We start from the raw sequence: 95,759 nt of genomic DNA, 5'->3' as shown, positions 1-95,759 counted from the left end.
GGCAAGCGGTCTCAATCCTAATTGCTTAGTAAGGTACGCAACATAAGAGCTGTCCACCCCACCACTAATTCCAATAAGGCAATCATAGTCTTTATTTTTACCATCTTTTTTTACTTGTTCAGCAAAGGTCTTTAAGAAGTCATCTGGTAAGTCGTTGTGAATTTCAAGACTAATTCGCTCATCAAACTCTTTGCAAAATGAACATCTACCATCTTCGTAGAATACGATTTCTTTTGCTGTCGTGTCCATAACACAACGTTCACAAATTCTATAAGTTGACATATAACTATTGACCTTATATTAAAAATTTACAATAACTTTAGTTAGCAAGAGTAACTTGAAGATTCACGATTCACTAAGATTAAAATAGCTAATTAGCACAGCTTTCCTAGGTCCTTTATATACAAACATCGAACCTACGCCCGTCGCTGACGCACCAGAGTTTCTAGAATTTTTTATGTCCTGCAAAGAGCCAACACCGCCGACATACACTAAAGGAATAGATAATGTACTCGAACACATTTCGATTAAGCTAGAATCTACGCCAGTCATCGAACCATCATTATCTATGGAGTTAATAATGATTTCTCCAGCTCCCTGATCTTCAAAAAGCTTTAATGTATCTTGAAGCCCTAAATCATGTTTCTTTTTACCAGCATAAGTATACGGAATATACTTCTTACCAAAAAAACTCTTCTTGACATCAATGCTAACGACAATACTCTGAGCCCCAAATGCTTTTGACGCTTCTTGTACTATCTTGGGATCTTTCAATGCAGCTGAATTTAACGAAACTTTTTCGACCCCACTTTTAAACAATTTTTCAATCTGCTCAATTGATGTTATCCCTCCCCCATAGGCGATAGGCATAAAAGCTTCTGAAGCCATATCTTTTATCAAATCGAAGTTCGGACCATTTCCTTGTGTGGTTGCCCTAATATCTTGAATAACAAGTTCGTCGACTTCTTTTGCATTGAAAATTCGAATGGCATTTATTGGATCACCAATATAATTAGGATCTTTAAACTTAATCGTTTTTACTAAGTTCCCTGAATCGAGACCTAAAAAAGGAATAACACGATGATTCATTTAAGCGCACCACTGAGCAAAGTTACGAAATAATTGGATACCAAATTTATGACTTTTTTCTGGATGAAACTGACAACCAAATAGGTTATCTTTTAGAAATGAAGCCGTAAATTCAGAACCATGAACAGCCGAAAGTAAAACGTCACTCGCTTCTTTACACTTTACGAAATATGAATGGACAAAATAAAATCGAGAGTCGATATCGAGGGAGTTAACGAGGTCGTGTTCTTGATGAACTTTTACCTTAGACCATCCCATATGAGGAATTTTTAATACACTTGGATGATCAAACTTAAATTTTACTACATCCGCTTTTATAAGCCCTAAGCCTTTAACATTGCCTTCTTCGCTAGAGTCACACATCAAATGCATTCCAAGACAGATCCCCAAGATAGGAATCTTTCTACCAAGCACAGCTTCTTTAATGATATCTGAAATCCCTGTCTCATTTAACAAATACATTGCTTTGGCAAAATTTCCAACTCCGGGAAGTATTATACCATCAGCCTGATAAATAGCTTCAGAATTTGTAGACTCTATAGAATATGGAACAGATATATGCTTTAGCATATTCGCTATTGAGCCGATATTCCCCATACCATAATCTATTATTACTAGAGACATGTAACGCTCCTATAAAAGCTCTATAATCTAGAATGATCTAATGAATAGTAATAAGACAGGAAGATATATATTAAATAACTCACCGACCTGGCGATAGCTAAGTAGACTAAGCAGCTAACAATATCACCAACTACGTAACATCCAATATATAGAGCAACGGTGCTCAAACCTATACTTAGAATTTGCCAGTAAAGAGAAACCTTAATTTTTTCCGCGAAAATTAAGGTCCCTCCTAAAGACATACTTACAAAATTAAGGTAATACATCGCCATCATGATTTGAGCATATTCGCCGACTATCCTCCAATCTTCGCCAAAAACGAGAGGAAATAATTCAGGCGAAAGAAAAAATCCAAGCGTAAAAACCAACAATCCAAAACACGCGATCACCTTAAAAAGACTTAAATAAAGACGCCTGCATGATCCATACTCTGAATATTCAATACTCGCTTGCTGTCTAAAAACATCTTTTATGGATGAGCTCACAATTGTTATAGGAAGGTACAAAGCTGAAAACAACAAAGCTACATAGCCTAATTCCTTCGGACCAAAAGCAGTGCCAATGAATAGAACATGCAGCGACCCTCCCAAAATATTAACAAATTGATCAAAGACCATCACTCTCGGGAATTGTGAAAACCTTTTCTTTAGTTTTGAAATCCGGGGCCGAGAAATTTTTAAGAATATTTTATGGTCGATCTTTGCAATCGTCATTATTGACATAATCGAACTTAAAAAACGCCCAACTAGTTCTCCAATAACTAACGCCTGGCTAGATACAAAAGCAAGTCCTATAACTATTTTGGAAGCGACTAAGAAAACTCCCTGAAAAATACGATTCCTTGCAAGAAACGAATACTCTTTATACTTGATCAACCACTCAGAATGACAAGCATATATGATCCCGCCCAAAGCAATTAATGGGGCATAATATAATGATGTCGCCAGCTCAGGATCATTAAACCAAATTGAGAGCTCGTTATTAAGCAGCCAAATGACAGGGAAAGATACTAGAAGTATTAAACAGCTTCTTAGCAATGTCAGCACAATGACATTTGCAGCATCTATTTTAGACTTTGTTATTAAAATGGCATGCTCATAACACCCACTAGCGAATATTCCAAGTAGCGAAGAACATAAGATAGTAGTAGCAAAAGTCCCAAAATCCTCCGGAGAAAATATTCTAGTGAGGAATGGATATGCCAGAAGAGGTATGGCTTGGGCAACCGCGGTTCCCGAAGACAGTTTATATATATTTTTATAAATTTCGTTCATTAACAATGGTGGCAAATGATAATTTTAATACCTGTTGGCTCAAACCTAATACCAATACTTATTAAAAAACTTATAGATACCTGAACGAAATAAATACAAAACTATATATAAATATGCAGTTAATGGCTGTCTTTCTCGAGACTTTACCAACTCACTAAAACCTTCTTTTTTCAACTCACCAACAGCGGTATACAGCCACTTTCCTTTGATCAAAGCGTGAATATATTTAAATGGTGGATTCTTTGTTGCGGATTTTGTAAGTGCACAAAATAGCTCTTCCATTGAATCCGAAGCGTCAGACTTATCCATATCCCATGCACTGAAGCCGGGCTCTGCTAAATCCAACAGGACCTTTCTTTGAATTAAACATAAACCGATAGCCGATCTGTATTTGACGCCCTTAGGGAGCTCACCAATAAGTAAATCAGTTTTAGAGTCATAAACAATAGGCAAATCGGTGGATAGTTTAACATACCCGGCGTTTAGGGCTTCTGCTTCTCTCACAATTCTTTTAACTTTTTCGGTATCAACGTCAGCAGAAAATATTACATCGTCCATCCACAATAGAATCCATTTTGATTGGATTTGGTCTAATGCAGTTCTAAGATTATCTGCGTACGATAGATCTTCTCCTACACATACTGTCGTAACCCTCTCATCTTCATACTTCTTATGATTACTTATCAAGTAAACTTTATAGGGGAAATCAGGCCAATACTTATAAAAATTAGTGAAGAATGGCTCCCATAAGTCACTGTATTTGTCACACGAAGAAACTAAAAAGGCTATATTGTCATTATCCATCGTATCGAACTCAATTATCTAATCTAAACTTTGCTAATTATTTGGAATTAGTACTTATTGAAAACAGTAATGTACTTTTTCTTTTCGGTGACCCAATTAAATTTTTCCTCAGCCGCTTTGCGAGCATTGATGCCCATCGTTCTAGCTAGTTCTCTGTCACCATTGATTGTGTTTATGGCTGAAGCAATTGCAGCTACGTCACCCGGCTTAACATAAATTCCACATTTATACTCATCAATGATCTCTTTCCAAAGAATATAGTCAGTACAAATGATGGGAAGGCCGGCTTCCATATATTCGAATATTTTATTGGTGCCATAAGAGCCCAAATTATGGCCAAGATTGAGTTTATAATCATAAATGACTACCCCAATTAGAGACCGTAAATAAAGCTCTCGCAAAGCCACTTGATCGATTCTGCCGTGAAATTTGGATTTCTCACTACCTGGCATCGCGAGTAAGTCCTGCTGATGCTGCTCGTCCATATAACCTGCAACCTCATATACCGCATTATCGATCGAAGAAATCGCTTCAATGGTGGCTTCTTGGTTGCTATAGGCATAAACGGTACCCGAGTAACATAGAATCAGGTCTCTATTGGCAACGTTTTCAATGACCTCCGGGTCTAACGCTTTAATCAATGGAAAATTGGCAACCAAAACACCTTTGCCAATTTCTTCATTTATTTTCTGTACCACGTGAGAATGCGGGCTGACAATTTCGTCTATCTTTCGGTAAACACGATTCATATATTTAGCGACAACAACAGAGATGAATTTCCGAGAAACTTGCGGCAACCATTCTTTTTCCAAAATATGCGCTGGCATATCTTCGTGGGCATCGTAAATAACGGTTTTGCCCATTTTCTTTAACATCACTCCCAAAGGTAATAACTCTGGAGAATGTAATTGATAGATATCGGCGTCAATTTGCAACGCTTGCTTTTTAAATTGATACAAGGCAAAAAGTAACGTTTTCCACCTTGGCCAAACTTGCTCGCAAGCATAGATATTGATACCTTCTAGAACTTCATTTGGCTCGCCATCATTGGTTAGGATGGAAACTTCATACCCTGCTTCTTTTAAAGATAAGCATTGTCTTTTGAAGACTCTGGCGTCATTTCTAAAATAACCGCTTATAACATGACAAACTGTTTTCATAGATTATTCTCGATAAAATCAATAATGCGTTTTGAAGCGGTGCCGTCGCCGTACGGATTGATTAAATTGCTCATTTTCTGATAATGCGCTTGATCGGTGAGCAATAATTCGATCTGAGATGTTATTTTTTTGATATTAGTTCCAACTAAAGTAACGGTCCCAGCTTCAACGGCTTCGGGTCTTTCGGTAGTATCACGCATGACCAACACAGGCTTACCCAATGATGGCGCTTCCTCTTGAATGCCACCTGAATCAGTCAGAATAATCCAAGACCGCTGCATCAAAAATACAAAGGGAAGATAATCCTGCGGTTCAATTAGAAAAACATTATCTAATCCACTTAGAATTCGATTTACCGGCTCTTGAACGTTCGGGTTTAAATGTACTGGGTAAACGACCTGGCAGTCTTTATAGGTTGAAGCGGCTTTGGCAATTGCTTTACAAATATTCTCAAACCCTTCACCGAAGCTTTCTCGACGGTGTCCGGTCACAAGAATTAGTTTCTTGTCCTGCGCTAAGAAATCGAACTTGCTACTAAATTCCTGCTGAAGATTTTGGTCAGCTTTAATCTTTTCAACGACGTCTAACAATGCGTCCGTTACTGTATTTCCAGTTACAAAGACTGAATTTTCTTGCTTGCCCTCTTTTATCAAATTGAGCTTGGAAATCTTCGTCGGAGAAAAATGAAAATCGGCAATAACCCCGGTTAAGCAACGATTCGCTTCTTCAGGCCATGGCGAGTAAAGATTGCCAGTTCTTAGACCAGCCTCAACGTGTCCGACCTTTATTTTTTGATAAAAGGCCGCAAGGCTCGCGGCAAATGTCGTCGTCGTGTCTCCATGAACCAAAACCAAATCAGGTTGAAATTCTTCTAGAACAGGTTTTAACTTTAGCAATATATTTGAAGTCAAGTCGTACAAGTCCTGCCCCGTTTTCATGATATCCAAGTCATAATCAGGCTGTATGTCGAAGAGTTGCAGCACCTGGTCCAACATTTCGCGGTGCTGTGCTGTGACACAGACGCGAGACTCAAATCGATTATCTTTTTTCAACCCATTCACTAGCGGCGCCATTTTTATGGCTTCTGGTCTAGTTCCGAATATACTGAGTATCTTTTTCATATAAATTTGTAGTAACCCATTAAAGTAAAATGGCTAGTAAAATTCTTTGATAGATTCAATGATGTAATCGATCTCTTCGTCGGTTAACTGAACCGCAGAAGGCAACCATAATCCTTTTTCGCCAATCAATTCTGATGTTGGGTAACTTCCATCTTCAGCGTAGGCTCTTTGCTGGTTAATTGGTGGGTACATGACTCTAGAGCCTATCCCCTTTCCTTTTAGATGCGCGATCAAATCTTCGCGTCGCTCTACCAATGCGTCATAAAACCATGGCGCAGTCGTCGATACATTATTTTCAAACAGCTTTACTTGCTCGACGCCTTCCAAACCCGCTTTATAGCGCAAAAAGATCGCTTTTTTACGCTCTACTCGCTCGCTAAGCTTTTTCATTTGCTCGATGCCGATACAAGCTTGCAGCTCGGTAAACTTGAAATTGAAACCGATAGATTCATGCACGTCAGTGCCTCCACCGTCGCGGCCAAAATCTTTAAGCCTTCTTAAGCGTAACGCGACATCGTCATCATCTGTAATAATCGCTCCGCCTTGACCTGTCGAAATTATTTTAGGCGCCGAGAATGAAAAGCTACCGACCAATCCCTTACAACCTATGTGGGTTCCGTCAGGGTAATAGGAACCCAGCGATTGAGCTGAATCTTCGATCAACTTCAAATTATGCTTTTCGCACAGCGCTAAAAATTGTTCGATTCCAGCATCAGGATAACGACCATTGGCAGATACGAGCATGATGGCTTTTGTTTTCGGCGTAATAGCGGCTTCCACCAAATTAATGTCAAGGCATAAGGTGCTCTCTTCGACGTCAACAAAAACCGGAACAGCGCCAAACATTTTTAAGGAATTTGGCGAAGCTATCATAGTGTAGTTAGGAACGATTACCTCATCACCCGCTTCTACACCTGCGGCCATCGCGGCCAAAGTTAAACTGATAGTCCCATTATTAACGGCGATACAATGCTTCGCACCAGTAAACTCCGCAATCATTTTTTCAAACTCTTGGGTACGCTTAAACTCCGTAATAAAGCCATCTTCATCCATATATTCACAGATCGCTTTCTTTTCTTCTTCGCCAAATAAAGGCCGCATTTGCATAATAAAATTATTGGTCACTTGAGATACTCTCTTTGTACATGGTTTCTAATTTTTGAATTTCGATTGCATCGCGATCGCCGATATAACGTGATGGAACACCCGCATTTAAACTCCACGCTTTTAGGGATTCTTTGACTAAAGATTGAGCGCCGACTGACGCGCCTTCATTGAAAGAAACGTTCGGCAAAACAGTTGTATTTGCTCCAACAATAGAATGCCTACCTATCTCGATAAAACCTACCTCTACATTGCCTTTATATTCTTTTGGAACAAGAGGACCAGCTATACCGGATCGGTAATCATCACTACCGGCAGCAAGAACTACATTTGGCGCAAGCGTTGAAAATGACCCCATTGAAACTTTGGCTTCAGTTCCACCAATTATCTTACAACCCGCAGCAATATGCACATGATCGCCAATTTCGAGCGCGGTCGATATATAGGTGAAATCATCAATAATTACGTTATCTGCAATTGAAACCAATTCGGGATATCTGATTCGAACAGTCTTTCCAATAATGACATTTTTCCCACATTTTTTTAATGCAGATCTATCAAAGAAAATATTCTCAGGCACGGTTACTCCAATAATAAAATACTTTGTTTAGAATTTAGTTTTATCGGTATCTACATCAATGAATGGTCCATTCTTACTTTCTATAATCTGGGTATCATCTTCGAGTATTTCATAGCCATGCCCACCGTATGCAAAAACTGCAAGTTCACCCTCTTTAAGGTCAAACGTATCTAAAACAGCTAGCTCCTCTGTGTAGACAGTAACGCGCATACTACCTTTGCGCACATACACACATTCTTGAGTTCGTTTTGCCACGCGATCAAAATCTTTATGTACGTGTTTTGCAAGGACCTTACCTTGGTCATACCACCAAGAACCTACTTGGACAAACATATCACCTGGAGTAATAAAGTTTAGGCCTTTGACCCAGTCTTCATCTCTATAGATAATTGAAATAATTTGTCCGTCATGCTCAATTACTTGCACTTTATAATCTCCTGTCTCGTTCCGAAAGTATTGGATCTGTCGTTGGCCACTCTATATTTATTCTCGGGTCGTTCCATTTCACAGTGAACTGTTCATCAGCATCGGCATAATCTCCGTCATAAGCAAGCTTGTAATGATACGTAGCCAAATCGCTCTTAACATAAAAAGCATTTCCTAACCCAGGCGGAATTAAGATCATCTGTCGATTATCACCACCTAAATCAAAGCTCTCCCACTGCAAGAAAGTATCAGAGTCCTCTCGCATATCTACCACGACCTGCAAAATACTTCCTGATACGCACGACACCAATTTCCACGATTTATGATCTCCGTGGATACCTCGGAGAACATTCTTCTTTGAAACCGAAAATTTGTCATGCTTGAAGAACAAATCTTTTGGCAAAAGAGTACCTACCTCACCGGTAGTGTATGAAGTCCATATTGAACCTCTAGTTTCTTCAAACGCCGATGGCGTGATAACCTTAAGATCCTTTATTTTGGTCGATTCTGTCGTATTAAATTCAATTGCCATCATTCACCACCATAAGAATCATGAGCTAAGTCATACTTGACCATTTCAGCCACTAGTTCTTTTAGTGATGTTTTTGCCGTCCATCCTAACTCTTTCTCAGCCTTAGCCGGATCACCTAGTAAAAGCTCCACTTCTGCAGGTCTAAAATGCCTAGGATCAATCTTCACCAAAACCTTACCTGTTTTGGAATCCTTAGCGACTTCATCAAGCCCACTGCCTTCCCACTCAAGATCGAAACCAACCTCATTGAAAGCAAGATTCACAAAATCTCGAACAGTATAAGTTTTGCCAGTCGCAATCACATAATCTTTAGGCTCATCTTGCTGCAACATTAGCCACATTGCTTCCACGAAATCCCTAGCATGCCCCCAGTCTCTTTTGGCATCAAGATTTCCAAGGGTGAGAATTTCCTGTCTACCTTGAGAAATTCGAGCAGCAGCCTTGGTAATTTTCTTTGTAACAAATGTTTCCCCCCGTCTAGGAGACTCATGATTGAAAAGAATCCCATTACAGGCAAACATATTATAAGATTCCCTATAATTAACGGTAACCCAGTAGCCATATAGCTTAGCTGCGCCATATGGTGATTTCGGATAGAAAGGAGTTGACTCACTCTGCGGCTCTGTGCCTGGTAGACCACCAAAAAGTTCTGAAGTAGATGCTTGATAAAAACGGCAATTGACTTTCGAATCCCTAATCGCATCAAGAAGCCTAACGGTTCCTATACCTGTCACTTCTGCTGTATATTCTGGAACTTCAAACGAAACTCCTACATGAGACTGTGCACCTAGATTGTATATTTCAGTTGGATTAATCTCTGAAATCAATCTATGTAGATTACTTGAATCAGTTAAGTCACCGTGATAAGTCGTGAGATTTTTATGGGTTAGTAGATGCTCGATTCTCGCCGTTGTAAAAAGCGAAGCTCGCCTTAGAATAGCGTGAACCTCATAACCCTTATCTAACAATAGCTCGGCCAGATACGAACCATCCTGACCTGTGATACCCGTAAGAAATGCTACATTTCTTTTATTCATTTTCTCTCCACAATTAACATTAATCTTTTATTCCCGACCATTCGAAGAATGCTGAGCACTCGATTTATTTAAAGATCTTCCACGCCCAATGTATTTTACTTCGCAAGTCGAAAACTAAACTTGTAATTTCCTAACAGCCATAGCGCCCACTGAAACCTAATGTTTCGTCTCCACGAGATATACCGTCCTGAACCTCGATGATTTCAAGAGCACCCCCCTCAGTTTTTCTTGCGCTGGACGATGCCGATAGATGTATAGGTAAGTGCTTTCTATGATTTCAGAAAAGCCTACTTGTCATAGGTAATTATTGCGGTACTGAACGCTACTATCCAACCATCTACATAATAGCAATACATTCACTCGAATGAGCGAATGATTTTATACTGAGACACTTAGTTTTGTATTGTTAACCTGTATCAATCGAGTCATCTTTACCTCATGATCGATCAATCGCAACTCCCATTCGGATCTCGATTCATGTTTCTGGCTAACAAATCAGTTATGACCTACGAAAATGTTGGATGAGCACAATCATTACAGCTAACATTCCACCCAACATAATACCTAATACAACGATCAAAGCTCGTTTTGGTTTAGCTTTCTGTTCCGGCACTTTAGCGGGGCTGATTGTCTTAAAGACATACTCTTCACTAACTTCGGCAAGCATTAGTGTTTTAGTCTGCTCTTCGATTAATTGGTAGAAAACTGATTGCATGTCAGCGACATTGGTTTCCTTTATCTTATCATTTAAATAAGCAATACTTTTAATAGCTTCTTCTCTATCTTGTTTTTGAACATGGGCATTAATCGCCTTTACTAAGTCATCGGTCCATAATTTTGCAATTTCCGGCGAAAAATATTCGACAGACAAGCTTATTAAACCACTGCTTTTATCTTGGCTGATGCCAATCCTACTTTGTATTTTATCAAACAGCTCCCAACTACTCGGCTCAGCTTTCTGGCCTTTGCCTGAATCAAAATTTCGCACCCACTTTTTGTTGATTTCATCATAAAGCTCAGAATCTATCACTAATTTGTTATTCGCTTTATCCCAACCTTTTGCCGCAAAGACTTCAACTTGAATATTGTTATCTTCAATAAATTTTTCTAGAAACCCCCAAGTTTTAATAATCTCCATTGCAACAACTGATTTATCTTCAGCTCCAGCACCGCCTAGATTAATTCCTGCCAGTGAAGCTAAGCCACCAAACTGCCCAGCTAACTTTCCTAGTGAAGAAGAATTTGATGATGATGCTGGTGCTAATAATACAGTTGCTCTATATTCATTGGGTAAGCTTCGAGCATAAAAAATAGAGCCGAGAGCGAAAATAAAAGTGATTCCAACAATTAACCACTTACCTTGCCAGATTGCAGACCACAACTCTTTTAAATCAATCTCATCGCTTGATTGAAGAGAGTCAGAAACCGGGTATTGTGAACGGGATGCTAACAAAGAAAGTTCTGCCTCGAGTCGCGAATTGCGAGCAGCAAGATCATTCATTTTGTTTTCTAAACTTGAGTTATTGCTTTCTGTCATATTTGTAATTTCTAGTTGTTAACTGTTAACCGGTGCTAAATCTCTTGGTGGATGGGAACTTAACTTTCTAATTATTATCCGCGTTCTAACAAACTAATTTTATCAAGCACTAGTTAGGAGAATTAACGATTTAGAACTTATTGTATCTTGTCCAAGCAGGTTTCTGCCGCATGGCTACTGCAACCGATATTCCCAATCAAGCGAAAAACGCGTCTTGTCTTCAATTTTTATAAACTCATCATATATGTTGTCAGAATAGCTAATCCCAAAATTGACATTGCCCAACTTAGAATACTGAAATGACCAATCAATTGTAATTCGTTTAATATCAACAGTTTGTTTACCTATAGTAGGTAAAACAACATCCGAGCGATTTGAATTGTCTTGATTCATTTTAATACTAGAAATTGAAAATTTAAATCTGTTCTGTCTATTTAAGGCCCCTAGAACACCAAGGCTAACACCGTCTGCGTCATTATCATAAGTTGAGCCTATATTTCTAGAATAATAACGATACCCTGTTTGATAAACAGGACTTTCGTAAGTTTGACTAAAACCTTTTCCACTCGATGTGTCACTTGATTCTGCAAACCATTTCCAATGCGAACCAAAAATTTGGAAACTCGAGGTTAAACCAAATTGCTGTATAGTTTTCGATGGAATTAATTCAGACTCATTTTCTCCGTATAAACTCGCATAGAAACTCACAGGGTAATCAAATGGCAACTTCCAACGAAAATCGAGTCCAGCTAACCGATGGCCATTTTGACTGTAGTAATCATCTCCATATAAATCCAAACAGTGTCTTTCAGAAATTAGTTCACATTTGTCATTCCCAATGAAATTATCAATCAAACTAGTGAAAGATTCTGTCCGTCCTTCTCCTCCCCACAATCCTGTCGCACGCAACCCAATTTCTACCGAGTGATGAGGCTTAAAACTAAACGACAATCCTGTTAATTTAGTGTCCTTAATTACACGTTGATCGTCGAGCTGTCCGATAAAGCCATTGAAAGTCCAAGCACCTAACCATCCAAATATAGGGTTACTTGAATTATCGGAATAGTTTCTCTGAACCGAGATCCCTACAGGTGGTCGAGCATTGTTAGATAGCAAAATTGCTGAGTTCCAAGTTGGTCCCCACCACTTTTCAACTGCCCCAAGTGTCACTATCCAATTGCCAGAAACAACAGAACCATAACTACCATCAAACCGAACAGTTTTCTTATCTTGCGGGCTCCGAACCCTAGTAATCTCTATATTCCATGCAAACCGTTTATTCATCCCAGAACGCCGGGCATTTATTTCTGCCTTAGCACGACCCTCATCACCAAAACTTCGAATCGTTTGCTCTTGGTTCGATAAAGAAACTCTGACCTGTCTCAAGTTCTTATATAAGGCCTCTTTCCCACTTTTTTTAACTCGCCAATAAACATCCTTATAATTCGTTGAAATATCAGCTATATCAACATCATCCAAGTCTTTAATAATACCTGACCACATCAACGGATAAGTTGTTATTGGTACTGTTATTATTCCTTGATCCGCAAGTAGCTCTATATCAGCTCTCAAAAATTCATCGCGGGTATCGACCCAAGGCTCGGAATTAACAGAGGAAACCAACAAACCAACAACAAATAGGTAATGTTTCATAAAAACTTAAATATTTTAATTAATAACTGATCTTAATTACTTAAGTTTTTGATTGCCGCGGCTCCCAGTGCAAGTTGATAAATGACTTGACTTACATTTGTCCAAAGTGTCAGAGACTTAATTCTATCTGTGTCCAATGGAACAACTATTGTATCTCCAGGACTTAACATTTCGTTTTGATGTGTCAACCACCCGCTTTGATTTGGAAGAAATACTGAACCATCAGCTTTAACAACATATATTCGATCATCATCTGCGCGATTAGTTAATCCCCCGCTTTTTTCCAAATAATCATCTAGAGTCCAATCGTCGTTAAATATATGAGATGTTGAATGCTGTACCTCCCCAATAACTGAAACTTCCTGACGGAACGTGGGAACGACCAAACGATCACCATCCTTCAACTGAATATCGTCTTTTTTACCGGTAACGATATCCTCTAAAGAAATAACCAAGCGGCCAAGAGCTTCAGTTTCCGAAAGTGCATTCAGCAGGCTTTCAGCATCTTTTAACGATGAACCTCTTCCTGCTGCCGCATCTTCCAGCTCACTAGCAGCGATATCTTCCCGCATTTTCTCTCTTAATTCTTCTAACCTCTTTGTCTCTTGTTTTTTCAGATCAGCTCGAGTGAACAATGCCGCTTGAATATATGCCATAGACGTGAACCCTCCCGCACGAGTAATCACTTGAGAAAGAGTCTCTCCTTGTTTAAATTCATACAAACCGGGAAAGCGAACCTCACCTTCAAGCACAATAGTTAAATGCTCTCGATATTCTGGCGTCGCATAAATTGCTAGTTTATCTTTTGGACTGAGCCTGAAAGAACTTTTTCCAACTAATTGCTCAGCTAAATTAATGTCAATGTGTTTAATAGTCGCAGATTCTTGGTTACTTAGATCTCTTCGCGTAACTTCCGCATTTCCAAGGTAAGATGCTTCTTTCAGGCCACCTGCAAGCAATATTAAATCCCTTACCGCCATTCCCTCAGTTAATGGATATGTGCCTGGAAATCTTATATTTCCACTAATATCAACAATTTTAATCAATCCGCCATCTGAAGTTTGTTCTTTTAATCTTTTAACAATAGGAACGAGTACTTTAGAGCGAATGTTTTCTTTTTTAATGAGTTCTACCAGCTCATCACTTTTTCGCACTTCTTCGCCAGGATCAATTGCTTTTTCCGCTTTTTCTAGCTCAAAATCCTCAAGCTTTTCCAATCTTTGCTGGAGGCTTGTAAGTTCCTGAAGCTCTTGCTCAAAAGTATTTTTCTTTTCTTCTGCATATAAACTAAATGTAATTATCTCATCCATAGGCTGTAACAATATGCGACTATCCTTGCCTTCCTCAATTACGCTCTTTAGATTAAAGTGAAGTACTGATACCTGCCGCAAAGGCATTTCTTTACGCACAATCAAACCAATATTCATATCTGTATTCTCATTAAAATCCTTAACAGAATGAATGACATCTCCTAGACTCAGTTCTTTGGACCACTCGATGGCGCGAGGTCTATTAAATGTGCCGCTTAGCTGGACGACATCTTCTAATTGCTCTAATACAGTGCTAATCTCAATTTGATCGCCATTTTTTAGAAGTGTCTTTTGGGAAGATGATTGACTTAAATCAACATCAATAACTGAAGTAAATCCGCTTTTATTTTTTCGAGAAATATGCGAAATATTCGGATAAGCATTAGCAGAATACCCCCCTGCTAATTTGATCAAATTCTTTAACGTGCTTTTATCTTTTAATTCATAAATAGCGGGTCTTTTGACTTCTCCTGATATACCAACGGTGGCTCCAACTGGTGGAATATAAATCACATCACCCGGCAGTAATCGAACATCGTTGCTTGTATCACCATGTTGTAAGAGACTGTATAAATCGAGTGTCGATATCACTTTTCCTTGGCGTTTTAACTGAATTTTCCTCAAAGATCCTATTTCAGTAATTCCACCGCTGGCGAACAATGCATTAGTCATAGTGGATAGAGAGCTAACAGTATATGAGCCTGGTTTAAATGCCTCACCCAATACAAATACTCTGATAGAACGTAATTCCCCTAAAGAAACAACAGCTCTAACACCAATCATTTGTTCATTGACTTTCTGTTGGACTAATTGCTTTGCTTCAGTGAATTTAAGACCGGTTACCGTGATAGGACCAAGTTCAGGAAAGCTGATCGATCCATTTCGATCTACGCTAAGCTCGTAACTATCGCTAACCTTTCCGAGCAACTGAATCTGAAAACGATCTCCCGGCCCTACAATATAATCTACAGGAATAGGAATATCAGTTGCGGGAGCAAAGGTAGTTGGTACGCCAGCAAACAAATCATAGCCATATCGCTTCAGTCCTTTTGAATTCTGTTTTTTGTTACGCGAGTTCTGAAGGTCAAACATCTCGACATCGGCAGAATTATTCTGATTCCTTATTACACCTCGTTCATCGACCGTCACTTGCGAACCTCGAGGTAAAACAGTTTCTAAATTGCCATTATCATCTTTATCATTTTTGGAAGTTAAATCTCTCAGCGATGAACAAACAGAATCAACATCATAACCAGCGGCTTTGGCCATCTGGCGCTGTTGAGGTGTAATATTTTTACACTGCTTCTCAAGTTGAGAGCGATCGACTTGCGCCGCAATAGAAGATAACGAAATAATCAACCCGGTAATAATAGAAGTTATTTTTATTCCCATATTTTTTGTTCGCATATATTGTTCGAAAAATTATCTAACTAGCCAGAAAAGCGCTTTTGGAAATTAATTTTGTAACTTTTACAAGACTTACACAAATTCAGGCACGCTACCGCCCTTAAGTTATGGCTCTCAAAGTACCTGGCTAAATTAGTTCCAACGAGATCATCGAGAGAGTTAATACTTAATATTAACTAGCAAAAAGACAATTCGGCTAGAAAAACTGGCTGAAGATTAAAAATATCTTTCCCTGCGTCAATATCTCATTGGTTATGATTAGTTTTTCAGACCGCAATATTCAATTATTTTAACGACCCGATTTAGTGCGCGAGATTATACCCGAAGGTAATGTTAAAAACAGCCAAAACCTGTTAAAAAAAGAAGGCATTCTTAAGAAAAAGTAAGGTTTGATATCTAATCAGTCGCTATCTGTTCATTTTTGACAGTTAATTGGTTAACTTTACCTAAAAAATCTATAAGAATCATAGATCTTTCTTCTCCACTGCTAGCTTCATAAATTCCTTTTAAACCTCTAAATGGCCCTGATAATACTCTTACAGATTGACCTTCATCAAAACACTTTTTCGTTATTTTATTGGTATTTGACGACTCTTGAGAAATGAAGCTTTCTACCAACTTTTCTGGTAATTTGGCTGTTTCTCCAGAGAACCTGACCCAGTCACGAATTCCTCGTGTAGATTTAACTTTGTGCCACAAACCGTCTTCAGGAGAAAGGTTAACAAAGACGTATCCAGTGAACATTGCTTCAGAAACAATTTTACGCTTACCAGCCCTAATTTTTTCGACATTGATCGTAGGAGAATAGGCTTTAATCCCTTGATTTGTAAGGTTTTCTATGGCCCGAAGTTCTTGACGAGGTTTACTTGTGGCTAGATACCAGCTATTAGTCATATTGTGTTTGGAGGGCTCTAAACTCATACTGCAAATTTTAAATTGGATTAGATTGAATGTATAGAGTAATGCAAAGTAACGCTCTATCAACTCAGTTATGAGCAGGGAGTTTTAGGTCTATAGCTAGATTGTAGATAGCCTTTATTTTTTTCATTAACTGAACTAAGCACACCTTCCACGCCTTTGGATTCATGCAGTTTTCGAAAACTATCTTTCTTCAATTTTATATAGCTAACACCCTTGACCATTACATCGTATAACACCCAATTAGATTCGATTTGTCGGATTTTAAAGTCGACGTTAAAACTGGGCAAAATGGTCGGAATAACTTTAACGGTCAAAAAACCGTATGCTTTTTGGGGATGGAGTTTCACATTAACAAACTCTAGTCGCTGTCCATCGTATAGCTTGAATCCCTCTTGAACATAGCGTTGAAGAGTGTCGTTAAAACTCGAGATCAATTGTGTTTTGTGTTGTATTGATATGCCTTTCCAATACTTTTTACCCAACAAACCTGACATAGTTTTGCTTGAGGACCAAATAGGAATTAAGACCTCATCGACGTATTTTACAAGTTTAGCTGGCGAGTTCTCAAACTCTTTTTGTTTACTGCTAAGTGTTTGATTAATATCGTAAATGATGCTTTTAAAATGGTTTTCAACGAGGATGTTTCTATGCTCAATTGAATCGATAGACGATGCGTAAGCAACAGACAGATTAGCAAATAACATCAAACCAATAAGGAATTTTAAATAGGACACTGAAATCGGGAGCTTTTTTAATATCATCCGTGAAGATTACTCTAAAAGGATTGGAAAAAATACAAATGAATCACAACTTCGCATTTTTTTCGAGATGGTACATCTATTATATGTCCCTTACGCAGTTTACTTCAAATAAACTGGTAGTCGCGAGTGGACTCGAACCACCGACCCCCACCATGTCAAGGTGGTGCTCTAACCAACTGAGCTACGCGACTAAAATGCCTGACGGATCAATATCTTTGTTCGCTTCTGAAACCGCCAATTCGGCGAAGTAGTACAAATCTTCCCAGAAACGAGGCGCGTATGTTATCAGAAAGATAAAATTGCGCAAGAGGACAAACTAAATTTTTTACTTTGAATATGTCATAGTCAAAATCAGTTTTCATAACCATCAGGGTTTTTATTTTGCCAACGCCAGGTATCCCCGATCATTTCTTTTAAGCCACGGGAGGCTTTCCAACCTAATTTTGATTCCGCAAGGCTGGCGTCAGCCCAACATTCCGCAATGTCCCCGGGCCGCCTGGCCACTAATTCGTAAGGCACTTTTTTATTCGAACCTTCCTCAAACGCTTTCACCATTTGCAAAACGGAAAAACCGTTCCCAGTACCTAAATTAAAGGTTGCTACGCTTTCTATCCCCTCAAAACTCTGAACTGCTTTAACATGAGCATCAGAAAGGTCAACAACATGAATATAGTCACGAACCCCCGTTCCATCTATCGTTGGATAGTCAGAACCAAAAACAGATAACTTCTCACGTTTCCCAACTGCCACCTGGCTAATATAAGGCATCAAGTTATTAGGAATCCCTTTGGGATCTTCACCGATCATGCCACTTTCGTGTGCTCCGACTGGATTGAAATAACGTAAAATGACCATTTTCCAAAGATGGTTTGATTCAGCAAGATCCTTCACTATTTGCTCGATAAATAACTTGGAACTTCCATAAGGGTTTGTTGTTGAAGTGGGAAAATCTTCTGTAATTGGAACAGATGCAGGATCGCCGTATACGGTTGCTGAAGAGCTGAAAACTAACTGATAACAATTAAACTGTTGCATTACTTTAAGCAAAATAATTGTTCCATAGATGTTATTTTCATAGTATTCGAGTGGAATTTGAGTCGACTCACCTACGGCTTTTAAACCCGCAAAATGGATGACGCTCTCAATTTGATGTTCCTCAAAAACCGACTCAAGTTTAGTCCGATCACGAAGATCAACTTTATAGAATGTGATTGATTTACCAGTTATTTTTTCAACTCTTCTGAGCGACTCAAGGGAAGAATTTGATAAGTTATCAACCACAACCACTTCATAGCCAGCTTCCAGCAATAAAAGTGTTGTATGACTACCGATATAACCAGCCCCACCAGTGACCAGAATTTTTTTTGGCATCAGTTAATCTCTATGATCAAGAAATGAATTGGCCGAAATTATATATAAAGCCCCCACTTGGGGGCAATCTGTCGTGGGTGTTATTGGCGATTATTTTTAGACTGGATTATCTAAAGACCAATTGCCCACCATGAATGTCTAGCAGTACAGGTTTCTGGTGTTCAATTTTACCGGCCAGAATTCTCTCTGCCAGCGGGTTTTCAACCCACTGTTGAATGGCCCGTTTTAAAGGCCTGGCGCCATAAACCGGGTCAAACCCTTTATCAGAAATACTCGATAAAGCTTCATCTGAATAATCAAATAAAATACCATTTTCCTTTAAACGGTTAGCTAATCGTTTTAACTGAATCGAGGCTATTTGCTTCACATGCTCTTTTTCCAAAGAATGGAAAATCACGGTTTCGTCAATTCGGTTCAGAAACTCGGGTCGGAAATAATCACCGATAACATCGGTAATCTTTTGTTTCAAGGCCTCGTAGTTCTCCTTCCCTGCAGACTCCATAATAAGATCAGAGCCTAAATTCGACGTCATAATTATTACCGTATTTCTAAAATCAACAGTCCTTCCCTGCCCATCGGTAAGACGCCCATCTTCCAGCACTTGAAGCAAAATATTAAACACATCAGGGTGCGCTTTTTCAACTTCATCGAGTAAAATCACTGAATATGGCTTGCGGCGTACCAGCTCCGTTAAATAACCGCCTTCGTCATAACCCACATAACCCGGCGGCGCACCGATCAATCGTGCAACCGAGTGTTTTTCCATAAATTCGGACATATCAACCCGAACCATGGCGTCTTCAGAATCAAACAAAAAGTTTGCTAGTGCTTTACAGAGTTCCGTTTTTCCGACACCTGTAGGCCCGAGAAATAAAAATGAACCGTTAGGACGATTAGGATCAGAAAGACCGGCTCGGGACCGACGCACTGCATTGGATACAGCAGAAACCGCTTCTTCCTGTCCGATGACCCTGGTATGTAAATGCTTTTCAATTTTAAGTAATTTTTCTCGCTCTCCCTCAAGCATCTTATTAACGGGGATCCCGGTCCATTTCGATACTATATGCGCTATCTCATTTTCGCTGACCTTATTTCTCAGTAACGTCATGTCCTGCATTTCAACCTGCGCGGCCATATCCAACTGTTGTTCTAATTCAGGAATCCGCCCATACTGCAGCTCAGACATTCGTGTTAAATCACTCGCACGTTTCGCCGCTTCCAGCTCAATTCGAGCTCGTTCTAAATCAGTCTTAATCGCCTGAGTACCGTGCAATGCAGCTTTTTCCGCCGTCCAGATTTCATTAAGCTCCGCAAACTCTCTTTCCATGCTAGATATATTTTCTTTCAACTCTGCTAATCGTTTCTTAGAACTATCATCACTTTCCTTTTTCAATGCTTCGCGTTGAATCTTTTGCTGAATCAGCTTTCTCTCTAAGCGATCCATCTGTTCAGGCTTAGAGTCAATTTCCATTCGTATTAAGCTGGCTGCCTCATCAATCAAATCGATGGCTTTATCGGGTAGTTTGCGATCAGAAATATATCGATGGGATAAGGTTGCTGCAGCCACAATAGCAGGGTCGGTGATATCAACACCATGGTGAACCTCATATCTTTCTTTTAACCCTCTTAAGATAGCGATTGTGTCTTCAACCGTCGGTTCTCCAACTTGAACTTTCTGAAACCTTCTCTCAAGTGCAGCATCTTTCTCAACATATTTGCGATACTCATCCAATGTAGTCGCTCCGACACAGTGGAGTTCTCCTCTCGCCAGTGCTGGTTTCAACATATTTCCTGCATCCATCGAACCTTCTGATTTACCTGCACCGACCATTGTGTGCAGTTCATCAATAAACAGAATGACTTGCCCTTCTTGTTTAGCTAAATCATTCAAAACCGCTTTGAGCCTTTCTTCAAATTCACCACGAAATTTGGCGCCGGCGATTAATGCTCCCATGTCTAAAGACAGAACTCTTTTATTTTTCAGCCCCTCGGGAACCTCTCCGTTAATTATCCTCTGAGCCAAACCTTCAACAATGGCCGTTTTACCCACGCCCGGTTCGCCAATTAAGACAGGATTATTCTTTGAACGTCGTTGTAAAACCTGGATAGTTCGACGAATTTCATCGTCTCTTCCGATTACTGGATCTAACTTTCCCTGCTCTGCTCTCTCGGTTAAATCAATGGTAAATTTGTCAAGCGCCTGACGTTGCTCTTCCGCGTTAGGGTCGTCAACTGCGTGACCACCACGGATCTGCTCGATTGCAGCGTCCATTGCGCTTTTGTTAACACCTAACGACTTAAGAATTCTCCCTAGTTCACCTTTATCATCAACGGCTGCAAGTACAAATAACTCGCTGGATATATACTGATCTTTGCGTTGCTGCGCCAACTTATCACAGTGGTTGAGTAACCTGGCTAATTCATTAGATATGTGCACATCTCCGGGCGTGCCTTCAACTTGTGGCAACTTATCGAGCGATTCAGCCAAACTGTTACGCAAACTATGCAGGTTTGTTCCAGTTTGGGTAAACAGATGACGAACGCTGCCACCTTCCTGATTAAGTAATGCAGTCATCAAATGAACAGGTTCGATAAATTGATGATCTCGTCCCACTGCTAGTGATTGAGCATCTGCAATTGCCAGTTGAAATTTACTGGTAAATTTATCCATTCTCACGGGAAGCCCCTTAAATCAATCATATATCTCAAAACCAGCAATCATTAAGCCAGCTAACGCTTAACATACTCGTTCAAGATTATTTAACAATAACTCATTGATGGGGGTTGGTAGTTATATTTCAAGGAAGATTCCTCGAATGATTGACCCTAATCAATCATTTCAGATTGGTCTAGTAGCCATTTTGCAAAACTGATTCTAAAGTCAATTGCCGAAGCTTGTTCGACCGAAATTAACGGATGAGTATCGAATGTTATCTGGCTACGACAAAAAACCGACTTAAATAACGTGCCTGGCGCGCCAACTCCCTTGATCCTCACGGCAAAGATCGGACATTCGCTTAATTGAGCGAGTCTTACAATGCCAGGTTTAATTGCCTTATCAACCTGATCTTCACGATGAATTCTACCTTGTGGAAATAATGCGACCAATTCGCCGGAATTTATCGCTCTTAAAGCGCTGCGAAAAGCCTTCTCCACTCGTCCACTTCTATCAACCGGAATACAGCCGGCCGCGCGGAACATCCAGTTTAATAATGGTCGTTCGTATTCTTCTTTGGCAATCATAAAGCGAATAGGACGATCAGTTGCTGTAATCAATAAAAAAGGATCAATTCCAGAAATGTGATTGGCGGCCAACAGCACGTGTGGCTCAAGCGGAATTTGCAATCGAGTGTTTCTTAACCGATGAAACTTGCTGCAATAAACACGGATCCATCCGTCAAGAATATTGGTCGCCCAGTGCCCCCAGTCTGCCCGATTATTAATTTTCCCAACAATCAGTATTCCTCCCAAAATACTGACTAAAACAATTGTAGTAACCATCGATAACCTTAGAATAATTGAAACTTATTTCGGCTAAATATTTATTTTCTTAACAAGGCTTATTTGTTTAATAAAAAGAGCCTCTTTCGACTGGATCAAACGCTACTCAAACCAGATCATACTGGCCATGCGTCCTGTCTGTCCATCACGTCGATAAGAGAAAAACCGTTTATCATCGGCGAAAGAGCAATGTTTCCCACCAAAAACCTGAATACCGGCCTCGCTCAATTTGTGCCTGGCAAGGCCGATAAAATCGAATTGAAACCGATGTCGTGAATTGGGTTCAAAAAACAACTCATGCTCAGCGTTTAAAGCAATAAATTGGTCGTAAACTTCCGCCCCTACTTCAAAATATGGCTGGCTGATCGCCGGTCCAATCCAGGCCATTAAGTCAGACGCGGGGCCAGAATAACAGGCGATTGTGTTTTCTATTACCCCATTTGCGAGTCCACGCCACCCTGCATGACACGCCGCCACCCAATTTCCCCGGGAGTTTGTGAGCAAAATTGGCAAGCAATCTGCGGTCATGACGACACATACCTGATTGGAGCCGCTAGAATAGCTAGCGTCGGCAGAAACCAAACAGCTTGGAGTCTCCCAACGAACACATCGATTCGAGTGTATTTGATCGAGCCAAAACAGAGAAATTGAATTATCCGACCTACGTTCTCTGTACTGTTTAATGTTTCTGTTTTGCCGAATATGGCTTTCAAGTTTACGGCGATTTTTCTCCACCATAGCTTGCTCATCATCAACATGGTGCGCAAGATTAAAACTCGCATAAACGCCCTGACTGAAACCGCCTGCACGTGTCGTCACAAGTGCATTGACATTTTTCGGCGCCGCCCAGTCTGCATGAATAAAGGAATCGCCAATATCGTAGTATTTATCAGCCACTAATGCTTCTCGTGTAACTTATCATGTTGACGAATTGCTTCTAACAAAAGCTCAATATCTGCAGGTACTTCGCATTCCCATTCCATCCATTCTCCACTAACCGGGTGGGTCAATCCGAGTGTTCTGGCGTGTAATGCTTGTCGCTGAAAGCCCGCCAACACCTGTTCAAATTTTTCACTCATTCCTTTCGGTTTCAGGTTACGAATACAGTAAACAGGATCACCAACTAACGGATGCTTTAAGTGGGAGAAATGGACCCTTATTTGGTGTGTTCGCCCTGTTTCTAACTTAACCTGCACCAAAGTAAAATCATTAAATTTCTCGCCAATTCGAAAATGGGTGATCGCTTCTTTACCTTGCGCATTAACAGCCATTTTCTTGCGGTTAACCGCATGACGACCGATGGGATAGTCGATAGTGTCGCCAGCGACAATCTCTCCATGGACCAGCGCCAGGTACTCACGTTTAAACGCCCTGTCCTGCAGCTCAGAGACCAGATGATTGTGGGCTTCGGCAGTTCTCGCTACCACCAGCAATCCTGTGGTGTCTTTATCCAGCCGATGCACAACGCCTGCTCGGGGAAGTTTCCTTAGCTCAGGAAATAAATAGAGCAATCCATTAACGAGCGTATCGGTGTAGTGACCTGGAGCTGGATGCACCACTAATCCGGCAGGTTTGTTAACAATGATGATCGCTTCATCCTGATAATGGATTGTGATTGGTATATCTGAAGCTTGCCACTCGCCTTGATCTTCGAGTGTTGTAACCACCTCCAATAGCTCATCCCCAAGGATTTTATGCTTTGGCTTGATCACAATTTCATCATTGACCTTAACCTGTTGATTTTTTATCCAGGCTTGTAATCTGGAACGAGATAATTCCGGAAAATAAACCGCCAAAACACGGTCAAGTCGTTCCCCGGCATGAATTTTATCAACATGAATTAATTGTTGTTGCTCTTCAAGTGAACTTTTTGTCACTATAACGGCCTTATTAGTTTGCTTACTATAGCGATTACCAACCCCGTAAGGTAGAATGAATCGTTTACATGGTTAGAAAAACGCTTAATCGATAGATTTACAGCTGCCCCAAAAGGGCTACTATAAATAGAATTAATCGATCAAGCACTAGTTATTGATTATTTTAACGGCTTTAGGAATCAATGAGAATACTAAAAATCGTCAGCACACTCCTCCTTCTTGTTGTGGTTTCCGCATGTTCGGGCAAAAAAGAAGTGTTAACTGAAGCACAGCGAGTTAACAATGCATTTAAGCTTTACGAAAAAGCACAATATTCAATGCTTTCGGGAAATTTTAGAACGGCAATCGAGTACTTAGAACGCCTTGATAGTTTATATCCCTTTGGTGCTTATTCGCACCAGGCTCAGCTCGATTTAATTTATTCTTATTACAAACTTGATGATTTTGCTTCTGGCGTATCCGCTGCCGACCGGTTTATTCGCCAAAACCCTCGTCACAAAGACTTGGAGTATGCCTATTATATGAAAGGGCTGATTAATTTCTCATCAGACACAGGTATCGGTAAAGATTTATTTTCCGCGCCGCTTTCTGAAAGAGATGCCAGCACCGCCAGACAGTCATTCGATGACTTTTCAGAATTAATCAGGCTTTTCCCCAACAGCAAATATGCCAAAGATGCACAGCAGAGAATGGTTTATTTACGCAACCGACTCGCTGAGTATGAACTTCATGTCGCTAATTATTACATGAAACGAGAAGCCTACCAGGCAGCCGCATCTCGAGCCCGTTATGTTGTCGATCACTACCCTAAAACGCCTTCGGTTCCTTATGCTTTACGAATGATGATGGTTGCATATGATTTATTAGAACTACCTGAAATGTCAGAAAGAACACGAAGAGTTTTACTACTGAATTATCCTAATTTTGAAGGATAGCAATAAGAAGAATAGTAATTAGATAATTACTCAGGATCAAAAAAGCGAGTGTTCAATGAACACTCGCTTTTTTATTTCAACTGTCAACGCCATCTTTCTAAAAAAACTTCCCCTTGATAGCAAGCCTTGCCTTTTCTTTCTTAAAATATCTATACAGCACTCTCATTTTCTTCGCCGGTTCGAATGCGGATAATTTTTTCGATAGGCGTCACAAATATTTTACCGTCGCCAATTTTTCCTGTTCGTGCCACTTCCATAATGGTTTCAACGCAAAGGTCTAGCAAATCATCAGCGACAATAATTTCTATTTTTGTTTTCGGTAAAAAATCTACCATATATTCTGCACCGCGATATAGCTCAGTATGCCCTTTTTGACGACCAAAGCCTTTTACTTCAGTTACCGTCATACCGGTAATTCCCGCGTCACTCAAAGCTTCCCGTACATCATCTAATTTAAACGGCTTAATAATGGCTTCTATCTTTTTCATTGTAACCCTTTACTCTCACAATTCAGTTAATTTACAGCGCGATAGGCTAATTATCGGACAATTATGCCTCAATTTGCAATTCCCCGTTGGTAAACGAGAAGAATATATCTGCTCAGCGACATTCTCAACAATTTGTTTCTCATATAAAAAGAAAATCATTTCAACGGGCTTTTTCCGAATTGAAAGCAAACAAAACTGACAAAGCTTGTGCTAACATATGGTCTATGTAACTGAATTTATTAGACCAATTTAAAGAGATCCCAGTGAGTAACGCACAATTAATAATCGAAGAAATGAAAGTGCTCCCCGAAATTGACCCGGGAAAAGAAGTTGAACGACGCAAATTATTTATCAAAAAATCTTTATTACAATCAGGTCTAACTCACCTCGTGTTAGGAATTAGCGGCGGAGTTGATTCGACAACGCTAGGAAAAATCGCTCAACTTGCAATTAATGACCTTAACGCTGAAAATCCGCAAAACGAACCTGCTTATCGCTTTGTCGCCGTTCGCCTTCCCTATAGCGAACAGGCAGATGAAGTAGATGCACAACTTGCACTATCATTTATCCAACCTGATATTAATCTAACCGTCAATGTCAGCCCTGGCGCAGATGGCATTCATGCGGCAACAGCTGCAGCATTATCATCGAGCAATTTACTAATCCAATCTGATTCGGCAATTGATTTTAACAAAGGCAATGTCAAAGCAAGAACGCGTATGACAATTCAATATGAGATAGCAGGATTACTGGGTGGATTGGTTCTGGGAACAGATCATTCCGCTGAAAATATCACCGGCTTTTATACTAAATGGGGTGATGGTGCTTGTGATATAGCCCCGCTATTTGGTTTGAGTAAAAGACAAGTAAGACAAATTGCGACCCATCTTGGTGCACCTGAAACTTTAGTCACGAAAGCACCAACAGCCGATCTCGAATGTCTTACTCCAGGTAAAACTGACGAATCAGCGTTGGGATTGACTTACGATCAAATCGACGACTTTCTTGAAGGCAAGACGGTGCCTGTTGAAGCTTCTAAAAAACTGATTGAGATTTATCAGAAAACTCAACATAAACGTCGGCCTATTCCGACTATTTATGATTAAAAAGTGACTATAATTCCAAACAGACGACTGGCAATGAACAAGTTAGTTAAAAAATAAAATGCAAATTATATGGGATCTGATTTTTATGCGGTCTAAATTTCGATGACTCGTTTTAATAACCAAGCTCTCCCCTTTTCAGCTTCCTGGCGAGCATTACAGATTTTTTCTGGGTACAGAGTTATTTTGTCGTTATCGCTGCTGATTGCGTTTCAATTAGACTTCGATGTGTCTTTTCTCGGCGCAAAAAATCCAGAACTCTATTATACCTCTGCACTATTTTTTTCAATCATCGCATTAGTCAGTTTTTCGCTGAGTTTATATTTAAAACGCCTCTATTATTTACAATTAGAAGTTCAGATAATTGTTGATATTGTTCTGATTATCTTGCTCATGCACGCCAGCGGCGGCGCGACGAGTGGCTTGGGCGTTTTGATCGCAGTGAGTACATCTGCGGCCAGTATTTTGACTGGCAATCCCGCCGCTCTCGGTTTTTCAGTTCTGGCCTCATTCGCTGTACTTGGAGAGGAAATTTACGCAAGTCTGACTCAGTCCCACGACCGGAGTGGTATGACTCAGGTCGGTATATTATCAATGACTTTTATGGCAACCAGCTTGCTATCGTTTTACCTGGCTCGTCGAATCATCGAAACAGAACATGTCGCTGAAAAATCGATGAGAGGCCTTGAAAGTATGGAAAAACTGAATGAGAAAATTATTCAGTTTATGTCAACAGGCGTTCTTGTTGTGGATAATCAAAACTCTGTATGTCTTATCAACCGATCAGCCTGGATCCATTTAGGTATGCCAGAATCAACCAAGTCGAGACGGCTAGAACAAGTCTCAACCCCTTTAGCCAGGCAACTCAATTTATGGCGAAGAAAACAAAGTTATCGCTCAAAGCCGTTTAAAAATACTGCTACCGGGCCAAGTTTACTACCTAACTTTTCACCTATCGGTGAAAACAAAGACAATGTGATTATATTTCTTGAGGATACAACAGTCCTTAATCAGCAAGCACAAAGTTTAAAACTAGCTTCACTCGGTCGGCTGACAGCATCAATTGCCCATGAAATCAGAAACCCTCTGGGCGCTTTAAGTCACGCGGCACAACTGATGAAAGAGTCGGATGAAATCGATCCACTTAATTTAGGACTCGTGGAAATTATCGATAAAAATACTAAGAGAGTGAATGACATCATCGAAAATATAATGAAACTTTCGCAGCGAAAAGCGGTGCAGGTAAAAGAAATCAATTTATCACGCTATATGCCGGTGATGTTACAAGAATATGCCAGCGGTAAAGACACGCCACCTGAAATCGATCTGCAGTTTCAAACTGACAACTTAATCATACACTTTGACCTGTCGCAACTTTCCCAAATACTCACAAATCTGATCGAAAATGCAGCAAGATATAGCGAAATCAATACAGGAAAACCCATTGCCCAGGTTATGGTGGGTATCGAACCTCACAGTAGAACTGCTTTTCTTGATGTCATTGACAAGGGTGAAGGAATTTCCCCTGATCTTTCCGAAAAGATATTTGAGCCATTTTTTACGACCTCTCGAACCGGAACTGGTCTGGGCTTATATTTGTCAAAAGAACTTTGTGAAGCCAATAGAGCTCGGCTAGATTACATCCCAATTCCAACTGGCGGTTCTTGTTTTAGAATTAGCTTTTCCGCGGCTAATCTGACACAACAATGATCGTCATAGATTAATCGGATTTTTTATTGGATAATGGTAAACAGAGGTGAAAGATAGTCCGTATATCATTGTAAATAATTAGAAATAATCAATGATGCAGTTTGCGAACTTAATCAACAACATAATAATATGATCAATCAGGTAACTCTTTTTAGAGAACAGCGATCACCAGAGAACGATAACCACTAGAGAATAATAATCACGGATTAGTTATGGCGCAGACTCCCTTAGCATTAATTGTTGATGATGAACCAGACATTTTGCAGCTACTGGGTATCACTCTATCGAGAATGAACATAGATACTCGCCAGGCAGAAAATTTAGGTCAAGCTTATCAACTATTAGAAAAGCACGAATTCGATATCTGCCTGACCGATATGCGTTTACCTGATGGTGATGGTATAGAACTCGTTGAGCACATACAGAACAAACACCCTGAACTGCCAGTAGCGTTAATTACTGCCCACGGTAATATGGAAATCGCTATTGACGCGATGAAAGCCGGTGCTTTCGATTTTCTTTCAAAGCCAGTTGATCTCGGCTCATTGCGAAACCTGATCTCTGCAGCACTCAAACTGAAGCAAACCCCCGAGCAAAAATCGAAAGCAAATAGTAAAGTGAAAAAACAGCTCATCGGCGATACCCCGGTGATGAAGCATCTCAAGCAAACGATATTAAAACTGGCCCGTAGTCAGGCACCTGTTTATATCAACGGCGAGTCAGGTACCGGTAAAGAATTGGTGGCAAAACTTATTCACTATAAAGGTCCTAGAGCAGATAAACCATTTGTTCCCGTTAACTGCGGTGCCATCCCATCAGAGCTGATGGAGAGTGAATTTTTTGGGCACAAAAAAGGCAGTTTCACCGGCGCAATTGCTGATAAAAAAGGGCTGTTTCAAAGCGCAGATGGCGGTACGCTATTTCTCGATGAAATTGCCGAATTACCTTTGAATATGCAGGTCAAGTTACTCAGGGCAATTCAGGAAAAAACCGTGCGCCCGGTCGGTAGTGAAACGGAAATCAACATTGACGTTCGCATCTTAAGCGCCAGCCACAAAAACCTGTTAAAGCTGGTTGATACGGAAGAGTTCAGAAAAGATCTTTTTTATCGGATAAATGTTATTGAACTTAAAGTTCCGCCGCTTCGAGAAAGAACTGACGACATTCCAAAATTAGCCAACTACTTGCTCGAACAGTTAGCTAAATCTCAAGGACTTGGTGTTTCTTCTCTGTCTGACACAGCCTTGGCGGAACTAAAGCGCTATGACTTCCCTGGAAATATTCGCGAACTGGAAAATATTCTGGAGCGGGCGATTACACTTTCTATGGGAGAACAAATTCAACAAGAAGACCTCAATCTGGGAACAGTAACAAGAACGCAAGAATCGGATACCGACCAATCATCAGCCCCCTCAAATATGCCACAGCGAAGTGGTCTATCGCTAGATGAATATTTGGAGAAAATCGAAATTCAGGAAATAATGAAAGCGCTTGAAGAAGCCAATGGTAATAAAACTCAAGCGGCGAAACTATTAGGAATTAGTTTCAGGGCAATGCGTTATAAACTCAAGAAACTACAGTTGGATTAGGCTCGTTTAAGCCCAATCAACCGCATAGTCAACCCAGCGCCAAAAACATTGACATAGTCAATGGAGAATTTCCTACAAGCCAATACGAAAATATCCGCATTGTGCGCATCTATTTTCAGCCGCGAACTTAAGCCTTTTACTCTCCTTCTTTCACCGGAACTCAGCTAAACTTTTGAGTTCTGAAATTGATAGAAAAATTCATATATCCTCAGAAAATTATTCGCCCCTCGTTTAACTATATCACTGGTTAACTAACAGAATTTACTACCTGCCAGTGAACAGGTTAAATAGTCAGAGGTTAGATAGTCAAAAACTAAGATTGACCAAATTACATTTTAAATAGGGAATTATTAAAGGGACTTTACAATGGCTCATAAAAAACAATCGGCTTTTACACTTATCGATATTCTTTTCACACTCGGCTTAGTCGCTGTTCTGCTGAATATTGCACTGCCGGCATTTGATGACCTTATCAAAAAGCAAAAAATAACTTCAGAAGTGATGAAGCTTAGAACAACTTTACAAAACACCCGATCAATTGCGATTACTCGCCACCAGAAAGTAACCATTTGCCCCACGCTTGATGGTGCTAGCTGTAGCAAAAAATGGTCAGATGGTTACATGGCTTTCGTTGACAACAACAGTGATCGCAAACTCAGCGCCGACGAAGAGCTATTGCATCAATCAAAAATAAAAGACGATGATATTCAATTACGTTGGCGTGCCTTCGGGGTGAGAACTTCCTTTCAATGGCACCACACTGGAATAACCAACCATCAAAATGGAACCTTTGAGTATTGTTTTAAAAACGAGCCTGAACTTTCCCGCGCTTTAATCATTTCCAAGGCAGGAAGGATCAGGCACTCAAAAGATAAAAACGGAAATAGAATCCACGAAAATGCCCGTGATGAAGATATCAGTTGCTGACGTAAGATGAATTAGTTAAGGGTAATAGTCGATTTCAAAAGTTAGCAGATAGAAATCCTCGCCACTGACTTTATCAGGCGAGGATTAGTTATCATCAGTTTTTATCTGAAACAATAAAAACTAAGGCTGGTAAACTTTTACTTTATAGCCTTTTAAGCTGAGTTCCTCAGCCTGTAATTGACTCATGATCCCTTTATCACAATAAAGTAGATAAGTTTCATCTTTGTTCAAGTTATCACTGGATTGCAGCTTGAAAAATGGAATAGGTAACACATTATTTTTGGTTAACACAAGCGGTTTGATTGCCAGCTCTTGAGGATGCCTGATATCAATAACAACATCGCTTGCTGCAGGTGTTTTCACCACTTCAATATCATCAAGATTTTGGTGCGACTGATAGAGCGCATCAATATTCTCAACTTTGCGATCGGTAAATGCCTGTTCTAAAACTTCGAAATCGAAATTTGATTCTTCCGCTTCTATTTTATGCAACTTCGCACAAGTAGTTGGTTTATCAGAAATTACACCACAATATTCAGGCATAACTGCAGCAAACTCTTCGGTGCCGGTTTGTTTCGACAAAGCAATAATATCCTGCTTATCCATGGTTATTAATGGACGCATTGTCAAAAAGTCAGTCGCCTTATCGATAACCGCCAGGTTAGTTAATGTTTGGCTCGATACCTGACCGACACACTCGCCGGTCACAAGTCCCGGCGCGTTAAATTCTAACGCAACCTTTTCCGCCACTCTTAACATCATTCGCTTCAACACAACGCCCATTTGCGAGTGATGGACTTTTGTAAGAATTTCATTAACAACATTTTCGAATGGAATGGTAATAAACAACACACGATGAGACGAAGAGTATTTTTCCCACAAATAATGCGATACCTGTTTAACACCAACTTCATGGGCAATTCCGCCTAAATTAAAAAAACAGAAATGGGTACGAATTCCGCGCTTCATCATTAAATAACTTGCAACCGAAGAATCATAGCCGCCAGAAATCAAGCTCACGCAAGATTCCTGTTGTCCCATCGGAAAACCACCTAACCCTTGTGTTCTTGACTCTATGGTATAAAGCTTCTCCTGCTTAATTTCTAACTGTACTGTAACTTCCGGCTGCTTGAGTTTTACACCTGCTGACTCACTATTGTGTAACAGCGCCCCGCCCGCCTTTTGTTCCGCCTGAATGGAATTAAATGGGTGGCGACCACTTCGCTTTACCCTCACACAAAAAGTTTTATCCTTCACCAATTCAGCATATTCTCTTACCGCTATCTCGGCGATATCGTCAAGCGTCTCAAAAGCATGAGTCTTAACTTTTAGAATAAAGTCAATTCCCGGCGTATGTTTTAACTTCTCCAGAACAATCGCTTCCAAATGCTCATGCTTCTCATCAAACCTGACCTCGATAAAATCCCATGAGCCGGCAATGACAATCGACTCATCAAGCGGGCTCAGAATTTTCTTAAGATTTTTCTTAAGCTGACCAATGAGCCTTTTACGCACAGGTTTGCTTTTAATAATAATTTCGGGGAATAGTTTAATGATAAATTTCATGGAGAAACGTTTAATAAAACCGGTTAGAAAACAGAATTGGGCGCTATTTTATCTGAAAAAACGGTAAAATACACTGAAAAACCCGGGGAGTCCCCAGGTAGAGAAGATAAGAAGCTAATATCGATTAAAAGCTTCTTTTTTGTAACATATCAGCTTGGTAACTCAGTACCAATCTATCGATAATACGCAACAAAGTGAAAATACCAGGTCGAGAACCTATTGGAAACAAACGACCACATTCACTTTGCGACAATTCAACTAAGCTCTGATAAGGCCGACGAACTGCCCTTCTATCGCTAAGTTTTCCGCCGGCAGAACTATCGGCTCGTAACACTCGTTAGCTGGTTGCAGTACCGCATTGTTACCCTGCCGCTCAAGTCGCTTAACGGTCACCTCATCGTCAATTCGAGCGACTACAATTTGCCCGATTTCCGCAGTATTCGACTTTCTGACAGCGATTAAATCACCATCCAGAATACCTTCGTCAATCATACTATCGCCACGTACTCTCAACAAAAACGTCGGCTTTTTCCTTTTTAGCACTTCAGGAATCGTAATATAAGCTTCGACATTTTCAACAGCCTCAATCGGCAATCCCGCAGCGACAGAGCCAATTAATGGCAATTCATTGTCGTTACTTTCCAATACCTTAATTCCACGAGGCTTATCAGGGTAAATTTTGATGACATTTTTCTTTTCTAGTGCTTTAAGGTGATCGGCGGCAGCTTTTGAAGAACTAACCCCGATGAGCTCCGCGAGTTCAACGTGAGTTGGCGCGATACCATAATTTTCGACGTATTCCTTAAGAATTTCAAATACTTCGCTTTGTCTGCTGGTTAGTTCTTTCATACTCAATCCTCAGTTGCCCTAATTATTCAATGTCCTTTTTATTGCCACATTTAGCAATTGGTCGCTTTAAATCGGCTAATTCGTAATCAGCTAACTCATAATCGGCCAACATAGCGTCAAGTGTGCCAATATGCCCTCAATCAATCTAACAAGGCATAACTAGCACTGGACAAGATAGCAGCCACACAATTACTATGTAAACAAATAGTAATCTAAGGTTTCGCGAGATTCAAGTAATTTATCTTTTTTGTTTTATTTAGAGATACTTAGGTAAGTTAAACAGCGACAATTGGCTGAAAAGTTGAATACTGAAGGGTTCAGTAACAATGCGGAAACACTGAAGGAATTATTTTTATTGAAGATTTAACAACGTGTTGAGATTAATGACAAGGTGCGTTAATAACTATTAAAATCAACGAGCAGAGAGGCTATCACGCACTCTCAGAAGAATGGTGACTAAAACTGCTTGGTCACTGAAAACATTATTTGAGGCTTTTTGAGCGCAGAATCTTTAACTTTGTTAAAAGTCCAAGTATCAGTTTTATAATTAGAATACTCTACTATCGAATAACCCTTAAGCGTCAACCGATATACCGCCGGAATAGTATTTTTGTATCGATTACTCTTTCCGAAAGACCTCGCAGCGAGCGAATGCCCATTTGATAAGTGAACAGATTTAGCGCTTTTTGCGGTGGTAAATAGTGAAATTTCAGGGCGGAATACAACTGATTTATCTGAAGAATTGGCCTGACGTGATTGAGAATAATAATCATTCGATGAAACCAGGCTAAACTCAACACCGCCGAAAGATAGCTCTTTCGTCAGAGGCTTAAATACAGATGAGCTTGTTTGCTCGTCATTCGCAAAACAATTACTACAAAAACAAGCAGTTAACGCTGATAAAACACCTAAAATCTTTTTCGTCAAACTTCGCATCGAATCTACCTCTTTCACCTACAACTGCAAGTAGTCCGTTCACCTTGATTCCAATTCAATGGTTAAAAACTAACCTCTACACTCTCAGCATAGCAAATAATATAAATGTGTCATTATGTTTCAATGGCAATTGTGAAACGACGCACATTGGCGATTGGCAACGATTGAATAGTTTTATTTTGAAAAGACTCGTAATTGTTTGTTTTTATTATATTTTTAGTCGATTTATAGTGGTATTTTGGAGAGATACGACCAGTTATTCAGCGGTTATTCCATTACTTCCACTTGCTCAAACAGTGTTTGCAGCTTCTTGGCTGATACGCCACCTTTCACTTTTATGCCAGGTGAAAACAAGCTGATCCTGAACTCCTGCAACGTCCAGAAGAGTCGCTCCAGTTCATTTTCAACAGCCGGCCCACTCTTCTGCTTAGTCAGTTCGTTCCACCAACTGTGCCACGCTAACCAGGTATCCAAAGCATTCTGTTCCTTTGGATAATTTTCTTTGATTCGTTTAATTCGCGCTTTAATGGCCTTATGGTAGCGGGTGTAGTTTTCGAAGAACGGCTCTTCAGCGCTCAGAAGGTATTTAGTTTGCCACAAGGCTTGGAGCTGCCCCCTCATATCCGAAATTGAGTCGGTGAAGGATGATTCATTGAGTCCCCCGATATCCGATGCGATTGCTTCTCTTAACTTTGCCAGTGGCAGCAATGCGTTTAACTGCTCAGCCATAACAACTCTAAAGTTCTGCTGAAATTGATCGCAAAGTTTTTTAAATCCACTCTCATCTAACTCGCCGTTGGACGCGAACCGCTTTTCGGAACTAATCAGAGATTTGGCGTAGGCCAATGCTAAAACATCAAAGATCATTCTAAAACCGTCAAATCGAATACTTAACTTTTCCAACTGACTTTTTTCGGGCCAGGCATTAAACATTTTGTTGAGATGAGTCTGATTGGCGATCAAGATTAACCTCGATACACCAACAATATGGCTTTTGAGCGCGCTCTGTTTAGTAGGAAACTCAACCAGCTTTACATGTGAACCAAAATCTTGAAGTCCCTGGAAAATTCGACTAACGAAATTATTTTGTGAAATTTCTTGCTCAATCTGAAAATTTCCGAACACCCAATGTTGGAATTTTTCCTGTTTTTTTATTGCTGTCTTTCCCTTTTCTTCAAAGCGACTTATTTTGTCCGAACTCAATGAAGTGATACTTTTGAGTGCCTTATTACTGCCGCTCGAATTCTTGCCTCTTAAATTCGTATCAGTTTTTCTCCCACCAAGGATTTTGTATTTCATTTTTAAATGAGGCTCGACGTTCTCTAGGTTGAAATCACTCGACTGAATATGTTTACCTGTCAAGCGTTGCAAAACTTTAGCTAACTCATTGATAAAAAGTTTGCCCGTCTGATCAATGGCCCAAAGCATTTCACAACACTTAGTCGCGGTATCACCTAAAGGAATTAAATCTCGTCTTAAACTTTTGGGTAACGACTTAATTGTCGCGAGCACCTTTTCTTCCAGATAACCAGGCACCAACCAGTCAAAATCTCGGTCACTGAATTGAGACAACATGTTTTGGGGAATTTCGACGCTCACCCCGTCCTCTTCACTACCGGGTGCAAAACAATAAGATAAGTTTAGATCAAACCCTTTGATGGTAATTTGCGAAGGGTAAGCTTCTTGGCTGTCTGATAAATTGTTAGTTAACGCTTCGATAGAAAAGCTGAGTTGTTGATTTCTTTTTTTAAAGTCTCTTTTTAACCACTTTTTCAAACTAACCAAGCTACAGATGTGGCTCGGTAAGTGTTCAGCATAGAGTGCCATCAGTGAATCGCTGTCAACCCGAATATTATTTTGTCGTTGTCGCTGCTCCTGTTCCTCTAGTTGAGCCAGCTTTTGCCGATTAGCCCGAAGAAACGGAAAGTCCTCAGCAAGTTGGTCTAACGCTAAACCATCTTTTAAGAATATTTCACGGGATCTCACCAGGTCAATGGTGGAATAATTAACTAAGCGCCGATTGACTAATGGTAATCCCAATAAAGTCTGGCTTAAGTATGCCATTACTTTTCCAGATTTTTTGCGCCAGTGGATATCGTCATAACGACTTTTCATCAGGTGTTGCGAATATTTTTCGATCCACTGTGGCTTAACCTGGCAGTTCATTCGTGCGTATAGCTTTTCAGTTTCGATCATTTCAGCTGACAGCAAACAGTCAACACGCTTTTTAAAACTCAGTGAAGATGGATGAACCCAAACTTTTAGACCTCTGACTCCTTGATAGTGTTGCTCCTGAGTTTTTTGGAAAATATGAGTGATAAAACCAGGAATTAAAGCGCTATGAACTTCGTCTTCTTGACACGGATTCTCATTTATTTTGATACCAAGTGCAGCAACCGCCTCTTTCAATTGAGAGTAAACTCGACGCCACTCCAGCCAACCAAGAAAGTTGATCAGGTTTTTACTACACCACTGCCTGAATCCATTAGAAGAGGTCTCAGCCCTTTTTGCCTGTAAATCACGCCAAAGCTTAATCGCAGTTAAAATATCCGAGTCGCTCTGGTGATAAGCAGCATGTAATTGATCCGCTTTTTGTTGTTTATCGTGTGGACGCTCTCGTATCTCTCGTACACTCATCAGAGAGCAAATCACTAGCATTTCATCAACGGCTACCAGATCCGGCTGTACTAAAATACGAGCTAATTGTGGATCAACCGGCAGCTTGGCCATTTGTCTACCGATAGTCGTTATTCGTTGTTGCTCATCAATCGCACCAAGCTCAAATAAACTATTGAACGCAACTTTCCAGGCTCTATCTGAAGGTTGCTCGATAAACGGAAATGACTCGACATCATTAACTTTCATTGCTTTGAGTCGAAGGGCCACCGATGACAAATTTGTGCGCTTAATCTCTGGAGAGGTAAATTCGTGACGCTGGAGATAATCTTCTTCAGAATAAAGTCGAATACAAATTCCCGGAGCGATTCTGCCGCAGCGGCCTTTACGTTGATCAGCACTTGCCTGTGAAATTTTTTCTACCGGCAATTGCTGAATTTTATTTCGCTGGCTAAAACGACTAATTCTGGCAGTACCAATATCGATGACAAAAATAATGCCAGGAACGGTTAATGAAGTTTCTGCAACATTAGTCGATACAATAATTTTTCTTTTGTTGGACGCTGAAAAAATCTTCTGCTGCTCATTAATAGAAAGTCGGGCGTAAAGGGGTAAAATTTCGCTGTTACTGAGATTGGCATTTTTTAACTGTTTAACAATATTTTTAATCTGTCCCTCACCGTCAGCAAATATTAAAATATTACCTGTAGACTCGCCGCAACATTCATCAACAGCCAAAAGAACAGAGTCCATTAAAGAGTCGCCTGCCCCCTGTCTCTCAACATCGTTATCTGCTGCTTGAGGACGATACCTCACTTCAACCGGGTAACTACGCCCCGCCACATTAACCATTGGCGCATTGTTAAAATTCTTGGAAAACTTTTGTGGATCGATTGTGGCAGAAGTAATGATCACTTTTAAATCTTTACGCTTGCTCAAAATAGTTTTTAAAAAACCGAGTAAAAAATCGATGTTTAAACTTCTTTCATGAGCCTCATCAATAATGATAACTTCATACCGTGAGAGCAATGGATCTGACTCTATTTCTGTTAAGAGCACGCCATCTGTCATTAATTTAATTCGAGTTTTGTCGCTGGATTTATTATTAAAGCGCACCGAAAATCCAACAATGTCTCCTAGTTCAGTATTCATTTCTTCTGCAATGCGCTTCGCAACGCTGGTCGCGGCAACTCTTCTAGGTTGAGTGTGAGCGATTAATCCTCGAGCGCCTAAGCCTGCTTTCACACAAAGTTTCGGCAGTTGTGTCGTTTTCCCACAGCCGGTTTCTCCTGCAACAATAATGACCTGGTGATTTTGCAACAGACTGACAATCTCATCCGACTCATTTGCAATCGGTAACTCGTGAGGGATACTAATGGTTTCCGGCTCTATACGGTTTTTTAGCGTCTCGCTATTAGAACTTTCTACAAGCCGCTTCAGTTTTGCTTGCAATTGATCGACAGCGAGCCCTTGTTTCGAGCGCTGGTTAATGGTCTTTTGCAAATGAAAGACTTTTCCCTGGTGTTTTGTTTGAAGCTGGTGTAATTCCATAACTTGTCAATGCTTTGTGTAAATCTTTTAATTCATCTCTATTAATGAGAACTGACTAGACAAAAAAAAGCCCGCTTACGCAGGCTTTTTAATCTGGCTGCTAGCCCTGATCAACCTTGCCAAAACGAATGTGGTGCTCGGAGTTCAGCGATAAAATCAGCAACTGGACGATAAAAATCTTTATCTTCCCAGTAACCGGAATGACACGCTGGATTCCATGAAGTCGCTGCACTACCAACATTGATTTCAAAATCACCATGTACAAATTGGTCGAAATCATCTGACAGCCCTTTAAGCGGATAAGCGATAATATCGTCTTTATCGTAAAAGTTATACCAGCGCGCTCTTTTCTTCATATCATCGTTCAATGCTTCACCGACAATATTGCAGGGTACGCCCAATTCTGAGTTAGCAGATTCCAAGGCATATAATCCCATTGGATTCCCAAAGGTAATGTAGCCCGCTAAGGTTTTCATCGTCTCAAAATTGCTCAATTTAGAATCGGCATTTTTCATCTCACCGATGAAATGAGACATCATCACCGCACCATATGAATGAGCAAGTACTACCAGCGGCGTTTCATCTTGATTAACTCGGCGATGGGAAGCAAATTTGCGCAAACCATCTTTTATCCGATTATTAATTGATTCGTATATTTCAGTTCCCGGACGGTATAACAGAGCTAGCGCCTGAGCATCAGTCATGATCTGGCGTAAATTTTGATAGGCCAAATCACCTTTATAGTTTGCTTTTTTTCTAAACTGGTCTAGCTCTTCTTTTACCAGGTCTCCCCAGTAAATTTCATGGAACAGTAGTTCATCTTCTAAACGACCTTCCGCACCTTTAACATACTCTTCGGCGATTCGGTGTTTTAGTTCAACAGAATAGAACTCTTCTTCACTACCCAAACCATGAATAACAGCGATAGCAAGTCTTTTCATTTTTGTCCCTCTTTACTGAACAATTCGTTATTTTTTGTTGATTATCAACATGATAAATTATTCACGAAAAATTAGCCAGTAGCAATAACCTGGATTTAACCCCAAGCTTAGCACCGTCATGGTCAAAGATCACATATAATCTAAAGACGGAACTCGCGAGCGCTAAGATACACCAGCTATTTAATAAGAAGAGTAATTTAATTCAGATTGTGGGCGAGGTAAGCCAATCGTTCTGTAGTTAGTGAACAGCAGGCTATCAACTTTGATAATCGATGAGTAATCAGGAGCGAACTTGCAGATTAATATGATTCTACAATCGCTAAAAAGAAAATGGCGGAGTGGACGGGACTCGAACCCGCGACCCCCGGCGTGACAGGCCGGTATTCTAACCAGCTGAACTACCACTCCGCACCGGTGTAGCCTTAACAATTTATTCTACCAAGTTAGCTTTCTAAGAAGCGCTCTTAGTAGAAATAACCGTAAAAGAAATTCGTTCAGCAGAATCTCTGGCTACTGCGTTTCAGCGGGCGCAATAATACGGTTCCCCCCGATTAGTGTCAACGATAATTTGCAAAAAAATGATCTTTTTTTTTATATTGAATATTTTTTAAACTAAATGCTTAATTTTCATCCGATTTTTTATCGCCGCTCTCTTCAAAAGCATCATCCCAGGTTGGTTCATCGTCTTCAGCCGTCGCCCCCAATTCGAGTCCATCTAATGCGCTATCGATATCATCCAACTCACTATCTAACGAAAAATCCAGGGATTCCTCTTCTTCTTCAGGCGTTTCATCACTTGTTGTCTCTTCCGCAGAAACATCTGCCACCCCTTCTTCCGGGTCATCAATCTCTTCCCAGCCAACATCTTCACCAGCAGTTTCTTCAGGAGCGGCTTCTTTCAGCGCTTCGTCAGCACCTAAATCTTCCTCTGCAAACGCATCGGGTTCATCCTCTAGTGTGTCTTCAACCTCAATATCGACCTCCTGCTCAGAAGCAGCATCGGTATTCCCGGTTTTCCCAGAAAAGGATTCCATCGCAGTAATGATCTGATCCACGGACATTTCCGTCTCCGGCACCTCTTCTCCAAACATCGAGCTGAATTCACCAAAAATATTATTTAATGTGGTCAGCGTAACATGAACCTCATGCTTTAAACTCTTGATTTCCTGCTTCAGCTCATCGATATCTTCGCCTTTTTCAGTTTCTTCATCTTCAGGCTCTTCTGCGACTTGAGCAACAACTTCAAGCTGATGATAGTGGCTAGTTATTCGTGTGAGATCGTCTTCAAGACCCGATAACGCCTCGGTATTTTTATCGAGAAGACTGCTTATCAGATTACGGAATAAAAACTTTCTTTCATTAATAATTTTTTTACTGAGTTTTTTTGCTTTAGCATCGTCTATCGATAACTTTCCGGTCAGGAAATTCATCAGCTCCTGTTTTTGACTATCTTCGTTGTTTTTAATTTTAAGTATTAGTCTGCGTGCAGCCTCTTTATATTTTTTACGTCCACTGACGAGCACCCAAATTAGTAAAAGGCACAATATAAACAAAGGTAAAGCGACCTCGATGACAATCAACCAGGACACAAAATCGTTATTCATTCATTTTCCCCACTATCTTATTATTAATAGCCGTTTTAATTTTAATCTTGATTTTATTATTGATGGCCAGATTATTCATCATCATCTTCGTCATCTTCGTCATCATCGTCATCTTCAACACCTAACTCGTTTGCCAGAAGTGCAGAACTGTGCTGTCCTTTCTTCTTAATGAACCGCCATCCAAAGAAACCGAGAATAATCAATATCAGGTTAGCGCCACCACCGACAATTAACCAAAAAGTCCAGTCAACCTCTTCTTCTGGTTCGGGTTGTTCAACCGCTTCTTCGGTTGGTTCGGCCGGCTTTTCCTCTTCCTCTTCTGGCTTCTTTTCTTCTTCTGCCGGGGCATCAGGCTCTTCCACTACCTCTTTTACCTCTTCCTCCTGAGGTTTGGCTTGCTGCGATAAAAGATAGGATGGTGTTGGTGAAGTGCTAAATACAATCGGTTCTGGGGAAACAGAGAAGTCTCTGCCAACAATCGATTTTCCTTTGATATCTAGTGCAATCGCGTAATCCCCTCCAGCAGGAGAAACTCGCAGCTCTATCGGCTGATCAAAGTCTTCCAGCGCCATATACTGCTTCTCACCATCTGGCTGAGTAACAGTTGCATTCACTTTTAAGCTCTCGCTCTGGACGATATCGTCCCTGACCGTGAAATGAATGGCATGTGGTTTAGTTTCTTGATCGGAGATTTCTACCTGGTGTTGTAACGGCGACCCGTAAATATTAATAGCATGATTGCGGGTTCTCTCGAAAGTAGGACTTTTAACTTCTAGCGTTAATTGCAGTACGCCCTCGAAACTATCGGTAAAAAAGTTCTGCTTAAACTGATGATTGCCGCTGTCGTAAAACATGGCGAGACGACTCGTTTGCCCTTGTTTACTTTGGACTAATCTGGCCTCAACCAAGCTCAGGAAATCAGGTTTAGTGATCGGCTTTCCGTCTTCTAACAAGCCAACTTGATAATTAATGGCCTCGCCCGCTAATAAATTATTCGGTACCGGCGCAACGTCTAATCCCAACTTACTAACAACCATCACGCGGTTATCAGGATCGACTTTCGCATCGATCTGCCAGGCGCCTGGCGCTGGCGATTTTACTGTGACTAAATCGTATCCGGCCGTGGTAAACCAACGCACGCTACCATCGGGGGACGCATCCTCAATGACACTTTTGTCCGGTGCCACCAAGCGAACTTTTTCTAATGGATCCTGTTTAAATACCAGTAAGGTCATTTCTTCAATGCTCGCATCAACATTGAAGTTGTTATCAGTGAGGGGCAAACTGTCTCGTGCCGCAGATTGCTCGAAAATTTTCAAGAATACCTTTTGTAACTCTTCAGCTGACTCAACCGCCTGATACCAACCATCGGTCTGTGTAGATAAGGTTTTTAATAATTCATGATCGGCATTTTTTGACAACGCAATAGTGTGGATCGACACTTTAGCATTCACCAGTTTTGGTAATATCTGGTTAAGAATTCTTTCTCTTTCTTTCGCGTTAACTTTGGGATCTTTTGAAATATCAACCATGCCGTCAGTTAGCAAAATCAATGAGCGTTTTTCACTCGGATTTGGCTTACTCCAGCCATAACTGGCTTTTTCCAGCACTCCACCAATATTTGTGTACAATCCGGCAGAGTTTATTTTGGTTGCGCTTTTGGTCGCATTTTCTTGCCATTGAGCGTCGACAGGAGCCAGACGAACCATCATGTTGACATATCGCCCGAAAGCCCATACTCCAGCTTCTGAGCCCTGTGGCAGTAGATTGGTCACCAGCTGTAAAGCTGGCACTCGTAAATTATTGGGGTCATTTTTCTTCATACTCCCTGAGATATCAATCAGCAGACGAACATCAGGTTTGGCGTTTGATGCCACTGATTGCGCGGCCATGACAATGCTCGTCCATGTGACCGTTGCCAAGGATAGTACTAATATTTTTAATATTCTCATTTTTATTGCCAATAATAGACTGAAAGAGTACAACCCTAGTGTAGCTTAATTGTAAATAATTTTCATAATATTCAGGCAGATAGAGACGATAGTTATGGTAAAAAGTGAAGTTTATCGCAACACTCCGCGATTTTAGCCTGATCGAAATCAAACAGGGTCGGTTCATGAGCGTTTAGAATTAAGATATATAACCTGATCTTGGGATATATAATTAAGTAGGTAAGATATACAATATTGTAAAATCGTCAGTTGATGAGGAGCCTTAAATGATCACCCTGGAAGAAATTATGACTCCAAACCCGATCACACTGTCCAGATTTCATAGCTTAAGCGACGCTCGCCAATTAATGGATGAAAAAAGATTTCGGCATATTCCCATTGTAGATGACGACAAGCGGCTGATTGGTCTGGTAACCCAAAGAACCGTGTTAGCCAACGCAAGCTCATCACAAAACTTGATCGATGCAGAAGAACTAAAGAAAATCGAGCAAGGAACTTTACTGGCAGACTTAATGACTGTCGACCTGACAACCGCCACACCAACAATGAAGATATCCAACGCCGCTCGCCTACTTCAAAATAAAAAGTTTGGGTGTCTGCCTATTGTTGATAATGATTATAAATTGGTCGGAATCATTACCAACCATGATTTTGTCGCTATCACCATCCAATTATTAGACATCATGGAAGTTGCAGAGCCGCCTGAGTTGAGCTGAAGAACTAATATAGCAGATAGCCCGGCGGCAATAGGTTAAAAGCGAGTGAGCAAGCAAGCGGGTTAACCGGTAGAGAGGCTCGCTAGCCAGTTAATCAGCATTAAAATAATCATCATCAACGATGTAATCTTCCATATCTTCTTCCTCAATATCAGCCTCGCTGATAACCTTCCCTGTTACCGCAATTCCTGCTTTTTTTGCTGAGTGTTGATCGCCAGTTTCAAGTGGGTGCCATTCGGGTAAGGGCTCTCCCTGCGCTAATAACCGATAACCGCACGTGTCCGGCATCCAGGGCAGATTACCGGCATTTTCCGGTGTGACTTTAATGCAATCAGGAACATATTGATGGCGCTTGGGATAAACTGTGCATTGACACTCATCGGTATCTAAATATTGGCAGACAACATTAGTTTTATATAACTCATCAGTGTCATCATCTTGTAGCTTATGGGCACAACACTGGCAACAACCATCGCAGATTGATTCCCACTGCTTTTCATTTAACTCTTTTAGCGGAATACGCTCCCAGAAACGATCTTTTGCTACCATCATTAACTCGCCACCAAGCAACTAAACAACTTGGGTTTCTCCTATCAAAACCTGATTAAGCGTGAATTTCAGCTTGTCACCCTGAGCTAACGCCCCAACACCTTTCGGCGTACCAGTCATGATAATATCGCCGGCATACAAGGTAAAATTTTGCGATACTTCCGCAATTAACTGATCGATTGGAAAAATCATGTCGCGGGTATTTCCCTGTTGAGCAACCTCGCCGTTTTTTTCCATACAAAATTCGATGTTTCCCCACTCTATATCATCATTCACGGGATGAAAAAATGAAACTGGACTAGCCCCGTCAAAAGCTTTCGCTCGTTCCCACGGGTGCCCCTTGGATTTGAGCTTCTGTTGCACATCTCGTAGCGTCAAATCAAGCCCGATACCAATGCCCGCAATCACTGAAGCCGATTGTTCGGGTTGAAGTTGAGTCGCTTTTTCGCCAATTAAAATGGTCACTTCTAACTCGTGATGACATTCTCCAGAAACCGGCAGTTTGATTGGCTCAAGCAGGTTTTGCAAACATGAATTAGGCTTGATAAATAGTATTGGCGACTCAGGGACAGGATTATTCAATTCTTTCGCGTGTTCGGTGTAATTTCGTCCAACGCATACGACCTTGCTTGTTGGATAGTTAAAATCAACTTCACCACTTTGAGAAACAATACCAGGCTTAAACCACTCAGCTGACATATTTTATTCCTTGACCATTCAAAATAATAACCCTCTTTAAATTTTCCGCGAGTATGCTTTTGTTATCAATTAATTTTGGGGAAACCGATTCTATCTGCAAGATAGCCAACACCTGTGGCGAAATAATGGGAGCGATTCCAGCGCATGATGACATCAAAGTTTTGATAGACCAGGTAAATTCGTCCCTTCTCTCCACCAGGAGCGATAAGATAAGCGTCAATATTCACTTCGGGTAAATCGCGTAAGTCGTAGCGTCGTACGCCAAGTGCCTGCCACTGCTTTAACGATTGTTTGTGTTTTTTTCCTATCTGATAAGTCGCAAACGGTTGTGTGAGTTTAACTTGACGCCCCCACGATTTATCTGACTGCCAACCGGATTTGGCCAGGTAATTTCCCATTGAAACAAAAATATCCTGTTTATTACCCCAGATATCTTTTTTACCATCACCATCAGCATCTTTTGCAAAGGTTAAAAAACTGCTGGGCATAAACTGGCAGTGTCCCATTGCCCCGGCCCAGCTTCCTTTCATATTTTCAACAGAGATATGACCTTGCCCCAAAATCTTTGTGGCAGCCATCAATTCCCGGGTAAAAAACTCTTTTCTGCGGCCATCAAACGCCAGCGTTGCTAGTGCGCTTGGCACATGATAATTACCTGTTATCGTACCAAAATTACTTTCCTTTCCCCATAATGCAGTAATAAAACGCGCTTCAACACCCGTTTGCTCCTCAGCCAGTTTTAACAAATCCTGGTTGACCTTAAATTGCTTGCGCGCTTTTTTGACTTTCCATTCAGGAATAACTTTGCTCAAATATTCTTCATGAGTCATGGTCCCTTCGGGCTGTCTGCGATCTAGTCGAATAACTTTGGGGAGATATTCAAGTGAATCTATGATGCTATCGACCAATGCTTCCGAAGCGCCTTGTTGCATCATTTCCGGCTTGAGAGTGACTTTCCACTCCTCGAACTTTTTCTGGGGATCAGCTTTAATTTGTATACCCACTAGCAACGAGAACGCCAGTAATAGAGTCTTTCTCATCAGCCCTTCTCCTTTCGTAATTATTCAGTTTAATCGTTTCGATATTTAATCACTTCAATTAAACTGTTTTACTAATTTTTTTCTATTAAACTCGCCACAAATATTTCTATTACACTGTTGAGAGTTGCGTTTATTTGTTGTCTGCCTGGTTAGAATGGATGACAGGTGGCATTTGCAAAAAATATCCATCGGCTTCCATTTTTAACTTTACTTCTTCAATATCAACTCGTGACAATTTGTCTCTCTTAGCTAAGTTGATTTGTAATGCGAACTCAGGTTTTCCAAAAGCTTTCAATAGCGCTTCGGGAACCGCTGAAAAATCATCCTTAACAGGAACATACAAATACATTTCATCTTTCTTTTTACTTCGGTAAATACTTGCGAGCATACAAAATCTCTTTTGGGGAAGTGTTTTAAAACAGGTCGGCCGACCAGCAATATACTTTTGTTAATTTTAGCTGACTTATCAATTAATTCGTAGTGCCAAATTGGGCAAATATTGGGGCGAAAGCTGGCTTTAACATGTCTCCGCGCCAACCTTGCCAAATTTTTGGGAAAGGTTCGCCAGTTAAATAAGCGGTTGCTATTTTACCGACTGCGCGCTTGCTTGCGACAACATTGGTTTCCAGCCCTACTTGCGCCGCTAATTTTTTCACCTCAGTTTCGAGTGCTTTTTTTAGCGGTTTCAGGGTATTAATTTCTCTAGGGTTTATCACAGGGTCGAGCGCACTGTGAGATGAGCCTTTAAAATTTTTGATCAGCTCAATTATTCGATCACCATATAGTCGTAATGTGCGCGGATGAATATCTTTGATGTTATTTAACTGTCGTTTACTTTCCGGTTTATTAATTGCCACCTGCACCATCTGTTGATCTTTCAGAATATGGTTTCGGGTGCGATTATCATGTTGACCAGTTTGCTCTCTCCATTGAAATAGTTGTTTAAACAAAACCAGCTGCATGCCGTTTAATCTATTCGCTTCTTTCGCCAAACGATAATCCTGCTCAAAATCTATCAAGTCTTTGACTTGAGCGCACATTTCATCGCATTCGGCGACAAAGTACTGATAAAATTTCTGTTGCGATATCTTTTGACTAAGTAACTCGAAAATTTCTGGTAAATAGAGAACATCATTGACCGCATAGCTTTCTTGTGTCGGTGTCAACGGTCGTTGAGTCCAGTCGGATTGAGTCTCTTCTTTGCTCAGTGTTTTATGACATAATGAGTTCACCAAGTTAGCATAACCAAGAGAAATTTCTCCCTCTAAAAATGCATAGGCGACCTGGGTGTCAAACAACGCGGAAAATTCACACTGCCAGCAGGTAAAAAGCACTTCCAGATCTTCTTTGGCAGAATGCATAATTTTGGTAACTTTTGAATCTGCACATATTTTTCGAAAGCTATCCGGGCACTCCACTTTAAAGGGATCAATCAGATAAACCGACTCTCCATCATAAATTTGCAGTAAGGCTAGTCGCGGATAATAAGTCGTTCGTCTTTCAAATTCAGTATCTATCGCCAGGTATTCACTGTCTGACCACCTTTCTGACGCGGCGGCAAATTCTTCACTATCTTCCAACCAGATAATTTTGGCGTCGGCAGTTTTTGTTTTATTTTTAGAAAAATTCAATATTTATTTCCAATAACTCACCGGTACTCGCAAAGTACCGGTTAAAACCTTTTTTAAGCTTCCCTTAATTCCCTTCTCAATATCTTACCGACATTTGATTTCGGTAAGTCATCCTTAAACTCGACAATTTTTGGTACTTTGTAGCCGGTAAGGTTGGTTTTACAATAACCAATTAATTCCTCTTTAGTGAGGCTAGGATCTTTCTTTACAACGAAAATCTTAACGACTTCGCCGCTGGATTCAGACGGAACACCAACTGCAGCCACCTCTAAAACTTTATCATTAGCGACAATCACGTCTTCAATTTCATTCGGATAAACATTGAATCCAGATACTAGAATCATATCTTTTTTACGATCAACTATTTTGCAGAAACCTTTCTCGTCCATGCATGCCACATCACCGGTGGCAAACCATCCATCACTAGTCAATACTTTCGCCGTTTCTTCCGGCCGGTCCAGGTAACCTCGCATCACTTGCGGACCTCTCACCCAAAGTTCTCCTGCTTCTCCAATTGGTAAGGCATTGCCATCATCGTCGCGAATGGAAACTTCGGTAGAACTAATCGGTAACCCAATAGTGCCGTTATATTCGGATAAATCGAGCGGGTTCATACAAACTGCCGGCGAAGTTTCGGTCAGCCCATAAGCTTCCACTAAAGCAACGCCAGTAGTTTCATGCCACTGTTTAGCAACCGACTCTTGCACTGCCATACCGCCACCAAGCGTCAGGTGTAATTGACTAAAATCAAGGTCGGCAAATCCCGGCGTATTGAGTAAACCATTAAACAAGGTGTTCACGCCAGTGATGGCTGTAAATTGATATTTACCCAACTCTTTAACAAATCCCGGCATATCTCGCGGGTTAGTAACTAAAACATTTAAACCGCCGGTTTTGCAGAAAACCATGCAGTTAGCTGTCAATGAAAAAATATGATAGAGCGGCAACGCAGTAATAATGATTTCTTTGCCAGGTCTCACCAGGTTAGACAACCAGGCATGGGCCTGAACAATGTTAGCCACCATATTTCGGTGAGTTAAAACAGCGCCTTTGGCCACACCGGTTGTTCCCCCGGTATACTGAAGAAATGCGATATCATTTTGCCCAAGCTCGACTTTATCTAATGACAGAGTCTGCCCTTTTTTAAGTGCTTGCTTAAAAGTAATCGCGCCCGGTAAACTGAATTTCGGCACCATCTTCTTAACGTATTTAACAACAAAATTGACCAGGTGAGATTTAAACCCACCAAGCATGTCACCCAGTTGAGTAACAATAACGTGTTTTAGTGGCGTTTCCGCAATGACAGATTGAAGTGTGTTGGCAAAGTTAGCAATAATCAGGATAGCATCAGCGTTTGCGTCATTCAGTTGATGTTTTAACTCTCTTGCTGTGTAAAGAGGATTAACATTGATAACCGTTAAACCCGCTTTCATCGCTCCAAAAATAGCGATCGGGTATTGCAGTAAGTTGGGCAACATGATTGCCAAACGATCACCGTGTTGTAGACCCAACTCCTTTTGCAGATAAGCAGCAAAGTCTTCAGCTTTCTGGTTCAACTCAGCATAAGTCAGTTCTGTTCCCATATTGGTGAACGCAGGACTGTCAGCATAATTTTTGACACTCTCTTCAAAAATTTCAACGACAGATTGGTACTCGTCAACATTGATTTCATGGGGTACCCCTTCAGGGTAGGAGTCCAGCCATATTTTTTGCATTGTCAATCTCCCAACACTTCAATCTCTGGCCACTAAGCCATTATTAGATTGATCGATAAATTATGATTATTTTTTTAGTGCGAACATCGTATCCGTCCAATCGTCAAATAATTGCTATCTGGAAGTAGCAAACTCAGTGAGAATGAACGCAGCCATTTGCAAGTACATCACGTCCACAAGATTTCGTTAGTGAGTGCAACTTGTCATACGACCCAAAATACTAAACTCGACACCGGAGTATACCGCTAAGGTATACTAGTCCGATGAGAATGGCAAAGTGGTTTTTCAGGATATTTTTAACAATTTCATCTAATCTGAGCGAAATTTAACCGATTTTCTGAAAAAATGTCTGAATTTGCGCTGCGCAGGTTTGCGGTTGCTCTAAGTGCAAGTGATGTCCACCAGGTATTTGTACAACTTCAAGGTATTGGATAGATTGCTTACGCGTTTGAAGAAGTTCACTGTCGGTGATGAATCCTTTTTCTCCTTCGATCAGCAATACCGGCGCTTCAATATTTGATAGCACTTCAACCAAATGTGCCTCCGACATTCTGACAGGAGAAGTAATCCTCAGCCTTGAGTCTGCCCGCCAGGTATAGCCATCTTCGACTTTGACTAATGCCCTTTCTACCAGCGGCTTGATTAAATTCTTTTCTACTTCAGACACATCCGCACGGGCGGTAAGCGCCTGGTCGAATGAGGTATATACCGGTTTTCGTTTGCCCGCCAGTGCTGCTCTTTGATTCACTGACCTGTTCAACAAACTAACACCATCTTCCGGCTTTGCGGTCAATGGCCCGATAGATTCAATTAGCACCATCGCTTTAACTCTATCAGGTAGGCTCGCGGCGTATAATGTTGAAATTGCCCCCCCCATCGAATGCCCTAGCAAGTTGATTTGTTTTTGTTCAAAATGGCGCAGTAAATCGTCGATCAAATAAATACCATCGACAAAGTGATAAGTCACTCCCGGTGGGATATGATCAGAGTGACCATGTCCAGGAAAGTCGATAGCGACGATTCTCAAATCTGGCATAAACTCAACTAAACTTTCAAATGTCGCCAGGTTATCCAGCCAGCCATGTAGTGCGAATACCAGTATTGAGCCATCAGGATTCCACTCGACTACAGAACACTGACACCCGGCAAGGTTTAATTTATATTCAATCATTTTGAAAGGTAGCTATTCGACTAAAAAATCCATTCTATCGAATAGCGTTTGGATTTTCTAATCGTGAGGAGTCTCTTTGACTTTTTTGAGTGCTTTTAATACCTGTCTTTTAGCGTACTTTTTTAAATCCTTAACTTCTTCTCTCAACTGCTCGCCCGGTGACTGCTTTTCGAGAAAATTACAAACATACTTGGCGGGCATATTATTGAGGGCGATGGCAGCAATGTCTTGAATTGATACATCAGAGGTGGGAACCTCGGTTTCATTATCTTCAATCAGTAAATGAATTTGCTCAAATACAATTTCTTCCGCTAAATTTTCCAGATCGTCGTTATAATACATTTCTTTATACATTAAGGACTCCCAAGTTAAGAACTTATGTTATTTTTTCAATCCCAAAGCAAGCATAGTAAAATCAGTATTTAATGAAATAAGTTTCTGATTTTGTTCAACAGAGGCTGCATTTTTAAGCCACTCTGCTACAAGTCTAGAACATATCTAAACATTTTCCCGGCTAGTTTTTTGTTAAATGTCGCGTAAAATACCCCTGTTTCGCATTAATCATCTCGTATACATATAAATGTCGCCAAATAAAACAATTGAAAACAACACCGCTGGGCCGGAAAAAGTTCAAAACTATCAGGTTATTGTAATCGGCGCCGGGGCTGCAGGATTGATGTGCGCGGCCACAGCAGCGGAAAGAGGTAGAACAACCATCGTTTTAGACCATGCGAATAAAATGGCCAAAAAAGTATTGATGTCCGGTGGTGGACGCTGCAACTTCACCAACCTTTATGTGGAACCAGAAAACTTTCTGTCGCAAAACGAGCATTTCTGTAAATCTGCACTTAGTCGTTATACCCAGTGGGATTTCATCTCGCTGGTTGAAAAACACGGCATTGAATATTATGAAAAGGAGCACGGGCAGCTATTTTGCAAAAATTCATCGAAAGATATTCGCGACTTACTACTCACCGAATGCCAGCAGGTCAATGCAAAAATACAGCTCAAGTGCCACATTGAAAAAATCGAAGCACTTGCTGAAAACCGCTTTGAAATAACCACCTCTCTGGGCTGCTACCAATGTGAATCACTGGTAATCGCGACAGGTGGTTTATCAATTCCAACAATGGGCGCAACTGGATTTGGTTACCAGGTTGCGGAGCAGTTTGGTCATAAACTTGTACCGACTTCAGCAGGTTTAACACCGGTAACTTTCAACGGGAAATTAGGCCAGGCTTTTAAGACGCTTGCCGGTAATTCAATTTCAGTTGAAGTGTCTTGCAATGGCGCTAGCTTTAAATCTGCAATGTTGTTCACACATAAAGGTCTTAGCGGGCCTGCTATTTTACAGATTTCTAATTACTGGCGTCGCGGTGAACCACTCACTATCAATTTGCTACCTGATACTGATATCACTGAATGGTTACAAACGAATATAGAACAACGACCAGAAATACAATTAAAAACGCTACTCTCCACTCAATTCAGCCAGGCTGTCGCCGGTTTTATCAGCGATTTATTAGCACTGAACTGCAAACTCAAACAACTGAACAGTCAACAAATTGCTCATGTTGTAGAGAAGTTAGAACAATGGCAGGTTTATCCCGACGACGTTGAGGGATATCGTGTCGCAGAAGTGACACTTGGTGGCGTTGAAACCAACGATATCTCGTCAAAAAGTTTTGAGTCTGGTAAACAACCTGGGCTTTATTTCATCGGCGAAGTACTGGATGTCACAGGACATTTAGGCGGCTTTAATTTCCAGTGGGCATGGGCCTCTGGATACGCTGCAGGGAGTTATGTGTAGAATGGGTATGTATAGAACAGGTATGTGCAGAATGGATATGTGTAGAGCGGATTTGAAGCACTAAATATATCTTCAGGTATTTAATGCTTCTTTTTTTACAAGTAAAACTGATGGATAGCAAAGAGTGTCGACACTCTGTAAATAAAACAGTGTAACTTACGACTCCTCGACGCTCTCCTCCAGTTCTGCAACCGGCTTTTCTTGATTGACCATCTTAAACAAAATACCGGCTATTCGGTCTCTCATCTCACGGCGATCAACAATCATATCGATAGCGCCATGGTCGAGTAAAAACTCACTCCGCTGAAAACCTTCAGGCAAGGTTTCACGAACCGTTTGTTCGATAACACGAGGACCGGCAAATCCAATCAATGCATTGGGCTCACCGATATTAATATCACCCAACATGGCCAAACTGGCGGAAACACCGCCCATTGTAGGGTCGGTTAATACGGAAATAAAAGGTAGGCCTTTATCAGACATTCTGGCTAATGCTGCGCTCGTTTTCGCCATCTGGAAAAGAGAAATCAGCGCTTCCTGCATTCTCGCACCACCACTGGTCGAAAAACAGACCAACGGCAAGCCTTCTTTAATACAACGTGAGGCAGCGCGAACAAACTTTTCACCAACAACTGCTGCCATTGAGCCCGCCATAAAGTTAAACTCAAACGAGCAGGCAACAATCGGTAAACCTTTTAGAGTACCACGATAAACGACTAAAGCGTCATTTTCGCCCGAGGCCTTTTGCGCTCCTGCGATACGATCTTTATATCGTTTTGAATCTTTAAATTTGAGTCGGTCAATGGGTTTTAGATCAGTACCTAACTCTTCCAACTCTCCTTCGTCGAGAAAACTAATCAATCGAGTTCGTGCACTAATTCTCATGTGATACGAACACTTAGGGCAAACTTCAAGACTGCGTTCTAGTTCAGCTTTGTAAATCACTGCATCGCAGTTTTTACATTTAGCCCAAACGCCCTCGGGAACCGACTTTCTGCGGTCCGCGACTGAAGTTGTTCTTTTAGGTAATAAACGCTCAAACCAACTCATTATTGTATGGCTCTTTTCTATTTATAATTAAAAAACTGGCGGTATTCTACCACCGTTTATTCAAAGGTTAAGAGTTTAATCTTTGAAAACTGGTCTAATCACTAAAATAAAATGATAATGCTTAGGGCGTGTTTATCTTTCGTTCTTTGAGATTGCCGAGGTCATTTTTTTGTTCAGCAAGGCAAAAGATGGGCCATGTAGCCATTCTACAGGTTCATCTTTTAACGCTGCTGGGCGAAAAAATGGCCCGGCCCTTCGGGTTGTGGCTAAAATTTCGCCACTCTGCGTCGTTTGTCGCTCATTTAGAATAACTAAACCACGCTCCGCTCTTCTTGATTGGCAAAATTTTAGCCGCAACAATCTCAAAGAACGAAAGATAAACACGCCCTAGTCTCTCTTTACTAATTTAAGTTCCTGTCATTTTCTAACTGTTAATTTCTCAACGCGAAATTTTAACCTTATTACACGAGATAAAAATGAAGTTTTTGTTAAGTATCTTTTGGACTTTTTTTCATCGAAAAGCTAATCGATACAAAGCTCTGACTGTTCGCTATTAAACCTATCAAGTAGTCGACAAGTTATCAGGAAGTAATAATGGCCCCAAGGACGATTCAGGAACGGAAAACTCATCAGGATAGCCAACATCAACCAGGTAAAGGCCATCAGGCTTGGCGGTTTCGGGTGCCTGAGTGCGATCCTGTCTAGAGAGTACTTCTGCCACATAATCAACAGACTGCTTGCCTGTGCCGACATTGAGCAAAGTACCAACAATATTTCTGACCATATGGTGCAAAAACGCGTTTGCAGCAATATCGACAATGACATAGTCATGCCAACGAAATACACCAACTTTTTCAACGAAACGAAATGGCGTTGGTGACTGACACGAAGAAGCTTGAAATGAAGCAAAGTTTTGCTCACCTAACAGTGCCTGTGCGCTTAAGTTCATCGCACTATCATCAAGCTTATCTCTCACCCAGGTCACTTTTCCTGACAAGGTTGCAGAACGATGTCGCGTGTTTTGGATAACATATCGATAACGCCTTGAAAATGCGCTGTGTCTGGCGTGAAAGTCTGATGGCATTTGTTGCGCCCAGGTGATCGAAATATCGTCAGGCAACAGTGTATTTGCGCCAAGAAACCAGGCCTTTAGCGGTCGCTCCGATTTGAGTTCAAAATTAACAACCTGTCCTGTTGCATGAACACCAGTGTCAGTTCTACCCGCGCAAAAAACACTCACCGGGTGATTCGCTATTTGAGATAAAACTTGCTCCAGGTTTTGTTGAACTGATGGAGAATGGGATTGCCTTTGCCAACCACAATAGTTAGAACCGGAATACTCAACTCCCAACGCAATATTCATCGAATTCACCATAACAACTTCTAATCAACTAAAGCTGAATCAATACATCATTTTATATCGAATTAGCTCTACTACTATCATCTTTAAACTCAGACTTTACCACTAATTTTCTGACAATAATCACCGGTAAAATTGACCAATAAAAAAAGGCGGTCAAACCGCCCTTTTTAATTAACTAGCCATTATTCACTAATCAACTTTATCTAACAACGCTTGTGCCTCAGATTTTTGTGAGTCGCTGCCTTCCGATACAACTTCAGATAATATTTCTTTAGCACCGTCAGCATCGCCCATATCAATGTAAGCTCGGGCAAGATCTAACTTAGTAGCAATCTCATCGGTAGAGTCATCACCAACAGCACCGTCAAAATCTGATGTGTCGTCATCATCAAAGTCAAACTCATCGTCATCAAGGTCTAGCCCAATATCATCGCCATCGTCTAGCTCAATATCGTCGGCATCCTCGTCTAAATCTAAAGCGAAATCATCTTCATCCAGACCCTTTTCTTCACTTTCCTGCTCTTGCATTAAATCTTCATCAATTGAAAAATCATCGTCATCAAGAGAGTCAAATGTTTCAGTTACCGCATCTGAAGATGCTTCGGCCGGTGTTTCTTCATCGTCGAGACCCAAATCCATATCGATATCAAACTCTTCCTCATCAGCCTCCGTTTCATCAAGACTGAAATCATCTGAGATATCGTCACTGCTCTTAGCTTCATCATCAACTGCGTCAATTTCGGCGGCGAAGCTGTCATCTTCATCATCCCCAAAAATGTCTTCTGTTGAAGGTAAGTCAAAGCCGTCTTCACTATCGGCTTCGCCTGACCAGGCCTGAGCTCTTAAATTACCAATTTGTTCAGCCCATTCATCGGCGTCAACCGCTTGCGATACCTCTTGAGCAAGCGCTTCAAATTTGTCTTTATCTTCTGTCTCAGCGTAGCATTCCATCAACTTCACTTTAACATCAGAGCGAATTGGATTTTCTTCAATGGCTTCAAGCAGCAAACTTTCGGCCTGCTCATATTTTCCATAGGCAATGTATATATCTGCTTCGCCTAATGGATCAAAACTTTCCTCTTCTTGTTCAGGGCTGGCATCTGCAGACTCATCCATATCCAGCTCAACCAGCATATCATCGCCTACATCAGGTAATTCGAAAGTTTCTGTCGTATCCATTGAACCCGCACCAGCACTAGCAACCAGGTCATCCTGGAAATCGTCTTCTTCCATACGCTTGCGCATACGCCAGAAAACAGCCATCGCGATCAATGCAATAACGCCCAGTATCCCGCCCCAAAGCAAGCCACCCGACTCCATCAGTTCTTCAACAAAACCCTTTGGTTTCGGTTCCTGAGCAAAAATAGGTTTCTTATTATCTGTGCCCGTAGTAGCCTGATCATTGGCAGGCGTTGGGGTTTGCGTAGCATCCGAACCGCCGGCTTGCTCTGCAGAAGTCGCGGAATCACTATCTGTAGCCGTGCTATCACCTAGCGTTGAGTCTGTGGTATCTGATCCAATATCTGAACCAGTTTCAGCGATCGAAGAATCAGAGTCGCTGATTTCTCCACTGATTGCTTCGCCTTCTGTGGTATCTAAATTGCCGCTTGAAACTTCATCATTTTGCCCTGTTGATGAGTCCTGACTCTGCTGAGTCAACGCAGCTAGCTCGGTGTCAGTAATATTAACGGCTGAATCACTCACTGACTCTAACTTTGCCAGAGCATCTGCAAGACGCGCTCGCAATTCATCATTTTCAGCTTGTAGCGTCGCACTTTTCTCTTGCGAACTAACCAGCTGGTTTCTAACCTGCGATAATTGACTGTCTGAACCACCGGAGCTGCCATCAGTACCGCTATCAGTGTCTGGCGCAGCTAACGACAATCGACCTTCTCCTGTCATTTGGCTAGAAGTAGTGCCGCCGGTGTCATTGCCAACAATACGTCTGGCACCACCTGATCGCCATTGTCTGTTCTGGGTAACAACATCCTGCAAAGCAGCTCGGTGAGGAACTTGTGAAATAGTATTCGCATCTGGAATTTGCAACACTTCACCACGCATCAAGTTATTGATATTTCCATTCGCAAAAGCATGGGGGTTTGCACGATAAATCGCTACCAGAGTCTGGTGTATGGTCACTTGAGAATCAGGTCTGGTTTTGCTGGCGATACTCCAAAGTGTATCGTTAGGTGATACTGGGCCATAGGTACTTCCGGAAAACGTCGGCTGTGTATTTTGACTTGGCGTATAAGTAGTTTGCGGAGCACTTGGCTCCGCTCTTTGCGTTGATTGTTGTGATGATTGTTGCCGACTAGTCTGAGTTCTTTCTATCGTGGATGCCGTGGAATCTTCAAAAATGGGCGGGTCCAGTAAAAATGTATATTCCCGAATAATTCGCCCATTCGGCCAATTCAATTCAACCAGAAAGTTAACGAAAGGTTCTTTAATTGGTTCTCTTGTGGTGAGTTTGATAATGACCTCGCCACTGTCACTTCTAATAGTTTCAAAACGAATATTATTTAAAAAGAATAAACGCTCAACCCCGACCTTTTCGAACTCTTGCGCACTAGCCAGAGACGCATGAAGCTCATGTTCGGCTAAGTCGCCTGCAGATAAAAGCACTATTTCAGCGCTAAGTGGTTGGTTTAAACCTGACTTCAACTCATATTCGCCCAGTCCGACCGCAACAAGGGTGCTCGAATAAAAGCCGACGGCAGAAACGATTAGGAGGATCAGTTTGCGAAACATACGCTATTTCCCTTGTATTTTAACCTTTATAGCCCAAATCTAGTGTCGAAACTCAACTTTTCTGAATAATGGGAATAGTTTCAGCTATTTGTAACTATTCCATAAAGTTACGACAACAAGTTAAGAGTTTTCTTTATGATATTGCGGTAACTATAGCTTATAATTGGCTTTTTACCAATAGCTATCCCGTCACAAATTTTACAAAAAACGCATAAACAACCAATGATCACACAATATATTTTGTGCCCTATAGTATTTTAGTCGAATCAACGGCGCTTTATTGAGTTAAAGTTCAAGAATTTGTCATTTTTAACCGGATTCTTACAAGTGTGTCATTTCTACTTTTGTGTCACGCATTAAAAAAGGGCTCATCGCCCTTTTCCAGAGTATAAACTGAGAGGATTAAATCGCGCTAAATTAGCTCAGAATCAGCCGCCATTACAGCTTCATAGCCACATTCGACTTTTTCACACAACCTTGCGACATTGGGCAAGACTTGATCTCTATAGTAATTGGCAGCGAGTAATTTGCGCGCCTTGAAGTTCGGCGCAGCGCTCTCACTTAAACTATTAACAATTTTCAACCACATCCAGCCATAAACCAGGTGACCTGCTGCGTGTAAATAATCAACAGCTCCGCCCTGCAATTCGTATGAACGCGCTGAAAAGTTGGCTTTCAACCACTCGCTGGTGCTTTTAAACTGTGACAAAGCAGTTTGCAGTGCCTGTTTCAGTGCTTCTGACTCAGCTGATGTCGAAACCTCTATTTCCTTCTCGATGAGTTCACAAACAGCGTCAAGTAAACCATCTTTATCTAAACATACTTTTCGAACCATGAAATCCTGAGCTTGAATACCATTGGTTCCTTCATAAATCTGTGCAATTTTGGCGTCGCGAACTAACTGCTCAAGCCCCCACTCGCGCACGTAACCATGCCCACCGAGGACTTGAACACCATGATTACAGGCTTCATACCCTTTATCAGTGAAAAACGCTTTCGCAATCGGCGTTAGCAAGGCCATCAACCCCGCTGATTGTCTTCTTTGTGTTTCGTCTGCATGGTGGTATTGTTTATCGATCTGCAAACCCATAAACACCGCCAATGCACGACCTGCTTCGTTAAAAACTCGCTGTTGCAACAGCATTCTTCGTACATCTGCGTGCTGATCAATTGAAGCGAACTCTCCATCGGCATTTCTTCCCTGTTTACGCTCGCTCGCATAAGCTTTCGACAATTGATAGGAGGTTTCACCCAGACCAATTCCCTGGATACCAATAGACAGACGTTCAAGATTCATCATGGTAAACATCGCAAATAAACCACGATTCTCCTTACCCACCAGATAGCCTTCGGCACCATCAAAGTTCATCACACAGGTTGACGAAGCTTTGATGCCCATTTTATGTTCAATGCTGCCACAAGTGACGCCATTAGTATCACCAAGACTTCCGTCAGCATTCACCTTGATTTTAGGAACCAGGAACAAACTGATCCCTTTCGGGCCTTCCGGCGCACCAGGTAGTTTGGCTAACACCAGGTGTATTATATTTTCCGATAAATCGTGTTCTCCACCAGTGATAAATATCTTAGTGCCACTGATGCTATAGGTTCCATCATTATTATTTTCGGCTTTAGTTTTAATAATTCCGAGATCAGAACCAGCGTGTGGTTCGGTTAATCCCATCGCGCCTGCCCAGCGTCCTTCCAACATCGGCGGTAAATATGTTTGTTTGAGCTCATCTGACGCGTGAGCATGAATCGCATGGTAAGCGCCGTTGGTAAGACTGGGGTATAAACAGAAAGCGGTATTTGAAGAATAAATCATTTCTTCAATCAATACGTGGAGCGCTTTGGGTAAACCTTGGCCTCCATATTCAGGATCGCCATTAGTCCCTTGCCAACCAGATTGACAGAATTCCTGATAAGCCTCTTTAAAACCTTTAGGCGTTGTTACTGTACCATTTTCAAAGTGACAACCTTCTTCATCACCACTGCGGTTTATTGGGAAAAGGACATTTTCTGAAAATTTAGCCGCTTCTTCCAGGATAGCGCTGTAGAGTTCCGAATCAAAATCAGTGAAAGCTTCAACTCCACCGAGAGAGTCTTCAATCTTGAATACTTGATTCAAAAGAAAATTCATATCTTCAAGGGGGGCTCTATAACTCATAATCTGCCTTAATCTGGTTAAATAAAATTCGTAAAAAAGGCTCTAAAAAGAGCCTTCAAATTCAACTATGCCAGATATATTATCACATATTTTCAAACGCGTGTTTTAATCTGATTGATTCTTGTCAAAATGTTCCCAATATTTGACGACTGTTTGCTTCATATCCTTATGAAGTAACAGGATTCCCACCAGGTTGGGAATAGTCATCATCGCAACGGTGACAAGGGCAACGTCCCAGATAATTGATGAATCGATGATTGATGCCAGGAAAAAGGCAGAAACATACACAATTCGATATGGAAGAACAGACTTCTCGCCGAACAAATAAATCATCGCTCGATCACCATAGTAAGACCAGGCAATTGCAGTACTAAACGCAAATAACAATAAACCAATCGAGACGATATATTGCCCCCAGTCACCAAAAAATCCTCGCTTAAATGCTTCAGAGGTAAGCTTCACCGAATGGACCAGTGATTTGCCGGACACCACCACATCTTCAGTGCTTAGCTTACCGTCTTTGATCTCAATCGAGCCGCTGTATACCTCATCATTCAAATAATAAGTCACATCTTCAGCAACAGAACGAGCTGCAATCAAAGTAAAGTCATTGCTGATTGCCTTGCCGTTTTGAACATTAATGCTGCCAGAAAACTCTTTGACGCCGCCGTCTTCCTCATTTTCAGTATTCAGATAGTGGAATAACTGATTCACATTTTTGGCGTCTTTGTCAGAATAACTGCCTTGAACATAGGTCATGTCCGCGCGATCGAAATTGTTCTGATGTTTTTCAGTCCACACACCCGATGAAAGGATAACAAGTCCGGTAATGGTACAAATGACGATAGTGTCAATAAATGGTTCTAACAACGAAACCATCCCTTCTGAAGCCGGCTCTTTACCACGGGCGCTTGCATGAGCGATTGCAGCGGACCCTTGCCCTGCTTCGTTGGAAAATAAACCACGACCAACACCACGTTGCATGGCATAGGCAAAACTGGCCCCCAGGAAACCGCCTAGTGCAGCAGAGCCAGAAAACGCGTTTTGAAAAATAGAGAGGAATGATGGTCCGATATTTTCAAGGTTGGCAAATATGACCGCCAGGGCTCCAATGATATAAATTGCAGCCATTGTCGGTACGACTTTCTCCGCAAAGTGTGCAATACGCTTAATTCCGCCAATGATGACCATTGACAATACAACTGCCAGTACCGCACCGGTAATCCATTTGTCGATACCAAAAGACTCATTCATACCCACCGCGATATTGTTAATTTGCGGCATGTTCCCGCTTCCCATAGAGCTAACAACCGTTGCAATCGCAAAAATCACAGCTAACCACTTCATGTTCAGCTTCTTTTCCATGTAGTACATTGGCCCACCTGCCATAGTACCGTCAGCCGTCTTTTCTCGATATTTATGGGACAAAGTTACTTCGACAAACTTGGTAGTCATTCCAAAAAAAGCAGTGACCCACATCCAGAATAAAGCTGCTGGTCCGCCAAAATAAATAGCTAAAGCCACTCCACCAATGTTACCTGTGCCAACGGTTCCGGATAAGGCTGTTGATAAAGCCTGAAAGTGACTGGTATCACCAGGCGCATCGTCTTTCGCATATTTCCCACGCAAAACTCTGGTTGCATGTCCAAAGTAACGAATCTGTGGAAAACCAAGATAGAGGGTAAAAAGAACACCCGTGCCGATTAATAAATATGGAAAGAAAGCATGACCACCCAAATAGGAGTGTAGCAACTGTATAAGATCAGAAAACGCGTCCAAAAGATTGCCCCTTATTTAATGTTATTAATAATTATTCAGGGCATTATAAACGAATAAGAATAGAAATAGCTATCTAGATGGTTGAACCTGATTTATCCAACCAATTCAAGGTTTAATCCGCATTCTTACGCCTTTGTCAACAGATAAGAGGATTTCGCTGGCTTCAATATTATCGGGAAATAAACAGCCAGAGATTTGCGCCGACGCGATACTGGCAGAATATAAGTTTGCTTGGCTAAAATCGATTCCTCGAAGATCCGCAGCTCGAAAATAACAACCACTAAAGTTAATTCCCGCTGCATCTAACCCTCGCAAATCAAGACCTCGAAAGTCACTGTCATGAAAGTCAACCTGAGGGACACTTGCCTTTTGCTGGTTAAACTCCTCAATTTTCCCATCGCGAAGTAGATGATAGAGTGGATCTTCCGGAAATCTCAAAGCCATCGGTTACTCCTCAAACCTGAATGATTAACGCTAATAATTTTTAGCTTTCAGTCTTGAGTATAGACATATGAGCGAAACTCGCCCAATTTTGACTAAGCGGACAGGGAACGGCCTCTCTTCCCGAGAATCCGCGGTTTAGAAAGAATATTTAAGCAGCGCTAATTTCCAACCAACGCTAACAACACACCGGCGGCAACAGCAGAACCAATCACCCCCGCAACGTTTGGTCCCATCGCATGCATCAATAAGAAATTATGTGGATTTGACTCTAACCCAACTTTATTAACCACTCGCGCAGCCATCGGCACTGCCGAAACACCGGCAGCTCCGATAAGTGGGTTAATCTTACCACCGGTCATTCGAGACATTAGTTTTGCCATTAGCACGCCACTAGCAGTACCAATTGAAAACGCCACCGCGCCCAACAACAATATTCCAATAGTTTCCCAATTTAAAAACTTGTCGGCTGAAAGCTTTGAACCAACGCCTAATCCGAGAAAGATTGTTGTAATATTAATCAACGCGTTTTGCGTTGTTTCTGAAAGTCGATTGACTACGCCGCTTTCTTTCATCAGGTTACCGAAACAAAACATACCGATGAGTGGTGCCGCTGCGGGCAACAACAAAACACACAATGCCAATACCAAGATTGGAAACGCGATTTTTTCCCGCTGAGAAACCGGTCTTAGTTGAGTCATTTCAATCGCGCGTTCTTTTTCGTTAGTCAATAAACGCATTATCGGCGGCTGAATAATCGGTACGAGTGCCATATAAGAATAAGCGGCAACCGCTATCGCACCCAATAAATCTGGCGCAAGTTTTCCCGCAAGAAAAATTGCAGTCGGACCATCGGCCCCACCAATGATTGCAATCGCAGAAGCATCCTGAATTGTCCAGTTAATTCCCGGAACTGAATTAAGCGCAAGCGCGCCAAGTAGCGTCGCAAAAATACCAAACTGCGCCGCAGCGCCTAAAAACAACGTTTTGGGATTGGCGATGAGGGCCCCAAAATCGGTCATCGCCCCGACCCCCATAAATATAAGTAGCGGAAATACGCCAGTATCGATACCAACTTCGTAAACATAGTGTAAAAGACCACCAACCTCTGCAATACCCGCCACGGGAATGTTACTGAGGATCGTGCCAAAGCCAATTGGCAGCAACAGCAAAGGCTCAAACTCTTTGCTGATGGCCAGATACAAAAGTACCAACCCCACTACAATCATTGCCATTTGGCCAACATTAAAATTTGCGATACCGGTGTTAAGCCAAAGTTGTAGCAAGCCTTCAGACATTGTTATTTCTCTTATCGTTTTTTAAAAGCTAAAGTGATTATCTACAAGCATCTTTTGACGACTACTTTCAAATGTCTGCTGCTTGAGTTTTAATTGAGGGCAGCAATGCTGCCTTTAGCGCAAGTCGATTATGCCAACCCGAGTAGAGGATCGGATAAATTGACAGAGTCGCCTTCCTTAACAAAAATTTGTGAGACACTTCCCGCAGCGTTAGAACGCACTTCCGTTTCCATTTTCATCGCCTCAAGTACAAGGACAACCTGCCCTTCGGTCACAGTGTCTCCCGGGCTCACCAAAACTTTGAAAATATTACCCGCCAGAGGTGCTTTAATCGTTACATTTGATGTGGACGGTGCGGCTGGCGCAGGCGCTGATGCCGTTTGAGTCGCAGGACTGGAATTCGAAGATCCTTGTTTAACCTCTGTCAACGCGCCGCTGGGTGCAACGGTCACCTGGAATACTTTTCCATTAACATTAACGTCATAGCTTTCCGGCGATGTCGATACGTTAGACCCTGGACTTTCCGCTGCTGCTTTTTCAGTCTCTTTGTCGAGTGTTGGAGCGGGTTCGAAAGCATCGGGATTGTTTCTATTTTTAAGAAACTTAATGCCTATTTGCGGAAACAATGCGTAAGTTAGTACATCATCAATTTTATTTTCAGCAAGTGAAATTCCCTCTTCTTTTGCAATACCGCTAAGTTCAGTACTCAATTTATCAAGTTCGGGTTCGAGTAAATCAGCAGGTCGACAAGTAATTGGTTGTTCTCCCTTGAGCACCTTCGCCTGAAGCTCTCCATTAACCGGCGCCGCTGTCGCGCCATATTCGCCTTTTAACACGCCGGCTGTTTCTTTACTGATATTTTTGTATCTTTCCCCGGTCAGAACATTCAACACCGCCTGAGTACCAACAATCTGCGAAGTGGGCGTTACCAACGGAATGTAGCCCAGGTCTTTTCTGACTTTTGGAATTTCTTTTAAAACATCATCCAGTTTGTCACCCGCTCCCTGCTCTTTCAGTTGGTTCTCCATGTTGGTCAGCATGCCACCGGGCACTTGCGAAACCAGAATTCGGGAATCGACACCTTTTAAGCTGCCTTCCCACTTAGCGTATTTTTTTCTGACTTCTCTAAAATAGGCTGAGATTTCTTCAAGCGCAGGTAAACTTAAACCGGTATCACGTTCTTCCCCTTCTAAAATCGAAACAACAGATTCAGTCGCAGAATGTCCATAGGTCATACTCATGGATGAAATACTGGTGTCCACGCTATCAATTCCAGCTTCAACCGCTTTAGTAATTGTTGCAGTACTCAAGCCTGTTGTCGCATGAGCGTGCAGTGCGATAGGAACTTGAATCGATTCTTTCAAGCGAGTGACGAGTTCTTCAGCCACATAAGGTTTAAGTAATCCAGCCATATCCTTAATACAAATGGAATGGGCGCCCATATCTTCAAGTTGCTTCGCCATGTCCAGCCACATATCAATCGTATGAACCGGGCTCACGGTGTAAGACATGGTTCCCTGAGCGTGCTTGCCAGTTTTGATGGTGGCTTTGATTGCCGTTTGCAAATTGCGCATATCGTTCATGGCATCAAAAATTCTAAAAACATCCATACCATTAGCTGCCGCGCGATCAACGAATGCCTCAACAACATCATCGGCATAATGGCGATAACCAAGAATGTTCTGCGCTCTGAATAACATCTGCTGTTGAGTGTTTGGCATCGCAGCTTTTAGCCGACGTAACCTTTCCCAGGGGTCTTCACCTAAAAAACGAATACAGGAATCAAAAGTTGCGCCGCCCCAGGTTTCAATGGACCAATAGCCAATTTGATCCAACTTCTCGGCAATAGGAAGCATATCTTCGATACGCATCCGAGTAGCAAACAAAGACTGGTGGCCATCACGTAAAACAAGTTCGGTAATACCCAATTTACTGGTCATTATGTTTCCCTATTTTTTTGAATATTTTTGTCGATAGGCGTGCACGGCGCTGGATATCGCCGCGATTTCTTGGTCGCTTATTACATTATTATTTCGTAAATTGTTGTCTCGAAAATTATTGGTGTCTGGGATACTTTCTATCATCGGTTCACTTAAAAACTTCTTCATGATGCTGATAACGATGACCAGAAGCGATAAAAAGACAAAAACCATTCCCATGCCCACAAGCATGAGTTGGATACCATCAGAGATAAGATTTGATTCGTTCATGGCGGCGCAGTTTAAATAGTTTTATAAAAAAAACGAAATAACTCGATTTAATATCAAACTAGTGAAACAAAAGGAGAATTATCTGTCAACAGGGTAGCTCTAAACGAAGTCTGAACCAGTGAGCTCGCCTCATCACTTTTTGAAATAATAAAAAATTATTAACCGGAATTCGGGGTAACAAGAACAAAAAAAGCCAGGCTAAGCCTGGCACAAAAAGGAGTATTACGAATGACGAGTTTGGCGACTAAACCTGAAAAATTAAACAGATGAGCCACCAGATAATTATCTTTCTGCTTTACGTAAACGCAACGCTAAAGGTTTCAAGTTTCCAGATATCAGCGACTGGCTCCGGCATGTTTTAACAGGCAACCAGCAGTAATAACAAACTCTGACTTCCAAAAATCGACATACGAGATAATACTGAATAACCGTAGCGTCAAATAAGGTAAATATTTCACCTATGTAAATATTTACTATATTTCATACAAAATAAAATTAACTAGACAGTGCCTAGACTTGAGCAGCATTTCTTATTCCAAGTCCAGAATTCTCATATTGCTAATTAACCTCAGGTTAATTAAGACATTGAAGCGAATAAAGATGCCGGGTTGTCAAGCCTGCTTCGTGGTACAACATAATTTGTATCACGAAGCCGAAACAGCGCAACCGGCTTTGAGAAAGTTTTTTTATGCCGAAGTAGACTACTTTCTACTTCGGTAAAGCACGAATAAGGCCATTAAAGGGATCAAAAAGAATAAGCTACCCGCTGCTTCAAATTCTGCTTCAGTGGTGGGCGCAGGCTCTCCTCCTCCGGTTTCACCGCCACCGGTGTCTCCACCACCGCCGTCATCACCACCTCCATCGTCTCCACCACCGTCATCTTCCGAATCATTATCAGAAATGGTGGTGGTCACTGTTGCCGGAGAACCTAACAAAGCGCCATTAGTCGGGTTAGATAATTGTAAGCTGAATGTTTCATTTTGCTCTTGTTCTTGATCTTCAAGAACAGTCACTGTGACAACCTGCGATTTTACCCCTTCAGCAAAAGTGACTGTCTCACTAACCATATTGTAGTCTGCGCCAGCAACCGCAGTGCCATCGGAACTATTTAAATCAACAGTCACTTCACCAGTAGCGCCAAATGACCTTAATATCGTTACATCGAGAGTACCGTCCCCTTCACCGACAGAATAATCAACTCGACTAAAGAAAAATGTGCCTGGCTCAGCGGCAAACTCATTATCAACAATGGTTACTTTGGTCTGTACCTGGCTACCAAGTACTGCCCCGTTAACGACATTACTGAGGGTTACCGAGAACACTTCTGAGCCTTCGAATATATCGTCATCGGCTAGCGTCACAGTAATGGTCTTAACATTTTCACCGTCGGCAAAAACCAAAGTTCCGGCGTCAGCAACATAGTCATCGGGTGAAGTGGCAGTATCGGTACCAACAGTTGCCACTGCATAATCGACGCTTACCTGACCTTGCGTTCCTAACGCTCGATTCACCGTCAGCGTAATGCTGGCGTCAGTTTCTTGGGCGGTTGCGGTAGTTGTATCCAATTCAATTAAGCCAAACTGTGCGGCCGGACCAATTGAGATAATCCAGTCAAAAATAGTATTTCTATCAGCCACACTAATCAGGTTACCACTCGGCGGCATCACACCACCGCAGCCAGGATTTGCCTGAGTAATTTTTTGATAAAGCACGGAATTGTCAGGATCTCCTGGAACAACTCTCTTCATGTTACCGTTACAGGTTGCGTCAACATCCACAAGCTGTGCTTCGGAGGTTGCAGCGTCAACTAAAGATAAATTCCCGCTCGGGTTATTCGCACCATGACAGTTAAGACAACCGTTGTTAACAAATACTGCCTGAACCTCAGCTGGCACATCAGCACTGACATGCCACGAAAATAATGAACAAGCGAACGCTGAAACAAAGCCAAAGATTGTTTTAGTTGGTATTGATTTTTGGTAAGCACGCATTCTGTTACTCCGCGTATTTTTCGGATCATGTCGAATAGTAAAAATTGCTACTACCGGCCAAACACTAAGAAATATCAGGTACAGGCCGTAGCAACAGCAAACCGTCGCGACGAGATTTTAAAGACTAGTATAATAAGCTAGATTTGATTTATAACGGCTAAAACTATCACAAATTGAGGTAAAGTTGACGGTTATTGCAGGATTTTGTGAACTGAATTGCAATAACAAGATAACAATTCTTTACGACAGAGCTGGTTATTTAGCGGAACGGAATAATCAGGTAATAAAAAAGCCAGACTATGTCTGGCTTTTTTACAAGATTGACAGATTGTGCAACCTTACAGGTTATCTGCTTCTTCAGACAGGTATTTAGCGACACCTTCTGGAGAGGCTTGCATACCTTTGTCTCCTTCAGTCCAACCTGCAGGGCAAACTTCACCGTGATCCTGATGGAATTTAAGTGCATCAACCATTCTTAACATTTCATCAATGTTACGTCCTAATGGAAGGTCGTTAACAACTTGATGACGAACATTACCTTCTTCGTCGATTAAGAAAGATCCACGGAATGCAACGCCTGCTTCAGGATGCTCAACATCGTAGGCTTTACAGATTTCGTGCTTAACATCAGCAACCAAAGTATAACCCACTGCTCCGATACCACCGTCTTCTACAGCAGTATTTCTCCAGGCATTGTGAGAGAAATGAGAGTCGATAGACACACCAATTACTTCAACACCACGCTCCTGGAAGTCTTTTAAGCGATGATCAAAAGCAATCAACTCTGATGGACAAACAAAAGTAAAATCTAGTGGGTAAAAGAACACAACCGCTTTTTTACCTTTGGTTGCTTCTTTGAAATTAAAGCTATCAACAATTTCGCCATTTCCTAACACAGCTGCAGCTGTAAAATCAGGTGCTTCGCGCCCAACTAAAACGCCCATAACAATCTCCTAGTTTTTTCAAATATAATAATCAATTGATTGAAGAGTCCCTAAGATACTCCGAATCCTTTAGTTAACCCAATTGAGCCTTTCAATAGCTTATATTGGGCAAGTCTATTAATCAGTTTTTTTATCAATAAAATCAGAATGCTGACCCCAAAATCTGTATTCTTGGGGCGGCACTGCCGGCGTCCACACTAACAACACAATGACGCACACCTTAAACTACTTCCAAATCATAGTACAAAACCCGATTAACATCGGGTTAATTAGCTGAATCACATCGTTGATAATCTCATTTGTGACTCGTTAAAATCCAGCTCAGAGATGATTAAGAAAACTCTCTTCATTTTGGCTGGTTATTATTTCTTCAGTCATTTTAATATTGAGTTTTTCTAATTCTTCCAAAACAGGTTCATAAATGTCCTGAGTAACTGGAATACACACGCCTTTGCGAGTAATTTTTCCTGACAATAGCAGATCTGCTGCTATTGCTGCGGGATAACCGACAGTTTTAGCCATTGCGGAATAACCACCCACATCGCCCTTTTCGATCAAGGTTGAGCGGTGGAATGTCTTGTTGCCTTTCTCGTCAACTAGTACTAGACGATGTTGCATAACAATCATGTCCTGCTCGTCATTTTCATATTTCAGTTTGTCAGTCAGAAGATTACAAAAGGCCTCAATAGGACTATTTCCCTTCACTTGTTCATCAGAAAAACAACCTAGCCAGGCAAAACTATCATTAACAGATTGATTATCGACCAATTTTTCGCCAAGTTGCTCTGGCTCCACACCGCTCAGAGAGGACATTAATTCTTGCCAACTTGCTGGCGCTTTATCGGCAAATGGTTGAGCAGATAGCAAGCCAACCCGTTTTGCACTATCAATCACCGGGCCAAATCCAGCGTAGCGCAATGTGCCGCGTAGCAAAGTTTGTACTTCAGGAATTCTGTAATCTTCTTTATAACCCAGGGAATCTCGATTCGCGTAGCCCTTCAGGTCCATTTCACTGGTTAGCGTGACATCTCGCATAGAATTTAGCAAATCATCGCCAGGAATCGATTTCTTCTCGCCTCGGCGCAGATAATAAGCATCGTTTGAAACAGCCGATAGCACGGCCATCGGAGACCAGGAAAATTTGTAGCCTAACGGGTTGTTGTTAGCTTCAGGTGCCGGAATACCACCACACCAGGAGACTAACGCCTCAACTTTAGAGCCTTGCTCGTGCGCTTCATCAATAACCTGCATTGCGGTCATGTGATCGATACCTGGATCAACACCAATTTCATTCAGAATGGTAATTCCCGCTTCTTTCGCAGCCTCATCCAATTTCCACATATCTTCATGGGTATAGCTAGCGGTAACCATCGATGTTTTTTCAGCGACGCAAATCTTGGCGACTGACACATGGAATTGGAAAGGAACAAAAGAAACAACAAGATCGGCTTCTTTGACTAATTCTCGCATCTCAGCTTCATTAGTCACATCGACCTGGAGCGGCGTCAATCTGTCCCTGCCTCCCACTAGTTCTTCAGCTTCATACAAAAACTGGGAACCAACGGTAATGTGATGATTTTTTGCGTGTAAATATTCGACAAGTGGTCCGGTTACAAAGCCCGCACCAAGAAGTAGGATGTTAGCCATAATCGATCTCGGATATGTTTTCTAGATGAATTGCGCAACCCGATTGGGTTACCAATTCTCAAGTTGAATCAATCAGCTCAAAAGTTATTCATTTTGAAGTCTGAAATCTGCTGGCGATGGAGAATAGCTAGTATTTGAGGCAGTGTAAACCTCAATCGCGAGTTTTACGCCAAGATTTTGATCAAGTGAGCGCTTTTTTATTTTGCTATTTGATGAGAAAAGAAAACGGTTTTAATGTCCCAGACATTTAATATCTCAGACACAAAAAAAGCCCTCAATGAGGGCTTTTCAATACATACTATCATTATTTTAAAGAAACAAACTGTGTCTGGAGCTTTATTGCTTCTTTGGTTTCATGTTGACCAATTATCCCCTGTTTAAAGCTTTGTGATGGCGGCCGCTCGCCAACCCACATGCGTAGTAACAAGCGATACAAATCACGAGCTTGCTCAAAAGTTCCTATCACGCGCCCATTGTAGGTTATGCTGATTTCACTTCTGTTCTGATAGTCAAAACGAACGATATCGCCTTTTTTATAACTGCCTCTAAATAATCTGACAAACTGCTGTAGCTTTTCTTTTTCAGCATCAATATTCGCTTTTGAATTGTTAATTCTGATCCCTTGAGCTAAATTACGCCCAAAACCCCTTGCTGAGACTTTACTTTCGGAAGCAAAGCGAAATTCCATTCTTCTTGGCGCATCGATGTAGACTAAATCTTCAGCATCATCATATTGTGCTGCTTCATCTACATAAAAAGCGCCTAGATAATAGTCCTTTTCCATCATTTGAGTGAGGCCCACACCGACTAATAGCAATGAGCGTTCAGCACCTTTAAGTTCAACCTTGCTAATCGCAAGTATTTTATCTGCAACGGTTTCTTCAGCTTCTACACCACTGAATATACCGAATGACAGTACTACTATAATAAATTTAAAAAGTTTCACTTTTCACCCCAATCTTCGTTGTCGAAACACCACTAATTAATAAACTAAACGCTCTCGCGTTCTTACTTATATCGTCCATGAAGATTGATAAAATTGCCGGAACTTGCGCTAATGACTGTTTTTATTGTTTTTGCCGTTTTTTCGTCTTTTATTCTATTTTTTTATAGAAACAATCAATGTTTTAACTTAACCGCTAACTATATGTCAATCATTTATCTCGGCAAAGTGACTTAATTACGTAAATTTTCATTAAAATTAACAATAAGTTAACTGACAAAATTAATATTTTTGATAATTTCTAACAAGTTTTGGTAATTTTTAGCAAGTATCTAAGTATATAGTGAAATTGTCTCTTGAAACATCAAACAAATTAGCTTTATCATTAGTAGCCCACAAGTGAATATCAATATTGCGACGATAAATTTGGCTTAATGTAACTAGCTAAACACAATTGATAATCAACAGTGTTTAGATGCGATAAACATAACTAAGACGCATCGATAATAATAATGACATTTCGAGTAACTTCACTGAAGTACTTGCTGGGGAGGGGTTGGAAGTAGAATATATTTCTCATTTCTCCATTTAGAGCTTCTTCGGGTTCCAGTTTAGAACGGTCCCCAATAAAATATACCCTTATCGCAGGATGCGTAAAATAGGAATTATTTCCATTCAATGGGAATTGGTTTTTATTAGATTAGTAGTATTACACGCGATGCGGAGATAGAAATGCTGAAACACCAATTTGATTTACGAAAAATAGTCATTTTCGCAATTTCCATATTTTGCCTGTCAATAACCTTTGTTCAACAGTCAAAAGCGGAGTTAAGCGCAAACCTCCCAGGTAACTCATTAAAGTTGCTTGGTATTGGGATGCATCAGGAATTAAGAAACGATATTTATATCGGCGCCCTATTCGCGCCAGAAACGGTTACCGACGTGGAACAGTTAAAAAATGACACTGTCGCCAAACGAATGTCGATTCGTTTCGTTTCAAAGTACTCTCATCGTAAGATGGCTCGTCATTGGAAAGAAAGGCTTGCGATGAATAACCCCAGAAATCGATGGCAACCACTGACACGTGAAATTGTTGGATTTTCCAGAATTTTTAAACGCTCTCTAGAAATCGGCGATGAATTAAATATTGATCACGTGCCCGGTGTCGGCACACAAGTTTATCTTAACGGAACCTTATTTCAGACCATCAATAAAGAAGGCTTTGTTGACCTGTTATTAAACGTCTGGTTAGGCACAAATCCACCGACTAAAGCTTTCAAGAAAAGTATCCGTGGACAAGATACTCAACCAGTGCAACAAGATTTCGTGACAAAATATGAAGCTTTACAGCCTATTCCAGGTCGATTTGATCAAGATCTTCAACCTGTTACTAAAGTTGCCGCAGTTGAGACGCCGGCCAAAAAAACTACCGTCGTTAAGAAAACGCCTGCTAAGAAAAATACCACACCAGCTAAGAAGCCGCCGGCTAAAAAAGTCGCCAAAACAACTCCGCCTCCTAAGAAAAAGCCTGAACAAAACCAAAAGAAGGTAAGTACGCCGAGTAAAGCTGTTGCCAACAACAAAAAAACTGAAACAAAACCAAGTTCAAATGCTGATCCAGCTAAAAAACTGGCCACAGATGCCAGCAAGGTTGCTAAGCTCGATAAAGATAACTTTAAGCCAGACATCAAGCTCGACTCAGCTATCGCCAAAGAAATTGCTAAACCACCGGTTCAGAAAACAGCCTCTTTGGAAAAACCTTCAAATACCACGACCACTACAGAAGATCTGGAAGAAGAGTTCTTTGATGCTGACTTGATCAGCGGTTCGTATACGCGAGATTTGTTAAATTCAATTAGACAATTTCAGCAGTACCCTAAAAAAGCACTGGTCAACGGTGATCAAGGGGATGTATTGGCTAGAGTTAAGATAGATTCTAATGGAGAAATAATTGACTTCTCTATTGTTGAGCGCTCTGGATCTCGAATTCTGGATAAAGCCGTGACTAGAATGGTCAGAAAAGCGGCGCCTTTTCAGGCAATTCCTAAGGAGTTAAAATTACAGGAGTTTGAATTTGAAGTGCCGATATCTTTCCAGCTGTAAATATCTTTGATCTCAACCAGCAAGAGTAGTTCACCTGCTCTTGCTGACTTCCTCTGGTAAAGCACAATTCTAATGGGTAAAGTTCAGAAAAATATCGCAGTGAAGTTCAGGATAGCTAATTCGAGTTTAAATTAACTATTGTAATTCAATCCAATCAAATCCCTTTTCCTGGTCTGCAATAATGGTGCTTATATCAGAAGGTAGACCAACAGCTTTAATCCCCCGCTCCACCAGCTCACGTCGGTTATTTTCCTCGCTAAGATGCATTGCCGCCAAGTATTTTAATTTGCCCCAGGATTGCTGTGCGAGAAAGTCACAAGCCTGGCGATTGCTCAAATGTCCAAGTGGTCCGGCGACCCGTCGTTTTAGCTTTTCAGGATAAGCACCTTGAAGCAAAAGGTCTAAATCATGGTTGAATTCGAGCAGCAAAATATCCAGATCAGAAAATTGCTCGCTAACATAAGGTGTAATATGCCCTAAATCTGTCAGGATCCCTACACGCCAATCGGCTGCCTGCAAAATAAATTGGCATGCTTCCCGAGAATCATGGGGAACCGCAACCGGCGTAATCTCAAACTTGCCAAGCTGAAAACTCGTATGTGTATTTAAATAATGGAGATGGGAAATTTTCTCAACTCGCGGATGCATACCAGTGCCACAACTCATCCAGACAGGTGTTTTATATTTCCTGGAAAATGCTGGTACACCATTGAAATGATCACTGTGCTCATGGGTAACCAAAATTGCACAGATATCCTGGGGTTCTATTTGGCGAGCTTTTAAGCGGGCTTCCAGTGCTTTACAAGAAAACCCGCTATCAATTAGCACCAATTCATCGTCGTACCGAACAACAGTGGCATTGCCTTTGCTGCCGGAGCCTAAAGACGTGACACTAAACAATCTTTCTAACGCTTATCGCCAAATAGTTTATTAAGAATTGGAAAGAGTTTAACCATGGCTGAGGACTCAAGTGGAGCACCTTGACCATCTTTGAAAGTCACCGCTGTGAGCTCACCAACATCAGTCAAACTCACCTGATAATCGCCGGGTTCAATCGGTAGCGCTTCGGGTTCATCATTAAAAAGCGAAGCAAAAAATCCGGGCTCTTCAACTTCGTATTTTACAAAATAAGTCATCAGACGGCGATCTTTGTCATTCACTTGAAAATTAACGCTTTCAAGCACTCTAGGCAACTTTTCCCAAACAATCTCTCGATTGGTCGCGGTAACTAATGCCGCATTATTATCAGCATCTTTCGCTAATTCAACCTTAAAGCCGGCAATGGCTCGTCCTCGTTTTTCGCGCTCCATTTCAGTCACTTTTTTATCGTAATTCGAAATGATAAGGTTGAGCATTTCAGCTGAATCTTGCCAAAAGCTAGGAACATTTTCCCATTGTTCACTATCATCATTATATTTTTGGGCTTTACTTCTTACGACTTCAATGCGGTTCTCACCTCTAATAACCCCAGGTTTTATCTTAACCTGAAACTCCGCTCGAAATTCGTCAGACTCTTCGTCACTTTCAATGCCTAACCAAACGCCTCTCTCATCCAGTGCAACCCAACCGGTATTTAAAAAGTATTGGGACTTATCAACAACAGTAGGGTTGATTTCATTATTAACAAATAAGTCGACCGTTATCTGCCACAATATGTCGATATTTTCTTGTACAAAAACGGCAGGATTTGGCGCTTTTTTGTCTTCACGGATATTATCCAATACCGCTAAAATTTGAACTGGTGCGGCGTACCTGACCGACTTACCGATATCTGCCTGCTTCGCTTTTTCACCAATTGCGGGAACCTGTGTGTAGTCTACTCTTGCTTTTTGCTTTAGTTCTTGTGGAACGACTAATTCTTTAGTCTGCTTAGCTTCAAGATAATCATAGGTTCGATCCTTAATTAAACCATCTTCGCCATAAATATAACTACATGCAGAAAGCCCTGCAGACAAAATAATTAGTATAATTTTTCTAAAGCAATTCAAGTTATTATTCTCCACTGACTAAACGATCTGGCTTTGTCTCATCGCCAAAGCAATCTTTTCTTGTGTACTTTTTTCTGGCTGGGTTAACGGCAATCGAATACCCGCCTGTATTTTATTCAACTCGGCTAGCGCCCATTTTACTGGTATAGGGTTTGCCTCAACAAATAAGTTCTGATGCAACGGCATAAGCCCATTAAATATCGACCGTGCCTGATCTTGATCTGGTTTGGCATCTAGCATCAATTGACACCATTGACTCATTCGTTCAGGTGCCAAATTAGCAGTCACAGAGATAACGCCGTGTCCACCTAGCGCCATATACTCAAATGCAGTTTCATCATCACCGCTCAAAAACAAAAAGTTTTCGAGTTCATTAATCAGTGACTTAGCCCTGCCAAGATCGCCGGTAGCATCTTTGACTCCTACAATATTGGTATGTTCAGCTAATTTGATAATTGACTGATTATCGAGATCACAAGATGTTCTTCCGGGCACATTGTACAGCAATAAAGGCGCATCAGATGCATCTGCAACTTTACTGAAATGCGCGATCATTCCTTGCTGACCTGGCTTAACATAATAAGGCGTTACACATAAAAAACCGTCTGGTTTTAGCCCATTAACTTTTTTAACCAGAGAAATAGCGTTTGCAGTTGAAGCACTGCCGCATCCAATTACAACGGGAACTCGACGGTCAACAATAGAAAGCGCAGCTTCAGCAACGCTAATATGCTCATCGACAGAGACTAATGAAGACTCTCCGGTCGTCCCCATAATGACCAAACCACGGGTGCCGGATTGAATATGCCATTCAATTAAATTGTCTAAAGCCTGGTAATCAACTTGTCCATCAGCCAGCATCGGTGTGACTAAAGCGACAATACTACCTTTAAATTGACCGTCCAATAGATACATTCAAACCCTAATAACGCAACCGGATATTGGCAAGCTCGATTGAAAAACTTGCTAAATCGGTATTTGAAAAATACCAGACTTTCAAAAATACCTGGCCCTTAATCAATACTCATCCCGACAAAACAGCGGTTATCGTCGAGCTGCTGAAACAGGCATGCTATGTTACTTGCAGCAACCGGCCAACTCAAGCAAAACTCTTCGTTCTCGACGCTATTCTTCCCGATTTGGCAGTTAAGACCGAGCATTCGTCGTTAGGTTCCAACTCAAGCGGTAAAATCCCGAAATGCGCAGACTTTTATCTCAACAGTCATACACACCTTTGCGCTAAAATTCTCTATTGAGGAATGCCGCTATGAAATCGGAATTCGACATCACTGCCTTGAATAAGGTCAGCTTCATGTTGCAAAAACAACTCTACCCGTTCGCTAATATCTTCGTCAGAATATAACTGCGCCAATTCAAGATAATCTTCATAGTGCCGAGATTCTGATTTCAGTAGATATTGATAATAGCGTGCTAAATCTGGCTCTTTGTCTGCCAACAGCGGTGAAAGGCTAGCGAAGCGCTCACAGGATCTGGCTTCAATAATGCCACCGATAATGCAGAAATCGACGAGCTTATGGGGCTCGCTTCCGCGAGCTAACTTTCTTAAACTTGCTGCGTAACGCGAAGGTGAAAGAATGGTGTATTCGATGTTTCGCTGCTGGATCTTTTCAAAAACTTGCTCAAAATGAAGCACTTCTTCCCGCGCCAGTTGCGCCATTTTTACCTGCAGCTCACTTCGTTCCGGATACTTGAACATTAAGCTGAGCGCCGTTGACGCGGCTTTTTTCTCACATTTAGCATGGTCAACCAACAATATTTCGACATGCTTTACTGCGTAATCCAGCCATGCCGCGGGTGTATCACACTTTAGAAAATTACGAATGTGGGAGATATCCATCAAGATTTACGCACTACTTTAAAAACGACTGATTTAAATTTAGGCGGATTATAGGGGAATTGACCGACGTTTACGAGGTTTAGCTCGTTTTCCACACGATAACGATCAATCTGAAAACTAAACCTGTCTAAACTGTAGCAATAGATTCTTTTTAGCTTTGAAGTCTGGTTTATCATTCTGGTAACGATAATGAATATAAGCCTCAATCGCTTTAATGTGTTGCTCATACTTAGAGCGCACAGACTTATGCGGCGAGCGAACCAATGCGGAATACTCTAACTCTTTCAGTTGGTTAATTAATTGCATCGGTCCGGTTGTGGAGTCGACATTCACCAATCCTTCTTTCGCCAATTTACTTTGAAACTTTTCGTAAGCGCGGGCGACCTGGTCTTTGCGATCTTTTTGATGCAACCAGCGAAAGCTGATAAAACCGAGAAATAAGCTTACGATAATTAACATGAAAGCAATTAATTGTTCGTTGGTTATCTTGGAAAAGCCCCAATTTGAAAAAAGCTGTCGTTGACGCTGGCTGTTATAGTCTAAAATCCAGTCATTCCAATTGTTGTTTACCTGGTCCATCCAATATTCGAACTGTTTGAACAATCCCAAATCTTCAAGATCAACGATATCAAAATTATCAAATAAGCTTTCCCTTTGGCGATAATCAGTTAGCAAATCTTGCTCGACGCGATGAGAGGCAATTGCCGCAGTTGGATCAATTCTCACCCAGCCAAGATCTTCATACCAGATTTCGGTCCAGGCATGGGCATTGGCATATCGGACAATCCAGTAATCTGAAAGTGGATTTTTTTCACCGCCCTGATAGCCAATCACCACTCTGGCCGGAATACCGGCAGCTCGAGCAATAAACACCAGCGCCCCCGCATAGTGTTCACAAAAACCTCGTTGATAATCAAACCAGAAGCTATCAACCACATCTTCTCTCATAATCGGCGGTTGAAGTGTATAAAAATATTCCTGCTGGTTGATTTGTACTAAGACGCTATGAATAAACTCGGCATCAGACTGATATTTTTGCCGCTGTTCCTGAGCCCAATTTTTGGTCTTTAAATTGCCATCTTGCGGTATATTGGTGTAGAAGGAGCGTTGCGTGTCAGATAACTGGGTTTCAATCGGCAAAGTTGGCGCGGAAGTCACCTGATAGCGCGTTCTATCCATAATTCGAAATGGCGTATAGGTGGTAAAGTCTTTCAGCAAAGTACTTCTTTGCGGAGCCTTAATCGGACGGTCCAGTGTGACTAAATAGTTTAACCGGGTAGCCTCCAGAGTGATGGAGTAATCGATTAATTCTTTACCAGTGAGCTCCGACTCTGGCAATTTATAAGGTGTTGTGCCAGCCCTTGTCCAGGTAATACCGTCATACTCACCCAGGGTTAACATTCGCCAGTACAAGTCTTTTTCATTCGGCGCGCTGCCGTTAAATTTAGCCCTGAAGGCCACCTTATCAAATAGTTGAAGACTGCTTACATCTCCGGGAGTCATTGAGTCAGACACCCCACTCGCCGCAGTGCTCGCGCCAGGCATTCGCCAAATGGGTCCACCAAGGCGCGGGAAAAATAAAAACAGAACTATCATGATCGGCAATGCCAGTAATAAATATTGAGACAAGCTTCTTATTACCTGTCCCAAAGACCTTTTCACGACTTTGCCCCGACCAATACTTTGCATTGAAACCAGGGCATTAAGTATGGCTATAATTGGGATAAATTGATAAAGCGCTATCCAGGGTTTCTGAGTGAACAGAAAGCCAGCCACCAACATAAAAAAGCCTAGCGATAATAATAAATTCGCGTCTCTGAGCTTTTTGGTTTCCAAAATTTTCAAACCATACATCGCACTGATGAGTGCCACACCTGCGTCTCTTCCCGAAAACTTTCTAAACACCACTAAAATGCCGACAATTGCCGCAGCCGTGATGACAAGTTTTAACCAACGGTCCACTTCAAAGCTTTTATTTTTCATCGACCAGACGACTAATCCGGCAGCAAACAAGTTTAATGCGACAATCCAGAGAGGTATAAAAAAGTACAAAGGTAACAGCACACATTGTTGCGCGATGACAATTGGAATGATTGGCAACTCTCTGGTTTGAAGTTGCCTTTTACTAATCGCTGAATTCATCACGACGGTGCCACCTTTTCGCCGTATAGCGCTAATGCTTCCAGGCACTGCGCTCGATGCTCTTCGCCATCGCCAGGCCCGATGTGGGTGCCCGGAAAAATAAGGGTATAAGTCAAATTTTGACTAGCTGCCTGCAGCACCATAAAAGTTAGATAAGACAGTCGAACTTCATCATCATTACCAGGGAAATCCTGCCAGTTAAAGCATAGTTGCTGTCCTTTGTAGGCAACGAACTCGCGCACAAACATGCCTTTTTCACGGGCATAAGCTTTCCAGTCAATGCGCGATAAAGACTCACCTGGCTGATAAGATTTTAATCCATAAAAATCTTCATTCCCTTCACTTTTAACGCCCTCATCACTGTCCTTACCATGGTCTTGTTCATAAAGCTGGGGTGGTTCAATTGGTTTTGGGTAGATTAAGATCGGGGTTACAAATCGGAAATATGCCCAGGTTTTCAGCCAGCCAAATGGAAACTCGCTGGTGACCATTAATCGAGGTAACTCAAAATGTCCTCGCCTGGAAGCCTCAAAATTGATAGTCGCAGTGGCATTGCCGGTATCAGGAACATCACACACCAATAACTCATTGTTGTTTTGGCCGATACCAATGCTGTAGTGCTCTTTTCCCGAATTGCTTGTCAGACTCATTGATATCGCTAATGGTTGCCCAACAAAGGCTTCATTAACAGGCAACACAGAAAACTGAATACCTTGCATGTTTTTAAACGTGTAAACGATCGTCACCAAACCAATACCAATCAATAAAAAGGTCAGTAAAAATGCCAGGTTATTTTGATAATTGGTTGCGCCAATCATCATCAAAATGACGATACCTAACAATAAATAGCCGGCCCTGGTTGGCCAGATATAGCTCGACCGCTGATTTAATGTGACACTGTCGCCAACCGGCATGCGGCTGCCAAACCAACGACCCACTGAGTTTTTTATCGATTTTGGTATTTTCACGTTAAGGTCTGCTTACCTTCACCTATCTAGGAATTTCTGTCGATTCTAATATAGCCAGAACCGGCGAACTGCCAGCAGCGCTAGTGCCTGTCTGGTTCATAAGTCGGTGGCTCGCCACCGGTTCCCAAACCGCTTGAATATCTTCAGGCACAACAAAATCCCGACCTTCAAGCAAAGCCCAGGCCTTTGCCGCTTTTAGTAACGCTAGTCCGCCTCTTGGGGATAGCCCATGGGACCATTGGGTGCTGTTTCTAGTCGCTGCAACCAGCGCTTGTAAATAATCGAGCAAAGTATCGGTTACGGTGACAGCCTCAACTTCACGTTGAAACGCCAATAATTTTTCAGCATTCAATACCGATTGCAATGCCTCGATCTGAATTCTTGTTTCCTGTCCTTTGAACAACAGCCGCTCTACTTCCTGGGCAGGATACCCTAATGAAATTCTGATCAGAAAACGATCAAGCTGAGACTCAGGCAATGGGTAAGTTCCTATCTGATGGAATGGATTTTGTGTTGCGATAACAAAAAACGGCTCTGGCAGTTTTCGGCTAACCCCTTCCGAGGTCACCTGGTATTCTTCCATCGCTTCCAACAAAGCACTCTGAGATTTTGGTGTCGCTCTATTCACCTCATCGGCAAGAATGACCTGGGTGAAAATAGGTCCTTGATGAAACTTAAATGTCTCATCGCTGCGACGATAAATTGCCGATCCAATAATATCTGCCGGTAATAAATCACTGGTGAACTGAATACGCTGAAAATCCAGCCCAAGTACCTTTGCCAGCGCATGAGCGAGAGTTGTTTTTCCCATGCCGGGAAGGTCTTCAATCAACAAGTGACCTTTCGCCAGTAAGCAGACAAGGGCTAATTTGATTTGATCTTTTTTGCCCAGAATAATTTCGTTTAATTGATTGACGACAGTTTCAAGTTGTTGATGCATAAGTTAATTAAAGCCTATTTACCTTTAAAAGTGAAAGATACAGACTGAGAATGGGATAAGCCCGGAGATATTGCAAGCCCGAATCTTAGAAATTCGTCACAATTTGTATCAAATCGAGATATTTAGATTAGTGGCTAAAATTTTGGTGGTCAACGGCGTTAACAGATAAACAGTCTTGCTCTAAATTAATAAATAGCACCACTCTAAATTTTTATCTATCACTTTAATAGTTCATCCATCATTCGTTCAGCCTGATTTTCATAGCCACCGCCAAATAAATTGACATGGTTTAAGATGTGGTACAAGTTGTAGAGGGTTCGCCGAACCGGATAACCTCGATCAATCGGGAAAACCTGGTGATACTCTCGAAAAAAAACTTCGCCAGGGTTTCCGAATAATTCAAGCATCGCGAGCTCCGCTTCATGATCGGCAAAATAACAAGCAGGATCATAAATGACCGGGCGTCCTGTATGGGACTCAGCATTTGAATATTGACCTGAGTTGCCCCGCATATATCCATAATTACCTTGCCACAAATCGCCGTGAATTAAAGCTGGCGTGGGTAAATAATCGTCAAAAAACTGAGCGATATTTTTCTGTACCGCTTTGCCCTTTTCTAGCAAACGGCTACTCGCACCTTTTTTTGATAACATTGATAATTGGAACCCTATCCTCTGCTCCGCGTAAAACTCTAACCAGTTATCACTTTGCTGATTAGACTGCGGTGTTGAACCGATATAATTGTCGCTGGAAAAACCAAAGTTTGCATTTGAGCATCGATGCAATTCGGCCAGTTCCACTGCAAATTTTCCAATGTTCTGAAGCCCGCCTAAATGAAGATGTTCTAACACCAGAAAACTTTGGTTCGAATACTCACCTGATGTGATGACCGAAGGAACTTTGATAGTTTTAGTCGCCGCCATACACTCAAGTCCATTTGCTTCAGCGACAAACATCTCCAATAATTCTGCTCGATTAAGCTTAATAAAAAAAGTGCTCTTCGAGGTCTCTAATCGGTACGCTTGATTGATGTCACCGCCGGACACAGGAGAATGTTGAACCAGTTGAAGATCATCATCAATGGCCTGACTAATCGATAATCTGATATGCTGCCACAAATCCACAAATCTCTCCTTAACGATCTAATCAATACTGGCGATTATACCTCTGCATTGTGAAATAGCACAGGTTACTTTGCATGACCGCTCGCCACCGCTTGAGTACGATATTTCTGTCGACGTTTTGAACGCTGCATAAAAGTTTCGTAAAGCACCGGGACAACAAATAAAGTCAACATGGACGAAAAAATTAATCCCCATACAATTGCAGTGGCCACCGGCGCCCAGATTAAAGAATGTCCTCCCAACCCGACAGCCAATGAAAATAATCCGGCCACAGTTGTTAAAGTCGTAATAATAATCGGTAGAACTCTTCTTCTTGCCGCGTAAAAGGTCGAATGTATTAAACTCATTCCCTTATCCAGGTTTGCATTGGCTCTCGAAATCAAAACAATCGCCGCGTTAACCGCGATGCCGGCTAACGCAACGACGCCATACAATGTAAATAAACTGAGTGGATTACCAGAAACAATCAGGCCAAGTACAACACCTGTAAATGCCATAGGTACTGTAAACAACATCATTAAAGGTTGAAAGTAGCTCTGAAATTGCGTGCTCAGGATCAAGTACATCAAACCAATTCCAAATAAAAATAATACGCCCATTGCATCCATACTTTCCTGAATGTCATCTAGCTCTCCTGAAAAGTCGAGTGACACGTTGGGGTAATCTCCGTCTATTTTTTCCCAGTGCGCTTTTAATAAATTGTTTGCTGCAACCGTGTCGGTCAATTGTTTGTTGATATCAGATTCGAGTGTGATGGTTCTGCGAAAATTATAATGACGCAAGTTACCTTTAACCTGTTCGACTTTAATTTCAACCAGCGAACGTAACGGCACATTTTCGCCACCGGGCGTTGGCACCGATAAAGTGAGTAGCGCATCAATATCTGTAAACCGGTTTGTGACAGCCTGGGTTGACTTCAACCTCAGCGCAATTCGATCACCTTCGTGCTGCACATAACTGACTATTTCGCCGTCAACCAGAGACTTAATAATCCGATAAACAGTATTTGGCAAAACGCCCAAACGATTAATCGCATCGTAATTCAATTTTAAAGTGAGTCCTTGTCGACCTTTACTGTCATCATCGGTGACGTCAATAAATCGCTTTTCTTCATCGGCCTTAAGAAAATCACCTAGCGTATCGGTAGCCGCTCTTAACTCTGCATAATCATCACCGCGAACTTTAACACTAATTGGTTTACTAGTCGGCGGTCCACCTGCTAACTTGGTAAATGAAACATTCACCGGCCCCACCACAGACGTAACTGCTCCCCGCATCTCTTCAATAATTTGTTCGACGGTGCGCATCTCTCCTTTACGAGGTTTTAAACTCACCAAAACCTGGCCGATATTTTCCGCGTACATTGGCGCGGTTTCGGTAAACATTTGCCCAGCATAACTCACAACCGATCGTGTTTCTTGTTCGTCTAATTTTTCTCTCGCTTGCTTTTCCACCAGTAATATTTTTTCCATAGTCTCGTCGAGTGAACTACTCGTTGGCATTTCGACATTGACATAAAATAACCGAATGGTGTCTGCAGCGAAAAAATCGACTCTGACTAATCCGATCGCCAAAGAACCCATAGCAAAAATTAACACACCAAATAAACCTGCGAGCGTTTTCCTCGGATGTCGCATGACTTTAATCAGTGCCAATCCATACTTAATCTTTATCCAATGAATAAATCGCCGTCGATACGCATCAATCTTCGACGGGTTATCAAAGCTGACCTTCGCGGCCATTACATGGCCCGGCAACATCCAATAAGCTTCTATCAAACTAATCAGCAATGCCAAGGTAACCACCAATGGAATAACCATCATAAATTTACCTAAAATTCCAGGCATTAACATCAAGGGTAAAAACGCGGCAATAGTTGTAAACACTGAAGCAGTGACCGGACCGATAACTTCAGTTAGCCCACTCCATGCCGCTTCAATTCCATTAGCGCCGCGACGTAACTTGTGATAGATAGACTCGACCACCACGACCGCATCGTCAACCAACATTCCGAGCGCAATCACAATCGCGAGCAACACAGAGGTATTTAAAGTTTGACCAAATATTTTTAGCGCAATAAAAGTTCCCGCTAAAGTAAATGGGATGCCGATTGTAACCAGTAAACTAATTTTGGATCCCAGGAAAATCCAGGTCACAAACAAAACCAGAATTAATCCATAGAGCGCGTTAGTTTGCATGATATCTAGCGCATTACGTGTGATCAGCGTTTGGTCATCAACCAATGAAAATTCAACGCCCAGTTTTTCGCTATTGGTGTTGCGTTGGTCAACGAACTCACTAATGCGTTTTACTAATTCAAGCGTGTTAGAATTTTCCTGTTTCATCACCGCAAAAAGAACTGCCGGTTTTCCATTTAACCTTACAAGACGTTCATCTTTCGAGCGCTCTCTCACGACTCGTGCGACATCACCCAGACGTATCTCCGTATTATTAATGAGTCTATTACCTTCTCGGGAAAGAATTGGGATCTGCGCTAACTTGTCAGGTTCGGTGGTCGTTCCCTCAATTCGAACTAACCATTGGTCGTTAGCAATTCGAGCAGAGCCCGCAGAAGTATCTTGATAAAAACTACGAATTGAATCAGCGATGGTCACCGGCGAAATATTTAACAACTGGATTTTTTCGATATCAAATTGAACTTGTATTTCAGGATCTTTTAACCCGGTAGGCTGAACTCTGTCGACTCCTTTGATACGGCCAAGATCTTTTTCCAGAATGCGTGCATGTCGACGCAAATTTTCATCATCAGACGGCCCACTCACAACTACCGTTGCTGTCGGATAGGCATTAGCCGTAGTTACTTCAAAAATATCCGGGCGCTCTGACTCTTCGGGTAATTGATCTTCAATATTATTAATTTCACGCCGTAAATCAGCGAGTCTTTTATCGAAAGCGTCATCACCAATATCGTTAAAACGTACCAGGATACTGGAGATACTTTCGCGACTGGTACTGGAAACAAATTTAATATCTTGAATTTTTTCAATCGACTCTTCGATAATATCAGTGACCTTCCGCTCAACGTCTTTCGCTGAAGCGCCCTGAAAAAAAGTCGTAATCTGCACCCAGTTAAAATTAACCGTTGGGTCTTGTTCTCGGGGCAAACTAAAATAAGTGATCGTTCCCATCAATAAAATGAGGCCAAACAACAAATTGGTTAACACATGATTTTGGATTAACTGGCGTAGCCACATAAATAATTCGCTCCTGCAAACTACAAATATTTTCTCTTGTCTAAAACTCTAATTAGCGCTTTTTTAGCCTATTACTTTTTTATAGAAATTTTCTGTTTGTCTTGTAAACCATGGCGGCCATCAATGATAAGTTGAGCGCCCGACCACTGTGATTCATCAAGTATCGGAATCGGCCTGCCTTCTTGTGCCTCGGGAATGGCAATGAAGTGTGCATTAGAGTCGTTACTAATAAATACGCCAAACTGTTCGCCTCTTTTTTGTAGTAAGTGTGCAGGCAAATGAGGAGTGGGAGAACGCCACACTAGTCGGCCGATGACTCCCGGCAAAGTACTTTTATCCAGAAAAACCAACCGGGCCTCTCGGCTTCGTGCACTATCAACAACTGCCGCGGTCAACTGACGCACTTTAACCGGGTAGTTCTGAGAGTTGGCTTCAAGGTAATATTGATTGGCACCGACAAAGGAAACTTCATCTGATAGTGCAATGTTGGCAGAGACTTCCAATTCATCCGTTTGAACTAATTCAATGACAGGCGCTCCCTTTTCTATCATCTCTCCTTCACTAGCAAGTCGAGAAATCACTACTCCGGCGAATGGTGCCAAAATTTTACAGCGAGACTTTTCTAGTAAGGCGCGGTTAACTGATGCCTGTTGAGCAAGGGCTTGTGCTTGAGTTGTTTGTAAAATAGTCTTTCTTCGATCAAGTTCAGCTTCGCCAAGATTTTTTCGCTTTAATAGTTTTTCGCCTCGTTTGACTTCTCTTTGTTCAAATTCTTGCTGTATTTTTAATTGCTCTAACTGCGCAGACTGAACCTGAAAGTTTAACTCGAAATCACGACAATCAAGCTCAGCAAGTAACTCGCCCGCCTCGACTATTTTTCCTACTTTCGCGGTTAGCCTGGAAACTACTGCTCCAACTTCTGCAGGTATTCGGCTTCGATTAAGCGACTCAACTTTAGCAGGTGCATTTCTAGAAGGATTAAAGCGTAAGGATTCGAATGCTTGTGTCGTAACACTAGTTGTCAACTTTGTATTTTGGCTTTCTTCAAATGCGCTCACCGATCTGGTTGTAATCAATGCTGACAAAAGAAAGAGAGTGCCCAAGAGTTTTATCAAAAAAAATTTTGTGAATTTCATCATAGTGCTATTTTTGAGTTTTATATTTTCAAACTGGTTTGAAATCGCTTTAGTTAATTCTATTTTCTCGCTGTAAGTGACTTCTTTTCACTCCTTTTACCGCGTAAAAATAGAGTTATTGTCAGGTTGTCGAAAAAGCGAATGAGAAAAAGAGTGGCGAAACAGATTTTTGCCATGTTGCAAATGAAAAAGCGTTTTTCTCATTTCTGTTCGTCTTTTCGAACCGGGGTGAACCATTTCGAGAGTGGATATTATCACTGACCGACCGGTCGGTCAACAAAACTCAAATGGAAATAATTATCATTTATATTGAATTTTTATCTATTTTTCAAGAAACCGAACGAGCATTTCGCTAAATTCAGACCACAATTTTTGATACTTATTTTTATCCTCAAAAATGACATAGTGAATACAAAAACCGCTGACAAACATATCGACCATTCTTATGGCATGATCAATCTTTTCATTGGTTAATTTTCCACCATAAAACCGCTGAAAAGCGGGTGTAATGCGATCACATGCCCCTTCTAACAGTTCAACGGCCAATTTCTTGAATTTGGGGTCTTTCATTCCTTTTGGAATAAAACCGTAAATCGTGTTTAAGACCTTGGGATCGTTGATACAATCACTCATCAGGTACTCTCCCATCGCCTCTAAATATTCAGCTAAACTGTCATATTTCTCTACCGGAACTCCATCTAACGACTGCTCAACCAGAGATTTGATCATGGCATAAACGACTTCGTCCAGATTATTGAAATGGTGATAGAGTGTGCCCTTGGCGATACCGGCCTTGGCAATTAGCGAGTTGGTCGTAAGGTCTTCATAGCCTGATTCGCCGACGATTTCAAATGCTGCCTGGATGATTTTCAGACGGGTTTGTTCAGCGGCTTGTTGGCGGGTTTGGGTCATAGATTTTGGGGAGTAAGAGTTTAGTTTTTTAATTGTAGGATTGGTCGACCGATTGGTCAATGGAAATTAGCGGTCTATTGTTTAAACTCTATTTATTATTTACGCCTTAAGATTATGTTTTCATCGGGACTTACTGTGGTCAGGATGTACGGCGCCCAGTAAAAAGGATCTCTATATTTTCTGTTCTTTCTTAACTGGCTTTGCGCTAATCGAAGAGCTTTTGAAATATCCCCTTCCTTAATCAAATGACCATAAAAATACTCCATAAACTTAGCGGAAGCTTTATCCGTAACTGGCCACAAAGTAGAGATCACATGTTTAGCCCCTTGTGCAAGAAATCCTCTTGTTAACCCGGTAATTCCTTCGCCCGCTTGAGGTTCCCCCATTGCAGTATCACAACCATTAATGACGACAAGTTCGTTAAGGAACTCATTATTAAACAAATCAGTGACAGTCACAAATCCCGGAATAGAATTCCCAAATTCGTCAACGATAGAAAGTGCTAATCCAACATTATCCGAGTTGCTCTCTCTAAAATAACCGTGTGTAGAAATATGCAAAATCTTCGCTCGTCGGGCTACATCACTATATAAATTTTGCCTAGTGGCTTTTTCTTGACCGAAGACAATAGCATTATCATTTAAAAGCTCTTTTAGCTTCTCCGATTCGATATGAGTATAAGGCAAAGGCTTTAGTTCTCGCGACCAACTTCGAAAAGTTTCTGATTTATCATTGCTCTCGTCTTTAGCTAATTTATTACTCTTACTGAAGACTGGATTTGCAATGACTGCTAAGTATTTTGAAAACTCGTAATCTATTTTATTTTTTTTCATCAGGTATGTATTTAGCGAAGGAATGACTTTTACAGTATAATTTTCTATTAATGGTTCGTATTTCCCTGCAACTTTTGAATTTGACAATGCTGAAAAAGGAATCGAGTGCAAAGATAGATGGGGAACAAATAATAACTCAGATATATGTTTCCCAATATTTATAGGCTTAATCAGTTTGGACGAAATTTTATCTAAATGCTGATAAGTTTTTATCAAGTTTTTACTTGTCAATATATCTCTAGTGGAAGAATGAGTTTCGAAAATTTCGTCAGCGTGTCCTATCAACTGCACATTTGCATCATTACGAGTTAAAGTAAAAGCAATAATATTTTCAGATAGTAGCAAATAGTAGATAACCATTTGTTTTTCGGAAAGCTTCTCTCTAGCTTTAACCAACTCAATCAGAGGTGGCAACTTACTCTTCGTTCTTTCACTCATTCTCCCATAAGTATTTATTTCCTGTTCATGAAAACGTTCAACCATTAATTTTTTACGCTGCTCTTTAGTCTTGCTTACAGCTTCTTCCTTTGCGATCTCACTTATATAGTCAGCTTTATCATTCATTTCTTTTAAGCTAGAGTTTGCCTTATCAGAAGCTATACTTAATCGAAGGCTAATTGCTTTTGATCTTTCAATTAAGTTAAATATTAAAGCTAATCCCTCTTCACTTTCATTATCTCTGTATTGACTTAATCTTACATCTGCAAGCGTCATATAAATTGCATTAGTTTTATTACTCCAAGCAGGCCCTAATCTCTCTGAATCTAACTGTTCATGTAAGTACTCTATTTCCTTTAACGCTAGCTCTCCATAGTTATTCAGTTCTTGAAACTTATTAATTGATTTAAAATAGTTAATAGCGAATTCTAAACTGTCAATGTAGGAAGCTGGTAATTGTGCCTTCTTCGAGCTCTCGATAGCTTCGTGTATGGCATTTATTGCTTGACTTTGTTTTCCATCCGCATCTAACATTCGAGAAAACTGAATTAAAAGTTGAGCTTTCAAATCGAAACTAGTAATCATGTTTAGCTCATTCATAGCTAACATAACTTGTGCCTTAGACTCTGAGCCATTACCATTTATTAAGTGGTCTTCTGCCAGCTGAAGCCTTGCATTAACAATATCATTCTCAACACTTTCTTCCGACTCGACTTTCAATAGTTCCAAACAAGACTCATGTAGTCGCCGAGCCTTCAAAACCTCTCCCATAAGCCTTAAAGTTGTTCCTTGAATACACTTGATATTTGCAACCTCAATAGTGGACGCTTTTTCTGATAATGAAACTGCCTTTGATAAAAAAGCTTCTGATTTAGAGTAATCGCCTAAGCTTTGGTAAACCTTACCCAAGTTTTTATATAACAATGCTAATAATTCAGATTCTTTTTCATTATCGATTCGGCTTAACGCACTCTGATAGCTTCTCAAGGACTTGCCTAATTGCCTAGTTTTTAAATATAAACTCCCTAGATTGTTTTCAATTAGAGGTAAAGAAAAGTTATCGTTTGCAGATACAGCGTACTCTTTTGCTCTTTCGTGCTCGCCAATCGAAATCAACAACTCTTCAAGTCTAACTTCCCTTGTAACAATTCGACTTTTTAAAATATGATAAAGTCCTTTATTATTATGTATGTGTGCTAACAACTGACTGTTTCCTATAGCAAACATATAAGCTTTATCTAAAAAAAGTTTTCCATGATGCATTTTCTTATAAGCAGTATTTCCAACTAAGCCTCTCGATTGTGAAAGAAGTATTTCTCCAATTAAGTTTCGAATTTCGGCTTCGTCAGCACGGAAAGAATATTTATGTTTTTTTACATACAGCTCAAGTGTTAATAACGCGTTTTCTGCGACAGGAAGTGCTTCATGTAATTTATGTTGTCTAACAAGCGCTTTTGCTTTTATCCGTAAAACATGATAATAAAAATATTCATTGAGCTTCAGCCTCGTGGGTAATACTTTATAGAGGCGAAATACTTCATCATAATTGTACAGATTGAAATTAGCTTCCAAAAGGTTAAGAAAAGCTAGCAGTGACAAGTCAAATTCTCTTGTGTTGTTTTCGAACAGCGTTGCATAGGCACTAATGGAGTTCAACTTTGAATGTTTGTCATTTTTATGCCATAACGAACTAGCCTCATTTAAAAGAAGTAATGACTCTCGTACACTTCCTCTAATTTCTTTAATTTTCTCAAAAGAAATGCCTTCAATGCTTTTACCCGAGTTACTGTATTGAGAATAGATGCACAAGGTCGCTTCAGATTGAATTTTATTTTTATCGATAAAAATAACTTGTTTGACGTTATTTCCTAATGGATTCCGATACCAGTTTTTCCCTTTGCTATGTATAAGCAGAGTAACTAATTTAGTATTTCGCGGTATAATTGAAACCAATAAGTTAGATTCATTAGGCGTCTCTAGTTTTACCTCGCGAAGTGGCTTACCCCTAGGAGCATGAGGGCAAGCCTCTCCACTTACAGCAAAGACGCTAAAGCAAAAAAGTAATAATAACGAAAAGCTAATCTTTTTCAAGGCGAGGGAGTACCCCACTATTTATCATTACAGCTGATCTGTTTACATTTGTATGACCCGGTAGAAATTTTAGTTATCTCTCCATTAATATTTGAGAACCAATCTAACCAGTGAACCATATAACCTTCATCATCCATACTAGCCTTTTCTTGAAACTCTAGTTCATTACCAACCTCTTTCCTTGGAGCAATTATTTCATTGCCTTCCAAAATAAACTCGACTTCTTCTAGATACCTTTCGCCATCATAGGTTCCCCCAGTTGGCAGCACACTAATTTTAACTGCGAGTTTATCCTCAATTTGATTTACTTCGAACATTACATCTGGGTTTGGATACCACTCTTTTCTAACAGGGTGATCTGGATTTTTTACATCAAACACTTGCCAGCAACCTAAAAAAGTGTCCAAAACTTTCTGATCTGACATTTCATCGTCTCCTTATCAAAGCCATCAATAGTTTTTCATATTAAACTAACCATTGTATGACTTAGCATATTTAAGTAACTCAGTTATCGCATTAGTAGTATTTCGCTTTACATTTCTGGGCTTACCAATAACATCGAACAAGTACCAATCACTGTGATAAATTGATGGTTCGCTTTGATTGATTAAAGTACAAAAAGTTTCCGCGATGATTAAACTAGCAAATGGTCCCAAACGCTCACCTTTATGAATCGAGGCAGCCTCACAGAGTACAAAGTACCATAGAGGAGGCTTGTTACCTATTTCCTTAAGACATTTATATAGCCGTCGGCGTTTCTCCGGCGCGCACTCTTTTAATTCAGGTAAACTCGGCTCAAAATCAATTTTTGAAAGACTATCATTTATGTATTCGTATAAACGTTGCTCTTCCTCACCTTGCTTTTTTCTCAACTTTGAGAGAATGTGGTTTGCAACAGCCCTGCCATTTGGCAGTTTGAGTTCATTTCCTCTCAATAGATTCCGTACGGCGACGTTGTTGCTAGAATTATTAATTGGTCCAAGCAGAAGTTGAACATCCGTATCAATACGCCGCGCAAAATTTTCTCTAAACCTAGTTCTATCATTCCCACTACCAGCTAAGTCAAAAAAGTATCTCCAGTCTATGACATGTGTTTCCGGAAGAGTTCGAATACCTAAAAAGCCGCCATTACCAGTCATTCGAAATAGTCCCGCAATAGTTAGAGATACCTGATCATTGATCCTATACTCACCTCTTATCATTGAGTGCCCAAATCTAAAGGTAGCAGCCGAAAATTCAATTGGCATCCTAGGCTCTTCAAAACAAAATGAATCTAATAAAAACCTTTTACCTATAGCCATAGAAATATGAGAGTCTTTACGTTTCTTTTTTTCCCCCATAAGTTCAAGATCTTCTTGAAAAAAATAGTTCCATACATGAGGATCAATAATCTTATGAAGAAAATCGTATAAAACAGAATACTGATAATGCAATATTACCTGTCGTCGTGCTTCACAATATAGTTGGCGAGGGCTTTTACAACCGACCTCTTTAACAATAGTGCTAAGCTTTTTATCTTTAACGTCATGAATTGAGCTATTAGAAGTTTTAAGCTTGTCAACAAACAGATTGTGCAAACGTAAAAATTGAACATGCAACTGAGCAATAATTAAATTCTCGTCATTTCTATCATCTCCTATCAGGGCTTTTCCTGTCTTTAGATTTCTTGGCAAGTCGTCTTCCCTCAAAATGTCCTTTCTGCTACTTCCATCTTTGTTAACAGTTTTACCTAGAAACATTTTTCCGTTAGTTTTATCAACAGGTATATCTGGGTCGTCAAAGCCTTTACCATAAAGACTCTCTAAGTCCAATGCGGGAGTCCTTAACTGCTTTAACGAATCAAGCTCTTTCGGTCGTTCACCTGGAGGCTCTTTACCGGATTTCAACCGAGTAATATCGTGATCAATAAATTGTCCGAAATACGCATACCCTGAAAATAATCTGCTAGTTCCATGTACAACTGTATTTGTCATCGCCTGGCCTAGCTCTTCAAGAATGTCTTTCTTATACCTAGTTTCAGGCAGCTCAAAAATAGAAAAAAAACTACCGCTTATTTTGTCACCATGATTATTCATGATACCCCCTGCTGTTTTTCTTGGTATCAACAAAGTTTAAGTAGTGATTACAATTATTCTCGTTCAAACCTAAAAGTATAGCTTTCTAAAATCGTCGAGCTGTTAGCTTCATATACTTCCAAAACGTAATCAGCATTCTCAACGAGAACAGTTGGAATTATTACTGAAAAATATCCTGTTCTTCCCAGAGACACAGAAGAACGCTTCTTAATAATTTTCATTTCCGCTCGCTCTCTAATTACAACATCAAATTTCGATATTTCAAAGCTACCAGTCTCAACTGCTAGAGCAATAAATTTCTTGTCATTAGAGATTGGGATAGAAGTAATAATTCCTGAATCACTTACTCCTCTAGTAGACTCGTATGAAGATTCAGGAAATTCTATATCTCCGATAGATATCTCCATATTTCTTACTCGATTTGAATCGAATACATCAAAGAAAAATAATTGAAACCCAACAAAAACAATCAACACTGCAGCTAAACCAGAAAAGGGGCTAAAAACACCAAACCAACGAGTCTCACGACCTATGTGGTTTTTTTTATTTTTAGTTTTAACTTCTGGTAGCGCTTTATACAAAACACTATCCATCTCCACCAACTCAACCAACTCGGGCTTATCTATCAAGTATGTTTCGAAGTCGATTGTTTCCTCAGGCGTCAATTGCCCGCGTAAATATTTAGCTACTATGTCATTTTCGTCGATATATGTTTTATCCATTTCTTTTCTCACTCAACTAACATCGGTTTTCGATGTTGACTTCTATCTGAGTTAAATGTGAATCCGTTTACATTCTTACCCATTAAGTGCTGCGCTCCGCCAATATCTCTCAGCAGAGTTTGAAAGTTTTTAGAATTATCATAATGTGCTTCATAAGTGCCTGACGAGACAACAATAAAGACAAACACAATACTTAGGATTTCCTGAGATGAAGGATTGGAACTGCCAGTACTTATATTCATTAAAATCAACTGTTTTAATCGCGTCCTTGCTCGAAACAACACACGATCAAAATGCTGGGGCGTAAGGTCTAATTCGCTACAGATATCTTTTTTATCTTTTTCTTCCAGATAATAAGACTTTAGCAACAGGCGATCCCTTTCGACCGTCATTTCGTCCACTAGCTGCTGCACCTTTTCCAACATTTTCTCTGAGTGAATACAGCGATAAAGCGACGGACTATCATCAGGTGCGTAAACCTGAATGTCAGACTCAGTTTGAGTTGCCCTCCGTTTTTCTTTTCTGTAGTGAGCAATCATTAAATTAACCCCGACTTGCCTGATATACCCAGACAAAGCATCGGGGTTTTCGATTTTGCCCTTTCTTGCACTTTCTATCACCACGATAAAAGTGTCTTGCGCAAGGTCGGCGGAAAGATCGGGATCGTTAGTTCTGCGATTGAGAATAAAGTAGAGCCCGCGCCAATATTGATCGACGAGCTTTTGTTCTGCGGCTTTTACCCCATTGGCAATTTGAGTAACTAGGTTTTCCGACAAATCATTTGTTTTGAAACTAGTATCCATCTTTAGATGTGTCCTTCAGTGATTTTTATTCTTTTATCCTGAAAGCTGAAGCAGGATTATCATGCCCTTTATTATTTCCGCTTAACTACAACTCATTCCAAACTGCATAAACAGATAAGGCATTGATAATTAAGACTAGTAGAGATTTTCTACTATGTCGATGATTCTAGGGTGTTTTTTTGAAAAATTGATGTAACTCAATATTAATTGGTCAATTGTTCTGAATATTAACGCCATGCCGAATGATGACGCCAATATTTGAACTTGATTATCTAATTAAATACGAATTGGATTGATCAAGAAATATCTCTTATAGAGTTTTTTTTTGACAACTATCGCCATTCAAGCAAATGGCTTAACCCATCTTTATAACAAATTCATCAGCATCCAGATAAGCAGGAAACTTATCTCTAAATGCTTTTTGCTTTGAAAAATCTAACTCAGCAATAATGACTTGCTCATTATCATCGCTTGCCGATTCAATGGTCTCGCCACAAAAATCATAAATAGCCGTTCCACCTGAATGTGGTGTTCCTTTACCATCTTCTCCCACACGATTAACGCCAATCACATAGGTCTGATTTTCCATTGCCCTAGCTTTTAACAAAGTATCCCAGACATTCCTTCTCACCGCCGGCCAGTTGGCAACATTGACCATTAACTCATAATCATTCTGATTTCGAGACCAAACCGGAAACCGCAAATCATAACAAACTAGCGGCAAAATTCTGATCCCATTAACTTCCAGAATTTTCCTCTGTTCTCCCTGAACAACATAATCTTGCTCATTACCTAATCGAAACAGGTGGCGTTTGTCGTAATAGTCAACCTCACCTTCAGGTGTGACCCAATAGAAACGATTCGCTTTTTTGTCGTCCACTTTCACTAACACAGAGCCAGCAATCACTACACCCAACTCGGATGCTTTCGCCTTCATCCATTCGAGAACTTGTCCGCCACCCGAAGGCTCTTCACAGCCTTGAACGTCGATTGAAAACCCGGTGGAGAAAGTTTCCGGTAGCAATAATAAATCAACCGATGGCAAATTCTTTAATAGGGAATCCAGTTTTTGAATATTGGATTCCTTATCCAGCCAGTCAATATCATACTGAACCGCAGCTACCTTCAAAGTTGACATAATTTCTCAGCTGCCTCCAGTAAAGTTTTCTCGCTTTTCGCAAAACAAAGCCGAATCACTTTATCCTGTTCAGGATTTTGATAAAAGGGGCTAAGAGGAATTGCAGCAACTCCTATTTCTTTAGTGAGCCAATGGCAAAATTCTCGGTCATTCAAGTCTGAAATATCACTATAATCAACCAGAAGAAAGTAAGTCCCTTTTGAATCTAAAAGCTTAAACCTGGAATCGGCTAAGGAATTAATCAAAAAATCTCGCTTTTGCTGATAAAAACTCGACAACTCACTAACATGTTCAGTGTGGTTTTGAAGCATACTCGCGATACCGATTTGAGCCGGCGTAAAACTGCAAAAAGTCACATACTGATGAATCTTTCGAAATTCAGCTGATAATGCCTCTGGTGCAGTACAATACCCCAACTTCCAGCCAGTACAATGAAATGTTTTACCAAAACTGGACACCACAAAAGCTCGCTCAAATAAATCTGGATATCTTAATACGCTTTCGT

General features: G+C 41.1%; 77 protein-coding genes, 2 tRNA genes and 1 pseudogene (1 of these 80 cut by a window edge). 9 read left to right on the top strand and 71 right to left on the bottom strand.

Annotated elements, in window-relative coordinates; translation table 11 throughout:
- The 23 genes and pseudogenes from FLL46_RS24925 to rluD form a co-directional block, all read right to left on the bottom strand.
- Nucleotides 1–249, bottom strand: a pseudogene (locus tag FLL46_RS24925) (N-acetyl sugar amidotransferase); the annotation flags it as partial.
- A gap of 96 nt (nucleotides 250–345) precedes the next feature.
- Nucleotides 346–1,089: an AglZ/HisF2 family acetamidino modification protein gene (locus tag FLL46_RS24920; protein WP_142934828.1), complete on the bottom strand. Its 744-nt coding sequence runs from the start codon at nucleotides 1,087–1,089 to the stop codon at nucleotides 346–348.
- The gene (gene hisH, locus FLL46_RS24915) at nucleotides 1,090–1,713 is read right to left on the bottom strand and encodes an imidazole glycerol phosphate synthase subunit HisH (protein ID WP_142934827.1); all 624 of its coding nucleotides are present in this window, start codon (nucleotides 1,711–1,713) and stop codon (nucleotides 1,090–1,092) included.
- A 20-nt stretch (nucleotides 1,714–1,733) separates the two neighbouring features.
- Nucleotides 1,734–2,987, bottom strand: a complete 1,254-nt coding sequence (locus tag FLL46_RS24910) for an oligosaccharide flippase family protein (RefSeq protein WP_142934825.1) — start codon at nucleotides 2,985–2,987, stop codon at nucleotides 1,734–1,736.
- 45 nt (nucleotides 2,988–3,032) lie between these two features.
- Nucleotides 3,033–3,791 (bottom strand): hypothetical protein, encoded by a 759-nt coding sequence (locus tag FLL46_RS24905; RefSeq protein WP_142934823.1) that lies wholly within the window; start codon nucleotides 3,789–3,791, stop codon nucleotides 3,033–3,035.
- A gap of 47 nt (nucleotides 3,792–3,838) precedes the next feature.
- Nucleotides 3,839–4,951 carry a glycosyltransferase family 4 protein gene (locus FLL46_RS24900; protein WP_142934821.1) on the bottom strand — a complete coding sequence of 371 codons (1,113 nt, stop codon included), beginning with the start codon at nucleotides 4,949–4,951 and terminating at the stop codon, nucleotides 3,839–3,841.
- Nucleotides 4,948–6,072, bottom strand: coding sequence for a non-hydrolyzing UDP-N-acetylglucosamine 2-epimerase (gene wecB, locus FLL46_RS24895; protein WP_210418816.1), 1,125 nt, complete (start codon nucleotides 6,070–6,072; stop codon nucleotides 4,948–4,950). The genes FLL46_RS24900 and wecB overlap by 4 nt, the downstream gene beginning before the upstream one ends.
- Nucleotides 6,073–6,105: 33 nt before the next feature.
- Nucleotides 6,106–7,197, bottom strand: a complete 1,092-nt coding sequence (locus tag FLL46_RS24890) for a DegT/DnrJ/EryC1/StrS family aminotransferase (protein ID WP_210418815.1) — start codon at nucleotides 7,195–7,197, stop codon at nucleotides 6,106–6,108.
- Complete coding sequence (locus FLL46_RS24885) at nucleotides 7,187–7,756, bottom strand: acyltransferase (RefSeq protein WP_142934817.1); 570 nt, start codon at nucleotides 7,754–7,756, stop codon at nucleotides 7,187–7,189. Before FLL46_RS24885 ends, FLL46_RS24890 begins: the two co-directional genes overlap by 11 nt.
- 27 nt (nucleotides 7,757–7,783) lie before the next feature.
- Nucleotides 7,784–8,182 carry a cupin domain-containing protein gene (locus tag FLL46_RS24880; protein ID WP_142934815.1) on the bottom strand — a complete coding sequence of 133 codons (399 nt, stop codon included), beginning with the start codon at nucleotides 8,180–8,182 and terminating at the stop codon, nucleotides 7,784–7,786.
- Between the two features lies 1 nt (nucleotide 8,183).
- A complete protein-coding gene (locus FLL46_RS24875) occupies nucleotides 8,184–8,717 on the bottom strand; it encodes a dTDP-4-dehydrorhamnose 3,5-epimerase family protein (RefSeq protein ID WP_210418814.1) in 534 nt (177 codons plus the stop codon).
- The gene (gene gmd / locus FLL46_RS24870; RefSeq protein ID WP_142934813.1) at nucleotides 8,714–9,751 is read right to left on the bottom strand and encodes a GDP-mannose 4,6-dehydratase; all 1,038 of its coding nucleotides are present in this window, start codon (nucleotides 9,749–9,751) and stop codon (nucleotides 8,714–8,716) included. The genes FLL46_RS24875 and gmd overlap by 4 nt, the downstream gene beginning before the upstream one ends.
- 499 nt (nucleotides 9,752–10,250) lie before the next feature.
- On the bottom strand, nucleotides 10,251–11,288 hold the full coding sequence (locus tag FLL46_RS24865; RefSeq protein ID WP_210418813.1) for a Wzz/FepE/Etk N-terminal domain-containing protein: 1,038 nt from the start codon (nucleotides 11,286–11,288) through the stop codon (nucleotides 10,251–10,253).
- A gap of 174 nt (nucleotides 11,289–11,462) precedes the next feature.
- Nucleotides 11,463–12,860, bottom strand: coding sequence for a capsule assembly Wzi family protein (locus FLL46_RS24860; RefSeq protein WP_168204315.1), 1,398 nt, complete (start codon nucleotides 12,858–12,860; stop codon nucleotides 11,463–11,465).
- A 113-nt stretch (nucleotides 12,861–12,973) separates the two neighbouring features.
- Entirely contained in the window at nucleotides 12,974–15,658 is a 2,685-nt protein-coding gene (locus FLL46_RS24855; protein WP_142934809.1) for an SLBB domain-containing protein, read from the bottom strand.
- A 396-nt stretch (nucleotides 15,659–16,054) separates the two neighbouring features.
- Nucleotides 16,055–16,579 (bottom strand): transcription/translation regulatory transformer protein RfaH, encoded by a 525-nt coding sequence (gene rfaH, locus FLL46_RS24850; protein ID WP_142934807.1) that lies wholly within the window; start codon nucleotides 16,577–16,579, stop codon nucleotides 16,055–16,057.
- Nucleotides 16,580–16,647: 68 nt separating this feature from the next.
- Nucleotides 16,648–17,340: an MlaC/ttg2D family ABC transporter substrate-binding protein gene (locus tag FLL46_RS24845; RefSeq protein WP_142934805.1), complete on the bottom strand. Its 693-nt coding sequence runs from the start codon at nucleotides 17,338–17,340 to the stop codon at nucleotides 16,648–16,650.
- A 114-nt stretch (nucleotides 17,341–17,454) separates the two neighbouring features.
- A tRNA-Val gene (locus FLL46_RS24840) sits at nucleotides 17,455–17,531 on the bottom strand.
- A 160-nt stretch (nucleotides 17,532–17,691) separates the two neighbouring features.
- Nucleotides 17,692–18,711 (bottom strand): UDP-glucose 4-epimerase GalE, encoded by a 1,020-nt coding sequence (gene galE / locus FLL46_RS24835; RefSeq protein WP_142934803.1) that lies wholly within the window; start codon nucleotides 18,709–18,711, stop codon nucleotides 17,692–17,694.
- A 106-nt stretch (nucleotides 18,712–18,817) separates the two neighbouring features.
- Nucleotides 18,818–21,388: an ATP-dependent chaperone ClpB gene (gene clpB, locus FLL46_RS24830; RefSeq protein ID WP_142934801.1), complete on the bottom strand. Its 2,571-nt coding sequence runs from the start codon at nucleotides 21,386–21,388 to the stop codon at nucleotides 18,818–18,820.
- A gap of 149 nt (nucleotides 21,389–21,537) precedes the next feature.
- A complete protein-coding gene (locus FLL46_RS24825) occupies nucleotides 21,538–22,212 on the bottom strand; it encodes a lysophospholipid acyltransferase family protein (RefSeq protein WP_142934800.1) in 675 nt (224 codons plus the stop codon).
- A 102-nt stretch (nucleotides 22,213–22,314) separates the two neighbouring features.
- The gene (gene pgeF, locus FLL46_RS24820; RefSeq protein WP_246119399.1) at nucleotides 22,315–23,109 is read right to left on the bottom strand and encodes a peptidoglycan editing factor PgeF; all 795 of its coding nucleotides are present in this window, start codon (nucleotides 23,107–23,109) and stop codon (nucleotides 22,315–22,317) included.
- Nucleotides 23,109–24,089, bottom strand: coding sequence for a 23S rRNA pseudouridine(1911/1915/1917) synthase RluD (gene rluD / locus FLL46_RS24815; protein ID WP_246119398.1), 981 nt, complete (start codon nucleotides 24,087–24,089; stop codon nucleotides 23,109–23,111). The genes pgeF and rluD overlap by 1 nt, the downstream gene beginning before the upstream one ends.
- A 182-nt stretch (nucleotides 24,090–24,271) precedes the next feature.
- On the opposite strand from rluD, the gene FLL46_RS24810 reads away from it, so the two are divergent.
- The gene (locus tag FLL46_RS24810) at nucleotides 24,272–25,024 is read left to right on the top strand and encodes an outer membrane protein assembly factor BamD (protein WP_142934798.1); all 753 of its coding nucleotides are present in this window, start codon (nucleotides 24,272–24,274) and stop codon (nucleotides 25,022–25,024) included.
- A gap of 149 nt (nucleotides 25,025–25,173) precedes the next feature.
- On the opposite strand, the gene glnB is transcribed toward FLL46_RS24810, so the two are convergent.
- Nucleotides 25,174–25,512 carry a nitrogen regulatory protein P-II gene (gene glnB / locus FLL46_RS24805; RefSeq protein WP_142934796.1) on the bottom strand — a complete coding sequence of 113 codons (339 nt, stop codon included), beginning with the start codon at nucleotides 25,510–25,512 and terminating at the stop codon, nucleotides 25,174–25,176.
- Between the two features lie 263 nt (nucleotides 25,513–25,775).
- Between glnB and nadE the strand changes: the two genes are divergently transcribed.
- The 4 genes from nadE to FLL46_RS24785 all read left to right on the top strand — a co-directional run bounded on the left by nadE (nucleotide 25,776) and on the right by FLL46_RS24785 (nucleotide 30,841).
- Nucleotides 25,776–26,618, top strand: coding sequence for an ammonia-dependent NAD(+) synthetase (gene nadE, locus FLL46_RS24800; protein WP_142934794.1), 843 nt, complete (start codon nucleotides 25,776–25,778; stop codon nucleotides 26,616–26,618).
- Nucleotides 26,619–26,720: 102 nt separating this feature from the next.
- Complete coding sequence (locus FLL46_RS24795) at nucleotides 26,721–28,325, top strand: sensor histidine kinase (RefSeq protein ID WP_142934792.1); 1,605 nt, start codon at nucleotides 26,721–26,723, stop codon at nucleotides 28,323–28,325.
- Nucleotides 28,326–28,537: 212 nt separating this feature from the next.
- On the top strand, nucleotides 28,538–29,914 hold the full coding sequence (locus FLL46_RS24790) for a sigma-54-dependent transcriptional regulator (protein WP_142934790.1): 1,377 nt from the start codon (nucleotides 28,538–28,540) through the stop codon (nucleotides 29,912–29,914).
- A gap of 366 nt (nucleotides 29,915–30,280) precedes the next feature.
- Nucleotides 30,281–30,841, top strand: a complete 561-nt coding sequence (locus FLL46_RS24785) for a GspH/FimT family pseudopilin (protein ID WP_142934788.1) — start codon at nucleotides 30,281–30,283, stop codon at nucleotides 30,839–30,841.
- Between the two features lie 120 nt (nucleotides 30,842–30,961).
- Here FLL46_RS24785 and thiI read toward each other — a convergent pair whose 3' ends face one another.
- The 8 genes from thiI to FLL46_RS24745 all read right to left on the bottom strand — a co-directional run bounded on the left by thiI (nucleotide 30,962) and on the right by FLL46_RS24745 (nucleotide 42,856).
- Complete coding sequence (gene thiI, locus FLL46_RS24780) at nucleotides 30,962–32,407, bottom strand: tRNA uracil 4-sulfurtransferase ThiI (RefSeq protein WP_142934786.1); 1,446 nt, start codon at nucleotides 32,405–32,407, stop codon at nucleotides 30,962–30,964.
- Nucleotides 32,408–32,665: 258 nt separating this feature from the next.
- Nucleotides 32,666–33,256, bottom strand: a complete 591-nt coding sequence (lexA, locus tag FLL46_RS24775) for a transcriptional repressor LexA (RefSeq protein WP_142934784.1) — start codon at nucleotides 33,254–33,256, stop codon at nucleotides 32,666–32,668.
- Nucleotides 33,257–33,712: 456 nt separating this feature from the next.
- Nucleotides 33,713–34,192, bottom strand: a complete 480-nt coding sequence (locus FLL46_RS24770) for a hypothetical protein (RefSeq protein WP_142934782.1) — start codon at nucleotides 34,190–34,192, stop codon at nucleotides 33,713–33,715.
- A 267-nt stretch (nucleotides 34,193–34,459) separates the two neighbouring features.
- Nucleotides 34,460–38,359, bottom strand: coding sequence for an ATP-dependent RNA helicase HrpA (hrpA, locus tag FLL46_RS24765; RefSeq protein ID WP_142934780.1), 3,900 nt, complete (start codon nucleotides 38,357–38,359; stop codon nucleotides 34,460–34,462).
- Nucleotides 38,360–38,469: 110 nt separating this feature from the next.
- The gene (locus FLL46_RS24760) at nucleotides 38,470–39,300 is read right to left on the bottom strand and encodes a hypothetical protein (RefSeq protein ID WP_142934778.1); all 831 of its coding nucleotides are present in this window, start codon (nucleotides 39,298–39,300) and stop codon (nucleotides 38,470–38,472) included.
- Nucleotides 39,301–39,631: 331 nt separating this feature from the next.
- Nucleotides 39,632–39,708 (bottom strand) — tRNA-Asp (locus FLL46_RS24755).
- A 212-nt stretch (nucleotides 39,709–39,920) separates the two neighbouring features.
- Nucleotides 39,921–40,904, bottom strand: a complete 984-nt coding sequence (locus FLL46_RS24750; protein WP_142934777.1) for a hypothetical protein — start codon at nucleotides 40,902–40,904, stop codon at nucleotides 39,921–39,923.
- A gap of 71 nt (nucleotides 40,905–40,975) precedes the next feature.
- On the bottom strand, nucleotides 40,976–42,856 hold the full coding sequence (locus FLL46_RS24745) for a VWA domain-containing protein (RefSeq protein ID WP_142934775.1): 1,881 nt from the start codon (nucleotides 42,854–42,856) through the stop codon (nucleotides 40,976–40,978).
- A gap of 266 nt (nucleotides 42,857–43,122) precedes the next feature.
- Here FLL46_RS24745 and FLL46_RS24740 point away from each other — a divergent pair, with 266 nt between their 5' ends.
- Nucleotides 43,123–43,572, top strand: a complete 450-nt coding sequence (locus tag FLL46_RS24740; RefSeq protein ID WP_142934773.1) for a CBS domain-containing protein — start codon at nucleotides 43,123–43,125, stop codon at nucleotides 43,570–43,572.
- Between the two features lie 90 nt (nucleotides 43,573–43,662).
- Here the strand turns inward: FLL46_RS24740 and FLL46_RS24735 are convergent, their stop codons facing one another.
- The 8 genes from FLL46_RS24735 to FLL46_RS24700 all read right to left on the bottom strand — a co-directional run bounded on the left by FLL46_RS24735 (nucleotide 43,663) and on the right by FLL46_RS24700 (nucleotide 50,731).
- Complete coding sequence (locus FLL46_RS24735) at nucleotides 43,663–44,124, bottom strand: YcgN family cysteine cluster protein (protein ID WP_246119397.1); 462 nt, start codon at nucleotides 44,122–44,124, stop codon at nucleotides 43,663–43,665.
- 18 nt (nucleotides 44,125–44,142) lie between these two features.
- Nucleotides 44,143–44,820 carry a fumarylacetoacetate hydrolase family protein gene (locus FLL46_RS24730; RefSeq protein ID WP_142934772.1) on the bottom strand — a complete coding sequence of 226 codons (678 nt, stop codon included), beginning with the start codon at nucleotides 44,818–44,820 and terminating at the stop codon, nucleotides 44,143–44,145.
- Between the two features lie 65 nt (nucleotides 44,821–44,885).
- Nucleotides 44,886–45,860 (bottom strand): lytic murein transglycosylase, encoded by a 975-nt coding sequence (locus FLL46_RS24725; RefSeq protein WP_142934770.1) that lies wholly within the window; start codon nucleotides 45,858–45,860, stop codon nucleotides 44,886–44,888.
- A gap of 130 nt (nucleotides 45,861–45,990) precedes the next feature.
- On the bottom strand, nucleotides 45,991–46,248 hold the full coding sequence (locus FLL46_RS24720; protein WP_142934767.1) for a YcgL domain-containing protein: 258 nt from the start codon (nucleotides 46,246–46,248) through the stop codon (nucleotides 45,991–45,993).
- A gap of 82 nt (nucleotides 46,249–46,330) precedes the next feature.
- Entirely contained in the window at nucleotides 46,331–47,491 is a 1,161-nt protein-coding gene (locus FLL46_RS24715) for a ribonuclease D (RefSeq protein ID WP_142934765.1), read from the bottom strand.
- A gap of 53 nt (nucleotides 47,492–47,544) precedes the next feature.
- Nucleotides 47,545–49,206, bottom strand: coding sequence for a long-chain-fatty-acid--CoA ligase FadD (gene fadD, locus FLL46_RS24710; protein ID WP_142934763.1), 1,662 nt, complete (start codon nucleotides 49,204–49,206; stop codon nucleotides 47,545–47,547).
- A 325-nt stretch (nucleotides 49,207–49,531) separates the two neighbouring features.
- Complete coding sequence (locus FLL46_RS24705; protein WP_142934762.1) at nucleotides 49,532–50,377, bottom strand: alpha/beta fold hydrolase; 846 nt, start codon at nucleotides 50,375–50,377, stop codon at nucleotides 49,532–49,534.
- A gap of 57 nt (nucleotides 50,378–50,434) precedes the next feature.
- On the bottom strand, nucleotides 50,435–50,731 hold the full coding sequence (locus tag FLL46_RS24700; protein WP_142934760.1) for a late competence development ComFB family protein: 297 nt from the start codon (nucleotides 50,729–50,731) through the stop codon (nucleotides 50,435–50,437).
- A gap of 226 nt (nucleotides 50,732–50,957) precedes the next feature.
- Between FLL46_RS24700 and FLL46_RS24695 the strand changes: the two genes are divergently transcribed.
- The gene (locus FLL46_RS24695; protein WP_142934758.1) at nucleotides 50,958–52,187 is read left to right on the top strand and encodes a BaiN/RdsA family NAD(P)/FAD-dependent oxidoreductase; all 1,230 of its coding nucleotides are present in this window, start codon (nucleotides 50,958–50,960) and stop codon (nucleotides 52,185–52,187) included.
- Nucleotides 52,188–52,343: 156 nt separating this feature from the next.
- Here the strand turns inward: FLL46_RS24695 and accD are convergent, their stop codons facing one another.
- The 13 genes from accD to FLL46_RS24630 all read right to left on the bottom strand — a co-directional run bounded on the left by accD (nucleotide 52,344) and on the right by FLL46_RS24630 (nucleotide 70,771).
- Nucleotides 52,344–53,237, bottom strand: a complete 894-nt coding sequence (gene accD, locus FLL46_RS24690; RefSeq protein ID WP_142934756.1) for an acetyl-CoA carboxylase, carboxyltransferase subunit beta — start codon at nucleotides 53,235–53,237, stop codon at nucleotides 52,344–52,346.
- A 562-nt stretch (nucleotides 53,238–53,799) separates the two neighbouring features.
- Nucleotides 53,800–54,600, bottom strand: coding sequence for a tRNA pseudouridine(38-40) synthase TruA (truA, locus tag FLL46_RS24685; protein WP_142934754.1), 801 nt, complete (start codon nucleotides 54,598–54,600; stop codon nucleotides 53,800–53,802).
- Between the two features lie 189 nt (nucleotides 54,601–54,789).
- Nucleotides 54,790–57,348: a motility hub landmark protein FimV gene (locus FLL46_RS24680; protein ID WP_142934752.1), complete on the bottom strand. Its 2,559-nt coding sequence runs from the start codon at nucleotides 57,346–57,348 to the stop codon at nucleotides 54,790–54,792.
- A gap of 412 nt (nucleotides 57,349–57,760) precedes the next feature.
- Complete coding sequence (locus FLL46_RS24675; RefSeq protein ID WP_142934750.1) at nucleotides 57,761–59,515, bottom strand: acyl-CoA dehydrogenase; 1,755 nt, start codon at nucleotides 59,513–59,515, stop codon at nucleotides 57,761–57,763.
- Between the two features lie 105 nt (nucleotides 59,516–59,620).
- Nucleotides 59,621–61,294, bottom strand: coding sequence for an alanine/glycine:cation symporter family protein (locus tag FLL46_RS24670; RefSeq protein WP_142934748.1), 1,674 nt, complete (start codon nucleotides 61,292–61,294; stop codon nucleotides 59,621–59,623).
- A 105-nt stretch (nucleotides 61,295–61,399) separates the two neighbouring features.
- Nucleotides 61,400–61,738 carry a pentapeptide repeat-containing protein gene (locus tag FLL46_RS24665; RefSeq protein WP_142934746.1) on the bottom strand — a complete coding sequence of 113 codons (339 nt, stop codon included), beginning with the start codon at nucleotides 61,736–61,738 and terminating at the stop codon, nucleotides 61,400–61,402.
- A gap of 158 nt (nucleotides 61,739–61,896) precedes the next feature.
- A complete protein-coding gene (locus FLL46_RS24660; RefSeq protein ID WP_142934745.1) occupies nucleotides 61,897–63,033 on the bottom strand; it encodes a sodium ion-translocating decarboxylase subunit beta in 1,137 nt (378 codons plus the stop codon).
- A gap of 128 nt (nucleotides 63,034–63,161) precedes the next feature.
- Entirely contained in the window at nucleotides 63,162–64,973 is a 1,812-nt protein-coding gene (oadA, locus tag FLL46_RS24655) for a sodium-extruding oxaloacetate decarboxylase subunit alpha (protein ID WP_142934743.1), read from the bottom strand.
- A gap of 9 nt (nucleotides 64,974–64,982) precedes the next feature.
- The gene (locus FLL46_RS24650; RefSeq protein WP_142934741.1) at nucleotides 64,983–65,243 is read right to left on the bottom strand and encodes an OadG family protein; all 261 of its coding nucleotides are present in this window, start codon (nucleotides 65,241–65,243) and stop codon (nucleotides 64,983–64,985) included.
- Nucleotides 65,244–65,944: 701 nt separating this feature from the next.
- Nucleotides 65,945–67,234, bottom strand: coding sequence for a Calx-beta domain-containing protein (locus FLL46_RS24645; RefSeq protein WP_142934739.1), 1,290 nt, complete (start codon nucleotides 67,232–67,234; stop codon nucleotides 65,945–65,947).
- 338 nt (nucleotides 67,235–67,572) lie between these two features.
- Entirely contained in the window at nucleotides 67,573–68,178 is a 606-nt protein-coding gene (locus tag FLL46_RS24640; protein ID WP_142934737.1) for a peroxiredoxin, read from the bottom strand.
- A gap of 321 nt (nucleotides 68,179–68,499) precedes the next feature.
- Nucleotides 68,500–69,825, bottom strand: a complete 1,326-nt coding sequence (locus FLL46_RS24635) for a saccharopine dehydrogenase C-terminal domain-containing protein (protein WP_142934735.1) — start codon at nucleotides 69,823–69,825, stop codon at nucleotides 68,500–68,502.
- 304 nt (nucleotides 69,826–70,129) lie between these two features.
- On the bottom strand, nucleotides 70,130–70,771 hold the full coding sequence (locus FLL46_RS24630; protein WP_142934733.1) for a chalcone isomerase family protein: 642 nt from the start codon (nucleotides 70,769–70,771) through the stop codon (nucleotides 70,130–70,132).
- 729 nt (nucleotides 70,772–71,500) lie between these two features.
- Between FLL46_RS24630 and FLL46_RS24625 the strand changes: the two genes are divergently transcribed.
- Nucleotides 71,501–72,871, top strand: a complete 1,371-nt coding sequence (locus FLL46_RS24625; protein WP_142934731.1) for a TonB family protein — start codon at nucleotides 71,501–71,503, stop codon at nucleotides 72,869–72,871.
- A 135-nt stretch (nucleotides 72,872–73,006) separates the two neighbouring features.
- Here FLL46_RS24625 and FLL46_RS24620 read toward each other — a convergent pair whose 3' ends face one another.
- From FLL46_RS24620 to dapA, 3 genes are read right to left on the bottom strand one after another with little or no spacing between them, the layout of a single operon-like run.
- A complete protein-coding gene (locus tag FLL46_RS24620; RefSeq protein ID WP_142934729.1) occupies nucleotides 73,007–73,771 on the bottom strand; it encodes an MBL fold metallo-hydrolase in 765 nt (254 codons plus the stop codon).
- Between the two features lie 5 nt (nucleotides 73,772–73,776).
- Nucleotides 73,777–74,859: an outer membrane protein assembly factor BamC gene (gene bamC / locus FLL46_RS24615; protein WP_168204312.1), complete on the bottom strand. Its 1,083-nt coding sequence runs from the start codon at nucleotides 74,857–74,859 to the stop codon at nucleotides 73,777–73,779.
- Between the two features lie 18 nt (nucleotides 74,860–74,877).
- Complete coding sequence (dapA, locus tag FLL46_RS24610; protein WP_142934726.1) at nucleotides 74,878–75,774, bottom strand: 4-hydroxy-tetrahydrodipicolinate synthase; 897 nt, start codon at nucleotides 75,772–75,774, stop codon at nucleotides 74,878–74,880.
- A 26-nt stretch (nucleotides 75,775–75,800) separates the two neighbouring features.
- On the opposite strand from dapA, the gene FLL46_RS24605 reads away from it, so the two are divergent.
- Nucleotides 75,801–76,115, top strand: coding sequence for a hypothetical protein (locus tag FLL46_RS24605; protein ID WP_142934724.1), 315 nt, complete (start codon nucleotides 75,801–75,803; stop codon nucleotides 76,113–76,115).
- Here the strand turns inward: FLL46_RS24605 and FLL46_RS24600 are convergent.
- From FLL46_RS24600 to FLL46_RS24530, 15 genes are all read right to left on the bottom strand, one after another.
- Nucleotides 76,109–76,717, bottom strand: a complete 609-nt coding sequence (locus FLL46_RS24600; protein ID WP_142934722.1) for a MiaE family protein — start codon at nucleotides 76,715–76,717, stop codon at nucleotides 76,109–76,111. The genes FLL46_RS24605 and FLL46_RS24600 overlap by 7 nt on opposite strands.
- A 117-nt stretch (nucleotides 76,718–76,834) precedes the next feature.
- A complete protein-coding gene (locus FLL46_RS24595) occupies nucleotides 76,835–78,859 on the bottom strand; it encodes a transglutaminase TgpA family protein (protein WP_142934720.1) in 2,025 nt (674 codons plus the stop codon).
- Entirely contained in the window at nucleotides 78,859–79,827 is a 969-nt protein-coding gene (locus FLL46_RS24590) for a DUF58 domain-containing protein (RefSeq protein ID WP_142934718.1), read from the bottom strand. Before FLL46_RS24590 ends, FLL46_RS24595 begins: the two co-directional genes overlap by 1 nt.
- Nucleotides 79,828–79,849: 22 nt before the next feature.
- A complete protein-coding gene (locus tag FLL46_RS24585; protein WP_142934717.1) occupies nucleotides 79,850–80,767 on the bottom strand; it encodes an AAA family ATPase in 918 nt (305 codons plus the stop codon).
- Between the two features lie 218 nt (nucleotides 80,768–80,985).
- Nucleotides 80,986–81,891, bottom strand: a complete 906-nt coding sequence (locus FLL46_RS24580) for a fructosamine kinase family protein (protein WP_168204311.1) — start codon at nucleotides 81,889–81,891, stop codon at nucleotides 80,986–80,988.
- Between the two features lie 65 nt (nucleotides 81,892–81,956).
- Nucleotides 81,957–85,106 carry an efflux RND transporter permease subunit gene (locus FLL46_RS24575; RefSeq protein ID WP_142934713.1) on the bottom strand — a complete coding sequence of 1,050 codons (3,150 nt, stop codon included), beginning with the start codon at nucleotides 85,104–85,106 and terminating at the stop codon, nucleotides 81,957–81,959.
- Nucleotides 85,107–85,177: 71 nt separating this feature from the next.
- Nucleotides 85,178–86,191 (bottom strand): efflux RND transporter periplasmic adaptor subunit, encoded by a 1,014-nt coding sequence (locus FLL46_RS24570; RefSeq protein ID WP_168204310.1) that lies wholly within the window; start codon nucleotides 86,189–86,191, stop codon nucleotides 85,178–85,180.
- A 372-nt stretch (nucleotides 86,192–86,563) separates the two neighbouring features.
- Complete coding sequence (locus FLL46_RS24565) at nucleotides 86,564–87,154, bottom strand: TetR/AcrR family transcriptional regulator (protein ID WP_142934709.1); 591 nt, start codon at nucleotides 87,152–87,154, stop codon at nucleotides 86,564–86,566.
- A gap of 95 nt (nucleotides 87,155–87,249) precedes the next feature.
- A complete protein-coding gene (locus FLL46_RS24560) occupies nucleotides 87,250–90,516 on the bottom strand; it encodes a CHAT domain-containing protein (RefSeq protein WP_142934707.1) in 3,267 nt (1,088 codons plus the stop codon).
- A gap of 17 nt (nucleotides 90,517–90,533) precedes the next feature.
- A complete protein-coding gene (locus tag FLL46_RS24555) occupies nucleotides 90,534–90,941 on the bottom strand; it encodes a hypothetical protein (RefSeq protein WP_142934705.1) in 408 nt (135 codons plus the stop codon).
- Nucleotides 90,942–90,986: 45 nt separating this feature from the next.
- On the bottom strand, nucleotides 90,987–92,591 hold the full coding sequence (locus FLL46_RS24550) for a peroxidase family protein (protein WP_142934703.1): 1,605 nt from the start codon (nucleotides 92,589–92,591) through the stop codon (nucleotides 90,987–90,989).
- A 53-nt stretch (nucleotides 92,592–92,644) separates the two neighbouring features.
- Nucleotides 92,645–93,313, bottom strand: coding sequence for a hypothetical protein (locus FLL46_RS24545; protein ID WP_142934701.1), 669 nt, complete (start codon nucleotides 93,311–93,313; stop codon nucleotides 92,645–92,647).
- 8 nt (nucleotides 93,314–93,321) lie between these two features.
- Nucleotides 93,322–94,116 (bottom strand): RNA polymerase sigma factor, encoded by a 795-nt coding sequence (locus FLL46_RS24540; RefSeq protein WP_142934699.1) that lies wholly within the window; start codon nucleotides 94,114–94,116, stop codon nucleotides 93,322–93,324.
- A gap of 355 nt (nucleotides 94,117–94,471) precedes the next feature.
- Nucleotides 94,472–95,254, bottom strand: a complete 783-nt coding sequence (locus FLL46_RS24535; RefSeq protein WP_142934698.1) for an amidohydrolase — start codon at nucleotides 95,252–95,254, stop codon at nucleotides 94,472–94,474.
- Nucleotides 95,242–95,759, bottom strand: the 3' portion of a protein-coding gene (locus FLL46_RS24530) for a methionine aminotransferase (RefSeq protein ID WP_142934696.1). It continues 631 nt past the right edge of the window; only the last 518 of its 1,149 coding nucleotides appear in the window; its start codon lies off the right edge, out of view; the stop codon is at nucleotides 95,242–95,244. The genes FLL46_RS24535 and FLL46_RS24530 overlap by 13 nt, the downstream gene beginning before the upstream one ends.

Origin of the sequence: Aliikangiella coralliicola, from assembly GCF_007004725.1 — a bacterium.
Taxonomy (GTDB): Bacteria; Pseudomonadota; Gammaproteobacteria; order Enterobacterales; family Kangiellaceae; genus Aliikangiella; species Aliikangiella coralliicola.
This window is presented reverse-complemented; position numbering and strand designations above follow the sequence as displayed.

Coding starts and splice junctions, on each gene's coding strand:
- FLL46_RS24920 (WP_142934828.1), bottom strand. CDS start 1,089: ATGAATCATCGTGTTATTCCTTTTTTAGGTCTCGATTCAGGGAACTTA.
- hisH (WP_142934827.1), bottom strand. CDS start 1,713: ATGTCTCTAGTAATAATAGATTATGGTATGGGGAATATCGGCTCAATA.
- FLL46_RS24910 (WP_142934825.1), bottom strand. CDS start 2,987: ATGAACGAAATTTATAAAAATATATATAAACTGTCTTCGGGAACCGCG.
- FLL46_RS24905 (WP_142934823.1), bottom strand. CDS start 3,791: ATGGATAATGACAATATAGCCTTTTTAGTTTCTTCGTGTGACAAATAC.
- FLL46_RS24900 (WP_142934821.1), bottom strand. CDS start 4,951: ATGAAAACAGTTTGTCATGTTATAAGCGGTTATTTTAGAAATGACGCC.
- wecB (WP_210418816.1), bottom strand. CDS start 6,072: ATGAAAAAGATACTCAGTATATTCGGAACTAGACCAGAAGCCATAAAA.
- FLL46_RS24875 (WP_210418814.1), bottom strand. CDS start 8,717: ATGATGGCAATTGAATTTAATACGACAGAATCGACCAAAATAAAGGAT.
- gmd (WP_142934813.1), bottom strand. CDS start 9,751: ATGAATAAAAGAAATGTAGCATTTCTTACGGGTATCACAGGTCAGGAT.
- FLL46_RS24865 (WP_210418813.1), bottom strand. CDS start 11,288: ATGACAGAAAGCAATAACTCAAGTTTAGAAAACAAAATGAATGATCTT.
- FLL46_RS24855 (WP_142934809.1), bottom strand. CDS start 15,658: ATGCGAACAAAAAATATGGGAATAAAAATAACTTCTATTATTACCGGG.
- rfaH (WP_142934807.1), bottom strand. CDS start 16,579: ATGAGTTTAGAGCCCTCCAAACACAATATGACTAATAGCTGGTATCTA.
- FLL46_RS24845 (WP_142934805.1), bottom strand. CDS start 17,340: ATGATATTAAAAAAGCTCCCGATTTCAGTGTCCTATTTAAAATTCCTT.
- galE (WP_142934803.1), bottom strand. CDS start 18,711: ATGCCAAAAAAAATTCTGGTCACTGGTGGGGCTGGTTATATCGGTAGT.
- FLL46_RS24825 (WP_142934800.1), bottom strand. CDS start 22,212: ATGGTTACTACAATTGTTTTAGTCAGTATTTTGGGAGGAATACTGATT.
- FLL46_RS24810 (WP_142934798.1), top strand. CDS start 24,272: ATGAGAATACTAAAAATCGTCAGCACACTCCTCCTTCTTGTTGTGGTT.
- glnB (WP_142934796.1), bottom strand. CDS start 25,512: ATGAAAAAGATAGAAGCCATTATTAAGCCGTTTAAATTAGATGATGTA.
- FLL46_RS24795 (WP_142934792.1), top strand. CDS start 26,721: ATGACTCGTTTTAATAACCAAGCTCTCCCCTTTTCAGCTTCCTGGCGA.
- FLL46_RS24790 (WP_142934790.1), top strand. CDS start 28,538: ATGGCGCAGACTCCCTTAGCATTAATTGTTGATGATGAACCAGACATT.
- FLL46_RS24785 (WP_142934788.1), top strand. CDS start 30,281: ATGGCTCATAAAAAACAATCGGCTTTTACACTTATCGATATTCTTTTC.
- thiI (WP_142934786.1), bottom strand. CDS start 32,407: ATGAAATTTATCATTAAACTATTCCCCGAAATTATTATTAAAAGCAAA.
- lexA (WP_142934784.1), bottom strand. CDS start 33,256: ATGAAAGAACTAACCAGCAGACAAAGCGAAGTATTTGAAATTCTTAAG.
- FLL46_RS24770 (WP_142934782.1), bottom strand. CDS start 34,192: ATGCGAAGTTTGACGAAAAAGATTTTAGGTGTTTTATCAGCGTTAACT.
- hrpA (WP_142934780.1), bottom strand. CDS start 38,359: ATGGAATTACACCAGCTTCAAACAAAACACCAGGGAAAAGTCTTTCAT.
- FLL46_RS24760 (WP_142934778.1), bottom strand. CDS start 39,300: ATGAAAAGACTTGCTATCGCTGTTATTCATGGTTTGGGTAGTGAAGAA.
- FLL46_RS24750 (WP_142934777.1), bottom strand. CDS start 40,904: ATGAATAACGATTTTGTGTCCTGGTTGATTGTCATCGAGGTCGCTTTA.
- FLL46_RS24745 (WP_142934775.1), bottom strand. CDS start 42,856: ATGAGAATATTAAAAATATTAGTACTATCCTTGGCAACGGTCACATGG.
- FLL46_RS24740 (WP_142934773.1), top strand. CDS start 43,123: ATGATCACCCTGGAAGAAATTATGACTCCAAACCCGATCACACTGTCC.
- FLL46_RS24735 (WP_246119397.1), bottom strand. CDS start 44,124: ATGATGGTAGCAAAAGATCGTTTCTGGGAGCGTATTCCGCTAAAAGAG.
- FLL46_RS24730 (WP_142934772.1), bottom strand. CDS start 44,820: ATGTCAGCTGAGTGGTTTAAGCCTGGTATTGTTTCTCAAAGTGGTGAA.
- FLL46_RS24725 (WP_142934770.1), bottom strand. CDS start 45,860: ATGAGAAAGACTCTATTACTGGCGTTCTCGTTGCTAGTGGGTATACAA.
- FLL46_RS24720 (WP_142934767.1), bottom strand. CDS start 46,248: ATGCTCGCAAGTATTTACCGAAGTAAAAAGAAAGATGAAATGTATTTG.
- fadD (WP_142934763.1), bottom strand. CDS start 49,206: ATGCAAAAAATATGGCTGGACTCCTACCCTGAAGGGGTACCCCATGAA.
- FLL46_RS24705 (WP_142934762.1), bottom strand. CDS start 50,377: ATGATTGAATATAAATTAAACCTTGCCGGGTGTCAGTGTTCTGTAGTC.
- FLL46_RS24700 (WP_142934760.1), bottom strand. CDS start 50,731: ATGTATAAAGAAATGTATTATAACGACGATCTGGAAAATTTAGCGGAA.
- FLL46_RS24695 (WP_142934758.1), top strand. CDS start 50,958: ATGTCGCCAAATAAAACAATTGAAAACAACACCGCTGGGCCGGAAAAA.
- accD (WP_142934756.1), bottom strand. CDS start 53,237: ATGAGTTGGTTTGAGCGTTTATTACCTAAAAGAACAACTTCAGTCGCG.
- truA (WP_142934754.1), bottom strand. CDS start 54,600: ATGAATATTGCGTTGGGAGTTGAGTATTCCGGTTCTAACTATTGTGGT.
- FLL46_RS24680 (WP_142934752.1), bottom strand. CDS start 57,348: ATGTTTCGCAAACTGATCCTCCTAATCGTTTCTGCCGTCGGCTTTTAT.
- FLL46_RS24675 (WP_142934750.1), bottom strand. CDS start 59,515: ATGAGTTATAGAGCCCCCCTTGAAGATATGAATTTTCTTTTGAATCAA.
- FLL46_RS24665 (WP_142934746.1), bottom strand. CDS start 61,738: ATGGCTTTGAGATTTCCGGAAGATCCACTCTATCATCTACTTCGCGAT.
- FLL46_RS24660 (WP_142934745.1), bottom strand. CDS start 63,033: ATGTCTGAAGGCTTGCTACAACTTTGGCTTAACACCGGTATCGCAAAT.
- oadA (WP_142934743.1), bottom strand. CDS start 64,973: ATGACCAGTAAATTGGGTATTACCGAACTTGTTTTACGTGATGGCCAC.
- FLL46_RS24650 (WP_142934741.1), bottom strand. CDS start 65,243: ATGAACGAATCAAATCTTATCTCTGATGGTATCCAACTCATGCTTGTG.
- FLL46_RS24645 (WP_142934739.1), bottom strand. CDS start 67,234: ATGCGTGCTTACCAAAAATCAATACCAACTAAAACAATCTTTGGCTTT.
- FLL46_RS24640 (WP_142934737.1), bottom strand. CDS start 68,178: ATGGGCGTTTTAGTTGGGCGCGAAGCACCTGATTTTACAGCTGCAGCT.
- FLL46_RS24635 (WP_142934735.1), bottom strand. CDS start 69,825: ATGGCTAACATCCTACTTCTTGGTGCGGGCTTTGTAACCGGACCACTT.
- FLL46_RS24625 (WP_142934731.1), top strand. CDS start 71,501: ATGCTGAAACACCAATTTGATTTACGAAAAATAGTCATTTTCGCAATT.
- dapA (WP_142934726.1), bottom strand. CDS start 75,774: ATGTATCTATTGGACGGTCAATTTAAAGGTAGTATTGTCGCTTTAGTC.
- FLL46_RS24600 (WP_142934722.1), bottom strand. CDS start 76,717: ATGGATATCTCCCACATTCGTAATTTTCTAAAGTGTGATACACCCGCG.
- FLL46_RS24595 (WP_142934720.1), bottom strand. CDS start 78,859: ATGAATTCAGCGATTAGTAAAAGGCAACTTCAAACCAGAGAGTTGCCA.
- FLL46_RS24585 (WP_142934717.1), bottom strand. CDS start 80,767: ATGCATCAACAACTTGAAACTGTCGTCAATCAATTAAACGAAATTATT.
- FLL46_RS24575 (WP_142934713.1), bottom strand. CDS start 85,106: ATGTGGCTACGCCAGTTAATCCAAAATCATGTGTTAACCAATTTGTTG.
- FLL46_RS24565 (WP_142934709.1), bottom strand. CDS start 87,154: ATGACCCAAACCCGCCAACAAGCCGCTGAACAAACCCGTCTGAAAATC.
- FLL46_RS24555 (WP_142934705.1), bottom strand. CDS start 90,941: ATGTCAGATCAGAAAGTTTTGGACACTTTTTTAGGTTGCTGGCAAGTG.
- FLL46_RS24550 (WP_142934703.1), bottom strand. CDS start 92,591: ATGAATAATCATGGTGACAAAATAAGCGGTAGTTTTTTTTCTATTTTT.
- FLL46_RS24545 (WP_142934701.1), bottom strand. CDS start 93,313: ATGGATAAAACATATATCGACGAAAATGACATAGTAGCTAAATATTTA.
- FLL46_RS24540 (WP_142934699.1), bottom strand. CDS start 94,116: ATGGATACTAGTTTCAAAACAAATGATTTGTCGGAAAACCTAGTTACT.
- FLL46_RS24535 (WP_142934698.1), bottom strand. CDS start 95,254: ATGTCAACTTTGAAGGTAGCTGCGGTTCAGTATGATATTGACTGGCTG.